This is a genomic window from Chromohalobacter canadensis, assembly GCF_029544075.1.
Lineage (GTDB): Bacteria > Pseudomonadota > Gammaproteobacteria > Pseudomonadales > Halomonadaceae > Chromohalobacter > Chromohalobacter canadensis_A.
This window is the reverse complement of the sequence record NZ_JAJQJH010000004.1, coordinates 57,672-173,014: the sequence shown is the minus strand read 5'-3', so window position 1 is coordinate 173,014 and position 115,343 is coordinate 57,672. Positions and strand designations below refer to the sequence as shown.

Genomic DNA, 115,343 nt, shown 5'->3' with positions numbered 1-115,343 from the left:
TGTCCACGCGGATCAGCCGGCCATCGAGCCGAAAGCCACCATCGAAGGTCAGGTCGTAGTCAGTCTCACCGAGTTCGGTGCCCAGCGCCAGCACCACATCGGCGTGGCGGGCGAGTTCGCGGCCGGCGGGGAGGCTCGCGCAGGCGCCGAGGTCGAGCGGGTGATCGCATCCCAGCACGCCCTTGGCGTTGATGGTGGTCATGGCGGGAGCGTCGAGGCGTTCGACCAGGGTGCGTACCGCGTCGCCGGCAGCGACGCAGCCGCCCCCCAGCAGCACCAGAGGACGTTCGGCGTCGGCGAGCCAGTCGGCGGCCCAGGCCAGTGCGGCATCGGGAGCCGTCGGCGGAAAGACCTCGGCGATGCGCGGCCGGGTCTCGGGCGCGGGCAAGGCCATCACGTCGAGCGGGATTTCGATGTGCACGGGGCCGGGGCGGGCGCTCTTGAAAACGGCAAAGGCGCGTCCCAGCACCTCGGGCAGGGCCTCGGGCGTCTGCAGGGTATGGCTGAACACGCTGACCCCCGACAGGGTGTGTTGCTGATCGGGCAGTTCGTGCAGGCGGCCCTGGCCACGACCTAGGGTGTCGCGCCGATTGACGCTGGAAATCACCAGCATGGGGACCGAATCGGCGAGCGCCTGGCCCATGGCGGTGGCGATGTTGGTCATGCCCGGGCCGCTGATGATGAAGCAGGCGGCCGGCTTGCCGGTAGCGCGAGCGTAACCGTCGGCCATGAAACCGGCCCCTTGCTCGTGGCGCGGCGTCACGTGCTTGAGGCCGCTGTCGGGCAGGCCGCGATAAAGCTCGACGGTATGCACGCCGGGGATGCCGAAGACGGTCTCGATACCATGAGCGACGAGCAGGTCGAGCAAGCGTTGGGCGCAATTGCTCATACCGAGCCCTCGACACTGGGAGTTTCGCCAAACGGCGGACGTGACATGACACGCTCGACCATGGGCATGAAATCCTCGAGGGGGCGGGTGGGGTAGTTGGGGTCGAAGGCACACTGGTCCCACTCATCGCAGAAGCGCACGGTGCGCGCGTAGGCGGGATGATCGCGATAGGCCTCGCGAGCGTGAGGATCCAAGCCATAGAAGGCGCGGTAGTGGTAGCCCTGAAACAGCTCGTGATGACGAATCATCCACACATTGAGCGGGTCGATGAACGGTTCGAGAATCGCCGCGGCAATTTCCGCATGATTGGCGGGGGCCAGGTCATCGCCGATGTCATGGAGCAGGGCGCAGACCACGGTTTCCTCGTCGGCACCGGCCTCCAGCGCGCGGGTGGCGGTTTGCAGGCAATGCTCGTAGCGGTCGACGGGGTAGCCGTGGGTATCCCCCTTGAGGCGCAACAGGTGTTCGAGCACGCGTCGGCTGGCATCGTTCTGGTAGCGCTGAAAATGCGCGTCGATCAATGCCCAGTCGTCTTGCGTGCTTTCATCGAAACGAGTGAAGGTCGCCTGATTCATGGGGTGACTCCTTGAGCGGTATGCGATGCGCCGTGCTGCGCGTTCTCGGCGAGCTGGGCGCCGAGAACGCGTCGCCGACTGGCGGTGCTGTCGCGGTCGACATAGCCCTGACGCAGGTGACGCACGCCCCCCTCGAGCTGGTACGCGGTGCGGCCGTGCAGCAGCCGATAGTTGTCCATGATCAGCATGTCGCCTGGACCGAGCTTGAGATGCACGGTCAGCGCCTCGTCGGTGATCAAGCGATAGAAGCGTTGACGCGCGGCGTAGTAACGCTCAAGCAGCGCCGCGTCGTGGGCCGCGATGCGTTCGGTGCGGTTGGAGTAGCGCACGCGCGCCAGTCGCCCTTGGCTATCGAGTTCGATCAGCGGACCTTCGCTTTCCAGGTCGGTGGTGGCGTCGGTATAGCGAAACTGCGTCGAGAGACGCGCCAGGCAGTCGAAATCTTCGGGCGCTTCGGCCTTGAGACGCTGCGCCGCCATGAAGCCGTCGGTGAGCGTGCTGTCGCCCCCGGCGGCGGCGTTGCTCAGACAATGCAGCCAGATGTAGCCGGGAATCGGATCACGATAGGGATTGTCGGTGTGCGGCTCGAGCCCGCGTTGCGTCATGGTCAGATCGTATGCGTTGGCCACCGATTTGACGTCGGCGATGCCACCCCAGTTGGTGCGGCGCAGCGGGCCGATGCGGTCGATCAACGGCTGCATGCCGTCCTCCTCGCAGGGCACGCCGCTGACCTTGACGAAGCCGTAGCGGTGCAAGTCTTCGAGCATCGCCAGCAGGGCGCCGTCGTCCTCGAGCGCCGCGTCGAAGGTGGCTTGAGGCAACGTTTCGAGCTCGGCGTCCCATAAGCTGAGCCCGGACGCGATGTCGGCATTGTCGGGCGCTGCGTCGTCGAGCAATTCATCTAGCGCGTAGGCGGTAACGTGACCATCGCTGAAGCACACGTGCAGGGTCTGCGCGTCGAAACTCGCCGATTCGACGTGCAATGTCAGTGGCAGTTGGGAGGCCTCGATCAAGCGCTGCCCGGTGCGGGTATCGAGCGTGGTCGCGTCCGGCGCTCGCTCACGTAGCCAGAGGGCGGCGAATTCATGCCGCTGGCCGGCGGCGTGCAGAATGAGACGGCGCCCTGCGTCCTGGAGTTCGACGTCGGCGGAAATGGACATGAACGATGCTCTCCACTGCTGGCATGGGGTCGACTGCCCGGCGTATGTGCCAAGGCGTTTCCCTACCCTAGGCGGATTGATCGAACGAGATTTGCACTAATTCGCCATTTAATAGACGCTTTTAGCCATGAGCGAGCATACCCGAACCGATTGGCCCTATCCCCGTCCCGAGCAACCCCCGGTTCCCAAGCCCGGCGACGCGGCGCATACCGTGAACGTCTGGCTGGTACCCAACTTCTCGATGCTGACGCTTTTTTGCCTGCTCGAGCCGTTACGCGTGGCCAACCGCTTTGGTCGCGAGCTGTTCGCTTGGCGGTTGCTCTCGGCGGATGGCGAAGCGGTCGTGGCCAGCAACGGTGTGCGCATCGAGGTCGAGGGTGCTCTGGCAGAGCACGCCCTCGGCGATTTGCTGATGGTGATCTCCTCGTACGAGGCAGAAGTCAGCGTGACCGGCGCCGAGCGCGCGGTGCTGCGGCACGTTGCGGCGCATGGTGGGCGTGTCGGCGGGCTCGATACCGGGCCTTTCATTCTCGCCCGGGCGGGCTTGCTCGACCAGCATCGCGTGGCGCTGCATTGGGAGAGCGTACCGGCCTTCCGTGCGGAGTTTCCGCATATTAGCGTCAGCGAAGCGCGCTTCGAATTCGCCGGGCAGCGCTTGACCGGCTCTGGCGGCTCGGCGGGCATCGACATGATGCTGCAATGGATCGAACACGATTACGGACCGGCGCTGGCCAATGCCGTAGGACGTCAACTGGTGCACCAGCGCGTTTCCGAGGAGGAGGCCTGGAAGGCCGGCGCGGCGCGTACCTTGGAGGATTTGCCGCGCAGCGTGGTCCGCGCGCTGGCGGTGATGGAAACCCACCTCGACCAGGTCTTGTCGATCCCCGAGATATGTCGCCTGATCGGCCAGTCCCAGCGTCAGTTGACGCGCCTGTTCATGGCACATTTCGGAGAAACCCCCAAGCAGTGCTACCTGGGCATGCGCCTCGACTATGCACGCCGTCTGCTTGCCGATAGTCGTTGCCGGGTGACCGAGGCCGCTCTGACCAGCGGTTTCGTGCATTTGGCACACTTCTCACGCGTCTACCAGGCACGTTTCGGTGAGCGGCCCAGCGCGACGGCTGAGAGAGGTACCGTGTAGAGAGGCACCGTGTGAAGCGCCGGCGGTCGCGTTAGACTCGAATCTTCGCGCCACGGCGCTTTTTTGATTGCCAAGGAGTCTGCATGCCCACCCCGGCCCAACCGTTCGTGACCCGTCTGGCCGATGGCGGTGTCTTTCCCCATATGCTGGGCAAGATCGTCTGCGTGGGGCGCAACTACGCCGAGCACGCTCGCGAACTCGATAACCCGGTGCCCAGCGCACCGCTGTTGTTCATCAAGCCTGCCACCAGCGCGGTGCCCATGGCACACGACATCGCCGAGCAATTCACGCGTGGCGAGGTGCATTTCGAAACCGAGCTGGCGCTACTGATCGGCAAGCGTCTGAGTGCGGCGAGTGCTGAATCCGCGCAGCAAGCGGTCGCAGGCCTCGGGCTGGCGCTTGATTTGACGCTGCGCGACGTGCAGTCGCAATTGAAGGAAAAGGGGCATCCGTGGGAAGTTGCCAAGGCATTCGACGGCGCTTGCCCGCTGTCGACGTTCGTGGCGTTGGATGAGGTGCCCGATTGGGCGACGTTGCGCTTCACGCTGGATATCGACGGCGAGCGCCGTCAAACCGGCGAGACGCGCGACATGCTGTTCGCCATTCCTGAGCTATTGGCCGAGATGTCGCAACATTTCACGCTACAGCCCGGCGATGTGGTGCTCACCGGCACGCCGGCCGGCGTGGGGCCGTTACCCCGCAATGCCCAGCTGTCGCTGAGTAGCTCGTTTGGGCTGGAGGCATCCACGCAGACGCGCTGAAAGGCGAACGGTGTCACATCCGCTCACTCCAGATAGGTGTAACCTTCCAGGCCAGCGGCGAGATCGCGCATGAAGTCGTCGCGCTGGGCATCGCTCAGTGCGCTGTCCTGGAGCTGGCGCGATAGGCGCTGGCTGAGTTCGTCGGCGTCGAAGTTCACGTAACGCAGCACGTCGGCGACGGTATCGCCCTGCTGGTGATTGCTGAGTCGCCATTGGCCGTTAGCGTCCAGCGTGGCGTCCACGGCGTCGGTGTCGCCGAACAGGTTGTGCAGATCGCCGAGGATTTCCTGATAGGCGCCGACCAGAAATAGCCCCAGCAGCTTGTCCTCGCCGTCCTGCCATTCGGGTAGCGGGAGCGTCGCTTCCAGCCCCTGACCGTCGACATAGCAGTCGATGCGCCCGTCGCTATCGCAGGTGATGTCCTGGATCACGCCACGCCGCGTGGGCGGGCGGTCGAGCCCGGTGAGCGGCAGCACCGGGAATACCTGGTCGATGCCCCACACATCGGGCACCGACTGGAACAGCGAGAAGTTGACGAACAACTTGTCGGCGAGCTTCTCGGCGAGTTCATCGGCGATTTCGCGATGGGCGCGGTTGCGTGGGTCGAGCTGTGCGCTCAGGCGCCGGCAGGCAGCGAAGTAGACCGTCTCGCCCTCGGCACGCGCATCGAGGCTCGCCAGGCCCAGCACGAAGCGGTCCTGCAGTTCGCCGATGGCCTGCACCAGGTCATGATAGGCTTCGGCGAGACCGCGCGGTTCCTGCGTGGTGTCCAGCTTGGCGTGCACGCGCCACAATTCGTCGAGCTCGGCATCGCCGCCGAGGCGTTGCGTGGGCGCTTCCTCGCTCAAGCGTTCCTCGCCGATGACGTTGGTAATCAGCACCGCGTGATGTGCGGTCAGGGCGCGCCCCGATTCGGAAATCAGATGCGGATGCGGTAAGCCTTCAGCGTCGCAGACCTGACGGAAGGCCCACACCACGTTGCTGGCATATTCATGCATCGAATAGTTGATCGAGCAGAAACTCCGCGAACGGGTGCCTTCGTAGTCGATGCCCAGGCCACCGCCGACATCGACGGTATCCACCGGGGCGCCCAGGGCGCGCAGGCTTTGATAGACGCGGGCGCATTCACGCAGGCCGCGCTGGATGTCGCGGATGTTGGCGATCTGCGAGCCGAGATGGAAATGCACCAGCTGCAGGCTGGCCAGCGCATCGGCATTGCGCAGGCGTTCGACCACGTCGAGGATCTGGCTGGCGGTGAGCCCGAATTTGGACTTCTCGCCGCCCGAGTTCTGCCACTTGCCCTTGCCCACCGAGGCTAGCCGTGCGCGTAGGCCGATGCGCGGCGTGACCTGCAGGCGCGCGGCTTCCTCGAGAATCAGGGTGAGTTCGGAATGCTTCTCGACCACCAGGTAGACGCGATGGCCGAGCTTCTCGCCCATCAGCGCCAGGCGCACGTATTCGCGGTCCTTGTAGCCGTTGCAGACGATCAGCGAGGGGCCGTCGCCGGAGAGCGCTAGCACCGCGAGCAGTTCCGGCTTGCTGCCGGCCTCGAGGCCGACCCGCCCATGGCCGCGTGCCTGGGTGGCGAGCATTTCTTCCACTACGCGGCGTTGCTGATTGACCTTGATGGGATACACGGCGGTGTAGCCGCCGGTATAGGTTTCATCCTGCATGGCGTTATCGAAAGCGGCGCACAGCTGCTCGACGCGGTCATGCAGGATGTCGGTGAAACGCACCAGCACCGGCAGACGCAATCCCGCGCGGCGCAACTCGTCGACCAGGGCGTTGAGTGGCAGGGCGGGGCCGTCGGTGTTGCCGCCCAGCGGGCACACGACGGCATGACCGGCGTCGTCGACGTCGAAGTAGCCGCTGCCCCACTGATCGATGTTGTAGGTGCGGCGGGCCTGTTCGGCGGGCGAGGTCATGGCGCACTCCTGGACGGGCCGGCGCGGCCCAGTGAACGAACGGGCTGGCATTATGCCGCTCGCATGCAGGGCTGCAAAGAGTCGCCGGCGCGTTCATCGCAGAATAAACAGCACACCGAGAGTGGCGGCACTGGCCATGCCGAGATGCGTGAGTGCCTCACCGAATGCGGCATCCCGGCGCTCGGAAGCGCCTGTGCGCTGCATGGCGTCACCCAGTAGCGCGCTGCAAAGGCCGAAGGTGAGTATCAGGGCGGGCATCGTGCCTTGGGATTGCCAAGCCAGAGCCGTGAGTGCCAGGGCCAGCGACGCGCAGCCGAAGCGCAGGTAGCGATGCTGGGTGGCAGAGATGATGCGAAGGGGGCGTACGGTCGTGACGACGTGCGTGAAGGTGGGCATAGGAAGCTCCCGTCCAGGGCGAAGCGTCGTGCTCCGCCGTCGATGACGTTTCCAGCCTATGCCGCGTTTCTTAAAGAAGTCTTACAGCGTGTGTGACGGAGCCGGATTGGCGGATGGCAAGGGCGGGGCGCCGTGCTCGAGGCGCTTTAAGAGCATATGGCGGTACTGGCTGGGGTCCTTGGGCGTGAGGTCGTGCGCGGGCGGGTCGACGTAGACGACCAGCAGTCGCGAGAGCCAGTAGCGTAATGCCGTCATGCGCAGCATCACCGGCCACAGCGTCTGCTCGGTTTCGGTCAGCGGACGGCGCGCCTGGTAGGCGCCGAGGAGCGCCGTGTAGCGGGCTTCGTCGAAACGGCCGTCGGCAGCGCTGGCCCAGTCGTTGACGACGATGGCCAGGTCGAAGAGCAAATCGCCGGTGCAGCCATTGTAGAAGTCGATGATGCCACCCAGCCGGTCGCCGTCGAAGAGGGTGTTGTCGCGAAACAGGTCGCCGTGGATCGCACCCTGGGGAAGCGATGGGGCATCGCCGAAAATGCCTTGATAAGCGTCGATCTCCTCGCCCATCAAGCGCTGATCGGCCTCGGACAGGTAGCTCATGACCTTGTGCTGCGCGCTGGATAGCCAGTGCAGGTCACGGGGGTTGGGGCGCTGGCCTTCGAAGCGCTGCGAGACCTTGTGCATGCGCCCCAGGGCATCGCCGAGTTCGCGGCACTGGGCGAGCGTCGGTGATTCGGGATGACGCCCCGGAAGGCGCGGGAACAGCAGCGCCGGACGCTCGGCGAGCTCTTGTAGAGCGATGCCATCACGATCGTGAACGGGGCCTGCTACGGGTAACCGGTGTTCGTCGAAATAGTCGAGCAACGCCACGAAGAAAGGCAGCTCGTCGCTTTCGCCCTGCTCGAACAGGGTGAGCACGAAGCGCCCTTGGTCGGTTGTGACGAAGAAGGTGGAGTTCTCCGTACCACTGGGCACGCCTTCCAGTGTGGTCAACGTGCCGATAGCGAAACGCTTGAGAAAGCGTTCGACCTGGGTCTCGGTCAAAGGAGTGAATACGGCCATGTGTCTCTCGCCCGGGGTGCCAATCGCGCATTGTAGCGGCTTGTCGCGGGCAGTCCTACCGCCATGCGTGAGGTCGTTGATATGCGGCAGGCAACATCATTCGCCGCCGGTGACCCAGTCGGGCACCTCGACGCGAGTGGTATCGCGGCGCTCGAAGTTGCCGTCGCCGTCGTCGTCGATCAGGAAGTAGCTGGCACCTTGCCGGGGTACGATCTCGATGGCATAGAGCTCGCCGTTGACGCGGTATTCCTTGAGTGTGCGGTTGTCGTCCTGGCGCACGGTGATGTCCGGGGACGGCTGCGCGACGGCAAGCGAGGCGCTGGCGCCGATAATGAGTCCGAGCCCCAGACCAAGAACAATAGGTAGACGCTGCATGACGATCTCCTCGGCTGGCGGGGCAAACACGGGGGTATTGCGCCTTGAGCCCATGAGGTAATGAAAGGCCATTATCCCACATCATGCGGGTTCGGCGCATGTTAAGAGGGTTTCGCCTGACGCTGCGCAATGCCTTGCGTATCATGGCAGCATCGCGAATTTCCAATGGATGCTGATGCCATGGCCAACACGCCCCCCATCGTTCTCGTCGACGGCTCGTCGTACTTGTATCGGGCTTTTCACGCCTTGCCGCCGCTGACCACGTCCAAAGGCAATCCCACCGGCGCGGTGAAGGGCGTGCTCAACATGCTCAAGAGCCTGCTCAAGCAGTATCCCGACAGCCCCATGGCGGTGGTCTTCGACGCCAAGGGCAAGACCTTCCGCGACGAGATCTATGCCGAGTACAAGGCGCACCGACCGCCGATGCCCGACGATCTGAGGCCTCAGGTCGAACCGTTGCACGAGTGCATTCGTGCGCTGGGCCTGCCCCTTTTGTGCATCGAGGGCGTCGAAGCCGATGACGTGATCGGCACCTTGGCGCGGCATGCCACCGAGGCGGGGCGTGATGCGGTGATTTCCACCGGCGACAAGGATATGGCGCAGCTCGTCAACGCGCACATCACGCTGGTCAACACCATGAAGGGCGAGACGCTCGACGTGGCCGGTGTCGAGTCCAAGTTCGGAATTCCGCCGTCGCTGATCATCGACTACCTGGCGTTGATGGGCGACAAGGTCGATAACATTCCTGGCGTACCGGGTGTCGGCGAGAAGACCGCACTCGGCCTGCTGCAAGGCATGCAAGGGGGGCTGGACACCCTCTACGCCGATCTCGAACGTATCAAGACGCTGGACTTTCGCGGCGCCAAGACGCTGGGCAAGAAGCTCGACGCCAATCGCGATCAGGCCTTCCTGTCCTATCAACTGGCGACGATCAAGACCGATTGCGAGCTACCGGTGGGTCTCGACGATCTGGATATCGCGCACCCTGACCGCGAGGCGCTCAAGGCGCTTTATACCGAGCTGGAATTCAAGAACTGGCTGAACGAGCTGCTCGAAGGGCGTGATGAGGGCGTCGACGATGTGCGCTCGGGCGATGCGGTGGACGCAACGCAGGGCCCTGTGGCGTGCACTGCCGAGGCGACTGCGCGCACGGATCACGTCATCGTCACCCGCGAGGACTTCGATGCCTGGCTCGCGCGCCTGAGCGAGGCGGATATCTTCTGCTTCGATCTGGAAACCACCAGCCTCAATTACATGGAAGCCCAGATCGTCGGCATCGGCCTGGCGCTGGAAGCCGGCGAGGCCGCTTATATCCCGGTGGCGCACAGCTATCTCGATGCGCCCGACCAACTCGATCGCGACACGGTGCTGGCCGCGCTCAAGCCGTTGTGGGAAGACGCCGCCAAGGCCAAGATCGGCCAGAACCTCAAGTACGATATTTCCGTGCTGGCACGTTACGACATCGAGGTCGCAGGGCGGCTCGAGGACACCATGCTGGCGTCCTATGTGCTCAACGCCACGGCGACGCGTCACGACATGGACTCGCTGGCACTCAAGTACCTCGGCGAGAAGACCATCACTTTCGAGGAGATCGCCGGCAAGGGGGCCAAGCAACTGACCTTCGATCAGGTCGCACTCGAAGAAGCCGCGCCTTATGCTTGCGAAGATGTCGACATTACCCTGCGCCTGCACCGTGAGTTGCGCCCACGCGTGGACGGCGAAGGCCGCCTGGCGGCGGTGCTGGATGAGATCGAGCTGCCGTTGATACCGGTGCTCTCGCACATGGAACGCAACGGCGTGGCGTTGGACGCCGAGCGTCTGCACACCCAGAGTCGCGCGCTAGACAAGCGTCTGCGGGAATTGGAAGCGCGTGCGTATGAGCTGGCCGGGCGTGAGTTCAATCTCGGCTCGCCCAAGCAACTCGGCGAAATTCTCTTCGATGAATTGAAGATCCCGGTGATCAAGAAGACGCCCAAGGGCGCGCCGAGCACTGCTGAGGCGGTGTTGGAAGAGCTGGCGCTGGATTATCCGTTGCCCAAGGTGATCATCGAACATCGCGGCTTCGCCAAGTTGAAATCGACCTACACCGACAAGCTGCCGCAGTTGGTCAATGCCACTACACGGCGGCTGCATACCAGCTACCACCAGGCCGTGACGGCCACCGGGCGTCTGTCGTCGTCTGACCCCAACCTTCAGAACATTCCCATCCGTACCGAAGAAGGCCGCAAGATCCGCCAGGCCTTCGTCGCGCGCCCCGGCTACCGCATCGTCGCTGCCGACTATTCGCAGATCGAGCTGCGCATCATGGCGCACCTTTCCGGCGACAAGGGGCTGCTCGAGGCTTTCGCCGAGGGGCGCGACATCCACACCGCCACTGCGGCGGAAGTGTTCGGCGTGTCGCTCGATGCCGTCAGCGGTGAGCAACGGCGCAGCGCCAAGGCCATCAACTTCGGTCTGATCTACGGCATGAGCGCTTGGGGCCTGGGGCGTCAGCTGCATATCGAACGCAATCAGGCACAGACCTACATCGATCGCTACTTCGATCGTTACCCCGGCGTGGCGCGCTTCATGGAACGCATTCGTGCCCAGGCCGCCGATGACGGTTACGTCGAGACGGTTTTCGGCCGTCGTCTCTATCTGCCCGAGATCAATGCCCAGAACCGCACCCGGCGCCAAGCCGCCGAGCGCACCGCCATCAACGCGCCGATGCAGGGCACCGCCGCCGATATCATCAAACTGGCGATGATCGACGTCGACCGCTGGCTACGCGAGGGCGACTTCGACGCCTGGATGGTAATGCAGGTCCACGACGAACTCGTCTTCGAGGTCAAGGAGGCCCAGGTCGACGCCTTCACCGACGCCGTTCGTCAACGGATGGAAGACGCCGCCAAGCTCGACGTGCCGCTGACCGTCGAAGCCAACGCCGGCGACAACTGGGACGAAGCGCATTGAGGACGGGCCCACGGCGATGCCGGGGCCCGGTGACGGCAGGTCGCGGCGCGGGTCTCAACGCCAGCCGACGCGATCGAAGATGCGGATGGCCTCGGGGTTGTGTTCGCCCAGGGCGTTGATATTGAGTGCGTCTCGCTTGAAGTCGCCCCATGTCGCGAGCGTGCCGTCGACCCCGATGCCGTCGACGACGGGGAACTCGTGATTGCCGGCGGCGAACAGGCGCTGGGCCTCGTCGGAAGCGAGGAACTCCAGGAAGCGGATGGCGTTGTCCCGATTGGGCGCGTCCGCCACCACGCCGGCGCCGCCGACGTTGACATGGGCGCCGCGTCCGTCCTGGTTGGGTAGCAGGATTTCGACGCTCTCGGCGGCCTCACGGTCACTGGCGTCATCGGATTCGAGCAAGCGCACGTAATAGTAGTGATTGGCGACGGCGATATCGCATTCGCCGCTGGCCACGCCGCGAATCTGATCGGTATCGCCGCCCTCGGGATCGCGCGCCATGTTGTCGACGACGCCCTGGGCCCAGGCCTCGGCGTCGTCCATGCCGTGGTGGGCGATCATCGAGGCGAGCAGGGACTGGTTGTAGATGTTGTTCGACGAGCGAATGCAGATATCGCCCTCGAAACGCGGGTCGGCGAGATCTTCGTAGCGCTTCAGGTTCGCCGGATCGACATCGTCGGGATCGTAGAAGATCGCTCGCACGCGCTGGCTGAAGCCGAACCACTTGCCTTCCGGATGACGCATGGCGTCGGGTAGGCGCTCGTCTAGCACGTTGGAGTCGATGCTCTGGAAAACGTCTGCTTGTTCGGCGCGCCAGAGCCGTCCCGCGTCGACGGTCAGCATGATGTCCGCGGGGCTGGCGGCGCCCTCGCGGCGGATCCGTTCGATGAGCTGGTCCGAATCCCCTTCGAGTATGTTGACGTCGATGCCGGTTTTCTCGGTAAAGGCGTCGTAGAGCGTCTGGTCGGAATCGTAATGGCGTGCGGAGTAGATGTTGACCTCTTCGGCCAAGGCGTCCCCGGCGAAGATGGCGCCGGCGATCAGGGCAGTGGCCGGTAAGGCGAGTGGACGTTGCGGCATGCGATATCCCCTTGTGGTATGATTAGTAATGATAATAAGTCGTATTAACGAGTGTATTGAAGCCCAGTCGGCTGGTGGCGTCAATTCACTGTGTTTAATCACCGTTTAACGGCATGCGGTGGCCGGTGGCGTCAGCCCCATGGGTTGCCGATCGCCTCATCGCTTGCCGTCCCTGGGCCCTTGACCATGAATCAACCGTTCAATGCCTCCCGCACATGCACGGCCGCGTCGGTTTCTCCTCGTCTGGACGTGCGCCGGTTGCGCCATCGTTATGCCGAGCATGTCGCCGTGGAAGAGGTCAGTCTCGAGGTGATGCCGGGCGAAGTGGTGTGCCTGCTGGGGCCGTCGGGCTGCGGCAAGACAACGGTGTTGCGCCTCGTGGCCGGTCTCGAACGTTTGCAGCATGGCGAACTCTACCTGGGAGGCGAGGCGCTCAGTACGTCCGGTGGCCGTCATGTGCCTCCCGAGAAGCGCAGCGTCGGCCTGGCGTTTCAGGAAGCGGCGCTGTTTCCTCACCTCAGTGTGCTGGACAACGTCGCCTTCGGCCTGGATGGCCTGCCGGCGTCACAGCGGCGCGCCCGCGCCCGCCACTGGCTTGATCAGCTGGGCATGGCGGCCCGCGCCGAAAGCTATCCGCACCAGTTGTCGGGCGGACAGCAGCAGCGCGTGGCCCTGGCCCGCGCCCTGGCGCCCTCGCCGCAGCTGATGCTGCTGGACGAGCCGTTCTCCAGTCTCGATGCGCGCCTGCGCGAACAGATTCGCGACGATACCCTGCATGCGCTCAAGCAGGGAGAAGCCGGGACGCTGCTGGTGACGCACGACCCCGAGGAGGCGATGTTCATGGCGGATCGCATCGCCCTGATGCGCGAGGGGCGCGTGGTGCAGTGGGGGACGCCCTATCAGTTGTACTGCCAGCCGCAGGACCCTTTCGTGGTGACGTTTTTCGGTGCCGTCAACGAGTGGTCAGGCGACGTCCGCAACGCTGCCGTGGCGACACCGGCGGGTACGGTGGCGGCGCCGACGCTTGCCGAGGGCGCGCGGGCGCGCGTGATGATTCGCCCGGAGGCGATTCGTGTGACGCCGCTCGCTCACGCCGCCAGCGCGGTGGAGACGTCTGCGCCCCGGCAGGCCCGTGTGGTCATGGCCAAGCTCCTGGGGCGCAGCAGCCTGCTGCACCTGGCCGCAGCCGATGGCGGGGGTGGCGAGGTGCATCTGCACGCTCAGGTGCCCGGCGTTTTCCTGCCGGATGTCGGCACGTCGCTGGCCTTGGAACTGGATGCTTCACAGTGCTTCGTGTTTCCCGCCTGAGGCCCCGGGGCGCGCGTGGCGAATCGCTCGACTGAGCAGGATGACGGGAATGACGCCGACCAGGACGATGGCCAACGATGACGAGGCGGCCTCCGCCAGGCGCTCGTCGGCGGCCAGGTTGTGCGCGCGCACCGCCAGGGTGTCGAAATCGAAGGGGCGCAGGATCACCGTCGCGGGCAATTCCTTCATGACATCGACGAAGACCAGCAGCAGGGCCGCCCACAGGCTGCCTCTCATGAGTGGGGTATGAACGCGTCGGAGGGTGCCGCCGGCGGTCTGGCCCAGCGTGCGGGATGCCGCGTCCATGCCGGGGGTGACCTTGGCCAGGCTCGCTTCCACGGTATTGAACGATACCGCCAGAAAGCGCACGACATAGGCATATATCAAGACGAAGGCCGTCCCGCTCAGTATCAGGCCGATCTCAATGCCGAGCTGACCGTTCAACCAGGCATAGAGGTGGCGGTCGACCCAGGTGAGAGGGATCAGAATCCCCACGGCGACGACCGAGCCGGGTACGGCATAGCCCATGGCGGCGATGCGTGTGGCCGTCCGGGTGGTGCGGCCGGGATGCAGGCGCACGCCATAGCTGAGCACGAGCGCGAGACCCACGGCGACCAGTGCCGCGAGTGCCGCGAGCATGAGGCTGTTGCCGGCGTAGTCTAGGAAGCGGGCGCCTAGAACGTCATCGCCCGTATCCAGGGCGAGGTCGGCGAGAATGGCGCCGGGCAGCACGAAGCCGATGCCGATGGGCAAGGCACAGGCGAGGCAGGCGCCCCCGGCATGCCAGCCGCGGAGGGTGAACTCCGGCAATTGGCGATAGCGGCCGGTGGTGTGGAAGTATCGACGGCGGCCGCGCGAGAGGCGTTCCAGGGCGACCACGATGATCACGAAGGCCAGCAGGCAGGCGGCCAGTTGCGCGGCGGCGACGGGTTCGCCCATGCCGAACCAGGTGCGATAGATCCCCGTGGTGAAGGTGTCCACGCCGAAGTACTGCACCGCGCCGAACTCGTTGAGCGTTTCCATCAATACCAGAGAGACGCCGCCGATGATCGCCGGTCGCGCCAGTGGTACGGCGACCGTCGTGAACAGTCGCCAGGGACCACGCCCCAGCGTGCGCCCCACATCCAGCACGCAGGCCGACTGTTCGAGGAATGCCGCGCGGGTGAGCAGGTAGACGTAGGGGTAGAGCACCAGGGTGATCAGCAGCGTGGCGCCGCCCAGCGAGCGGATATTGGGAAAGACGTAGTCCCCGTGGTCCCAGCCGAAGAGCGCGCGCAGTTCGCTTTGCAGGGGGCCGGCGTACTGCAGGAAGTCGGTATAGGCGTAGGCGATGACGTAAGTGGGCACGGCCAGGGGCAACAGCAGCGCCCACTCGAAGACGCGGCGGCCCGGAAAGCGGCACATGGCGATCAGCCAGGCGGTGCCGGTTCCGATGACGGTCGTGCCGATGCCGACGCCCAGCGCCAGCCAGAGGGTGTTGGTGAGGTACCCGGTGAGCACGGTGTCCGCGAGATGCGCCCAGATCGCCCGCGAAGGGATCAGCACGTGCACGAGGACCGTGATGACCGGCAGGGCCACGCTCAGTGCAACGCCAAGCGTCACCAGGCTCCAGGGGTCGACATGCCGACGGTGTCGGGAACGGAAGAAGAAGGCCGGTCGGCTACCGAAGAGTGGCATGTCACGTTCCTTTGGCGGGCGGCGATGAGATGCGGGTGAGACGCGCTGGCAACTGCGAATGCTATCATCTTCGCCGTATAGCGACATCGCCCATCGGGCGCGGAGGCGTCGTTTCGTCGGTGTGTCCTCAAGCGTCGTGGGGGCAAATTAGTGTATCCTACTCGCCCCTGTAGACCGTCCGGTGAACGCGAGTTATGAAAATCAAGAAGCGACTTTATACGGCGCTGGCATTGGTCGTGTTGGTGCTGGCGGCCCTCGCTTGGGGGATACATTGGTGGCAGACCGGCCGCTTCTTCGAAGAGACCGATAACGCTTACGTGCATGCCGACAGTGTGGCGGTGCGCGCCGAGGTCAGCGGGCGTGTCGACGAGGTCGCAGTGTCCGACAACCAGCGCGTCGAGGCCGGCGATATTCTGGTGAAGCTCGACCCCAGCGATGCCAAGTCTCAACTTGCCCAAGCCCAGGCGGCGTTGGCCGTGGCCCAAGCCAACGCTGTCAGTGCCGATCGCCAAGTCGAGCAGCAACGTGCGTCGATCGACGAAGCCAAGGCCCAGGTGACGTCGGCGCAGGCGGATCTCGAGCAGGCACGCTTGCATCTCGAACGCTCGAAGCGCCTGGCCGAGAAGAACTATGCTTCTCAGCAAGAGTATCAGGACGACCAAGCGGCGGTTCAGGTTGCGGAAGCGACGCTCGCGGCGCGGCGTGCCACGTTGTCGTCGTCACGCAAGCAGCTCGACGTGCTCGAGGCCGAAAGCGACAGTGCCAAGGCCAACATCGAGTCCGCCCGGGCCGATGTCGATAACGCTCGCCACCAACTCGACAAGACGCGTCTGACGGCGCCGGTGGATGGCGTGATCGGCAACAAGACGGTCGAGGTCGGCACGCTGGCCCAGCCGTCGTTGACCTTGATGCAATTGGTGCCGATTCGCTCGGCCTACGTCATTGCCAATTACAAGGAAACCCAGACCGCACGCATGCGGCCGGGGCAGTCGGTGTCGTTGCACGTCGATGCCTATCCCGATACCGAGTTCGAGGGCGTCGTCGATAGCTTGGCGCCTGCCACGGGCTCGCGCTTCAGTCTGTTGCCACAAGATAACGCCACCGGCAACTTCAACAAGATCGTCCAGCGAGTGCCGGTGCGTATTCGCGTGACGGGGCCGGATGATGCCCTGGAGCGCTTGCGCGATGGCCTCTCGGTGGTGCCGTCGGTGGATACGCGCGACCTCGACCCCGAGGGCGACGACTAAATGGCCGAGGCGACCGCAACCGACTCGTCGGGCCCGCAGGAAGCCCCGTCACGACGCACCCAACTGGCCTTCGTGGCGGCGGTGTTCGGTATGTTCATGGCGATTCTGGATATCCAGATCGTCGCCAGTTCCCTCAACGAGATCCAGGCCGGCGTTTCGGCCAGCGCCGATGAAATCTCTTGGGTTCAGACCTCTTATCTGATCGCCGAGATCATCATGATTCCGCTGTCGGGCATGCTGACGCGGATTCTGTCCACCCGAGTCGCGCTCGTGACCTCGTGCCTGGGCTTCACGCTGGCGAGCCTCGGCTGCGCCATGGCGAATTCCATCGAATCGCTGATCGTGCTGCGCGCCATTCAAGGCTTCATGGGCGGGGCGATGATCCCTATCGCCTATGCCATTAGCTTCAGTGTCTTTCCGCGGCGCATGATGGGAACGGTGCAGGGTGTGATGGGCCTGGTGGCGACTCTGGCCCCGTCGATCGGGCCCACCGTGGGCGGTTACATCACCGAGTTCGCGAGCTGGCATTGGCTGTTTCTCGCCAATCTCGTGCCTGGCGTGCTGGTCTCGCTGGCGGTGTGGCGGTTGCTGGATATCGACCGTCCCGACCATCGGGCGCTGCGCCATCTCGATCTCATCGGCCTGGCGCTTTTGGCCCTGTTTCTAGGCACGCTGGAGTTTTCGCTGGAAGAAGGCCCTGGCGATGACTGGTTCGCCAGCCGTACGATCCTCATCGCCGCCATCGTCTGCGCGCTCACCTCGGTGGGGTTCTTCTGGCGCGCTCTACGCCACCGTCATCCCATCGTCGACTTGCGTGCCTTCGTCAATCTCAACTTCGCCGTGGGGGCGTGGCTAGGGTTCGTGGTGGGGATCGGCTTGTATGGCCTTGTGTATCTGCTGCCGCTGTTTCTGGGTAACGTGCGTGGCTATTCGGCCTTACAGATCGGCGAGGTCATGATCGTGACCGGGGTGGCGATGTTTTTGACCGCGCCGCTAGTGGGGCGTGCCTCGGACAAGGTCGACCTGCGTGCCTTGCTGTTGCTGGGTATGCTGTTGACCGGTATCGGTACGGTAATGAATGCCAACCTGACCGCCGAATCGGGCTTCGACACGTTCTTCTGGCCGCAGGTGGTGCGCGGCGTGGGATTGGTGATGTGCTTGATCCCGACCTCGCGCATTGCTTTCGGCACCTTGCCGCCGAGCGAGGTCGGCAATGCCAGCGGTCTGTTCAACGTGATGCGCAATCTTGGTGGGGCGGTGGGCCTGGCGCTGCTGGATACGATTCGCGACTGGCGGGAGGACTACCACTGGAATCAGTTGATCCCCGCCATCGATCAAGGCCGCGAGGTGGTCAACGCGACCCAGGCGCAGTATCAGCAGCTGCTGGCGTCGACCGGCGACCCACAGACGGCCTCGGTCGAGATGATGGCGCGGACCCTGCTCGAGCAGAGCATGGTCATGGCCTACAACGATATTTTCCTGTGGCTGGGCGCGCTATACCTGTTGGTGGCGCCGTTGATTCTGCTACTGAAAAAGCCCCAGCACGCTTGATTCATGGACCAACGGCCGGGGCAGTAGTCGTTCAGCAAAGCAGTCGTTCAGTAATGTGGAGGAATCTCGTCGCTAGGCGTCGGGGCGTCATCGTCGCTCATATGATCGACGCTTTGACGCAGGTTCCTCAGGCGTTCGCGTAGCATGTCATTGGTGCGTTCTAGCTGGACCACGCGGCGGTCCTGTGCGGCCAGGGCACGGTCGAGCGTGTCCAGCCAGTCTTCCTGATAGGCGAGCCGGGACTCCAGTGCGTCGAGGCGGTCGCGCGTGGTGTCCTCGGTCATGCTAGAATCCTTCGACGGCGTGTCACCGTTCATTTCTGGCACCTTATGCAATGCGTTCAAAAGCATTGTGTTCAAAAGTTGTGTTCATCACGTTGCGTAGTTACTGCGCAACTCATGTCGGCTCTTTACGCGCTCAGGCGCCAAGGAGCATTTCCATCGGACAACAAGAGATATCGAGGTCCATGAATCGTAAGATATTCCTACGTTGTAGTCTCATCAGTGTCCTGTTGGCCATTCCTTCTCCACTGTTGATCGCACTGTTCGTGACGCTGACCGGCAGCGTACTGGAGTTTTCCTTGCTGCTGGAGGCCGATGGCATCGCCATCGCCTATAGTGCCACGGCCTTGGCCGTGTTCGTGCTGCTGTTGCTGGGAACGCTGAGCACGCAAGCCCTGGCCCCGCAGTCGCGGCAGCTGGCGCATCTCGCCGAGTTGGAGAACGACGACCGCGAGATTGGCGAAGTGAAGTGGTTCAATGTCAACAAAGGGTACGGTTTCATCACCCGCGATAGCGGCGAGGACGTGTTCGTGCATTTTCGTGCCATCCGTGGCAAGGGACATCGCACGCTCGCGGAAGGTCAGAAGGTCCGCTACCACGTCATCGAGAACGAACGTGGCCTGCAGGCCGATGATGTGACCGTGATTTCCTGACCGCAGATCCTGCCACGCAGGCATGATAACGCCCCGTCCGGTTGCATCGGACGGGGCGTTTCACGTGGGGGACTACGTGCTGTCATTAGGCGGCGGGGCATCCACATCGGCCCGCGCCTCTGCCTCGACGAACACGCGTTTGACCATGCTTTCTTCGGCTTTGATCGCGCGGTCCAGATCGGCAATGGCACGCTCGATGCGTTCGGCGGGCAATCCCCGCTGAAAGCGGATGCTCAAGGTAACGAGGATGAAATCCGGCCCCATGTGCATGGTCAGTACTTCGTTGACCGCTTCCACGCCATCGGCTTGGCCGGCCAACTGGCGAATGGCCTCGACCACGTGACGGTTGGCGCTTTCGCCGATCAAAAGCCCCTTGGTCTCGGCGGCCAGCCAGATCGCCGTGCCGCCCAGGACAAAGCCGATGACTACCGAGGCGATACCGTCGAAAATCGGATTGCCGGTCGCTTGGCTCAACCATATGCCCACCAGGGCGACGATCAAGCCAAGTAGCGCGGCGGAATCCTCGAACACCACCACGAACATCGAAGGGTCCTTGCCACGCCGCACGGCCTGCACATAGCTCCACTTGCCCTTGGTCTTGCGGAATGCATTCAGTGCGAAGGCCCATGAGGCGCCTTCGAAAAGAATGCCCAGTCCCAGCACGATATAATTGACCAGGGGCGACGTCATCGGCTCGGGATGCAGAATGTGCTGGATCCCTTCGTAGATCGATACGCCCGCACCCACGGCGAAGATCAGGATGGCGACCACGAAGCTCCAGAAGTAGACCTCCTTGCCATGGCCGAAGGGGAACTGTTCGCTGGGCGGGCGGCTGGCACGTTTCATGCCGAGCAGCAAAAGCACCTGATTGCCGGTGTCGACCACCGAGTGAATGCCCTCGGAGAGCATTGCCGAACTACCGGTGAATGCGGCCGCCACGAACTTGGTGATCGCGATCAGCAGGTTACCGCCCATGGCGGCATAGATGACCGGTTTGGATTCCGCCATGAAAGAGCGTCCTTGTCGGGTATGTGCTGGGGCACGAAGCGGGCAACGTGCAGCGTCGTCTATTGTCCCGAGTCTGGCCAGTCGATAGCGCCTTCCTCGCCGTCCGCGCGGACGCGCCAGAAGCGGTCCGGCTCGTCGCCGGGCTGCCAACCACCCAACGAGCAACGTACCTCGCAGCCAAGTGCCCGCGCGGCATCACGTGCGCAGTCCACATCGCGCGGCCAGGGGGTATGCGGACTGTCGAACCACAGACTGGCGAAACCATCGGCGGCCTGGGTCACCAACAGGATTGGCACCTCGCTGTCGGCATGGCGTGCTCGTGCCTGCCATTGGGCCTTGCCGCGCTTGACCAGCGTGGGCGGTTCGTCGAAGTGCCCGGCGAGCCAGCGTTGCACGGTCTCGATGTCGGCGTCGGCCAGGTAGATCTCGATGTCGGGGTAGCGCTCCACGGCGGACCTCAGGTAAGCAAGCGTTGCATGATGGTCGTATAGAGACGGCTTAGCGTCTCCAGGTCGGCGGCGCGTATGCGTTCGTCGACCTTGTGTATCGTGGCGTTGGTCGGGCCCAGCTCGATGACTTGCGCGCCCAGCGTGGCGACGAATCGGCCATCCGAGGTGCCACCGCCGGTCGACAGCTGCGGCCGATAGCCGAGCATGTCTTCCACGCTGGCCACGGTGGCATCGACCAGGGCGCCCCCGGTGGTGAGGAAGGGGTCACCGTTGAGCGTCCAGTCGAGCGTGTAGTCGAGCGCAAAATCATCCAGGATCTCGGCGGTGCGCGTCTTCAACGCCTCGGCGGTGACCTCCGTGGAGAAGCGGAAATTGAAGACCACTTCCAGTTGACCGGGAATCACGTTGGTCGCCCCTGTACCGGCCTGGAGGTTGGATATCTGGAAGCTGGTCGCGGGGAAGAAGTCGTTGCCGGTATCCCAATGCTCGGCGGCCAGCGCGGCTAATGCCGGGATCGCCTCGTGCACGGGATTGCGTGCCAGATGCGGGTAGGCGACATGGCCCTGGACGCCCTTGACGCGCAGCACGCCACCCAGCGAACCGCGGCGCCCATTCTTTAAGGTATCGCCCACGCGTTCGCTGGACGAGGGTTCGCCGACGATGCAGTAATCCGGGGCGATGCCGCGTTCACGCAAGTGCTCGACCACCGCTCGGGTCCCGTGAACGGCGGGGCCTTCCTCGTCGGCGGTGATCAGAAAGCCGATGCGACCGGGGTGCGCCGGGTGCGCGGCAAGGAAGGCTTCCACGGCGGTGATCATCGCCGCCAGGCTGCCTTTCATGTCCGCCGCGCCACGTCCGCAAAGCATGCCTGTGGCGTCGATGCACGGCTCGAAGGGCGGATATTCCCAGTCGCTTTCGGGGCCGGTGGGTACTACATCGGTATGCCCGGCGAACATCAGCATGGGGCCGCTATCGCCGCGGGTGGCCCAGAAGTTGTCGACCTCGCCGATACGCAAGCGTTCGACATGAAATCCCAGCTGCTCCAGACGCGCGATCATCAGCGCCTGGCAACCGGCGTCGTCCGGGGTCACCGAACGACGACGCAGCAACTCGAAGGCCAGCGCCAGGGTCGGCGAAGCTGGCGTGGTGCGATCAGTTGTGGGCATGCAGTGCCTCGTTGAGCGCCACGGCACTCTTGTTGGTCAGGCACTCGATGCGGCCGTTTTGCGAGTTGCGACGCAGCAGCAGATCGCTCTGGTTGGCCAGATCTCGACCGCTGACGGTCTGCACCAGCTCGCCCTGATCGTCGAGCACGGCGATCTTGGCACCGGCAGTGACGTAAAGACCGGCCTCCACCGTGCAGCGGTCGCCCAGCGGGATGCCGATGCCGGCGTTGGCGCCGATCAGGCAACCCTCACCGATGGAGATGATGATGTTGCCGCCGCCCGAGAGGGTGCCCATGGTCGAGCAGCCACCGCCGAGATCCGAATCCTTGCCGATCACCACACCGGCGGAAATACGTCCCTCGACCATGCCCGGGCCTTCGGTGCCGGCATTGAAGTTGCAGAAGCCTTCATGCATGACCGTAGTGCCCTCGCCGAGGTAAGCGCCCAGGCGCACGCGAGCGGTGTCACCGATGCGCACGCCTTTGGGCACTACGTAATCGGCCATCTTGGGGAACTTGTCGACGCAGTCGACCGTGAGCGGGCGGCCTTCGAGGCGCGCCTTGAGGCGCCGTGCGCCAATTTCGTCGACATCGATGGGACCCTCGTTGGTCCAGGCGATGTTCTTGAGCAGGCCGAACATGCCGTCGAGCTTGATGCCGTGAGGCTTGACCAGCCGATGCGAGAGTAGGTGCAGCTTGAGGTAGACCTCGGGCACGCTGGCCGGCGCATTATCTTCGTCGAGGAAGACGGCGACGAGCGGCCGCTGGCCAGCGGCGAAGGCGTCGGCCAATTCGGCTTGTTCGGTACCGCCGGCCTGATGCAGTGCCTCGGCGAGCGCCTGGCAGTGCTCGGGCAAGAAGCTGACCACGGCGTTGCCTGCCGGCGCGTTCAGCGCCTTGCGCGCCGCTGCGACCATGGCGTCATCGGGGTTGAGCAGCGGCGTCGGGTAGTAGACGTCCAACCACTCACCTTGGGTGTTCTGGTGGCCGATTCCGAGAGCGAAGCTCAGCATGGGAAGTCCTCGAAGGTTTGATGAAAAAGGTCAGTGATACGTGTAATGCCGGTAGGCGTTAGGCCGCCTGAAGAGCGCGATAGGCGTCGGCCTTGAAGCCCACCAGGAAATGATCCGGCGTTTCCAGCACGGGGCGCTTGAGCAGCGTCGGATGCGCCAGCAACAACGCGCGGGCCCGATCGGCGTCAAGATCGCGCTTGTCAGCGTCGTCCAATCCGCGCCAGGTGGTGCTGCGCGTGTTGAGGAGCGTGCTCCAGTCGCTGCGGGCCAGGAAAGCATCGAGGCGCGCGGCGTCGAGGCCGTCCTCGCGCAGGTCATGATAACGATACGCGATGCCCAGGTCGTCGAGTGTGCGGCGTGCCTTGCGGCAGGTGTCGCAGGTCTTGATGCCGTAGAGCGTAACCATGACGGCCTCCTCATGAGTGGTTGTAGTGTGGCGCGATGGATCAGGCGCGGCGCTCGATGAAGCGTCGGATGCGCTGTGCCGCTTCGATGGTGGCGTCGAGCTCGGCGACCAGCGCCAGGCGCACGCGCCCCGCACCGGGGTTGCTGTGGGCACCGTCACGCGACATGTAGCGCCCAGGCAGCACGGTGACGTGTTCCTCGGCAAACAGGTCGCGGGCGAAGGCTTCATCGTTGCCGCCGGGCACCGCCGGCCACAGATAGAAGCTAGCGCGCGGCGTGGGGAAATCCATCACCGGTGCCAGAATCTTTCCCACCGCGCTGAATTTTTCGCGATAGGCATCGCGGTTGGCCTGCACGTGCGCTTCGTCCTCCCAGGCGACGATCGAGGCATGCTGGGTGGTCAGCGGCATCGCGCAGCCGTGATAGGTGCGATAGCGCTTGAAGGGGTCGATCAACTCGGCATCGCCAGCCACGAAGCCCGAACGCAACCCAGGCAGGTTGGAGCGCTTGGACAGCGAATGAAACACCAGACAGCGGCGGTAGTCGTCGCGTCCCAGCGAGCGGCAGGCCTCGAGCAGCCCCGGCGGCGGTGCACTTTCGTCGAGATAGAGCTCGGAATAGCATTCGTCGGAGGCGATGAGGAAGTCGTGTTCGTCGGCCAGGGCGATCAGTTTTTGATACTCGGCCAGCGGCGTGACGGCACCGGTGGGGTTGCCCGGTGAACAGACGAAGACCAATTGCACGTCGCGCCAGGTAGCGGCGGGTACGACGTCGAGATCGGGCAGGCAGCCGTTTTCTGGGGCGCAATCGAGATACAGCGGCGCGCCGCCGGCCAATAAGGTCGCGCCTTCGTAGATCTGATAAAACGGGTTGGGCATCGCCACCTTGGCGGGGCGCGTGCGATCCAGTGTGGCTTGGACGAAGGCGAAGATCGCCTCGCGGGTGCCGGTGACCGGCAGCACGTGGCGCTCGGGGTCGAGCGAGCCGGGTGTCAGCGCGTAACGTTGCGTCGCCCACCGGGCGATGGCGTCGCGCAATTCGGGCAGCCCCGCCGTGGCCGGATAGCGCGCGACCTCGCCCTCAAAGCGACGCAGTGCCTCGAGCACGGCCGCCGGCGGCGCATGACGCGGCTCGCCGATGGACAGCGCGATGGGCGATAGCGCGGGCGGCGTTACCTCGGCCTTGAGGGCGGCAAGCTTCTCGAAGGGATACGGCTTGAGGGCGTCGAGATCGGGATTCATCGGTAATCCAGCAGCGAGTCCGGCGTCGCGGACATGGCGTTATTATGAAGGCGCGCGGCGCCATCGGGAGGGCCCGATTATAGGCAAGCCGGCCAAGGGCCTCAAATGAGGCTGGTTCAGACGTCGAGCGTCTCGCACAGACTTTCGCGTAGCTGCGACTGGCGCTCGGGGTCGGTGAGTGGCTCGCCAGTTTTATCGGTGATGAAGAATACGTCCTCGACGCGTTCGCCCAGGGTGGCGATCTTGGCTGCCGAGAGGGCGATGTTCTGCTCCATGAAGATACGTCCCACGCGGGCCAGCAGGCCAGGGCGGTCGGGGGCAATGAGCTCGACGATGGTACGGGCGTTGGCTTCGTCTTGTTCGATCGTTACCCGGGTGGGTACCTTGAAGTGCTTGAGCTGGCGCGAGGTGTGGCGTGTGACGATACGCGGATAGTCGGCCGGGTCGTCGAGCTCTTCCACCAGATGGTGGCGGATTTCCTCGAGGCGCTGCGGGTCGCGAATCGGTTCGCCTTCGTCGTCGAGCACGATGAAGGTGTTGAGCGTCCAGTCATTGCTTGACGTGGCGATGCGCGCGTCATGGATCGACAGTCCTAGCTGCTCCATGGCGGCGGCGGTGGCAGCGAACAGGTCGTTGACCGAGCGGGTATGGATGAACACCTTGGTGCCGCCCTCGGCCATGTCCTCGGTGGGCGCGTTGGCGAGGATCAGCGGCAGCTCCGAGGGCTGGTGCTCGAGGATTCCTTGAGTCTGCCAGATGATCTCGCTGGGCGCGTACTGCAGGAAATAATCGTCGCCGAAAGACGCCCACAAGGCGTCTGCGCTGGCGGTATCGATGCCCACCGTGCCGAGCAGGCCACGGGCTTCTTCGCGTGACTCACGGGCCCATTCGTCGCGGTCGATGGCATGGTCGAGGCCACGCCGTAGGGCGCGCTTGGTTTCGGTATGCAACTGACGCAGCAAGGCGGCGCGCCAGCCGTTCCACAACGAAGGATTGGTGGCGGTGATGTCGGCCACGGTGAGCACGTATAGGTAATCGAGGTGGACCTCGTCACGCATCGCCAACGCGAATTCATGAATGACGTCGGGGTCGGAAATATCGCGTTTCTGGGCGGTCTTGGACATCAGCAGGTGATGTTCGACCAGCCAAGCTACGAGGCGCGTATCGCGCGCCGAGAGGCCATGACGCTCACAGAAGGCGGTGGCATCGATGGCCCCGAGTTGGGAATGATCGCCACCGCGCCCCTTGCCGATATCGTGATAGAGCCCGGCGATCCATAGCAGTTCGAGCTTGGGTAATTGATGCACCAGGGTCGCGGCGACGGGGAAGTCCTCGTGACCTTCGGGTTCGCGGAAGCGTTGCACGAACTTCAGCAGGCGCAATGTGTGGGCGTCGACGGTATAGAGGTGGAACAGGTCGTGCTGCATCAGTCCCACGGCCTGACCGAACTCGGGCAGGTACTTGCCGAGGATGCCGTAACGGTTCATGCGCCGCAGTTGGCGCGGAATGTTGCCTCCGCTACGCAGCAGTTCCATGAATAGGCTCTGGTGGCGCAGGTCGTCGCGAAAGCTCTCGTCAATCAAGTGGCGATGATCGCGGATCAGACGAATGGTCTCGGCACGTACACCCTCGATCTCGGGATGCTGAGCCATCAACAAGAAGAGCTCGAGCAAGGCGCCGGGGCGGTGGCGAAATACGTTGGCGTGTCGCACCTGGATATAGCCGCCGCGAATCTCGAAGCGCGCGTTGAGGGGGGTGATATCCGGCGTCTCGTGGGCGCGCAGGATGACCTCGTCGAAATGCTGAAGCAGCATGTCATTGAGTCCCGCCAGTGCGGTGACATGGCGGTAGTAGCGCTTCATGAATTGTTCGACGGCGAGACGCTCTGGCGTGTTTCGATAGCCGAACAGCTCGGCGATGGCGCGCTGATGGTCGAACAACAGGCGGTCTTCGGCCCGGCCGTTGAGCATGTGCAGCGCATAGCGCACCTGCCACAAGAAGGACTGGCCCTGGCTGAGAATGCGCAACTCGGCGTCGTTCATGAAGCCCTGGGCGACGACGTCCTCGTAGCGCAACTCACCGAAGTGGCGCTTGGCCACCCAGCCGATCATCTGGATGTCGCGTAGCCCACCTGGCGAGCTCTTGATGTTGGGCTCGAGGTGGTACTCGGAGTTGTTGTAGCGGTAGTGTCGGGCGATCTGCTCCTGCCACTTGGCCTCGAAGAAAGCATCGCTTGGCCACATCGCTTCGTTGGAGAGGCGCCCGCGCATCGTTTCGCGTAGGTGCTCGGGGCCGGCGAGCGTGCGTGATTCCAGTAGGTTGGTGATGACCGTGAGGTCCGCACGCGCCTCGCGCTCGCAATCGGCCAGTGAGCGCACGCTATGGCCGATTTCCAGGCCGATGTCCCACAAGAAGGTGATGAAACCGGTCAACCCCTCGCGGTAGGGGGTATCGTCATCGTGTTCGAGCAGCAGCAACAAGTCGATGTCGGAATGCGGGTGCAGCTCGCCGCGACCATAACCGCCGACGGCAAGCAGGGCGATGCCATCGTCGGGCCAGTCATAGCGCTCCCAGGCGATGCCCAGCAGCTGGTCCAGGCACCAGGCACGGCCATGGACCAGGTCGCGAATGTCGCTGCCGGCATGAAAGCGTGCGTCCAGGCGCGCTTGCAACTCGCGTAGCGCGTCCTTGAACACGACGATCGGCGTGCGACTGGCGGCTAGCGCTTCGCGGAAGGCGGACGCATCGAACAGCGTCTCGTCGGGCACGAAGCGATAGTGATGAAGCAGCATTCGCGTGGCACTCCTGTTCGCGCGTTACGTCGGGTGACCGGTTGAACGGTGGCACTTACGCCTCGAGGAAGCTGAGGTCCTCGTCACTGCGCGCGGTGAGTACCTCGACGCCGGTCGCGGTGACCAGCAGCGTGTGTTCCCACTGGGCCGATAGGCTTTTGTCCTTGGTCACTGCCGTCCAGCCGTCGCGCAGTACCTTGGTGCGATAGTCGCCGACGTTGATCATGGGCTCGATGGTAAAGCACATGCCTTCGGCCAGCGCGATATCGGCATTGGGTTCGTAACCGTCGTAATGCAAGAACTGCGGGTCTTCGTGGAAGCCGGCGCCGATGCCGTGGCCGCAGAAATCGCGCACCACCGAATAGCCGTTGCTTTCGGCATGCTGCTGGATCGTGCGCGCCAGTTCGGAGAGATGTACGCCAGGGCGCACCTGGGCGATGCTCTTGTACAGGCATTCTTGGGTAATGCGGGCCAGGCGGCCGCCCTGGATGCTGTCGCCGACCACGAACATCATGCTGGAATCGCCGTGATAGCCATCGGCGGTCTTGACCGTGATGTCCAGATTCATGATATCGCCCTTTTTGAGCTTCTTGGCGAAATCCGGCATGCCATGGCAGACGACATGATTGATCGAGGTGCAGGTGGCGTAAGGAAAGCCATGATAGTTGAGCGGCGCGGGCGTGGAGCCCAGCTCGTCCACGATGTATTCGTGGCACAGCCGGTCGATCTCGCCGGTGGTCACGCCGGCCACCACGTGGGGCGTGATCATTTCCAGTACCGAAGCGGCCTGGCGGCCGGCTTCGCGCATTTTTTCGATTTCGTCGGCGGTTTTGATAGGAATGTTCATGCGATCTCGAATTCGGAGGGTTCGGGTCTGGCGTCGGGGTGGCTCCTGGCCTATAGTCTCGGCGCCCAGGCTGGCGCGAGACGCAGCACATGCGCGCAGTCACCAAGCGCGGCAACCGGGAGCGACTTCATCTTGGAATCGATCTATGGTATAAAGCCGCGCGCCTTACTGCAATCGCCGCCTAGCGCGTTCGGCTCGGCCGAGACATTGGTGCGGTGAGGCTAGTAGGTGAAATGATAACGCCTTGAAAACACACATGCACCGTCACATGGTCCCGGGTGCCGGGGCGACATTTGTGTCGTCGTGGTCGGATCCATGGGGTGTATGGAGGCCTAACCCGATTCAGGAGTCATCCATGGCACAAGTCAATATGCGTGACCTGCTCAAGGCAGGCGCTCACTTCGGTCACCAGACCCGTTACTGGAATCCGAAGATGAGCAAATACATCTTCGGTGCACGCAACAAGATCCACATCATCAACCTCGAGCACACGCTGCCGGCGCTGAACGACGCGCTCGCCGTCGTCGAGAAGATGGTGGCTTCCAACAACAAGGTCTTGTTCGTCGGCACCAAGCGTGCGGCCAGCAAGATCGTCAAGGAAGAGGCCCGTCGTGCTGGTCAGCCGTTCGTCAACCATCGCTGGTTGGGCGGCATGCTGACGAACTTCAAGACCATTCGCGTGTCGATCAAGCGTCTGCGCGAGCTTGAAGCCATGCACGAAGATGGCACGTTCGAGAAGCTGACCAAGAAAGAAGTCCTGATGGCGACCCGCGAGCAAGACAAGCTCGAGCGTAGCGTCGGTGGTATCAAGGACATGGGCGGTCTTCCGGACGCGCTGTTCGTGATCGACGTCGATCACGAGCGCATCGCGATCAACGAAGCCAACAAGTTGGGCATCCCGGTCATCGGTGTGGTCGATACCAACTCCAATCCGGACGGTGTCGACTACGTGATCCCGGGGAACGACGACTCCATTCGCGCCCTTCAGATCTACACTCAGGCCGTCGCCGACGCCTGTGTGCAGGCCAAGGGCAACAGCGCTAGCGAGTTCGTCGAAGTGACGGATGAGGCAAGCGAAGCGAACGAAGCCGCCGCCGAGTAATGGTGGTGGGTCCGTGCTGACGCTCGCACGCGAGCGATGAGACACTAGGCAGCCCGTGAAGGCGGCGCGGCACGGACTAAAAGGGGGCTATAAGCCCCCTTTTCACCGTCCGGATGCAAGGGCGGTGAACCCTGAAGGAATTCTTCATTCAAAGGAGATGCTGGTCGCGCGTCGCGCGTGCGCGTGCATGTCACGCCAAGTCACGCTCAAACCGTGCCGACGACGAGGCAGCGTTTCCACCAGACGTCGAACCACATTCAGAGGTATTTACCATGGCAGCTATCAGCGCATCTCTGGTCAAGGAACTGCGCGAGCGCACCGGTCTCGGCATGATGGAGTGCAAGAAAGCTCTGACCGAAGCCGACGGTGACATCGAAACCGCCATCGAAAATCTGCGCAAGAACTCCGGCCTTAAAGCGGCCAAGAAAGCCGATCGTACGGCAGCCGAAGGGGCCGTGGTGACGCGTGTCGCCGACGACGGTTCTTACGGTGTGATGCTCGAGGTCAACTCCGAGACCGATTTTGTGGCGCGCGATGATAACTTCACCGCTTTCGCCGACCAAGTCATCGCCAAGGTGTTCGAAACCAAGAGCGAAGACGTGGCGAGCCTGATGGAAGGTGGGCTGGAAGACGCGCGTCAACAGCTGGTGCAGAAGATCGGCGAAAACATCAGCGTGCGTCGCGCGGTTGTCGTCGACGCCCCGGAAGGTGGTGTCGTAGGTGCCTATGTGCACGGTAGCCGTATCGGCGTGCTGACCGTTCTCAGCGCCGGCAACGCCGACGTGGCCAAGGATATTGCCATGCACGTGGCGGCGATCAACCCGAGTGCTGCGCATCCGGAAGACATGCCTCAGGCAGAGCTGGACAGCGAAAAGGCGATCATCCTGGCGCAGCCGGATATGGCCGGCAAGCCGGCGGAAATCGCCGAGAAGATGGTTCAGGGGCGCCTGAAGAAGTACTTGGCCGAAAATAGCCTGACTCAGCAGCCTTTCGTCAAGGATCCCAATCAGACCGTGGCCGAATATGTGAAGGCTGCGGGTGGCGAAGTGGTCAGCTTCACCCGCTTCGAAGTGGGCGAAGGCATCGAGAAGGAAGAAGTCGACTTCGCTCAGGAAGTCATGGATCAGGCGCGTCGCAGCTAAGCTGCCATGTGCCTGTGCTGTCGTTGGCGTGCGCGGTTGCGCACGCCTTCGCGTATCCGGCCGTTGCCTGGCCGAGCCGTTCCTACCCACGCCGATACAGTCCGCTGAGACGAGGAGAGTCCGAATGTCTGTTCCCACCGATCGTAACGCCGCTTCCCAAGAGCGTAACGAGAAGTCGAAGTACAAGCGCATTCTGTTGAAACTGTCCGGCGAAGCCCTGACGGGCGAGCACGAGTTCGGAATCGATCCCAAGGTGCTCGATCGCATGGCGCTGGAAATCGGCCAGTTGGTCGGGATCGGGGTCCAGGTGGGGATCGTGGTCGGCGGCGGCAATTTGTTCCGTGGGGCGGCGCTACACGCGGCGGGCATGGAGCGTGTCACCGGCGATCACATGGGGATGCTGGCGACTGTCATGAACGCCTTGGCGATGCGTGACGCCCTGGAGCGTTCCAATATTCGCTCGCGGGTAATGTCGGCGATTCCCATGAGCGGCGTCGTCGAGCATTACGACCGGCGTACCGCCATCCGTTACCTGACTTCGGGGGACGTGGTGATTTTCTCTGCGGGGACCGGTAACCCGTTCTTTACTACCGACTCGGCGGCTTGCCTGCGCGGCATCGAGATCGATGCCAATGTAGTGCTTAAGGCCACCAAGGTGGATGGTGTTTACAATAAGGATCCGGTCAAGCACAGCGATGCCGCCAAGTACGAACGTCTCTCTTACGACGACGTGCTCGATCAGAAGCTTGGTGTGATGGATTTGACCGCTATCTGCTTGGTGCGGGACCATGACATGCCGGTGCGCGTGTTCGATATGACCAAGCCGGGGGCCTTGCTCAACCTCGTGGTTGGGGGCAAGGAAGGAACGCTGGTAGATAGAGGCTGAAAAAGTGATCAACGATATCAAGAAAGACGCCGACGCGCGCATGAAGAAAAGCGTCGAGGCGCTGAACGCCAATTTCCACAAAATCCGTACTGGGCGCGCGCATCCCAGCCTGCTGGATGCGGTGCACGTGAATTACTACGGCGCTGACATGCCGCTTAATCAGGTGGCGAGCGTCAATGTGGAAGACGCGCGAACTCTGGCGGTCGTGCCGTGGGAAAAGAGCATGGTGCCTAAGGTCGAGAAAGCCATCATGACTTCCGATCTGGGCCTCAACCCCGCCGCTGCGGGTAACGTGATTCGCGTGCCTTTGCCACCACTGACCGAGGAAACGCGCCGCAATTATATCAAGCAGGCGCGTGGCGAGGCGGAAAACGCGCGCGTCGCGATCCGCAACGTGCGGCGTGATGCCAACGGTGACCTCAAGGCACTCCTCAAGGAGAAAGAGATCACCGAAGACGATGAACATCACGCCATCGATGAGATCCAGAAGATGACCGACAAGTATGTCGCCGAAATCGACAAGCTTCTGGAAACCAAGGAACACGACCTCCTGCAGGTCTGAGAGGTGACCGTCGGGACGTCGCTCCCGTCGATCTCCATGATACGGGATCCCATGACCTCACAGCCGTTTTCTCCCTCCCGTGCGGGCGAACTGCCGCGCCACGTGGCGGTCATCATGGACGGTAACAATCGCTGGGCGCGTGCGCGTGGACTGTCTGGCATCCGTGGACACCGTGCGGGTGTCGAGTCGGTGCGCGCGGTGATTCGTCGCGCTGCCGAGCGAGGCATCGACACGCTGACCTTGTTCGCCTTCTCCAGTGAGAACTGGAAACGCCCTGCCTCCGAGGTTGATGCATTGATGGAGCTCTTCCTTATTGCGCTCAAGCGCGAGGTGAAGAAGCTCCATGGTCACGGCATTCGCCTATCGGTGATCGGCCAGCGCGAAGAGTTTTCCACGTCCATCCAGCAATACATCGAACGTGCCGAGGCCATGACTCGCGACAATCAGGGCCTTCATCTGGTGGTCGCTGCCAATTATGGTGGCCGCTGGGATATTACCAGTGCCACGCGACGGTTAGCGCAGCGGGTCTCGGACGGGGAGTTGTCGCCCGACGCCATCGACGAGGAAACGCTAGGGGCCGAGATCAGCCTGGCCGACGAAGCCCCGGTCGACTTGTGCATCCGCACCAGCGGTGAGCAGCGGATTTCCAACTTCTTGTTGTGGCAACTGGCCTACGCGGAATTCTATTTTACCCCTGAGCTGTGGCCGGACTTCGGTGCCGAGGCGTTTGATGCTGCGCTGGACGCCTATAAAGAACGCCAACGCCGTTTTGGCATGTCCCAAGAACAAGTCGAGGCGCATGGTGCTTAGGCAACGTATCCTCACGGCGCTGGTCCTGGCGCCATTGGCACTGCTCGGCTTGTTTGGGCTCACCGGTCTTCCTTTTGCCTTGTTCACGGGCGTGATCGTGCTGATTGGTGCCTGGGAGTGGGCCAACCTGGCTGGTTACGAGCGCCAGATGCCGCGTTTTGTCTTCGCAGCCTCATGCGCCGTGGCGATGCTTCTTCTATGGCTGAGCGGTGCTGTGCATCAGCCCTGGCCGTTGTGGCTGGGAATGCTGGGTTGGCTGGCCAACCTCTATTGGGTCGTTAGTTATCCCCAGCAACACGCGCAATGGCAAGGTCGCGCGGTGCGCCTGGGCATGGGCTTGTGGGTGCTGCTACCGTGCTGGATCGGTTTCGTGCAATTGCGCGGCGATGGCGCGGAGTGGCTGCTGTTCGTGCTTTTACTGGTCTGGGTGGCGGATATCGGTGCTTACTTCGCGGGTCGTGCGTTCGGGCGCCGCAAGCTGGCTATACACGTTAGCCCCGGGAAGTCCTGGGAAGGTGTTTATGGCGGTATGGTGGCGGTGGCAGTCCTGGCCCTGATCTTCGCGCAGTGGCAGGAAGAGGCTGGCAGTAACGCATTGTGGCTGATGATTCTGGCGCTGCCAGTGGTGTTGATATCGGTGCTGGGCGATTTGTTCGAAAGCATGCTCAAGCGCCAACGCGGCTTGAAAGATTCAAGCCACCTGCTGCCTGGACATGGCGGTGTGCTCGATCGCATCGACAGCTTGACCGCCGCGATTCCGCTTTTCGTATTGTTGCGCCCATGGTTGGGCTGAGGTGACACATGGAATATGCCGATTGTGCTCGGATACAACGTGTGACCGTGCTTGGAGCCACCGGCTCCATCGGCAAGAGCACCCTCGATGTCATTGCCCGCCACCCCCAGCGTTATCGGCTGCATGCCTTGACCGCCTACCGTTCGCGCGAAACGCTGCGCGATCAATGCTTGGTTCATCGCCCTGAGGTCGCGGTGCTCGGCGAGGAGCGCGACGCCGCCTGGTTACGCGATGCTCTCACTGAGGCCGGTATCAACACCCAAGTGCGCGCTGGCGAGGCGGCGCTATCGGAGGTTGCCGGGAGCGCCGACAGCGATGTGGTAATGGCCGCCATCATGGGGGCGGCCGGCTTGATGCCAACGTTGGCTGCGGTGCGTGCCGGCAAGCGCGTGCTGCTTGCCAACAAGGAAGCCCTGGTAATGTCCGGCGCGCTGTTCATGGAGGCCGTCGAACGTCATGGCGCGGTATTGTTGCCCATCGATTCTGAACATAATGCCATTTATCAGTGTCTACCCACCGAGCACCGTGGTGGGTTGGCACGCCAAGGCGTGACCCAGTTGTTGTTGACCGCTTCCGGGGGGCCCTTTCGTGACTGGTCCCAGGCGCAACTGAAGGCAGTAACGCCGGAGCAGGCGTGTGCGCATCCCAACTGGTCGATGGGCCGTAAGATCTCGGTGGATAGCGCCACTCTGATGAACAAAGGGCTCGAGCTGATCGAGGCATGCTGGTTGTTCGATGCGCAGCCCGAACAGGTTCAGGTCGTGGTGCATCCGCAAAGCGTCGTTCACTCCATGGCCGCCTATAGTGACGGCTCGGTGATAGCGCAGCTGGGCAATCCCGATATGCGTACGCCGATCGCCTATGGGCTGGCCTGGCCCGAGCGCATCGATGCTGGCGTGGCGCCGCTGGATTTGTTTCAGGTGGCGCGGCTCGATTTCGAAGCGCCCGATGAAGCACGCTTCCCTTGTCTGCGTCTCGCTCGTGAGGCGATGGCGGCGGGCGGTACTGCCCCGGCGACGCTTAATGCCGCCAATGAAGTGGCGGTGGAGGCGTTTCTCGACACGCGGCTAGGGTTCGAGGATATTCCACGTCTCGTGGCGGCGGTCTGCGAGGCTTGTGAGGTACATTCGGCGCATGAGTTAAGTGCGGTGCTGGCCGCAGACGAAGCGGCGCGGCACGAGGCCGAACGGCAATTGACGCGGTTCACGTCATGATGCGCGGGCTTGGCAAGCCGCAGGAAGGAGGGCGACCCCCATGGGCGTGATTGAGAATCTGCTGGCGGTTATCGTGGTGCTGGGGCTGTTGATCACCTTCCACGAGTACGGACATTTTTGGGTTGCGCGGCGTTGTGGCGTCAAGGTGCTGCGTTTCTCGGTAGGGTTCGGCAAGCCGTTATGGTCGCGCGTCGACCGCCATGGCACGGAGTTCGCCGTGGCTGCGATACCGCTGGGTGGCTACGTCAAGATGCTCGACGAGCGTGAGGGCCCGGTGGCGCCGGAAGAGCAAGCGCAGGCATTCAATCGCAAAAGTGTCTGGGCGCGCATTGCCATCGTCTCCGCCGGCCCTGCAGCCAACTTCCTGCTCGCTTTCGTCGCCTATTGGGCGCTGTTCGTCTATGGCACCACCACGGTAGCGCCGGTGATCGGCGATATTGCCGCAGACTCGCCGGCCGCCCGTGGCGGCTTGCAGTCCGGGCAGGAAATCGTGGCCGTCGAGGGTGAGCGCACGCCTTCCTGGGGGGAGGTCAATCTCAAGTTGGTGGCGGCTATCGGCGTCAATGGCGAGCTTGAGATCACGACGCGTGAATCCGAGACGGCCTCGCCGGAACGCCATCAAGTGCCCGTCAGCGATTGGTTGGTACGCCAGGATCCGCCACGCCCCTTGGCCACGTTGGGGGTGACGCCGTGGCGTCCCGAGCTGCCCGCCGTGTTGGGAGAGGTGTTGAACGACGGGCGTGCCCAGCAAGCCGGGCTGCAGAGGGGCGATCGCATCGTCAGTGTCGATGGTGTCGCCGTCGAGGATTGGATGGCATTCGTAGAACGTGTGCGTGATAACCCCGGTAAGACGCTTGCCCTGCGAGTCGAGCGTGACGGTGAGCGCCGCGACGTGATGTTGACGCCGGCCACGCGTGAGCAGGAAGACGGCACAGCGATGGGTTACATCGGCGTCGGGGTGCAAGCCACCGAGTGGCCCGAGCGTTATCGTCGCGAGATACGCTATGGGCCGCTGGATGCCGTCGGTGAAGCGGTGAGCAAGACCGGCGAGATGAGCTTGCTCACACTGGATTCGATCCGCAAGATGCTGGTAGGGCTGATCTCACCCTCCAATCTGTCGGGTCCGGTGACGATTGCACGCATCGCGGGTGATTCCGCGCGTAATGGCGTGGAAAGCTTCATCAGCTTCCTGGCCTATTTATCGATTAGCCTGGGGGTTCTCAATCTCTTGCCGATTCCCGTGCTCGACGGCGGTCACTTGGTTTATTACCTGATCGAAGCGGTGCGGGGGCGTCCGGTGCCCGAGGCGGTACAAGCCTTTGGGTTGCGCATCGGTGTCGCCTTGGTGGGCTCATTGATGTTGATGGCGTTGTATTTCGATTTGATGCGTCTGTAGAGGCGTCGTGGTGGAGCGGCTCGCCAGCGAGCTTTAATGTGGGCCGTTAATGGCATGTCGTAAGCGGTCGTCGGCCGTAAGGATGAGCGACCCGGGTGTCACTGCGAGGCGGGGTACGACCTTGCCAGTCACCCAGGGAAATGTATAAGGTGCCTGTTCCATGAGCGGGCGGACTCGAGAAAAGCGAATCGACTGCATGAAGATCAAGACCATCGGATTGGCGGCGCTGCTGCTGACCGCGACTCCCGCGGCACTGGCGGCCCCCTTCGAGATTTCAGATATTCGCGTGGAAGGGCTGCAGCGCGTATCGCCGGCATCGGTGTTCAATGCCTTTCCAGTCAGTGCGCGCGACCAGGTCGATGACCGCGAATTGGCCGAGGCGTCGCAGGAACTGTTCGATACGGGCCTATTCGACGACATTGAGCTTTCTCGTGATGGCGATGTATTAATCGTCAATGTGGTCGAGCGTCCCACCATCGCCAGCATCGAGCTCAACGGCAACTCTCAGGTGGCCGATGAGGATCTTCGCAAGGGGATGACCGAGGCCGGGCTCGATGAAGGCCAGGTATTGCAGCGTTCGACACTCGATGAGGTCCAGCGCGAGCTCGAGCGGCTTTATCAATCTCAAGGCCGTTATAGCGCCAATATCGAGACCAGCGTCGAGGAACTCGACAACAACCGCGTCGAAGTCCATATCGACATCAACGAGGGTGCGGTCGCCAAGATTCACCAGATCAACTTCGTCGGCAATCAAGACTTCGACGATGACACCCTGCGTGACTTGTTCGCGCTAGAAGACAAGCCGGGATGGTTCTTTGGCTGGTTTTCCGACGATGAATATTCTCGCGACAAGCTCTCGGGCGATCTTGAGACGCTACGCTCCTTCTACCTAGATCGCGGCTACGTCAACTTCGACATCAGCTCTTCCCAAGTGTCGATCAGCCCCGACAAGTCCGACATCTTCATCACTATCAATGTTGATGAAGGCAAGCGCTACAAGCTTGATGAAATTCGCTTTGCGGGCGACCTCAAGATAGGCGAAAGCGAAGCGCGTGAGCTGGTGACCGCTGAGTCCGGCGAGTATTACTCGGAAAGCGCGATGACCGAGTCCGCTGAGGCCTTGCGCAAGCGTCTCGGCGCCGAAGGGTTCGCGTTCGCGGAGATCAACAGCGTGCCCGAGGTCGATGCCGACGGCGATACCGTGGATGTGACTTTCCAGGTCAACCCGGGGCGGCGAGCCTATGTGCGGCGCATCAATTTCGAGGGCAATACCACGACTCAGGACGAAGTGCTGCGTCGCGAGATGACCCAGATGGAGGGGGCACCGGCTTCCACCGATCAGATCAGCCAGTCCCGCGAACGCTTGCAGCGTCTGGGCTTCTTCCGCTCGGTCGATGTCGAAACGCGCCCCGTCGCTGATGAGCCCGACCAGCTCGACGTGACCTACAACGTCGAGGAGCAGCCGTCCGGGTCGGTCTCGGCGAGCTTGGGTTACTCGCAAAGCGCCGGGGTCATCTATGGTGCGTCGCTGTCTCAGAGCAACTTCTTGGGCACCGGCAATCGCGTCAACGTCAATGCACAGAAAGGCGATTATTTCACCAATCTCAACTTCGGCTATACCGATCCCTACTGGACGTTGGACGGTATCTCGCGTGGCTATAATGTCTATTATCGCGAGACCAATTACGAAGACTTCGATGATATTTCGACCTATTCCTCGGATGCCATCGGGGGGAGCGTCAATTTCGGGTATCCGATCAATGACCTGTCGCGCCTCAACTTCGGTGTCGGCGTCGAGGACCTATCGCTCGAGACCTATCGCGATACCCCCTTGGAAATCGTTCAGTACACGGAGGACGAGGGTGAGGACTTCATGAACTACAAGCTCACCGCCAGCTGGACGCGCAACAATCTCAATCGCGGCATCATGCCCACCGACGGCAGCTATCAGAAACTGTCGCTGGAGGCAGCGGTGCCGGGAAGCGATACGCAGTACTACAAGACGCGCTACGAAGGCCAGAAGCTGTTCGAATTCCGTCCTGAGTGGTCACTGAAATTCAGCACCAATGTTGGCTATGCGGACACCGTCGGTGATGATGCTTACCCGTTCTACGAGAACTTCTATGCGGGTGGCCTGGGATCGGTACGCGGCTTCTCCAGCAATACGTTGGGGCCGAATACTACGCCGCGTAATGACGGGGACGATGACACCCTAGGGGGTAACGTGCTCGTCGAAGGTTCGGCCGAGTTGATCTACCCATTCCCCTGGGTCGAGGACCGTCGCTCGCTGCAGACCAGCGTGTTCTTCGATGCGGGCAACACGTATCTAACCGATTGCTACGATGTGCCTGAGGGTACAACTTCTAGCTGTAGCAGTGGCGTGGATATGGGGGACTTGCGCTATAGCGTCGGGCTGGGGCTTTCCTGGTTGACTCCGGTGGGGCCGTTGACCTTTAGTGTTGCCAAGCCGCTCAGCGACGAAGAAGACGACGATACCCAGGTCTTTCAATTCTCGCTGGGTCAGACCTTCTAAAGCAGGCTGATGCAGCGTAATGCGCCAGGTGCGGCGGTGTGGCCGCCGCACCGAGTGACCATAATGAATCAAGGAGAGGGTGTGATGCGCAAATTGACGGGTGCCCTATGTCTTGGGGTGATGAGCGTGCTGTCCATGCCGGCCATGGCGAACGAGGTTGGCGTTATCGATTGGCGTCAGGCGTTGCTGGATTCGGATGCCGCCCAGCGCTCGATGAACGAGCTCAAGAATCAGATCGGCGACAAGAAGCAGCGCGCCGAATCACTCAGCCAAGAATTGCAGCAGTTGCAACAGAAGCTTCAGCAAGATGGCGCGGTGATGTCCGATGCTGAGCGCAAAAGCGCTCAGCAGGAACTGCGTACCAAAGGGTCTGAGTTCCAGCAGTTGCGTCAGCAGATTCAGAGCATGCAGCAGAAAAAGGAACAGTCCTTCATGCAGTCGGCCAAGCCCAAGCTCGATCGCGCCATCGAACAGGTCGTCGAGCGGCATGACCTGGACCTCGTGGTGGATCGTGATGCGGTGGTATATTCAGAGGATGGCCTCGACGTCACCGAGGAAGTCACTCGCATCTTTAACTCGCTCAACTGAGCCCATGGGGCGCTCCCGGCGCCCGTGGTTAGCGGTTCCAAGCGCACATGAAGACCCTTACTCCTTGCGCCTTCACGCTCGGTGAACTGGCCGAACGTCTCAAGGCCCGCTTGGTCGGCGATAGCGATCATCGTGTCACCGGCCTGGCTACTTTGCTTGATGCGGGCCCGGACGATATTACGTTCCTGGCCAACAAGACCTATCTCAAATACTTGCCTGAAACGAGCGCGGCTGCCGTGCTGGTACATCCCGCGTATGGCGCTGAGGTGCCTTGCGCGCGACTCGAACTCGACAACCCTTATCTCGGTTACGCCGAGCTATCCAGGCTGTTCGACCCGCTGGCGGGGCAGGCGCCGGAAGGTGTTCATCCCAGTGCGGTGGTCGCCGAGAGCGTGCATCTTGGGGACCGAGTCTCGGTCGGCCCACAGTGTGTGATCGAAGCCGGCGCGGTCATCGGTGATGGCTGCGTGATCGGCGCTGGTAGTATCATCGGCGCTCACAGCGAAATCGGCGCCGACTCTCGCCTGCATGCTAATGTCACTGTTTATCACGGCGTGAGTGTCGGGCGGCGCGCCATCCTGCACAGCGGTTGTGTGGTGGGTGCCGATGGCTTCGGTTTCGCGCATGATGGCCAGGGCTGGCACAAGATCGCGCAGTTGGGGGGCGTCATCGTGGGTGACGACGTCGAAATCGGTAGCTGCTCAAGCATTGACCGCGGCGCCCTGGGAGACACGTTGATCGGCAATGACGTCAAGATCGACAGCCAGGTGCAGATCGCGCATAACGTGCAGGTCGGCGATCATAGCGCCCTGGCGGGGTGCGTGGGTATCGCGGGTTCGACCCGCGTTGGACGCCACTGCATGCTGGGTGGCGGCGTGGGTCTCTCGGGACACCTGACGATTTGCGATGGCGTTCAGGTCACCGGTATGAGTCTTGTCACCAACTCCATCCACGAGCCCGGGGTGTATTCCTCAGGGACAGGCGCCATGCCCAATGGCTTGTGGCGCAAGAACGCGGTGCGCTTCAAGCAGCTCGACGATCTCGCCAAGCGTCTGGCGCGTCTGGAACGGGATGCCTCGGGCGCCGCCCAAGGCTGATAGCTGCTAGCGAGTCGGACCTGTATAATCCCTGCCCATCCAGATAGGCGGAGTACTCCGTCCTCGTGTGCCTGCCCCTCATGGCAGGCACTTCGTTATTTCAGAGGTTGTATCGATGGTAATGGACATCAACGAGATCCGTGAGTATCTACCGCATCGTTATCCGTTCTTGCTGGTGGATCGCGTCATGGAGATCACGGTCGGCGAGTCGATCGTCGCCAACAAGAATGTCAGCATCAACGAGCCATTTTTCAATGGGCATTTCCCGCATCATCCCATCATGCCCGGCGTGTTGATCATCGAGGCCATGGCTCAGGCATGCGGCATCCTAGGTTTCAAGACCGTCAACAAGATGCCCGCCGACGGTTATGTCTATTATCTTGTAGGAAGCGATAACGTGCGCTTCAAGCGTCCGGTAATGCCGGGCGATCAACTGCGCTTGGAAGCCAACGTCATCAAGGGCAAGCGCGGGATCTGGAAGTTCGCCTGTCGTGCTACGGTCGACGGCGAGCTAGCCTGCGAAGCTGAGATCATCTGTGCCGAGAGGAAAGTCGCTTGATTCATCCCACCGCCATCGTCGACCCCAGTGCGCGTGTATCTGACGACGTCGACATCGGCCCGTTCTGCGTGGTTGGCCCCGAAGTGGAAATCGGGGACGGCACGGTGATCGGTCCGCACGTGGTGCTCAAGGGGCCCACGCGCCTGGGGAAGCGCAATCGGATCTTCCAGTTCGCTTCCGTCGGCGAGGACTGTCAGGACAAGAAGTATGCCGGAGAACCCACTCGCCTGGAGATGGGCGACGACAACGTCGTGCGCGAAGGCGTTACCCTGCATCGCGGTACAGTGCAGGACAAAGAAGCAACCGTCATCGGCTCGCGCAATCTTTTCATGGCCTACGCGCATGTCGGGCACGACTGCGTGATCGGCGATGATTGCATCCTTGCCAACCAGGCGACCTTGGCCGGACATGTCACCATCGGCGATCACGCTATCCTCGGTGGTCTCTCGGCGATCCATCAGTTTTGCCATATCGGTACTCATGCCATGTGTGGTGGCGGGTCGATCATCACCAAGGATGTCCCGGCCTATGTCATCGTCAATGGCAACCCGGCGCAGACGCATGGGCTCAACCTGGTGGGACTCAAGCGTCGTGGCTTCTCGCGCGAGGCCCTGCGAGCGCTGGGAGAGGCTTACCGCACCGTCTATCGCCAGGGGCTGACCATGGAACAAGCGCTGGAGCGTCTCGAAAACGATTTCGAAGGCCCCGAAATCGCGACGTTCCTGGCGTCGCTGAAGGATTCCCAGCGCGGCATCACGCGCTGAACGAGGCACGTCATGCGTATTTACCTGGTCGCAGGAGAGCTGTCGGGCGATATCCTCGGCGCCGGCTTGATGCAGGCGCTTAAGCGTCGCCATCCCGACGCCGAGTTTCGCGGTATCGGCGGCCCACGCATGCTCGCCGAAGGTCTGCACTCGCTGTATCCGCTGGAGACGCTGTCGATCATGGGGCTGGTCGAGGTGCTCAAGCATCTGCCGGGACTGATCAAGGTCCGCCGTCACCTGCGGCGTGACGCCCTGGCCTGGGAGCCGGACGCGATGATCGGCATCGATGCGCCCGACTTCAACCTAGGACTCGAACGCCAATTGCGCGTCGCCGGCATCCCCACCGCGCATTACGTCAGTCCCTCGGTCTGGGCGTGGCGTCAGGGACGGGTGAAGAGCATTGCCCAGTCGGTCGATGCCATGCTCACTTTCCTGCCCTTCGAAGCGGCTTTTTACGCGCGCCATGACGTGCCGGTGGCTTTCGTCGGGCATCCGTTGGCCGATGAACTGCCGCTGGTCAACGATCGCCAGGCGGCACGTTCGGCACTGGGATTATCGCCCACAGCACCCTTGCTGGCGTTATTGCCGGGTTCACGCAGCAACGAAATTCGCTTTTTAGGGCCTACGTTTCTGGATAGCGTCGCCTGGCTGCGCGAACGCATCCCCGACCTGCAAGTGATCGTGCCGGCGGCGTCCCCGGCACGTCGCGAAGAACTCGAGGCGCTGCTGGCCAATCATCCGGCCCGCGATATCGTCGTCCTGTGCGATGGCGAGTCGCGTCAGGCGATGACCGCCGCCGATGCGGTGCTGCTCGCGTCCGGGACTGCGGCGCTCGAGGCCATGCTCTGTCATCGTCCCATGGTGGTGGCCTACAAGATGGCGCCGGCCACGCACTGGCTGGCCAAGCGCATGGTCAAGACCGACTGGATCTCGCTACCCAACCTGATCGCCCAGGAGGCGCTGGTGCCTGAGCTGGTACAGGACGCCGCCAGTCATGAGGCGATCGGTGCGGCGCTGCTCGAATGGCTCGACGACGACGCTAAGCGCCAGGCGATGGAGACGCGTTTTGCCGACTTGCACGCCACGCTCCAACGTGGCGCCAGTGAGCGCGCCGCCGAGGCCATCGACGGTCTGATTACGCATGGTCGCTTGCCGTTACAGGAGAAGAATGCATGACGGGGCTACCACCGTTGGTGATCGATTATCAGGGCACGTGTCTGGCGGGTGTCGATGAAGTGGGGCGCGGCCCCTTGGTGGGTAGCGTGGTGGCGGCCGCGGTGATTCTTGACCCGGCGCGTCCCATCGAGGGGCTGGCCGACTCCAAGACTCTTAGCGAAAAGCGCCGCCTCGTATTGGCCGAGGCCATTCGCCAACACGCGACGGCCTTCGCAATAGGCGAAGCGTCGCCCGCCGAGATCGACACTCACAACATCTACCACGCGACGCATCTTGCCATGCGGCGAGCCATCGATGCCCTGCCGGTGGCCGCGGAATATCTGCTGGTGGACGGCAATCGGATGCCGGGGCATCATGTGCCGGGACAATGCGCGGTCAAGGGTGACCAGCGCCATGTGGCCATCGGCGCAGCCTCGATTCTGGCCAAGGTGACGCGCGACGCTCAGATGTTCGCGCTGCACGAGTGCTATCCCGAGTATGGGTTTGCGCGCCACAAGGGCTATCCTACCCGTGAGCACTGCGAAGCGCTCGAGCGCTTGGGGCCGCTCGATGAGCATCGCCGCTCGTTTGCGCCGGTCAAGAAGTTGCTGCCGGTGTAGCGCCACATCACGCTGTTACCCAATTCATTCAGGAAGGTGTCGCCCGGGCGGCATCGTCCGTTTCGTCTCAAGAGCTCGTCATGACTACGCCTTTCGTTCATCTGCGCGTGCACAGTGAATACTCCCTGGTCGATGGCCTGGTGCGCTTGAAGCCGCTGATCGAGGCGACGGCCGAGGGCGGCATGCCCGCCGTGGCCGTGACCGACGATTCCAATCTGTTCGGTCTGGTCAAGGCCTATAAAGGCGCCCAAGGCGCGGGACTCAAGCCGATCATCGGCGCCGATCTGTGGATGGAGAACCCTCACGACGAGGCACACCCCTATCGCTTGACGCTCCTGGCGATGGACAACGACGGCTACCGTCACCTGACCGAACTGATCTCGCAAGGCTGGAGCGAGGGGCAGCAGCGCGGCCAGGGCATCCTCAAGAAGGAATGGATCTTCGCCCGAAGCGCGGGGCTGATCGCCTTGTCCGGTGCCCGCGAGGGGGAGATCGGGCGTCATCTTCTGACCGAACACGGCCAGGCGGCACGGGAAATGTGCGATGCCTGGAATGCCGCCTTCCCCGGACGGTTTTATCTGGAGCTCCAGCGCACCGGACGCGAACACGATGAGGAGTGTCTGCATCTGTCGGTGGCGCTGGCGGCCGACACCCAGACGCCGGTGGTGGCGACCAATGACGTTCGTTTCCTGACCCGCGAGGGGTTCTGGGCCCACGAAACGCGGGTGGCGATCGGCGAGGGCAAGGCGCTCGACGATCCACGGCGCGAACGCCGTTACAGCGAAGAGCAGTACCTGAAGAGCCCGCAGGAAATGGCCGAGCTATTCTCGGACCTGCCCGAGGCGCTGGAAAACAGCGTGATGATCGCTGCGCGCTGCAACGTCGACGTGCCGCTGGGGGAAATCTTCCTGCCCGAGTACCCGGTGCCTGACGGCATGAGCATGGAGAGCTTCTTCCGCAAGATTTCCCATGACGGCCTCACCGAGCGACTCGATAAGCTGTTCTCCGGCGAGAACCCGATCTACCCCGGGCGCGATCTCAGCGAGCACGAACAGTCCTACCGCGAGCGGCTCGACTTCGAGCTCAATATCATCCTCGAGATGGGCTTCCCAGGGTATTTCCTGATCGTCATGGACTTCATCCAGTGGGCCAAGGACAACGATATCCCGGTGGGGCCGGGGCGTGGTTCCGGGGCCGGTTCGCTGGTCGCCTATGCGCTCAAGATCACCGACCTGGATCCGCTCGAGTACGATCTGCTGTTCGAACGTTTCCTCAATCCGGAACGCGTGTCGATGCCTGACTTCGACGTCGACTTCTGCATGGAAAAGCGCGACCGAGTCATCGAATACGTGGCGAGCCGTTACGGGCGTGATGCCGTCTCGCAGATCGTGACTTTCGGCACCATGGCCGCCAAGGCCGTGGTCCGCGACGTGGCCCGTGCCCAGGGCAAGCCGTATTCGATGGGTGACAAGCTGTCCAAGCTGATCCCCTTCGAGGTCGGCATGACCCTGGCCAAGGCCATCGAGCAGGAGCCGGCGCTCAAGGAGTATCTGGACAACGACGAGGAATCCCAGGAAATCTGGGACATGGCGCTCCAGCTCGAGGGCATCACGCGCGGCACCGGCAAGCACGCCGGTGGGGTGGTGATTGCGCCTACCAAACTGACCGATTTCTCGCCGCTGCTGTGCGATGAGGACGGCAGCGGCCTGGTGGTGCAGTACGACAAGAACGACATCGAGGAAGCCGGGCTGGTCAAGTTCGACTTCCTGGGGCTGCGCACGCTGACCATCATCGACTGGGCGTTGGAGATGGTCGATACGGTGCGCGCCCGCGAAGGCCAAGGGCCGCTGGACATCGCCTCGATCCCGCTCGATGACGTGCCTACCTTCGATATGCTCAAGAAGGCAGAGACCACGGCGGTCTTCCAGCTCGAATCGCGCGGCATGAAGGAACTGATCAAGCGCCTGCAGCCCGACTCGCTGGAAGACATGATCGCTCTGGTGGCGCTGTTCCGTCCGGGGCCCCTGCAATCCGGCATGGTCGATGACTTCATCAACCGCAAACATGGCCGAGCCGAGGTCGCCTATCCGCACCCGGACTACCAGCACGAGCTGCTCAAACCAGTGCTGGGTCCCACCTATGGCATCATCCTCTATCAGGAGCAGGTGATGCAGATCGCCCAGGTGATAGCGGGTTATAGCCTGGGTCAGGCGGATATGCTGCGGCGTGCCATGGGCAAGAAGAAGCCCGAGGAGATGGCCAAGCAGCGCGCTGGTTTCATGGAGGGCTGCGCCGCCAACGGCATCGACAAGGACCTGGCCGGTAACCTCTTCGATCTGGTGGAGAAATTCGCAGGTTACGGGTTCAACAAGTCGCACTCGGCAGCCTACGGCCTGGTCTCGTACCAGACGGCGTGGCTCAAGGCGCATTATCCCGCGCCTTTCATGGCGGCGGTGCTGTCCACCGAGATGGACAACCTCGACAAGGTCGTGCCGCTGATCGAGGAATGCCGCAAGCAGGGGCTGACGGTCACGCCGCCGGACGTCAACATCGGCAGCTACAAGTTCACCGTCGATGAGCAAAACCGTGTCGTCTATGGCTTGGGCGCGATTCGCGGCGTCGGTGAAGGGCCCATCGGTGCGATCGTCGAGGCGCGCGAGGCCGACGGCGCCTTCAGCGATCTGTTTGACTTCTGCCGCCGTGTCGACGCCAAGCGTCTCAACAAGCGTACGCTGGAGGCTTTGATCCGCTCCGGCGCGCTGGACAACCTGGGGCCGACCCGGGCGGTGTTGATGGCGTCGCTGGACGCCGCACTCAAGGCGGCGTCTCAGAGCAACGCCAATGCCAGCGCAGGGATGATCGACATGTTCGGCGATGCTTTCGTCGAACCGGAAAGCGGCGATGTCTACGCCGATTATCACCATGCCCGCGAGTGGGCCGACAAGGAGCGCCTAGCCGGCGAGAAGGACACCTTGGGCCTCTATCTGACCGGCCACCCCATCGACGAGTACGAAAACGAACTCAAGCGCTTCGTGTCGACGCGCATCGTCGATCTGAAACCTCAGCGTGGCGAATCTCAGCGTGTCGCGGGGCTGGTAGTGGCCATGCGGACCATGAAATCCAAGCGCGGCGACACCATGGCTTTTATCACCCTGGACGACCGTACTGGGCGTATCGAGGCTTCGTTGTTCGGCGAGATGTACGAGCAGATGCGTGGCAAGCTTGGCGCCGATGACGTCTTGATCATCGAAGGCGAAGTGAGCACCGACGATTATTCGGGTGGCCTGCGCCTGCGTGGCAAGGAAGTGACGCCGATGGTCGATGCGCGCACGCGCTATGGCGAGGCCGTGGAGCTCGCGGTGGACGGCGCGCGTCTCAATGGACGTTTCGCGCGCAACTTGCAAGATAGCCTGACGCGGTGGCGCGATCCCCAGGGTTTGCCGGTGCGCGTGCGTTACCGTAATCCCCAGGCCAGCGGCGTGCTGGAACTGGGTGAACCCTGGCGGGTGTCGCCCAGTGACGACCTACTCATCGCCCTGCGCGAGGTGGAGGGTCAGGAAGCGGTTACGTTGCGTTATCGTGGGTGATGCCGTCATCGCTGGCGATGGTGCTGGCGCGCGGTGTCTTGCGTGATGCGTTCAGGGTGCGATAATGCCGGTTTACGGCCGGTTGGCGCCATGCCCTGTCCGTCACAGCGTCGCCTCGTGCGACATCGGACGTGCGGCCCCGGGCTGCCCAAGACCACAAAGTAGACGTTCTATGAATCCCAACTACCTGGACTTTGAACAGCCGATCGCCGAGCTGGAAGCCAAGATCGACGAGCTACGCCTGGTCGGTAATGACAGCCGTATCAGCTTGAGCGACGAAATCGGCAAGCTTGAAGACAAGAATCGCAAGCTCACCGAATCGATTTTTCGCGATCTTAGCGCCTGGCAGGTATCGCAGCTCTCGCGTCATCCTCAGCGTCCTTACACGCTGGATTACCTCGACAGTCTCTTTGAGGACTTCGACGAGCTGCATGGCGATCGTCACTTCGCCGATGACGCTGCCATCGTGGGCGGCGTGGCGCGCCTCGACGACAAACCGGTGATGGTCATCGGTCATCAGAAAGGGCGTGACGTCAAGGAGAAGGTGCGGCGCAACTTCGGTATGCCGCGCCCGGAAGGCTATCGCAAAGCGTGCCGGCTGATGGAAATGGCCGAGCGCTTCAAGATGCCGGTATTGACCTTCATCGATACCCCTGGCGCTTATCCGGGGATCGACGCCGAGGAGCGCGGCCAGAGCGAGGCCATCGCCTACAATCTGGCGGTCATGTCGCGCCTCAAGACGCCGATCATCTCCACCGTCGTGGGCGAGGGCGGCTCCGGCGGGGCGCTAGCGATCGGTGTCTGCGATGAGCTACAGATGCTGCAGTATTCGACCTATGCGGTGATCTCCCCGGAAGGCTGCGCCTCGATTCTGTGGAAGAGTGCCGAAAAGGCCTCCGAGGCGGCACAAGCGATGGGTATCACTGCCGAGCGCCTCAAGGAGCTGGGCTTCGTCGATACCTTGATCAAGGAGCCGCTGGGGGGCGCGCACCGCAACCCCCAGAAGATGGCCGATAGCATCAAGGACGCCCTCGGCGCCAGCCTCGAGCGGCTGGAAGCCATGGAGACGGATGACCTGCTGTCGCGTCGCTATGATCGTCTGATGAGCTATGGCGCGCCCCAATAACGCAGGGCCGACCCCCGAAGCCCTTGTCGATGACGCCCTGGCGATGACCTCGCCGGGGCGTCGTGTTTGGGTGGCTCTCTCCGGTGGGCTGGATTCTTCGCTGCTGCTGACACTCGCGGTGGCCGCCTGCCGTCGTCACCCACGGCCGCTTTACGCGTTACACGTCAATCATGGCCTGCAGGATGCCGCTGCCGCGTTCGAAGACCATGCGCGATGGTTGTGCGGGCGTCTCGGGGTGCCATTGTTCATAGAGCGCGCCACGGTTGAGCGCGGCGCACGGGGCCTCGAGGCCCACGCCCGCGACGCCCGCCTGGCGGCGTTCGCCCGACGTGTCACAGCGGGGGACACCCTGCTGCTGGCCCAGCATGCCGACGATCAGGCCGAAGGCCTGTTGCTGGCGGGCTTGCGCGGTAGTGGTTTGCGCGGCATGGCCGGCATGCCCGAGAGCCGAGAGTGGCAGGGGCGTTTCATGGTCCGGCCATGGCTTTCCGTGACGCGGGCGGTGCTGGAGCGCGAGGCCGAGACACGTGGCTTGCGTTGGATCGATGACCCGAGCAACGCCGACGAACGTTTCGATCGCAACTATCTGCGGCATACCGTCATGCCAGCGCTGGCGTCACGCTGGCCGGGTGCGGCGACATCGCTGGCACGCACTGCCGAGCAACTGGGCGAGAGCGATGCGCTATTGGAGGAACTGGCTGGGGAAACCTTACAGTCGCTGGGTGGCGACGCCGCCTGCTTGCCATTGGCGGATGTCCTGGCGCTCTCCCGCCCCCGTCAGCGGCTTCTCGTGCGCCATGCTTGTCGGCAACTCTCTCTGCCTACGCCGCCGCGCGCGCGCCTCGAAAGCTTGCTCGATCAATTACAGGCCCGCGGCGACGCACAGGTCCATGTCGCCTGGCCGGGTGGAGAGGCCAGGCGCTGGCGAGGATATCTTTATCTGTTGGCGCCGCTCGAGCCTATCGACGTCGACTGGAAGGCCGAGTGGGATGGCTGCGCCCCCCTGGAAACGCCGCTGGGCCCGGTGGCGTGGCAACTGATTCCCGGCCCTCCGCGTCGTGTCCGCCTTACGCTGGGCAGGCGTCGGGGCGGCGAGACGCTGCGCGTGGCGGGACGCGGTCGGCGCGACGTCAAACGACTCCTGCAGGAAGCCGGAATACCGCCCTGGCAGCGTGAACGCGTATGGCTGGCCTGGGAGGGCGAGACCTTGGTCGGGGTGCTGGGCATCGCCGCCGCCGAAGGCTGGCGGCTGCGGGCGATGCCCGATGACGCTGATTCGTCTAGGCGTCGATAACCAGCGAAAAGCCGGCATTGCGTTGATAACGGGCTTCCTGATCAAGATCGGCCATCAACAGAGGTTGGTCGCTGGCCTGATCGAGATACACGTATAGGGTCTCGCCATCGGCATCGAGGTGGACGTCGAGGACGGGCGCCTCAGGGCGCGAATGATTGAGGGCTACCGCCAGGCGCAGCAGTCGCGCCAGCCGTGCATAGGTGGATCGCGTGGCGGCGGGGAGGGTATCGAGTTCCTTGGTGGGAAACTTGCGTCGATGGGCGCGTACCAGGAAGGCCAGGGACTGTTGCTCGGGACGCGAAAAGCCGGCCAGGTCGGAGTTTTCCAGCAGATAGGCGCCGTGGCGGTGAAACTGGCTGTGTGAAATTGCCAGGCCGATTTCGTGCAGCTCGGCGGCCCAGGACAGAAACTGGCGCTGCTCCTGGCTCAGGGGCCAGACGTCGGCGACATGCGCGCATAGGTGCTCGGCGGTGGTGCGTACGTTGCTGGCCTGACGCATGTCGACGTCGAAGCGTCGGCGCAGCGTGAGCAGCGCTGACGCGCGGGAATCCTCGGCGGTATTGCGGCCGAGGAGATCGTAGAGCACGCCATCGCGCAGGGCGCCTTCCGAGTAGCGCATACGCTCGAGCTCGAAGGCCTCGAAGATGGCGCACAGAATCGCTACGCCGGCCGGAAACACTCGGGCTCGGTCGCTTTTCAGCCCCGTCATGCTCACCTTGTCGAGCCGTTTGCACTTGACCAATCGACGCCGCAGAGCCATGAGCCCCTGTCGGGTCACGATGCTCTCCGGGCCGTCGCCATAGGCGGCTTGTACGGCGGCGATGGCTTTGATGGTGCCGCTCGAGCCGACGGGATCCTGCCAGCCGAGCGCCTGATAGGGGCGTCGAATGTTGGCGAGTTCCGAGAGTGCGGCGAGTTCGGCATCGCGAAAGCGGCGCTCGGTGATCGTGCCGTCGTGGAAGAAACGCTGCGTATAGGCCACGCAGCCCATGTGCAGGCTTTCCAGGGCCAGCGGTTCGAAGCGTTCGCCGATGATGAATTCGGTGGAGCCGCCGCCGATGTCGACGATGAGCCGGCGGCCGTGGACCTCGGCCAGGGCATGCGCGGCGCCAAGGTAGATCAGGCGCGCCTCCTCGCGGCCGGCGATGATCTCGATAGGGTGGCCGATCAGGGCTTCGGCTCGGTCGATCAGCGTCTGGCGGTTGTGTGCCGCGCGCAGCGCATTGGTGCCGACGATGCGCACGTCACCGGCGTCGAGGTCGCTCAGATAGGGAGCGAAACGCTCCAGGCAGGCGAGGGCACGCTCCATGGCAGCTTCGTCGAGGATATCCTCGTCGTCGAGACCGGCGGCCAGTTGTACTTTCTCCCCCTGCTTGGCGACCACCTGCAGGTCGCCGCCGACTTGATTGGCGACCAGCAGGTGGAAGCTGTTCGAGCCTAGATCGATGGCGGCAAGACGTCGTGGCGCCGGGTGGCGGCTGCTCATGCGAGAATCCTTTTCACAGAAGTATGGCAAGGTTGCGGGGGCGCCCGAAGCTTGTCAATTGTCGCCATGCGGCGTCCAATGGGGAATGATGAATTGGCCGGAAATTCAGGAGGCGGTGTATGTCCGAGCGGCTTTTCGAGGTGACGGACGACACGTTCGAGGCTCGCGTGCTGGAAGCAGCCACGCCCACCCTGGTGGCCTTCGTGGCGTCCTGGTGCGGTCCCTGCGTCGAATTGCGTCCGCGGCTATCCGCCTTGGCCAGCGCGCGCGAGACAACGTTGCAGGTCGCGCTGTGTGATGTCGATCTCAATACTGCCATGGCGCATAAATACGGTGTGCGCGGCATGCCGACCCTGGCGTTGTTTACCGACGCGGGGCTGGATACTACGCGCGTGGGGGCATTGTCCGCTGCGCAACTCGAGACATGGCTCGATCACCAGCTCGTGAATTGAGGCCATGCCATGGAGATGGCCTATCCCGTTAAGATACGGCGTTGCGGCCCGGCATCACGCATGAGACACGCATGAGAAAAGTGGGCTTGCGTTTGGCTGGCGCCTTGACTACCATCGAGACGTTCGCCTGTTCCGAATGCTTCCTGACCGTTCACGCGGCATTGCCGTCGCGGTCCTCCAAGTCGTCAGATCGCCCCAAGTATTCTTGTCTTCGCCAAGCCTTCCGATCAGGAGCTGGGCATGGCGCCAGGCGACGCGAACCGAATCTCTTAATACCGTTTTTCGCCAATCCCTCGCGCGGCGATGCCTTGAGGCATGAATGCGATGAGTGGAACGGATTTCCTGGGGCCCTCTGAACGCACCGCGCGGCGCACAACCGCCTCCTGTCTTTTGTCCGGCAATCCCATTGCCTCGCCGACACGAGCAATCTCTGACGAAACCGATGAATCTTACCGAACTCAAGCAAAAAACCGTTCCCGAACTGCTGGATATTGCCCGGGAAATGGGCATCGACAATCTGGCACGTTCGCGTAAACAAGACATCATCTTCGCCATTCTCAAGAAGCATGCGAAAAGTGGTGAAGACATTTATGGCGATGGTGTGCTGGAAATCCTGCAGGATGGCTTCGGCTTTCTTCGCAGTGCCGACAGCTCCTATCTGGCCGGCCCCGATGACATCTATGTCTCGCCGTCGCAGATCCGTCGCTTCAACCTGCGCAAGGGCGATAGCATCGCCGGCAAGATCCGACCGCCGAAGGAAGGGGAGCGTTATTTCGCGCTGCTCAAGGTCAGTCAGATCAACTTCGACCGGCCCGAAAACGCCAAGCACAAGATCCTGTTCGAGAACCTGACGCCGCTGTTCCCGCAGGAACGCATGGTGATGGAGGTCGGTAATGGCTCGACGGAGGATCTAACCTCGCGGGTAATCGATCTTACGTCGCCCATCGGCAAGGGCCAGCGTGGTCTGATCGTATCGCCGCCCAAGGCGGGCAAGACGCTGATGCTGCAGAACATTGCGACGTCGATCACGCGTAACAATCCCGAATGCCATCTGATCGTGCTACTGATCGATGAACGTCCCGAAGAGGTCACCGAGATGTCGCGCACCGTGCGTGGCGAGGTGGTGGCCTCGACCTTCGACGAGCCGCCCGCGCGCCACGTCCAGGTTGCCGAGATGGTCATCGAGAAGGCCAAGCGTCTGGTCGAGCACAAGAAGGACGTGGTCATCCTGCTCGATTCCATCACCCGCTTGGCGCGTGCTTACAACACCGTGGTGCCGTCTTCGGGCAAGGTCTTGACCGGTGGGGTAGACGCCCACGCACTGGAGAAGCCCAAGCGTTTCTTTGGCGCGGCGCGCAACATCGAGGAAGGTGGCAGCCTGACGATCATCGCCACGGCGCTGGTGGATACCGGTTCCAAGATGGATGAAGTTATCTTCGAGGAGTTCAAGGGCACCGGCAACATGGAGGCGCACCTCGACCGCAAGCTGGCCGAGAAGCGGGTCTACCCGGCGCTCAATATCCGTCGCAGTGGCACGCGCCGCGAGGACCTTATCGCCTCCGAGGAAGAGATGCAGCGCATGTGGATTCTGCGCAAGCTACTCAACCCCATGGATGATATCGCGGCGACGGAATTTCTGCTCGATCGCTTGAAGGATACCAAGACTAACTTGGAATTCTTCGAGGCCATGAAAAGGCGTTGATTCTGGCCTGCTGCGCTCGGCAACACGGCGTTGAACTCCGGTTCGCCATGCTCATGTACTAAAGTACACTCCGCTAGCTCGCCGGAGTTCGCCTTGTTTTGCCTTCGTTCGCTGCGGCCAACTCTCAACGCTTGATAATATGCTGAGGCGAGTGGCGCCCAGGGATGGAGTCATAGCGCCTTCGGAAGGCCTGTCTCGGCTGACGCGTGCAAGATAGCGCCGGGCTGAAGGCCGATGGGCGGTCAATGAAAGGGCGGCATGTTATGCTGCCCTTTTCGCGTTTTGGCACGGAAAACCACATGAAGTATCGGGACTTGCGCGATTTTATCGCGGCGCTGGAGGAACGTGGTGAGCTCCAGCGAATCACGGCGGAGGTCGATCCCTATCTGGAGATCACCGAGATCTGTGATCGCACGCTGCGCGCGGGCGGGCCGGCGCTCTTGTTCGAGAACGTCAAAGGTCACGCCATGCCTTTGCTGGGCAATCTTTTCGGGACGCCGGAGCGTGTCGCGCTGGGCATGGGCCAGGATTCAATCGCTGCACTGCGTGAGGTCGGCGAACTGCTGGCGTTTCTCAAGGAGCCGGAACCGCCCAAGGGCTTCCGCGATGCCTGGGAAAAGCTGCCGATCTTCAAGCAGGTGATGAGCATGGGGCCCAAGACGCTGCGCAAGGCGCCATGCCAGGAAGTGATCCGCGAAGGCGACGATGTCGATCTCGACCAGCTGCCGATCCAGCATTGCTGGCCGGGCGATGTGGCGCCGCTGGTGACCTGGTCTTTGGTGGTGACCAAAGGGCCCCACAAGGAGCGCCAGAATCTGGGCATCTATCGCCAGCAGAAACTGGGCAAGAATCGTCTGATCATGCGTTGGCTGTCGCATCGCGGTGGAGCGCTTGATTTCCAGGAATGGCAGCAAGCGCACCCTGGCGAACCGTTCCCGGTGGCGGTGGCGTTGGGCGCCGACCCGGCGACCATTCTCGGCGCCGTAACGCCGGTGCCGGACAGTCTTTCCGAATACGCCTTCGCCGGTTTGCTGCGCGGTTCACGCACCGAACTGGTCAAGTGCGGCCATGCCGATCTCGAGGTGCCGGCCTCCAGCGAAATCGTGCTCGAGGGCTACCTCTACCCCGACGATACGGCACCGGAAGGCCCTTATGGCGATCACACCGGCTACTACAATGAGGTCGAAACCTTCCCGGTCTTCACCGTGGAACGCATCACCCACCGCCGCGATCCGATCTATCATTCCACCTATACGGGACGGCCACCGGATGAGCCCGCCATTCTGGGCCTGGCGCTCAACGAAGTGTTCGTGCCAATCCTGCGCAAGCAGTTTCCCGAGATCATCGATTTTTACCTGCCGCCGGAAGGCTGTTCCTACCGCATGGCGGTAGTGACCATGAAAAAGCAGTATCCGGGCCACGCCAAGCGCGTGATGATGGGCGTCTGGAGTTTCTTGCGCCAGTTCATGTACACCAAGTTCGTGATCGTGCTTGATGATGATGTCGACGCGCGCAACTGGGAAGACGTGATCTGGGCAATCACCACGCGCATGGATCCGGCGCGCGATACGGTCATGGTCGAGAATACGCCCATCGACTATCTCGATTTCGCCTCGCCGGTGGCGGGCCTGGGATCGAAGATGGGATTCGATGCCACCACCAAATGGTCGGGCGAAACCGACCGCGAGTGGGGCACGCCCATCGTCATGGACGATGCCGTCAAAAGGCGTGTCGACGCGCGCTGGGAGGAATACGGTATCACTACGCCACCACCGGCCCCCCGCCATTCGCCCCAGAGCGACGAACGAGGACACGAATGACGCCTAAGACGCTGACCTGCCATGTCGAATCGGTCGAGGACCTGACGGCCGACGTATTTCGCGTCCATTTGGCGGGACGCCGCGAGGCCATCGCGCATGCCCCCGGCCAGTATCTGGAACTCAAGCTCGACGAGGAGATCTGGGTGCCGTTTTCCATCGCCAACGCCCATGTCGACGATGGCATCATCGAGTTGCATGTCCAGCACTGGCCGGAACGCAGCAACTCGGCACGTCTGCGCGAGATGCTCGTGCAGTCCGCCCAGTTGACGGTGCGCCTGCCCAATGGTGGCTGCGTGTTGGATACCCACAGTCGGCGGCCGCTGACGCTGATCGCGGCGGGCACGGGGTTCGCCCAGATGAAGGCCATCGTCGAGGCGGCCCTGGCCAACGAGCACCCGGGCCCGATTAGGCTGTGGTGGGCGGTCAAGCATCCACGGGATCTGTATCTGGAAAGCCTGGCGCTGCAATGGGTCGCCGAGCATACGCATGTCGAGGTGCACACCGTCAGCGAAGAGAGCGATCCCAGCCTGAGCACGCCACCGGGCGTGACGCGCCACGTCGGGCGTATCGACACGGTCCTCGCCGAGGCGCTGGGTGATGTTTCCGGTGAGGATGTCTATCTCTCCGGTTCGCCGGGCATGGTCTACGCTTGCATCGATACACTGGTGCCGCTGGGGCTCGATCCTGAGCGGGTCTTCTCGGATGTCTTTGCCTATGCGCCGCGCGTGCCGTTGATTCCACTGTCTGGCGATCGCCGCTTGGAGGATGACGCATGAGCCAATCGCCAATTCTCGTCACCGGTGGCGCCCAGCGCTTGGGACGGCATTGCGTCGAGCGCCTGCTCGACGACGGCCAGCCGGTGATCATGACCTATCGTCGCGAGCGCGAGGCGTTGGACGTCTTGCGTCGGCGTGGCGCCGTGACCCTGCAGGCGGACTTCGCGAGCGAGGCGGGCATCCTCGACTTCATCACCCGCCTAAAGGCACAGACGTCGTCGCTTCGCGCCATCGTCCACAATGCCAGCGACTGGGCGCCGGACAGCCTTGACGACGATGCCGGCGCCAATTTCGAACGCCTGTTTCGCGTGCACATGCAGGCTCCGTACTTGATTAACCTGCATGCCCGCGAACTACTCGATGCCTGCCAAGAACCGCAGCGCGACATCATCCACATGACCGATTACGTCAGTCAGAAGGGATCGCGCAAGCATGCCGCCTATGCGGCGACCAAGGCAGGGTTGGACAATCTGACCCTGTCGTTTGCCGCCATGTACGCGCCGAGTATCCAGGTCAACGCCATCGCGCCGGCCCTGGTCATGCTCAATGACGATGACGACGAAGCTTATGTCGAGAAGGCCAAGGCCAAGTCTTTGATGGCCAAGGTGCCGGGGCCGGGCGTCATCTATCAGACACTGCGTTACCTGCTCGACAACGATTTCGTGACCGGAGCGATCCTGCCCGTCGACGGCGGGCGTCACTTGCGTTGAGGGGCATCGATCGGCGTGCACTTGCCAAATGGCAACAGCCGTGTAGGATGAGAGCATGTTTTGGAGTCAACCCATGTCGATAGCATCAGTCACCGCAAGCATGCATTCCCTGCCGATTCGGTCAGCGGGAGACGCCGTGCGCGCGTTCTTTGGCTTTAGCTATTGGTATTGGTTTAGCCCCGGCGTGCCCGGCGGTAGGGTCACATGACCTGATACGCCGCGAGGCACGCCCCACCCCGGGTTGCCTCCAGCGTCTTAGAACCCCCGGTCGGCAACCCGACCGGGGGTTTTTGCGTTTAATCCACCCCTTTTTTGACGAATGACACGGGAGCGAAACATGTTCGAGATCGGCGGCGCATGGCAGAACACGCAGGCACTATATTATTGGCGATTTAGCGACGTCCGGTCGGCCTTAGCTGCCACCTCCGACCGTGAACCGCTGGGTGGCGTCCGCCGAACACGAAGTTCCGCTGTCCACTCATGATGGACAGCCTAGACAAGAGACTCGACATGAACGCACCTTTGACGATGCCCCAACGCCCCGATGTTGCCACGGCACCCTCTCATCAGCCCTTGCCCACGCCGGGTGAACTCAAGCAGCGCCTGCCGCTGGAAGGCGCCCTCAAGGAGCAGATCGAACGCCAGCGTGGCGAAATTCAGGCCATTCTCGACGGGCGCGACGACCGCCTGCTGGTGGTGGTGGGCCCCTGCTCGATCCACGATCCGCGCGCGGCGCTGGAATACGCCGAAAAGCTCAGCGAACTCGCCACGCGCCTCGACGACCGTCTGCTGATGGTCATGCGTGTATATGTCGAAAAGCCGCGTACCACCGTAGGTTGGAAGGGCCTCGCCTATGATCCGCACCTGGATGGGAGTGACGATATGGCGCAAGGCCTCGAGGTCTCGCGGCGCTTGATGCGTGACATCGCCGCCCTGGGCATGCCCGTGGCCACCGAATTGTTGCAGCCGATGGCCGCGCCGTACCTGGAAGACCTGCTCAGTTGGGTGGCCATCGGCGCGCGCACCACCGAGTCGCAAATCCACCGTGAGTTGGCCAGTGGCCTGCGTGCTGCGGTGGGCTTCAAGAACGGTACCGACGGCAGCGTCGATGTCGCCGTTGCTGCGATGCAGTCCGCTGCGCACCCGCACCGTCATTTCGCTCTTGACGATGCCGGCCGTCCGGCGATGCGCGAGACCGACGGCAATTCGCATACCCACGTGGTGCTGCGTGGCGGGCATGGCAAGCCCAACTACGATGCGGATTCGGTTCGTGCCTGTCGCCGTGAGCTGCAGAACGCGGGCATCACGCCGCGTCTGATGGTCGACTGCAGCCATGCCAATTCGCGCAAAGACCACCGCCGCCAGACCGAAGTCATGCTCGATGTTCTCGAGCAGCGCCTGGCCGGCGATCGCGATTTGGTCGGCGTGATGCTGGAAAGCCACCTGCACGAAGGTAAGCAGCCACTGCAGCCGGGTGCCCTGCGTTATGGCGTCTCCGTCACCGATGCCTGCCTGGGTTGGGAAGGCACCGAGCACCTGCTGACATTGGCTGCCGAGCGGTTGCGTGACGCATGTGCCTGAGCGGTGTTTCATGGCACTGTCATATCGGCGGTTCAGGATATGACCTCACAGCATGTTCCGACACGACGGAGTGTCGGTCGAACGCCGTGAGGAGAGACCATGAGCAAGCAAATCGAGACCCAACAAAACTTCAACTGCAGCGATAACGAACCGTTCTCGTCGGTACTGGCGCGCCATGTTTCTCGGCGTGACATCATGCGGGGTGGCCTGAGCCTGGCCGCCTTGGGCATGTTGGGCGGCATCGGAGGACTCAATCTCGCCAATGCTCAGGAAAGCGGTACCGGCAAGACGCCGCTGGCGCTGGCGTTCGAGTCGCTGCGTGGCTCGCGTACCGATGCCGTGGTGGTGCCCGAGGGCTACACCGCTCAGGTGCTGATTCCCTGGGGCACGCCGCTGGAGGATCAGGCGTCGGCTTGGCATCGCGAGCAAGAGATGACCGCCGAGGCACAGGCGCGCAGCGTGGGTATGCATCACGATGGCATGCATGCTTTCCCTTTGAGCGAGCAACATGCCTCGCGCGACTTCCTGCTCGCCCTCAACAACGAGTACATCGACCAGGACGCGCTCTGGGCGCCGCGTGGCGGGCCGACGAATCCCGACAGTGGTCAGCGTCCGGCCGACGAGGTGCGTACCGAGATCAATGCTCATGGCGTCACCATCGTGCGGGTGCGCAAGCAGGCGGAAGGCGGCTGGTCGCATGTGGCCGGTGACGCCCACAATCGCCGATTCACCAGCGCGACGCCGATGGACTTGGCAGGCCCCGTGGCCGGTAGCGAGTACGTCAGAACCCGTTACTCCCCGTATGGCACGCGCACGCGAGGCACCAACAACAACTGTGCCAATGGCTTCACGCCCTGGGGCACCTACCTGACCTGCGAAGAGAACTGGCCCGAGGTCTTCGTCAATCGCGGCGAGTTGAATATCGATGATGCGCGCCTGGGGCTGCCCACCGAACGCGGCCGCTATGGTTGGGAGACCGCCGCCGGCGTCGACGGTGAGCGCGATGACGAGTTCGCGCGTTTCGATGTCACACCGCATGGTGAGGGGCCACGGGATGATTATCGCAACGAGACGCGGACCTTCGGCTATATCGTGGAGATCGATCCATACAATGGCCAATCCCGTGCGGTGAAGCGCACCGCGCTGGGACGCTTTCGACACGAGGGCTGCTGGCCGGGCAAGTTGGTCGCCGGTGAGCCGGTGGTCTTCTATTCCGGGCATGATGCCCGCAACGAGTACATCTACAAGTTCGTGTCCGACGCCAAGTGGGACCCGGCAGATGCCAACCGTCCCGGCGAGGCGTATGACCGCCTGGCATTGGGTGCCAAGTACATGGATCGAGGGACCCTCTACGTTGCCCGTTTTGATGCCGATGGTGGCGGGGAATGGCTGGCACTCGAGCCGGACACGCGCGTGGCGGACGGTCGCACACTGGCTGCGGCCTTGTCGCTGGCGGAAAGCGATCGCGCAGGCGTCATTGTACATACCTGCGATGCGGCCGACCTGCTCGGCGCGACACCGATGGACCGCCCCGAATGGGGAACCGTCGACCCGAGCTCCGGCGAGGTCTACATGACGTTGACCAACAATTCCCAGCGCACCGCCGCTGAGACGGAGCCGACCTTCACCAATGAAGGCGACAGCGTCGATGCGGCGGGCGTGGGTTATGCCACGGCCCCCACCAATGCCGCCAATCCGCGCGCCGCCAACGAGGCGGGGCAGGTGATCCGCTGGCGGGAGCGTGGCGATGACGCCACACGTTTCGACTGGGAGGTGTTCGTGTTCGGCGCCGCCGCGGACGATGCCGACAACCTGTCGGGGCTGACCGAGCGCAACCAGTTCGCCAGCCCCGATGGCCTGTGGTACGACGATCGTGGCGACGGCCAGGGCATTCTGTGGATCGAGACCGACAACGGTTATGACGGTGTTGCCGAGCAGACCAACGACCAGGTACTGGCGGTCGTGCCGGGTGCCTTATCACATGCTAGCGGTCAGGCCTCGGTGGTGGGCGCCGGCAACCAGCAGCAACTCAAGCGGTTCGCGGTTGGCCCCAATGGCTGCGAGGTGACAGGAATCTTTGCTACGCCCGACAAGACCGCGCTGTTCATCAACATTCAGCACCCCGGCAATTGGCCGGCGGACGCCGATGCCGCGACACAGGATGCCACGCACGTCACTTCCGGCAGCGTGCGTCCGCGGGCGGCCACGGTGGTGATCCAGAAAGCCGATGGTGGCCAGATCGGGGTATAACTGAAAGCTGGAAGAGCGGCGCTACGCGGCTGGAAGCTGGAAGAAAAGACGCCTCCGTAGCTTGAACTTGCTACGGAGGCGTTTTGGTTTAGGCTGCCTTCGAGCTTCGAGCTTCGAGCTTCGAGCTTCGAGCTTCGAGCTTCGAGCTTAGGGTTTGACGGCGTAGGCGTAGAGCAAGGTTTCCTGGGCGCTGATCGGTTCTGCCTCGCCTGCATCGAGGAGGCGATAGCGGCCGTCGGTCTGCAGCTCCCAGCTCTGGCAGTTATCGACCATGTAGGTGGCCAGGTCCTTGCGCACGCGCTGGGCGAGTTTCTTGTCGAGCAGCGGGAAGCAGGTCTCCACGCGGCGGAACATGTTGCGTTCCATGAAGTCCGCGCTGGAGCACCAGGTTTCAGGTTTACCGCCATTGTGGAAATGGAACACGCGGGTATGTTCCAGGAAGCGACCGATGATCGAGCGTACCCGGATATTGTCGGAAATCCCTTCGACCCCGGGGCGCAGGCAGCACATGCCGCGAATGATCAGGTCACATTGCACGCCGGCACGCGAGGCACGATAAAGGGCACGAATCAGCTGCGGCTCGGTCAACGAATTGCACTTGATGATCAGCTGCGCCTTGTGGCCTTTTTCGGCGTGCCGTGCCTCGCGGTCGATCATCGACACTAGGCGGTCGTGCAGTACGAACGGCGCGTGCAGAAGCGTATCGATCTGACGTGGCTTGCCCATCCCCGAAAGTTGCTGGAAGACTTTGTGAACGTCTTCGCAAAGCGTCTCATTGGCGGTAAGAAGACTGTAGTCGGTGTACAGTTTGGCAGTCTTGGAATGATAGTTGCCGGTACCCAAATGCGCGTAGTAGCGCAATGCACCACGTTCACGGCGGACCATGTGGAGCATCTTGGCATGAGTCTTATAGGCCATGACGCCGTAGATGACGATGGCACCGGCTTCCTGGAGACGCGAGGCCAGCGCGAGGTTGTCGGCCTCGTCGAAGCGTGCCCGCAGCTCGATGACCACGGTGACTTCCTTGCCGTTGCGTGCGGCATCGACCAGGGCGCTGACGATGGGTGAATCGGCGCCGGTTCGGTACAGGGTCTGCTTGATCGCTAGTACGTCCGGGTCGCTGGCGGCCTCCTGGAGCCAGTCCTCGATCAGTGCAAACGACTGGAAGGGATGGTGCAGCAGAATATCGTTCTGGGCGATCTGCGAGAACAGGCTGACATCGCTCTTGACCTGACGTGGCAATCCCGGCGTGAAGGTGCGATATAAAAGGTCAGGGCGGTCGACGTCGCTGAGTACCGACATCAGCCGGGTCAGGTTGACCGGGCCGGATACGCGGTAGAGATCCGCCGCCTCGAGTTCGAACTGGGTAAGCAGGAAGCGCGACAGCCGGTCGGGGCAATTATCGGCCACCTCGAGGCGCACCCCGCTGCCGTAGCGCCGTGCCAGTAGCTCACCGCGCAAGGCCGAGGCCAAGTCCGAGACGTCCTCGGGGTCGACGGCCAGATCGGCGTTGCGCGTCAGGCGGAACTGGTAGCAACCGCGTACCTGCATGCCGGGAAACACTTCCTGAGCGTGGGCGTGGATCATCGACGACAGGAAGACGTATTCAGTATAACCGGCTTCGCATAGTGCTTCGGGTAGGCGCATCAAGCGTGGCAGCGAGCGCGGTGCGGGCAGGATGGCCATACCGCCTTCGCGGCCGAAGGCATCGGTACCTTCGAGCTCGACGATGAAGTTCAAGCTCTTGTTGACCAGGCGTGGAAAAGGATGCGAAGGGTCCAGGCCGATGGGGCTGATCACCGGCATGATCTCCTCGGCGAAATACTCGCGCACCCAGTCGGCCTGGGCCTCGGTCCACTGCGTACGGCGGCGAAAACGTAAGCCTTGCTCCTCGAGGGCGGGGATCAAGGTCTCGTTGAGAATGCGATACTGCCGCTCGACCTGTTCGTGGGCGATGCGCGATATCTCTGTCAGCACCTGGCGGGGTGGCATCCCGTCGGCGCCGCTTTCCTCACGGGCAAGGGCGATCTGATGCTTGAGGCCAGCCACACGAATCTCGAAGAACTCATCCAGGTTGGAAGAGAAGATCAGCAGGAACATCAGTCGGTTGAGCAGTGGATGCGAGGGATCCAGGGATTGCTCGAGTACGCGGATATTGAACTGCAGATGCGAGAGTTCGCGGTTGAAATACAGCGCTGGATCGTCAAGTTCGGCCTCGGGAAACGGCGCGGGCTTGGCGTGAATCCCCGTGCGCGTGCGGTTGACGCGAAGTGGGGGTGTTTCACCGGCCTCCTGAGAGGTTGCATTGTCGCTACCGAGGGGAACATCGGAAGAGCGCGCATCGTCCATCATGAGCTCCCTGTCGTCGCTGGTGACCAACCGCTGCCCGGGAAGCATGACACCCGTCTGTGACAGGAGTGTGACAGTAACGCCCGGGCGTCTTCAGTATACGCATGAAATAGGGCGCGATGCGTGCCAACCAACGGTGTGGACGGACCAAGCGTGGCCGGTTTGTCGGATATCAGCTTTCGTGGGGCGTCTCGTCATCGACGTCATGCCGGCGACGCGGGACTAGGCGACCGAAGAGGATGCCGACCTCGAACAGCAGCCACATGGGGATGGCGAGCAGGCTTTGGGAGACTACGTCCGGGGGCGTCATCATCATGCCGACCACGAAGCAGCCGACGACCACGTAAGGACGTTTCTTGCCGAGACTCTCGACGCTGGTCGCGCCGGTCCAGATCAGCAAGAAAGTGGCGATGGGAATCTCGAAAGCCGCACCGAAAGCGAAGAACAGCTTAAGCACGAAATTGAGGTACTGATTGATGTCGGTCATTACCGTGACGTTCTCCGGCCCGGTGTGGACGAAGAAGTCGAACAGCAGGGGGAAGACCGCAAAATAGGCGAAAGCCACGCCGCCGTAGAACAGCAGGATACTCGAGGCGAGCAGGGGAAATGCCAACGTCTTCTCGTGCCGGTAGAGGCCCGGTGCGATGAATGCCCAGGCCTGGTAGAGCACGAAGGGAACGGCGATGAACAAGGCCGTGAACAGCGTCAGCTTGAAAGGCGCCAGGAACGGCGAGGCCACTTCGGTGGCGATCATCTGCGAGCCTTCGGGCAAGAGCGCCATCAGCGGCTCGGCGACGAAGCTATAGATGTCGTTGGAAAAGGCGTAAAGCGCGGCGAAGATGATCACGATCACCGCCACCGCCTTGACCAGCCGCGAACGCAGCTCGATCAGGTGTTCTATCAAGGGCGTCTGGGCGTGCTCCTCCGGTTCGCGGGGCGGTGTATCGCTCATGGGGCGTTGGAGTCCTTGGCGGATGAGGCGTCGGGTGTCTCGCGGGAGGCGGCGGGACGCGCCGCCGGGGCGTCATCATCCGCTCTAGACGCCGCCGGACCCCGGCGTGATCCAGCGTGATGCGTATCGGTGTCGTCGGCGTGGCGTTCGACACCATCGCGGACCTTATGCAGGCCGGCATCGAGCTTACGTTGTTGCTCGTTGAGCTTCTGGCGCAGCTCTTCGGCTTCCAACTGTGCGTTGATTTCGCGCTGCATGCCCGACACCGTGCGCTTGATCTTGCCGATCCACAGGCCTACGGTGCGCGCCGCCTTGGGCAGGCGCTCCGGCCCCAGCACCAACAGGGCCACGACACCGATGAGCATCAGTTCGAGAAAGCCCATATCGAACATGTTGGTTACTTCCGCTCAGAGGTGTCGTCGGCCTTGGACGATTGCGAGGCTTTCGATTGCGTGTCGAGTGTCTCGTCGTTCGCCTCATGCTCGACACGCTGCTGCGCCGTGTCCTCGTCGTTGTGCGCTTTTTTCTGTTCCTCTTCGCCGACTGCGCTCTTGAATCCCTTGACGGCGCCCCCGAGATCGCTGCCCAGGTTGCGCAGCTTCTTGGTGCCGAAGATCAGGATGACGATGCCGAGAACGATCAGCAGTTGCCAGATACTGATTCCACCTAACATGGAAGCTCTCCTTCATGCTCGGGTACGGCCGAGCCGATTAGCGTGATTGTCGTGCCGCCTTCTCGTCCAGGCCGGAGACGCCGAAGCGACGGGCCAGCTCATCCAGCACGGCTTGGTGATCGATGTCCAGATGCGACAGCATCACCAGGCTATGAAACCACAGGTCGGCCGTTTCGGCGACTACTGCTTGACGTGTCGCGTCGTCGCCGTGCTCGGCATCCTTGGCGGCCAGCAGAGTCTCGGTGGCTTCCTCGCCGACTTTCTCCAAAATCTTGTTGAGTCCCTTGGCGTGCAGCTTGGCGACATAGGAACTTTCGGGATCGGCGTGACGGCGTGCGGCCAAGACGTCCGCGAGCTGGGCAAGCGTATCACTCATGATGTGACGGTCTCGTTATCGTATGGCGATGGGTGGATAGTAAGCAAGATGGCGCGTGACACGGTGGTACGTCAACGCCAGGCGATGAGTGCCAGTCCCAATGCGGCGGCGACCAACACCGGCCAGGGCTGGCTGTGCGCCCATTCCCAGAGGGGTTGCCAGGCCAGTGCCACGGTGATCAGCAAGGCACCGAAACGCAGTCGCCGCGCACGCGTACCGGCACCGCGCAAGCGCTGCTGCAAGACATTGAGCACCTCGGTTTGTTGGCGCTGCTGGCGGTGGCTGTCTTCGCTGCGGGCGAGGGCCTGATGCGCCAGCACCGGCAGCTCGGGCAATTGCCGCGAGAGTTCCGGGGCGTGCTTGGTCAGGGCGTCCCAGAAGCCGCGTGGCCCGGCGCGCTCCTTCATCCACTGCTCTAGGTAAGGCTTGGCGGTGCTCCACAAATCCAGGTCCGGGTAGAGCTGACGGCCGAGTCCTTCGATGTTGAGCAGTGTTTTCTGCAATAGCACCAGTTGCGGCTGGACTTCCATGTTGAAGCGTCGCGCGGTCTGGAACAGCCCCAGCAGCACCTGGCCGAAGGAAATGTCCTTGAGCGGTTTCTCGAGGATCGGCTCGCAGACCGCGCGAATGGCGGCGGCGAATTCATTGGCGCGGGTATCCTCTCCGACCCAGCCTGATTCGATATGCAGCACGGCGACTTCGTAGTAGTCCTGGCGGAAGAAGGCGAGGAGGTTACGGGCCAGGTAATCCTGATCCTCGCGGGTCAAGCTGCCGACGATTCCGCAGTCGATGGCGATATACTGCGGATCGTGCGGGTTGTCAGCGGACACGAAGATATTGCCGGGGTGCATGTCGGCATGGAAGAAATTATCGCGAAACACCTGGGTGAAGAAGATTTCCACGCCGCGCTCGGCGAGTCGGCGCAAGTCGATGCCGGCTGCTTGCAAGGCATCCATGTCGGCCACTGGCATGCCATGGATACGTTCCTGGACCATCACCTGCTTGCGTGTCAGCGACCAGTGAATCGCTGGCACGTAAAGGAGCGGCGAATCGCGGAAGTTACGCTTGAGCTGCGAGGTGTTGGCCGCTTCCTTGTGCAGGTCCAGCTCATCGAAAAGCGTGGATTCGTAGTCGGCCACGACCTCGACGGGGCGTAGTCGCTTGGCTTCGGGGACACGTTTGAGCAGGTGCGCGAAGGTATACAGCAGGCCAATGTCCTTGCGCATCACGCCATCGATGTTGGGACGGATGATCTTGACCACCACATCTTCGCCGCTGTGCAAGCGTGCGCCGTGGACCTGGGCGATGGAGGCCGAGGCGAGTGGCTCGCGTGTAAATTCGGCGAAAGCGGCATCGATGTCCATGCCGAGCTCTTCCTCGACCAGCGCGCGGGCCTGCTCGCCGGGAAACGGCGGTACCTGATCCTGTAGACGCTTTAGTTCGTCGGCGATATCCGGCGGTAGAAGGTCTCGGCGGGTAGAGAGCATCTGCCCGAACTTGACGAAGATCGGTCCTAGAGCTTCGAGCGCCAGGCGTAGGCGCTTGCCTCGGGTGTGTGGGCCGGTGGGTAGCAAGCGCAGAGGCGAGAGCTTCATCGCTACGCGCAGTATGCCGGGGAGGCGCTCTGCGGGGATCAGGGTGTCGAGGCGGAAACGCGCAATCACCCAGGCGATACGAAACAGCCGCAAACTCACGACGCGTGCTCCTCCTGTCGGCGACGTTCGATTTTGCGAACCAGCCGGTCCAGGCGTGCCTCGAGTCGGTCGGTGGCCAGGCCCAGTTGCGTCAGGTGCTCGCGAGCGATGTCCCATTGCGTGCGACTGGGGAGCAGTCGTGCTTCCTCGGTCAGATATTCATGCACGTCGCGTTGTAATTCGCCACGCGTGCGCAGGCCAAAGCGGTTCAGACGTCGCAAGCCTTGCGACAGGCTATGCGCGGGCATGTCGCCTAGCCAATGCGCCAGTTCGGCTTCCCAGTCGATCTCCAGATCGCTGAGCAACTGACTGGCGCGTTCCAGTACATGGGTGCGGCCGCGCACCGAGAGCCGTCCGGCGAACATCAGCGCCTCGACACGCTCGCCACCAAGCAGCGCGCCCAGGGTCTCGGCGTCCAGTTCGGCGACCACATCGCTATCGGCCTCGTCGGGGTCGTGCTGGGCGAGCAGGGTGATGCCGTGGATGTCGAAATGCACCAACGCCGCCAGTGCCGGGCGTTCCAGACGTAGCGATATGCGCTGTCCGGCGAGCTGCGACAATCGCGAGGGCGAGGCGGGGTCGTGTGCAAGGAGCCCGTTGACCAGCGTTTCAGCGCTGGCCAGCAGGGTAGTGAACATCACCGGCATGACGGCCTCATAGTTTGATGCCACGGTGCAGGGCGACGACGCCCCCGGTCATGTTGGTGTACTCGACACGTTCGAGCCCGGCGTCTTCCATCATCGCCTTGAGGGTTTCCTGGTCGGGATGCATGCGGATCGATTCGGCCAGGTAGCGATAACTCTCGCCGTCCTGGGCGACCCATTCGCCCATGCGTGGCAAGACGCGGAAGGAATATTCGTCGTAGAAGCGCGACAGCGCGGCACTCGCCGGCTTGGAAAACTCCAGTACCAGCAGACGGCCGCCGGGCTTGAGTACGCGCGCCATGGAGCGCAGCGCGGCCTCCTTGTCGGTGACGTTGCGCAGGCCGAAGGCGATGGTGATGCAGTCGAAGCTGTTGTCGGCGAAGGGCAGCGCTTCGGCATTGGCCTGCACGTATTCGACATTGTCGCCGACACCGTTGTCGAGCAGCTTGTCGCGGCCCACACGCAGCATCGAGGCGTTGATGTCGGCGAGGACCACGCGACCGCGGGGACCGACCAGGCGCGAGAACTTGAGGGCCAAGTCGCCGGTGCCGCCAGCGATGTCGAGCACGTGATGACCGGGGCGCACACCGGCACGCTCTAGCGTCAGGCGTTTCCAGAGGCGATGCACGCCAAACGACATAAGATCGTTCATGACGTCATAGCGGGCGGCGACCGAATGGAAGACTTGCGCCACCCGGTCGGCTTTCTCCTCGACCGGAACTTCCTGATAACCGAAGTGGGTCGTGCGCTTGTCCATGACCTTTCCTTGGGCAGGCGTGGGGTGCCCGCGCGGTGCGTGGAAGTGGGGCTGCATTGTAACGTCGCCCCCGGCATTTGTCGCCACGCCGGGGCGTCTTATAACTCCTTGATGGTGATGGTGGAAGGCTCGCGAGAGGCACCGGCCTCCTCGAGGCGGCGCAGGTAATCGGCCCACCATTGCTCTTGATGGAGGGCCATTTCATGGAGGTAGTCCCAGCTGTACAGGCCGCTGTCGTGGCCGTCATCGAAGTGCAGCTTGAGGGCATAACGTCCGGCCTGGGTGATGTTCTTGAGGCCGACATCCTTCTTGCCAACCTGCAGGACAGCGGTGTCCGGGCCGTGGCCGCGAACCTCGGCGGAGGGCGAAAATACGCGCAACAGCTCCGTCGGCAAACGGTAGGACGTACCATCGGCATAGCCGAGTTCGAGCTCGCGGGCTTGCTGATGGTAATGGATACGCGTGGGAACGGGAGCGGACATGGGCACCTCCGGTGAGCTTCAAGCTGGCATGGTGCAGCTTTGCGACTGATGCATGAAGAAAACGCTTAACTCAAGCGTGGAGAGCAGCATGCTGATTGTCGAGCTTCGAGCTTCGAGCTTCGAGCTTCGAGCTTCGAGCGGCTTGTGGCCCGAAGCCCGAAGCACACGTCTTAGAGAATGTAGCGGGACAGATCTTCGTCGGTGGCCAGTTCGCCGAGTTGCTCGTCGACATAGGCGGCATCGATGGTCAGCGGGCTTGCCATGTCGCCTCCCTGGAAGGACGGCTCCTCGAGCAGGCGCTCCATCACCGTGTGCAGGCGCCGGGCGCCGATGTTTTCGGTGCCTTCGTTGACCTGCCAGGCGATCTCGGCGATGCGTGTGATGCCTTCATCGGTGAAGTTCACTTCCAGACCATCGGTGGCCAGCAGCGCCTGGTATTGCCGGGTCAGTGCTGCGGACGGCTCGGTGAGGATGCGCTTGAAGTCATCCGGCGTCAGCGCTTGCAGCTCGACGCGGATCGGCAGACGCCCCTGCAATTCAGGGATCAGGTCCGATGGCTTGGAGAGGTGGAACGCCCCCGAAGCGATGAACAGGATATGGTCAGTGTTGACCATGCCGTGCTTGGTGGACACCGTCGACCCCTCGATCAGCGGCAGCAAGTCGCGCTGCACGCCTTCGCGGGAGACATCGCCGCCGCTGCCCGAGTCACCGCGCTTGGCGACCTTGTCGATCTCGTCGAGGAAGACGATGCCGTTCTGCTCTACTGCTTCGATAGCGCGGTTCTTGATCTGCTCTTCGTTGACGAGCTTGGCGGCTTCTTCGTCGTGCAGCAGGCGCCGGGCTTCTTCGACGGTCACGCGGCGCGACTCAGACTTCTGCTTGCCCATGTTGGAGAACATGCTTTGCAGCTGGCTAGTCATTTCTTCCATGCCCGGCGGCGCGGAGATATCGAAGTTGCCACCCTGAGGCGTGACCTCGATGTCGATCTCCTTGTCGTCGAGCTGGCCTTCGCGCAGCTTCTTGCGGAAGGTCTGGCGCGTCGAGGAGTCGTCGCGGGCATGGTCGTACTCGCTGCCGCGCGGCCGGGGTAGAAGCGCGTCGAGAATGCGTTCCTCGGTGGCGTCCTCGGCCTTGTGAGCGACTTCTTCCTTGGCCTGCTCGCGGACCATCTTCATGGCCATTTCGACCAGATCGCGGACGATCGACTCTACATCGCGGCCGACATAGCCCACCTCGGTAAACTTGGTCGCCTCGATCTTGATGAACGGCGCCCCGGCCAGCTTGGCCAGGCGACGGGCGATTTCGGTCTTGCCGACCCCGGTAGGGCCAATCATCAGGATGTTCTTGGGCACCACCTCGCCGCGCAGGCTATCGTCGAGCTGCATGCGACGCCAGCGGTTGCGCAGGGCGATGGCCACCGAGCGCTTGGCTTCCTGCTGGCCGATGATGTACTGATCCAGTGCGTGGACGATCTCGCGGGGAGTCATCTGTGTCATGACGGAGCCCTATGCTGCCCGGGAGCGGTGAGCGTGGCTCACAGCTCCTCGAGGGTGATGTTTTGATTGGTGAAAACGCAGATATCGCCAGCGATTTCGAGCGACTTCTCGGTGATGGCACGCGCGTCGAGCTCGGTGTTCTCGAGTAGTGCGCGTGCGGAGGCTTGGGCGTAGTGGCCGCCGGAGCCGATGGCGATGATGCCGCGTTCGGGCTCGACGACATCGCCGTTACCGGTGAGGATCAGCGAGGCGTTCTTGTCGGCCACGGCCAGCATCGCTTCCAGGCGCCGCAGGGCGCGGTCGGTGCGCCATTCCTTGGAAAGCTCGACGGCGGCTTTGACCAGATGCCCTTGGTACTTGTCCAACTGGGCCTCGAAGCGCTCGAACAGGGTGAAGGCGTCGGCCGTGCCGCCGGCGAAACCGGCCAGCACCTTGCCATGGTGAATGCGGCGTACCTTGCTGGCGTTGCCCTTCATCACCGTGTTGCCGAGCGAAACCTGACCGTCGCCGGCGAGGGCGACATGTTCGCCGCGACGTACGGATACGATCGTGGTCATGGATGGGAACTCCTTGTGGGGTGTCGGGCACCCGATGACTTGATTGCCGAGGCACCCGTGGCCCCAGGCGATAAAACAAAAACGGTGGCGACGAATGCCATGATGCTCACGGTAATGCGGGCGGCCGGCGGGGAAATCAAGCCGCCCGGACGCCCTTCAGTTCTGGAGTTTGATCAGCAGTGGCTCGATGCCTTGCGTCACCATCAGGTCCTGGGCGCGCGATAGCTCGCGAGTGTCCTCGTAGGGGCCGACCTGCACGCGGTGCCAGGTTTCGTCGTTGGAGGTCTGCACTTCGGTGATGTTGGCGAGCAGGCCGAAGTCCTGCAGCCGGCTTGCGAGACGCTCGGCATCGGCAACCTTGCGAAACGAGGCCGCCTGCAGCATGTACTTGAGTCCATCGGCGGAAGGATCGGCCACCACCTCGTCGGCACGGTCGTCGCTCGTGTCCGCCGAACTCTCACCGCTGCTACTGGGCACCGCCGAGGTGTTATCCACCTTGGGCGCGATGACCTCCGATTCCGGTAACAAGGTATAGAACTCGAAGGTCGGCATGCGCGACTCGGAGGTATCCTCGTTGGAGGTGCCGCTCGGTGAGGCGCCATCGCCTGTGCTGCCCGTCGAATCGCTGCCGGACGAGGCACTGTTGGAGGGCTTGGGCATTACCGTAGCAACCGGCGACGGGGCCGACTGCTGGAGGTATTGGGCGAGCACGAAGCCAGCGATCAAGCCGGCCACGCCCCATAGCCACCCCGGAAGGCCTGCGCGCGAAGACTTGGTCTGGCGCTTGCGGCTGGTGGCGCCGCGTGACGCGGCGCGGGAGTTGCCTTTTCCTTGCTGGGCAGGGCGACGAGCCATGCTTACATCTCCTCGGGTGCGCTGACGCCCATCAGGTCGAGGCCGTTGCGCAGCACCTGGCGCGTGGCCAAGCCCAGTGCCAGCCGGGCATTGCGCAATTCATCGTCGTCGACCATGACTTTGACCGCGTTGTAGCAGGTGTGGAAATCGGAGGCCAGGTCCATCAGGTACTGGGCGACCTGCTGTGGCTCGCGGGTCTGGGCAGCCCGTTCGACGACCTCCGGGTAGCGTGCCAGGCGATTCATCAGATCCTTTTCCTGCTCGGTGTCGAGCCGACTCAGGTGCTGCATACCCAGCGCATGATCGAACGCCTTGGCGTCGGATTCGGCGCGGCGCATCATGCTGCACACGCGTGCATGGGCATACTGGATGTAGTAGACCGGGTTGTCGTTGGACTGCGAGCGGGCGAGGTCGATATCGAACGTCAACTGCGAATCGGCACGCCGTGCGGCGAGGAAGAAACGGGTGGCGTCGCGGCCCACTTCATCGATGAGATCGCGCAGGGTCACGTAGCTGCCGGCACGCTTGGAGAGCTTGACCTCGACCCCGGAACGGGTGACCAGCACCATCTGATGCAGCACGTAGTCCGGCCAGCCTTGCGGGATGCCGGTTTCCAGCGCCTGTAGGCCGGCCCGCACCCGGGTGACCGTGGAGTGGTGATCGGCGCCTTGCTCGTTGATCACGGTGGTGAAGCCGCGCTGCCACTTGTCGAGGTGGTAGGCGACGTCCGGCAGGAAATAGGTATAGCCGCCATCTTTCTTGCGCATCACCCGGTCCTTGTCGTCACCGAAATCGGTGGTGCGTAGCCAGGTGGCGCCGTCCTCTTCATAAGTATGACCGCCGTCGACGAGTGCTTTCACCGTGGCGTCGACCTTGCCGTCGTTGTACAGCGAGGACTCCAGGAAGTAGACATCGAATGCGACACCGAACGCCTTGAGGTCGAGATCCTGCTCGCGACGCAGGTAGGCGACGGCGAAGTCCTGGATGGCATCGAGATCCTTGGCATCGCTTTTGCCGGTGACTTCTCGATCATCGGCGGTAATCGTCTCACCGGCCAGATACGCCTTGGCGACATCGGCAATGTAGGCGCCGCGATAGCCGTTTTCGGGCCACTCGGCGGCCTCCGGCGTGAGGCCCTGAACGCGAGCCTGGACCGACAGCGCGAGGTTCTGGATCTGGGCACCGGCGTCGTTGTAGTAGAACTCGCGGGTGACATCGAAGCCAGTGGCTTCCAGCAGCCGGCACAGGCAGTCGCCGATGGCGGCGCCACGCCCATGGCCGACGTGTAGCGGCCCGGTGGGGTTGGCGGAGACGAACTCTACCTGCACCTGCTGGCCCTGGCCGCTCAGGCTGCGCCCGTAGGTATCGCCGGCATCCAGAATGCTGGGCACGACCTGGGCGACGGCGTCGGTGGCGGCGAAGAAGTTGATGAAGCCGGGGCCGGCGATGTCGACCTGGCGTATGGCGCCGTTTTCCGGCAGCGCCGCGACCAGTGCCTCGGCCAGCTCGCGTGGCTTGCGTCCGGCCGGCTTGGCCAGGGTCAGCGCGAGGTTGCTCGCGTAGTCGCCATGGGCCTTGTCCTTGGTCGGTTCGACCTTGATGGCAAGCGGAGTGTCTTGGGGAAGAATGCCTTGCTGCTTGAGCTGCGTACCGGCCGCGTCGAGCAGTTCGATGATGGTGTCTTTCATGGAATTCCGATGTCCTGTGTCTGGCGCGCGACAGGCCGGCGAGCGCCAGGCTGCGCTAAGAGCGTTAGGTCGCCTATTATCGGCGATTGGCCGACGCCTTTAAACCCAGCGACGCGATGTGTCTTTCGTTGCCGTTCGTGGTGGCTGATATGAGCGGTGGCTCCCTGTCAACTCAGCGTTTGTGGGTCGACATCCAGCGAGGCGCGTACGCGCCGACTATCGGGGTGATTGTCCAGCCACTGCACGAGCCAGGCGCACGCACGGTGCAGGGCGCTGCGGCGCGTGTCGGAGAGCATCAGCTGCATGTGATAGCGATTCTGGCGCCGCTCCATGGGCGCCGGCACCGGCCCCAGGCAGGTGACCGAGGTGTCCTGCGTATTGAGCCATTCGCGCAACGCCTCGGCGGCGGCGGTGGCGAATTCGGTGACGTGTCCCTCGCGTGCGGCTTCGAAACGGGCCAGCGCCAGATGACGATAGGGTGGTAGGCCGGCCAGGCGCCGTTCTTCCAGCAGTTGGCTGGCGAGCGCTTCATAGCCGCTGTCGGCGAGCAGGCGCAGATTGGGGTCGTCGGGGTGTAGGGTTTGGACCAGCACGCGTCCGGGATGCTCGGCACGGCCGGCGCGACCGGCGACTTGCACCAGCAGTTGGGCACTGTGCTCGAGGGCGCGGAAGTCGCTGGCGTAGAGACCGGCGTCGGCGTTGACGACGACCACCAGCGTGACATGTGGCAAGTGATGGCCCTTGGCGAGCATCTGGGTGCCGACCAGCAAGCTGGGTTCGCCGCGTCGAATCTCGCGCAGGATATCCTCGAAAGCTTGCTTGCGCCGGGTGCTGTCGCGGTCGATACGATGCACGGGCGTCTCGGGGAATAGTGCGGCCAGCGTTTCCTCGGTGCGTTCGGTGCCGCTGCCCAGTGGGCGCAGGTCGCCACTGTCGCATTCCGGACAGGCATCGGGCAGCGGACGGTGAAAGTCGCAATGATGGCAGACCAGTTCCTGAGGTTGGCGATGCAACGTCATGCGGGCATCGCAATGCGGGCACTCGACCAGCCAGCCGCACGCATGGCACGCCAGGGTGGGAGCGAAACCGCGCCGGTTGATGAAGACCAGTACCTGATTGCCCGCGTTCAGGGTCTGCCGAATTGCTTCGATGGCGGGGGCGATCAAACCGCCCTGGCGGTGGCGTCCGCGTAGGTCGATCAGCTCCAGGCGTGCCGGGGCGTGCCGGTTGGCGCGTTGCGTTAGACGCAGATGGCGGTAGCGGCCGCTGCGTGCCTGAGCGAGCGTCTCCAGCGCCGGTGTGGCGCTGCCCAGTACGATGGGGATGTTCTCGCGATGCGCGCGCGCGATGGCCAGGTCACGGGCGTGGTAGCGGAGGCCTTCCTGTTGCTTGAAGGAGCCGTCGTGTTCCTCGTCGATGACGATTACCCCGGCAGCGGACAGGGGGGTAAAGACCGCCGAACGCGTACCGATGACGATCGGGGCTCGGCCGGTACGCGCGGCATCCCAGGCATCCAGGCGTTCGAGATCGGTGAGTCCCGAATGCAGGGCGACCACCGGGACCCGGAAGCGTTGGCGGAAGCGGGTCAGCGTTTGCGGTGTCAAGCCGATCTCCGGTACCAGCACCAACGCCTGACGGCCTCGCGCAAGCACCGCCTCGATGAGTTGTAGATAGACTTCGGTCTTGCCGCTGCCGGTAACGCCATGCAGCAGGCACGGGTGGTAGCGCTCGAGGCCTTCGTGAATCTCGGCGAGGACGCCTGCCTGTTCGCGGGTTAGCGGCAGTGAGGGTTCGGCGAGCCGCGAGCCGGATTCTTCCTCGGTGGCCGTCAGGCGTTCTTCGTGGCACTCGACGAGATGCTTGGCCTGCAGGCCTTCGAGCTGCGCGCGGGTGAAGCCTTGCGCGGTAATCGCGCGCGTCATCAAACCACGTGGGTGCTGGTGCAGCATCGCCAGCAGTTCGGCTTGGCGAGGTGCGCGCTCGAGCGGGCCGGTATCGCCGTCGCGCGCGATCCAGCGCTCCTGATGGCGCGCCTGCAATGGCCGCCCCTGGCGCAAGGCGACAGGCAGTGCCTGGGCGATGGTGTCGCCCAGCGGGTGTTGATAGTAGCGCGCGGTGAAGCGACACAACCACCACCAGTCGTCGGGCAAGGGGGCATCGTCGAGACACGCCAGTACGGACTTGAGTTGTGCGTCCGGTACGTCGCTGCGTTCGGGGCACTCGACCACCACGCCGATGAGCTGGCGACGTCCGAACGGCACCTTGACGCGAAGCCCAGGGCGCCAGCCACAAGCGGGAACCTCTCGGCAGGGGCGATAGTCGAAGAGGCGTCGCAAGGGCGTGGGCAGGGCGACCCTGAGTAGGCGCGGCGTATGGTCGGTGCTCGACAAGAGTCCTCCGAAAGGGCGGTGGCACATGGCGTTGCAGGCGCCACGCGTCTTTTCAGCGATATCACGGCACTGCTATAATGCGCGGCCCTTCGGTTGTGGGCCAAGGCGAGTATCGTCGGGGTCGCATGCCGAATCAATCGGTTGCATCTTTATCAACCCGTGTGCGGTGCCTGGCATCGACCAGGTGGCGGCGCACCATAGCGTGAGGCAGCAAAATGAAACAAGCGATCCATCCCGAATACAAGAAGGTCTCCGCCACGTGTTCCTGTGGCGCGACTTTCGAGCTGGGCTCCACATCCAAAGACGATTTCTACCTGGATGTCTGCTCGCAGTGCCACCCGTTCTATACCGGTAAGCAGAAGCAGGCGACTACTGGTGGACGCGTCGAGCGCTTCAACAAGCGTTTCGGTGCGGCGCTCAAGCGCGACTGAGCCAAGCAAGAACCGCTACGTCGGCGATGTGCCGGCGTTCGAGAAAACCCGCCGGATATGGCGGGTTTTTTTATTTGTGAAAGTCGAAAACGGCGCTCCGATAAGGTTTGTTTTATGCCTGATTTGTCAGGCATAAGTTTCAACAAATGGCTGGTAATTGCTTCAAACGGTCGCTTAAAAGTCTTTAATGTCGCGAACTTGGCGTAAGTTGTTTGGCGGAATTTTTTTCTATATTCTGGCGATCATGCCTCCATGCAGACGATTGGAAAAAAGCTCATGAGTGACGAAAAAAGACAAGCAGCGCTGGATTATCACGCCAAGCCGATTCCCGGCAAGTTATCCGTCGAGCTGACCAAGCCCACCGAGACATCGAAACATCTGGCCTTGGCGTATAGCCCCGGGGTGGCCGAGCCGTGTCGCGAGATCGCCAAGGACGTGGAAAATGCCTATCTGTATACCGGCAAGGGCAACCTGGTGGCCGTGGTCTCCGACGGCAGTGCGATCCTAGGTCTGGGCAATCTGGGCCCCTTGGCCAGCAAGCCGGTCATGGAAGGCAAAGGCGTGCTGTTCAAGCGCTTTGCCGGCATCAATTCTGTGGACATCGAAGTCGATGCCGAGAGTCCGCAGGCCTTCATCGATACTGTGGCACGCATCGCTGACACCTGGGGCGGCATCAATCTCGAGGATATAAAAGCGCCGGAGTGCTTCGAGATCGAGCAAGCGTTGATCGAGCAGTGCAATATTCCGGTCTTCCACGATGATCAGCACGGCACGGCCATCGTCACGGCCGCGGGGCTGCTCAATGCCCTGGATATCGCCGGCAAGCGCCTCGAAGATGCCAAGATCGTCTGTCTGGGCGCGGGCGCGGCGGCCATCGCCTGCATGAAGCTGCTGGTCTCGTGTGGTGCACGCGCCGAGAATATCTTCATGCTCGATCGCAAGGGGGTGGTACATAGCGAGCGTGACGATCTCAACCAGTACAAGGCGATGTTCGCCACCGAGACGTCGCGGCGTACGCTGGATGATGCCATCGAGGGAGCCGACGTCTTCGTGGGGCTGTCCGGGCCTAATCTACTCAAGCCCGAGCAGCTCGAGCGCATGGCGGCGAGTCCAGTGGTTTTTGCATGCTCCAATCCCGACCCCGAGATTCATCCGGACGTGGCCAACGAGACCCGCGACGATGTGATCATGGCCACCGGGCGTTCCGATTACCCCAACCAGGTCAATAACGTACTGGGCTTTCCCTTCATCTTTCGAGGGGCACTGGATGTTCGCGCCACGCGTATCAATGAAGAAATGAAAGTGGCGGCCGTGCATGCTTTGAAGGACCTGGCGCGGGAGCCGGTGACTCGCGAGGTACTGGATGGCTACGGCATTGAGTCACTGGAGTTCGGGCGCGGTTACATCATTCCCACACCGCTGGATTCGCGGCTTCTGGACCGCGTCGCTTCGGCGGTGGCGCAAGCTGCGGTAGATAGCGGCGTGGCGCGTAAGCCCTATCCGGCACATTATCCGTTGACCAGCATCAAGGATGTTTACGGGCCGCTATAGTTGCACGCCGAACAGACATGATACCTAAGGGCCGCTCCCGGAGCGGCCCTTTTTGGTTGTGGGGAAGGAGTGCATTACCAGCTGTAGAGCAGTGACATCGAGGTAGTGCGGTCAGTGTTGGCTTCGGCGCCGTCGGGCGGATTCGTGTTGTTCTTGACCTCAAAGGACATCTTGAGCGCCAGATGCGAATTGAGCTGGGATGTCAACGACGAAATCGAGCGCGTCGTGGTGTTGGGCGCGGCCGCTTCGACGGAAATTGCCTGCTCGAAGTAGGCGCCCTCCGAGATGTTCCAGCGATAGTCCAGAGCGGCGTAGGCCAGGCCGAGGTCATCTTCCTTGCCGTCCTCGTAGGCATCATGCCGGTAGCCTGGGCCGAATTCCGTGGACAGTGTGTGCGTCGGCCCGTCGAGCCACTGGCGGCCATAGCCGCCGATGGTGGTGAACTGGTACTCGTAACCGCTGAAACGGTCCTTTTCCCAGCGCCCGAAACCGAATAGATAGTGGGGGCCTTCCAGCTCATAACGCTCGCGGCCGCCCAATAGGTACTGTTCGGTACTGGTTTCATCGTTTTCCTGAACGCTGCGTGTCTCGCCGCGCAGCGTGTGTGTATGGCGTCCCGTCAGCCAGGTGAGGCGGCCCTTGGCGAGCAGCGTCCGACTGTTGCTGTTCCCGGAGAGGTGTGTATAGCCCAGCTCGGCCTCACCGCTCATCTTGGGGGCGTCGTCCTGCGGTGCAGGCGGTGCGTAGAACAAGTCGGCATGCACCGGGAGTGCGCCACCGAGCAGCATAACGAGCAATAACCATCGCGAGTCTCGCGACACGAGCATGGTGGACTCCCTTTCAAAAACGGTTCTCGGTCAGTGGTGTGGGAGCTGGCGCGCTCATGGGGTGGCCGTCGGGGCCACCCATGGGTAGTCGACTAGAAAATGGCATCGTAAGTGCCGGTTCCTTGGGAGCCGCTTCTATCTTCAAGTTCGGGTTGGATCGAACGCGGCTTGTAGTCGGGCAGATTGTCCTTGCGGAAGATTTCCTGCATGCCGCCCGGTTGATCGTTGTGCAGGCGCAGCCCGGTCTCGGGATCGATGCGGACTTTGACGATATCGTCGGGGCGCGAGGGCATGCTTTCGGGCTGGCCTCGAAGCGCCTCACCCATGAACGACTTCCAGATCGGCAAGGCGGCTTGTGAGCCGTATTCACCGGTCGTGGAATTATCGTCCTTGCCGACCCAGACGGTGGCCACCAGCTCATCGTTGAAGCCTGAGAACCAGGCGTCACGTTGATCGTTGGTGGTGCCGGTCTTGCCGACGATATCGGGACGATTGAGGTCGAGTGCGCCGCGCCCCGTGCCCTTCTCGATGACGTCACGCATCATGTCGCGGATGATGTACATCTCTTCGGGCGTGGCCACGCGCTCGGCGATACGACGGGTTTCGCCGTCGAGTGCGACGGTCTTCTGATCGGGGGCGCACTCCCGGCATGCCACCACGGGGTTGGCTTCTTCGACCAGTTCGTTCTGGCTGCCATGGGTGACCGACTGGATATACCATGGCGCGACCTTGAAGCCGCCATTGGCCAAGACGGAGTAGGCATTGGCCATTTCCAGCGGCGTCAGCGATGCGCTGCCCAAGGCGAGCGATAGGCCATGTGGCAGCCGACCCTTGGCGAAGCCGAAGTTCGTCAGGAATTCCAGCGTGTTATCCAGGCCTAGCGACTGCAGCACGCGAATCGTGACCAGGTTGCGTGACTGGTAGAGACCAACGCGCAACCGCGTGGGGCCGCGGAATTCGCCCTCGGCATTTTCGGGGCGCCAGTCGCCGCCGACATCGGACATGACCACGGGGGCATCGTTGATGATCGTGGCGGCGTTCATTCCGTTGTGCAGCGCGGCGAGATAGATGAAGGGCTTGAAGATCGAGCCCGCTTGGCGCTGCGCCTGGATGGCACGGTTGAACTTGCTCGACGAGAAGCTGAAGCCGCCCTGAAGGCCACGAATGGCGCCGGTTTTAGGATCCATGATGACGATCGCGGCCTGGGCGCCCGGCACCTGGGAGAGGCGCCAGTCGCCATCCTCGGTGCGCATGACGCGAATCAGGTCGCCACGCTGGGCGATGGCCTCGGCGTTGGCCGGTGTTTCGCCGCGCCATTCGGCGCTGTGGTACGTACGCGCCCAGTCAAGCCCATCCCAGTCGAGCGTTACTACGCCATCGTCACGCGTCAAGACACGCATCTGGCGGCCATCGGTGTCCACCACGATGCCGGGCTCGAGGGGGCCGTGCCGGGGAGTGCGATCGAGCATTTTGACCCAGTTGCTGACATCCCCGTCAATTCCCTCGACCGACTCCTCGCTGCTCTTGGCGGCCTGGCGTGCGGTCTCCATTACCTCGGGTGATTCGGACAGCTCTTCCTCGAGCCCTTGGGAATCCGTGCGCTCCTGGGCTTCCACCAGGCTCGAGGGAATATCGGTTTCCTCCGGGCCGCGCCAGCCATGACGGGTGTCGTACTCGATCAGTCCGTTCACGAGGGCGCTTCGCGCGAAGGTCTGCAGGCGACTGTCGATGGTCGTCTTGATCTGGTAATTGTCGGTATAAGCGTCGTCGCCGAAGCGTTCCATGGCATATTGGCGTGCCATTTCGGCGATATACGGCGCGTTGACTTCGTATTGTGAACGCGGCCGATGTGCGGTGATCGGCGCCTTGACGGCGGCCTGGTACTGAATCGGATCAATGAAGCCGAGTTCGCGCATGCGCAGCAATACCCAGTTGCGGCGAATCAATGAGCGCTCAGGGTTGTTCAGGGGGTTGAGCGCCGACGGGGCCTTGGGCAGGCCGGCGAGCATGGCCAGTTGCGGTAAGTCGAGCTCCGCAAGCGGCTTGTCGTAATAACTCTTGGCGGCGGCGCCGAGACCGTAGGCGCCATTTCCCAGGTAGATCTTGTTGACGTAGAGCTCGAGGATGTCCTGCTTGCTGAGCACCTGTTCCATTTGCAGGGACAGCAAGATTTCGCGGATCTTACGCGTAAAGGTTTGATCCAGCGTGAGCAGGTAGTTGCGGGCCACCTGCATGGTGATGGTACTACCCCCCGACTGGATGTTGCCGCTGGTGGCAAGCTCCATCGCCGCGCGTGCGAGCCCCTTGGGGTCGATGCCGGGATGTTCGAAGAAGCTGGCATCCTCGGCGGCCAGCAGGGCGTCGATGTAGGATTGGGGGATATCGTCGTAGCTCACCGGCATGCGGCGTTGCTCACCGAACTCGCCGATTAGCTTGTCGTCACGCGTGTAAACGCGTAGCGGTGTCTGCAGTTCGAAGCCCTGCAGTTGACGAACGTCGGGCAAGCCCGGCGCGAAATAGATACCGGCGCCGATGATGGCCAGTACGCAGCCCAGCCCTAAAGACACAATTAGCCATAGGATGGACGTTAACAAGCGTTTGAAAAGCTTCATGAAAAGGCGTTTTCCGTCGTCTCGGGTGGCGGTCTGGCCGCAATGAATGGTGCAATCCGTTGCCATCGGCATTATAAGAACGCAGCCGCATAGGGGCTAGCGTTGATGCAAATCGACTGTCACGGCAGTATGCATAATGTAACCTTACGCAATGTGGCGTGCCTCATACGATAGTGTGGCATGCTGATAATAAAGCGGCTTGCCCCGGCACAGGGGCAGCGGGTTGGCTCGACGAACGATAATACCGAGCGCCACGCCACGCCGAAGAATATCGCAGGGGTATGACAGTGTGGCGGTTTAAAAAGTCCCAGCAAGGCCTGGTAGGGGTGGATATTACCTCGGCCACCGTCAAATTGATCGAGCTTGATCGCGCGGGGGCGGGCCAACGTATCGCCAGCTACGCCGTGCGCCCATTGCGTGAAGGTGCGGTAGTTGAACGGCGTATCCGCGATCTCGACGAGGTGGCCGCAACGTTGACACGAGCGGTCGAGCATGCGCGTCCGCATTCACGGCGCGCGGTGGCGGCAGTTCCCGCCAGCGCCACGATCACCAAGACGCTGACCTATCCGGTGACGCTCAGCGACGATGAAATCGAGGCTCGCATTCAGCTCGAGTCCGAGCGTCACATCCCGTTTCCGCTCAATGAGGTGGCCTTCGATTTCCAGCGCCTGGGGCTCAACGCACGCTATCCCGACCAGCAAGATGTCTTGTTGGTGGCGTGTCGTTTGCAGGACGTCGATCATCTCGCCGACGTCCTTCGCCGTGCCGGCCTCGAACCCGCCGCAGTCGATGTCGAGTCCTTCGCCATGGAACGTGCGGCCAGTGAGCTGTTGCGTGACGAAACGCCGTCCGACCAGACGGGAGAGTGTGCCGCGCTGGTCGATATCGGCGCCAATATGAACGCCTTCCATGTGCTCATCGATGGGCGCATCGCCTATACCCGTGACAACGTGCTGGGCGGTCGCCACTTGACCGAGGAGATCCGCAAGCGCTATGGCCTGAGCCTCGAAGAGGCGGGGTTGGCCAAGAAGCGCGGCGGTTTGCCCGAGGATTACGAGCATGAGGTGGTGATGCCATTCATCGACATGCTGATCCAGCAAATCGGCCGCTCGCTTCAGCTTTATCATACCTCGGGAAAGCCCCGTGATATCCAACGCCTGATCCTGGCGGGTGGCTCGAGTGTCATCCCGGGGCTGCGTGAACGACTCGCCGCGCAAAGCGGGTTGGATGTGGTGATGGCCAATCCGTTCGAGCGCATGCGGGTGGCGTCGCGTGTTGACGTTCAGGCGCTCGCCAGCGATGCGCCGGCGATGCTCACCGCGTGTGGTCTGGCGATGAGGGGGCGGCGATGAGTATCGAAATCAACCTGTTGCCGTGGCGTGAAGCGCATCGGCAGCGGCGCACGCGGCGCTTTTATATGGCTCTGGTGGGCGTGGTCGTGTTGGCGTTGCTGTGTGCCTTGGGGGTGTCGCGTTGGTATCAAGCGGGGATCGATGCCGAACGTGGTCGTCTGGCCCTGATCGAGCGTCGTATGGAGGTGCTCGAAAAGGACATCGACACGGTCAAGGACTATCGCGAATTGCGGGGGCGAATGCTCGAACAGATCGGCCTGATTCGTGAGCTGCAATTCAGCCGTCCACAGACGGTGCGTATCTTCGATCAGTTGGCGGCCACGCTGGTCGATGGCGTGCATTACGATCGCTTGGTGCGGGAAGGTGATCGACTCGAGCTCAGTGGCCTGGCGCGCTCCAATCGGCATGTGTCCGAGCTGTTGCGGCAGCTCGATGCCTCGCCTGTGTTCGGCACGCCGGTTCTTTCCGACGTACAGTCGGACGGCGGTGATGCGACGCTGAAGCGTTTCAATCTCAGTGTCGAGGCGCGTGCGCCTCGCCGTGATGCCGAGGAGGCGCCATGAGTCTGCGCTCACAGTGGCGACAGTTGCGCGAGGTCGAGTGGCGCGACCTGGATCTCAAGGAAGCCGGTACCTGGCCGGCTTTGCTGCAGGCGCTGTGTTTGGTGGCGCTGTTTCTGACCGTCTTCTGGGTGGCCCAGTGGTACGTCGCCGCACCGCGTCATGAAACCCTGGACAGCTTGCAGGGGCGCGAGGGCGAACTGCTCCAGGAGTACGAAACGCGCGCTTACCAGGCGGCTAATCTCGAGCAGATGCGCATGCAGATGGCGGAGCTCGACACACGCATGCAGGCATTGCTGAAAATGCTGCCCGCCGACACAGAGGTTCCGGCGCTGCTGGATGACATCAGTGATGCGGCGCAGGACCATCGACTCGCCATCGAATCGATCCGGCTGCGCTCGCCAGTGCCGCAAGACTTCTACATCGAGCAGCCCTTCGATATCCAGGTACGAGGCGATTATCACGACATTGCCGCCTTTCTGGCCAGCGTGGCGGCGCTGCCGCGTATCGTGACCCTGCATGACTTCTCGCTGTCGCCGGTGGGCGATGGCGATACATTGCGTTTGTCGATACTGGCACGTACCTACAGCTATCGCGAAGGCGCCGACCCCAAGGCCGAGGGGCGTGACGATGACTGAATGGCTGACGATTTCTCGGCGGTGGTGTGTCCTGCTTGCGGGGCTGGCCGGGATGGTGCTGCTGGGCGGTTGTCGCGATGCCGAGATGACCGCCCTGGATGCGCACCTGAATGCCCTGCGCCAGCAGCCGGAGGGCAACATCGAGTCGCTTCCCCCTGCGCCGGTGTATCGCACGGCGCATTATTCACAGGCCCAGCAGCGTAGCCCGTTCCGTGCCGAACGCCGAGCGCAGGAAGGCGCCGCGACATTGTCGCAGGATGACGGCCCCGACCGTCAGCGTCCGCGTGAGCCCCTGGAGCGCTTTCCGCTGGAACAGCTCGAACTGGTGGGAACCTTGACGGTGGGCGGGCAGCCGTCGGCCTTGATCCGCGCGCCTGATGGCAACGTCTACCGTCTTTTCGAAGGCCATTATCTGGGGCCCGATTTCGGACGTGTCACGGCGATTCAGGACGCGGGCGTCGAGCTGGTCGAGCGGGTGCGTGATGGCGGCGCCTGGCGTCAGCGGCGGCGTACTCTGGAATTCAATGATTCATCGCAAGCCGCCGAATGATGGCGGTACGTACAGGCAGGAGAACCACATGATGCGAACGCTGCGCGAATGGCTGATGAGTGGGCTCTGCCTCGTGGGGCTGGTCGTCTGTGCCCAGGGACAGGCGGCGACGTTGACATCGCTCGAGTTCGCCCAGCGCGGGGATGGTGGAATCGATGCGCTGCTGGCATTCGATGGCCCCGCTCCTGAGCCGCATAGCTACCGAAGCGATTCGCCGGCGCAGATCGTCGTCGACCTGCCGGAAACGACAAATCAGATCGAGCAGCGCCGTTTCGGTATCGATCGTGATGGGTTGCGCGAGGTCAGCGTGGCCGAGACGGGGGAGCGGACGCGTCTGGTATTCGGTCTCGACGAGCCTTTGCCCTATTCGACTCAGCGTCAGGGGCAGCGCCTTCGCGTGCACTTGGGAGGGGATGCCGCTGAGCGCTCCACCGCGTTGACGCGCATTCGCGATCTTGACTTCCGGCGTGGCGATAACGGCGGAGGGCGCTTGGTGGTCACGCTCGACCGCGGTGGCGTGACGCCTGACACGGACACCGAGGGTAATACCTTGACGGTAACGTTGCCCGGTGTCCGGCTGCCCGAAGAGTTGAACAGTATTCTCGATGTAAGCGATTTCGATACGCCAGTGTCGCGTATCGTGCCACAGGGTGGCGATGAAGACGTGACATTGAGCTTTGACAATCGCGAGGCTTTTCAGCACCTGGTTACGCAGCGCGGCGATCAGCTGATCGTGGAGGTCCAGCCGCGCGATGATGATGCGCGCGCGTCAGAAGGTGACACGCAGGAGTATGACGGTGAGCCGGTCAGCCTCAACTTCCAGAACATACAAGTGCGCGAAGTGCTGTCGGTGCTTTCCGACTTCAGTGGGGTCAATATCGTCGCCAGCGATAGCGTCCAGGGCAGCGTGACGCTCAATCTCACGCAGGTGCCTTGGGATCAGGCGCTCGATTTGATCCTCAAGAGCCACGGCCTCGCCAGCCGTCGCGAGGGAGATGTGATCGTGGTCGCGCCCGCCGATGAGCTAGCGCAGATGGAGCGCCAGACGCTGGAGAATCGCGCCCAGTCCCAACAGTTGGCCCCGCTGAAGACCGAATACGTGCAGGTGCGTTACGCCAAGGCCACCGATCTCGCCACGATGCTGCGTGGCAGCGAAGGGTTCGGTTTGCTCTCCGAGCGTGGCCGCGTGACGGTCGATGAGCGGACCAATACCTTGCTGGTGCGTGATACGCCCGAGCAACTGGCGGGTATCCGTGACATGCTCGACAAACTCGATGTGCCGGTGCGCCAGGTGCAGATCGAAGCACGTATCGTCATCGCCCGTGACACCGCCTCCCAGGAGTTGGGCGTCAACTGGGGCGTCTCGCAAAGCCAGGGTGTTACCTTCGATGAAGATGGTGTGGGAAGCGTGGTCGATCGCAACCCCAGCGGTGCTAATCGTGGCTCCGCGGGTCTATCCGTCGACCTAGGCGATGGCGATGGCAGCGGCTCGGCATTCAGCTTCGGCTATCTTTCCGGCGATGTGCTGCTCGATCTGGAGCTGCGCGCCCTGGAAAGCGAAGGCAAGAGTCAGACCATTTCCCAGCCCAAGATCATCACCGCCAACCAGAAGAAGGCGGTGATCAAGCAGGGTCAGGAAATTCCCTACCAAGAGTCGACATCGTCCGGGGCGACCAACGTGGAGTTCAAGGAAGCCGTGCTGTCGCTCGAAGCCACGCCGCAGATCACTCCCGATGGGAGTATCGTCATGGACTTGCTGATCAATAACGACACCGTCTCCGATACCAGCTACGGTGATGGCGCCCCGGCGATCGATACCAATTCCATCGAGACCCAGGTGCTGGTCAACGATGGCGAAACGGTGGTGCTGGGCGGCATACTGACGTCTGAGCAATTGCGCAATCTCTACAAGACGCCGCTGCTCGGTGATTTGCCGTTCATCGGTTCGTTGTTCCGCTATACCCAGGAATCCAACGAAAAGGTAGAATTGTTGATCTTCATTACCCCCAAGATCATCGGAGACGAACAGGCGAATCGCTGATGCAGGGTCTGCCCACGATCATTCTCGTCGGCCCTATGGGCGCGGGGAAAAGCACCATCGGACGCCTGTTGGCAGCCGAGTTGAAGCGCGAGTTCTTCGATAGCGATCACGAAATCGAAGCGCGCTGCGGTGCCAATATTGCCTGGATTTTCGATGTCGAGGGCGAGCGTGGCTTTCGTGATCGTGAAACCCTCATGCTACGGGAATTGGCCGGCCGCGAGGCTATCGTCCTCGCCACTGGCGGCGGCGCGGTGATGCGCGAGGATAACCGCCAGGCGCTGCGCGAGCGTGGCACGGTGGTGTATTTGGCGACCTCGGTCGAACAACAGATTCGGCGCACGGCCCGCGATCGTAATCGCCCATTGTTACGTCAAGGCAATCCCGAGCAGGTGCTGCGCGATCTATTCGCCAAGCGTGACCCGCTTTACCGCGCCACCGCCGACCTGACGGTACGCACCGACCGGCGCGGTCCCAAGGCGGTGGTCAACGAGATCATTCGCCGCACCAAGCGTTTGTCCGATCCACTCGATCTAAAGGCTTGATCATGACCGCTTCGTCTGCATTGCCGTATCAACGTCTGCATGTCGAACTCGACGCCCGACGCTATCCCATCCATGTCGGACCGGGGTTGCTCGACGCTCCGGACATGCTGGTGCCGTACCTGGCCGGGCGTCAGGTGATGATCGTCACCAACGAGACGGTGGCGCCGCTGTATCTCGAGCGCCTCAAGCGCACGCTGAGCGGTGACGATCGTGACGTTCGCGAGGTGATCCTGCCCGATGGCGAACATACCAAGACGCTGGCCAGTGTCGAGCGCATCTGGGATGCACTGCTGGCGGCGGGCTTCAATCGTCGTTGCACGCTAGTGGCGCTCGGCGGGGGCGTGATCGGTGACATGGCTGGCTACGCAGCGGCGTGCTATCAGCGCGGTGTGGCCTTCATACAGGTGCCGACTACCTTGCTGTCGCAGGTGGATTCCTCGGTGGGTGGCAAGACCGGTGTCAATCATCCGCGTGGCAAGAACATGATCGGCGCTTTCTGGCAGCCGCGTGCGGTATTGATCGACACCGATACGTTGGCCACTCTGCCGGGTCGAGAGCTCTCTGCGGGGCTCGCTGAGGTCATCAAATATGGCCTGATACAGGATGCCGACTTCCTCGCCTGGCTGGAAGCGCGCATGACAGCGCTACGGGCGCTTGATGCCGAAGCGCTCACTGAGGCGATTCTACGAAGCTGCGCGATCAAGGCCGAGATCGTCGCTGCCGACGAAACCGAGCAAGGGCAGCGGGCGCTGCTCAACCTGGGGCATACTTTCGGACACGCCATCGAAGCGCACCAGGGCTATGGCAACTGGCTGCATGGCGAAGCCGTGGGCACGGGAATGGCAATGGCCGTCGAGCTCTCGCAGCGTCTCGGCTGGCTCGAGGCCGTCGAGGTGGCGCGTGTCGAAGCTCTCATCGCCCACGCCGGCCTGCCGGTGGCAGCTCCCGTCGCAATGAGTGTCGAGGACTTTCTTGCCACCATGAGACTGGACAAGAAAAACATCGACGCACGATTGCGCCTGGTGCTGCTGACGCGGCTGGGTGAGGCTTGTATTCACGACGCGACGCCGCCTGACATGCTCGATGCGCTGCTCGCGGATTTCCCCCGCCGCTGATTGCGCTCGGTCTCGCCTGGCCCCGACATGACGCCTGCCGCTCCGGCAGGCGTTTTTGGTTGCGTCGCAGTCCCCGTCTGCGGGTTTGTGCGCTGGCGGATTTCGCGCGACAATATTTCCGTATCGGCATGCCTCATGCAGAATCGGCATGAGGCGAGGCTGGTATTTAGACTCAAGTCCCATGTTTCGAGCTTTATGCGTTCAAGCGTTTCTAGCGCGTTGACATGTAAGGGGTTTTAGCGAGATTTTGCGGCTACCCCGCGATTTTGCGTGGCTTTGAGGCGGTGCGGCAGGTAGTAGAATTGCTTGAGAGGGGGGCAGAGGCTATGCTGGTCGACCTTTTTCACGCCCGATGCGTCATCGCATGACGTGCTTTTCGACCTTCAAAAAATAAAAGATAACCGGAAAGCATAACACGATTATTTCTGGACACAAGTTTCAAAATTTTGTGAGGCACGCCCATGATGAGAGGCCTTCACCAGCCTGGCGAGTTCCGTGATAACTGCGGTTTCGGTTTGATCGCCCACATGGAAGGGCAGGCGAGTCATGACCTGCTCAAGACCGCGATCGAATCCCTGACCTGCATGACCCACCGTGGCGGTATCGCCGCCGACGGTAAGACCGGCGATGGCTGCGGTCTGCTGTTCAAGATGCCCTCCGAGTTCATGCGAGCCGTGGCCCGCGAGGAGTTGGCGGTCGAGCTTGGCGAGCGCTTCGCCGTGGGGAGTGTATTTCTGCCCGATGACGATGCCCGCGAAGCGCAGGCCCGTGAGGTGCTCGACGAACAACTGCATGCGCGAGGGTTGCGTGTGAGTGGTTGGCGCGACGTGCCCACTGATTCTTCGGTCTGTGGTCCCATGGCGCTGGAGTGCCTGCCCCGGATCCGCCAGGTTTTCGTCGAAGCGGATGACGAGCGCGACACCCAGGCGTTCAATGTCGACTTGTTCATGGCGCGGCGCTATGCCGAGCAAGCGCTCAAGCACGAAGACGACTTCTATATCTGTTCGCTATCCAGCGAGGTAGTGTCCTACAAGGGGCTGATGATGCCCGCGGACCTGCCGACCTTTTATCGCGACCTGGGCGATGAGCGTCTGCACACGGCGATCTGCGTGTTTCACCAGCGCTTTTCCACCAATACCGCACCGCGCTGGCCCTTGGCGCAGCCCTTTCGGTTCATGGCCCACAACGGCGAGATCAATACCATCGAGGCCAACCGTGGCTGGGCCAACGCGCGTAAGGAAAACTTCCTGTCGCCGTTGTTGCCGGAAATCACCGAGCTCGATGAGATCGTCAACACCTCGGGCTCCGACTCCTCCAGCATGGATAACATGCTCGAGGTGTTGCTGACCGGGGGCATGGATCTTTACAACGCCGTGCGCATGATGGTGCCGCCGGCGTGGCAGAACGTCGAAACCATGGATGGCGACCTGCGCGCCTTCTACGAATACAACTCCATGCACATGGAGCCGTGGGACGGCCCCGCTGGTCTGGTGATGACCGATGGCCGCCATGCGGTGTGCATGCTCGACCGTAACGGACTGCGCCCGGCGCGCTGGGTGATCACCGAGAACGGCTATATCACCTTGTCCTCCGAGATCGGTGTTTACGACTACAAACCCGAGGACGTCGTTGCCAAGGGTCGCGTAGGCCCGGGCCAGATCCTCGCTGTAGACACCCAAACGGGCGAAGTCCTGCACACGCCGGATGTCGACGAGCGTCTGCGCTCGGCGTACCCCTATCGTCGCTGGCTGAAGCAGCATGCGCATTACCTGGAGTCCGCGTTGACCGAACTGGCGCGATTCCAGCCCATGGCCGGCAACGAACTCAACGTCTACCAGAAGATGTTCCAGGTGACGTTCGAAGAGCGCGATCAGCTGTTGCGTCCGCTGGCCGAAGGCGGTCAGGAGGCGGTGGGCTCGATGGGCGACGACACGCCGATGGCGGTGCTGTCGCGTCATGGACGCTTGCTGACCGATTACTTCCGGCAGAAGTTTGCACAGGTCACCAACCCGGCCATCGACCCGCTGCGCGAAGCGATCGTGATGTCGCTGGAAACCTGCTGCGGCGCCGAGTTGAATGTCTTCGAGGCGACACCCGAGCACGCGCATCGCTTGATCCTGACCACGCCGGTGCTCTCGCCGCGCAAGTTCACCGCCTTGGTGACTCAGGAGGATCCGGCATTCGCCAGCCATAAGCTGAGCCTGAGTTACGACCCTGAGCGCGATACGCTCAAGCAGGCGTTGCTCGCCCTGTGTCAACGGGCCGAGGACGCGATTCGCGAGGGCAAGGTGATTCTGGTGCTCTCGGATGCCGACCTGGAACGCGGCAAGTTGCCGATTCATGCCGTGCTGGCGGTGGGGGCGATCCACCATCATCTGGGCCGCAAGGCGTTGCGGCCACGCGTCAACCTGGCGGTCGAGACCGGCTATGCCCGCGACGCTCATCAGATGGCGGTGCTCTTCGGCGTGGGGGCCACGGCGGTGTATCCGTATCTGGCCTACCAGGTCATGGCGGACATGCATAACACCGGCGAGTTGACCGGCAATCCGGCGGATGCCCGCGAAAATTACCGCAAGGGCCTGCAGAAAGGGCTCTACAAGATTCTCTCCAAGATGGGGATCTCGACGCTGGCATCCTACCGTGGTTCGCAGCTGTTCGAAGCGGTGGGGCTGTCCTCCGAAGTCATGGACATGTGCTTCACTGGTATGGCGTCGCGCATCGAAGGAGCCGGCTTCGCCGAGCTGCAACTGCAGCAGGAGCTGCGGGCCCGCGAGGCGTGGATCCCGCGCAAGGGCATCCACCAGGGCGGTCTGGTGAAGTACGTGCATGATCATGAATACCACGCCTACAACCCCGACGTGGTCATGCAGTTGCAGAGCGCGGTGCAAAGCGGTGACTACGCCAAGTGGAAGCAGTTCGCACAGACTGTCAACGAGCGTTCGGTTGCCACCATCCGCGACCTGCTCACCCTCAAGCCGGCCCCCGAGCCGTTGCCGCTCGACGAGGTCGAGCCGGTCGAGAACCTGCTGCCGCGCTTCGATAGCGCCGGCATGTCGCTGGGCGCGCTGTCACCTGAAGCCCATGAGGCGATGGCGCAGGCCATGAACGAGACCGGCGGGCGCTCCAACTCCGGCGAAGGCGGCGAGGATCCGGCGCGCTACGGGACCATTCGCTCCTCGAAGATCAAGCAGATCGCCTCCGGGCGCTTCGGTGTGACGCCGGCCTATCTGGTCAATGCCGAGGTGCTGCAGATCAAGGTCGCCCAGGGCGCCAAGCCCGGCGAGGGTGGGCAGTTGCCCGGCGGCAAGGTCAACGAACTGATCGCTCGGCTGCGCTACGCGGTGCCTGGGGTGACGCTGATCTCGCCGCCGCCGCATCACGATATCTACTCCATCGAGGATCTGGCGCAGTTGATCTTCGATTTGAAGCAGGTCAATCCGGACGCCCAGGTGTCGGTGAAACTGGTTTCCGAGCCCGGCATCGGTACCATCGCCACCGGCGTGGCCAAGGCCTACGCCGACTTGATCACCGTCTCCGGCTACGACGGCGGCACCGCGGCGAGCCCGCTGACCTCGATCAAGCATGCCGGCAGCCCGTGGGAACTGGGCCTGCCCGAAGTGCATCAGGCCCTGCGCATCAACAGTCTGCGCGACAAGATTCGCCTGCAGACCGATGGCGGCCTCAAGACCGGGCTCGACGTGGTCAAGGCGGCGATTCTCGGCGCCGAGAGTTTCGGCTTCGGCACTGCGCCGATGGTGGCGCTGGGTTGCAAGTATCTGCGCATCTGCCACCTCAACAACTGCGCCACCGGCGTCGCGACCCAGCACCAGCACCTGCGTGACGAGCATTTCCGCGGCACCGTGGACATGGTCAAGCACTACTTCCGCTTCATTGCCGAGGAAGTGCGTGAGCTGATGGCGTTGCTCGGCGTGCGCCAGCTGACCGATTTGATCGGTCGCACCGACTTGCTCGAGATCCTCGAGGGCGAGACGGCGTCGCAGCGCAAGCTCGACTTGATGCCGTTGTTGCAGAACGATCACGTGCCCGAGGGGGCGCCGCAGTTCTGCCAGGTCGGTCGCAACGAGCCGCACGACCCCGGCGCCAAGAACCAAGAGGTGCTGGAGGCCTTGTTGCCCGCCATCGACGCTAAATCGGGCGGTGAGTTCAGTTTCCGGATCACCAACTGTGACCGTAGCGTGGGCGCTCGGACATCCGGTGAAATCGCCAAGCGCTACGGCGAAGCGGGGCTCGAAGAGGCGCCGATCACCGTGCGTTTCACCGGCGTGGCCGGGCAGAGTTTCGGCGTGTGGAACGCGCGCGGGTTGCAGCTCTACCTCGAAGGTGACGCCAACGATTATGTCGGCAAGGGCATGAACGGTGGCAAGGTGGTCATCGTGCCGCCACGCGAGAGCCGCTTCGAAAGCCACAAGACGGCGATCATCGGCAATACCTGCCTTTACGGCGCGACCGGCGGCAAGCTGTTCGCGGCGGGCACAGCAGGCGAGCGCTTCGCGGTACGCAACTCCGGGGTGCACGCGGTCATCGAGGGGGCTGGCGATCACTGCTGCGAATACATGACCGGTGGCCTGGTCGCCGTGCTAGGCGAAACCGGCATCAACTTCGGGGCGGGCATGACCGGCGGGTTCGCTTACGTGATTGACGAGGACCGCACCTTCGTCGACAAGTACAACCACGAGTTGGTCGAGATTCATCGTATCAATACCGAGGTCATGGAAGCCTACCGGCGCCACCTGAGGGAAATACTCGAGGAATACGTTGCTGAAACCGGCTCCGTGCGGGGCCAGGCGATCCTCGAGGATTTCTCCGACTTCATCCGGCATTTCTGGCTGGTGAAGCCCAAGGCAGCAAGCCTTAACGGCCTGCTGGCCCAGTCCCGGCGTCAGCCGGAATAAGAGCCGTCGGCGGCCCGAGTAGCGTCTGCTACTCGCTGCATAATAGGAGAAGACGATCATGGCAAACCGTCTGAATAACGATTTCCAGTTCATCGATGTCGGCCGGCAGGATCCCGAGAAAAAGGATGCGCGCGCCCGAGCGCGCGAGTTCGCCGAGATCTACGAGCCTTACAAGCCCAGCGAGGCGGCCAGCCAGGCGCATCGTTGTCTGCATTGCGGCAATCCGTATTGCGAGTGGAAGTGCCCGGTTCACAATTACATTCCCAACTGGTTGAAGCTGGTCAGCGAGGGCAACATCCTCGAGGCGGCGGAGATGTCGCATCGCACCAACTCGCTACCCGAGGTGTGTGGTCGCGTGTGCCCGCAGGATCGTCTCTGCGAGGGTGACTGCACGCTGAACGACGGATTCGGTGCGGTGACCATCGGCTCGGTGGAGAAGTACATCACCGATACGGCCTTCGCCATGGGCTGGCGGCCGGATATGTCCAAGGTCGAGTGGACCGACAAGCGGGTCGCGGTGATTGGTGCCGGCCCGGCGGGGTTGGGCTGTGCCGATATCCTGGTGCGTAACGGCGTGAAGCCGGTAGTGTTCGACAAACATCCCGAAATCGGTGGGCTGCTGACCTTCGGCATTCCCGAGTTCAAACTCGAGAAAAATGTCATGAAGCGTCGCCGCGCGGTGTTCGAGGAAATGGGCGTCGAATTCCGCCTGGGGGTGGAAATTGGCGGCGATGTGTCTCATGAGGCACTGCTCGACGAATTCGATGCCGTGTTCATGGGCATGGGCACCTACAAGTACATGGAAGGCGGTTTCCCCGGCGAGGACTTATCCGGGGTCCACAAGGCGCTGGATTTCCTGGTCGCCAATGTCAATCACTGCCTGGGCTTCGAGAAGGACCCTGACGATTACGTATCGCTCGAGGGCCAGCGCGTGGTGGTGTTGGGGGGCGGCGATACGGCAATGGACTGTAACCGGACCTCGATTCGTCAGGGGGCGGCCAGCGTGACCTGCGCCTACCGCCGTGACGAGGACAACATGCCGGGGTCGCGCAAGGAAGTCGCCAACGCCCGCGAGGAAGGCGTGGAGTTTTTGTTCAACCGCCAGCCGGTGGCCATCGTCGGCGAGGACAAGGTCGAGGGCGTCAAGCTGGTGCGCACGCGTCTCGGTGAACCGGATGCCAATGGGCGTCAGCGTCCCGAGGTGGTTCCGGGGTCGGAAGAAGTGTTCGCCGCCGATGCGGTGATCATCGCCTTCGGTTTCCAGCCCAACCCTGCCGATTGGTTCGACACGGTGGGCATCGACCTCGACGAGCGCGGGCGCGTCAAGGCGCCGGCACAGGGCGGCTTTGCCTTTCAGACGAGTCATGAAAAGGTCTTCGCCGGTGGCGATATGGTGCGTGGCTCCGACCTGGTGGTCACCGCCGTCTATGAAGGCCGTCAGGCGGGTGAGGGCATCCTCGACTACCTCGGCGTCTGAGTCTCGGCGGCGGGCCATGGAGGCCTGATCCGGTATCGGGTGGGAGCGAATTTATTCGCGATGGAGTTGGCTCCGTCGGGAACAAGTTCCCTTCCACTAGGCTGCGGGCTACGAGAAGGGCGGAGTCATCGTCCTGCCCGCAGCTCGAAGCTCAAATTGAGCGTTCTGGGCGAATCTGCTATTCTGGCGTCCCATCCAGGCCCGGTTCTCTCCACGGCCTTCAGACCACGTTTCGACAGGTTTTCCATGACGCGATATATCTTCGTGACCGGCGGTGTTGTGTCCTCACTCGGGAAGGGCATCGCCTCCGCCTCCCTCGCGGCGATCCTCGAGGCGCGCGGCCTCAAGGTCACCATCCTCAAGCTGGACCCGTACATCAATGTCGATCCCGGCACGATGAGCCCGTTCCAGCACGGCGAGGTGTTCGTCACCGAAGATGGCGCCGAAACCGACCTCGACCTGGGGCATTACGAGCGCTTCATCCGTACCAAGATGACCCAGAGCAACAACTTCACCACCGGGCGTGTCTACGAGCACGTGCTGCGCAAGGAGCGCCGCGGCGATTATCTGGGCGGGACCGTGCAGGTGATTCCGCATATCACCGACGAGATCAAGCGCCGGGTCTATGAAGGCGGTGATGGGTTCGATGTCGCGCTGGTGGAAATCGGCGGCACGGTGGGCGATATCGAATCGCTGCCGTTTCTCGAGGCGACGCGTCAGATCCGTAGCGAGAAGGGCGCCAGCCAGGCACTCTTCATGCATCTCACGCTGGTGCCCTACATCAAGACCGCTGGCGAGACCAAGACCAAGCCGACCCAGCACAGCGTCAAGGAACTGCGCTCCATCGGCATCCAGCCGGATATCCTCATCTGTCGCAGCGAAGTCGAGCTCGAGGAAAGTGAGCGGCGCAAGATCGCGTTGTTCACCAACGTCGAGGAGCGCGCGGTGGTGCCGCTGCAGGATGCCGATACCATCTATCGCATCCCGCTGATGCTGCATGAGCATGGCCTGGACGACATCATCTGCGACAAGCTGCGCCTCGAGGCCGACGAAGTCGATCTCGGCGAATGGGTGCACGTTCTGGATGCCAAGCTGAACCCGCTCAAGTCAGTCAATATCGCCATGGTCGGCAAGTACATGGAGTTGCTCGACGCCTACAAATCGCTCAACGAGGCGTTGATCCATGCCGGCATTCAAGGGCGGGTCAAGGTCAATATCGACTATATCGACTCCGAAGATATCGAGCGTCACGGTACCGAACGCCTCGCCGGCAAGGATGCAATTCTGGTGCCCGGTGGCTTCGGCGAGCGTGGCGTAGAAGGCAAGATCGCCACCGCCCGTTATGCCCGCGAAAACAAAGTGCCGTACCTGGGCATCTGCTTGGGCATGCAGGTAGCGGTCATCGAGTATGCGCGCCATGTCGCGGGTTGGGCGGATGCCAACTCCACCGAATTTACCCATGACACGCAGCATCCGGTGGTGGGGCTGATTACCGAGTGGGTCAATCCCGAGGGCAAGATCGAGCTGCGCGATGCGGCTTCCGACCTGGGCGGCACCATGCGGCTCGGCGGCCAGGTGTGCCACCTCAAGTCGGGCACGCGGGCACACGCGGCCTATGGCCTGGAGGACATCACCGAGCGCCACCGTCATCGCTTCGAGGTCAACAACCAGTTCGTCGAGGCCCTGGAAGACGCCGGCCTGGTGATTTCTGGCAAGAGCGCCGACCACTCCCTGGTCGAGATGATCGAGCTGTCTGATCACCCTTGGTACGTGGCGTGCCAGTTCCACCCGGAGTTCACCTCCACCCCGCGCGATGGACATCCGCTGTTCTCCGGCTTCATCAATGCCGCGCTGGAGTACAAGGCTGCGGTCGCGCGGGCGCGTGCACAACAGCAGAACTGAGGAAGCACTATGGCCGAGACATCCAAACAGATTGAGTTTGCCGGCCTCAAGGCCGGCAATTCATTGCCGCTGACGCTGTTCGGCGGCATGAACGTGCTCGAGTCCCGCGAGATGGCCCTGGAAGTCGCCGAGGCCTATGTCGAGGTGACGCAGCGCCTGGGCATGCCCTATGTCTTCAAGTCGAGCTTCGACAAGGCCAACCGCAGCTCGATCCACTCGTATCGTGGCCCGGGCCTGGAAAAAGGCCTCGAGTGGCTGGCCGAGATCAAGTCGCGCTTTGGTGTGCCTGTGATCACCGACGTACACGAGCCTTGGCAGGCCAAGCCGGTGGCCGAAGTGGCGGATGTCATCCAGTTGCCGGCCTTCCTGGCCCGCCAGACCGATCTGGTGGTGGCGTTGGCCGAGACCGGCGCGGCGATCAACATCAAGAAGCCGCAGTTCATCGCCCCGCATGAGATGCGTCATATCATTCGCAAGTGCGAGGAAGCCGGCAATTCGCGGCTGATACTCTGCGAGCGCGGCTCCAGCTTTGGCTACAACAACCTGGTGGTCGATATGCTGGGCTTCGGGGAAATGAAGCAGACCGGATACCCGGTGTTCTTCGACGTCACCCATGCGCTGCAGCAACCCGGGGGCCGCGCCGACAGCGCCGACGGGCGTCGTGCGCAGGTCGCCGAGCTGGCGCGTGCGGGTGTCGCAGTGGGGCTGGCGGGGCTGTTTCTCGAAGCGCATCCCGACCCTGACAACGCCAAGTGCGATGGCCCTTGTGCCTTGCCCTTGAACCGCCTCGAAGGCTTCTTGAGCCAACTCAAGTCGATCGACGACATGGTCAAGGGTTTCGCGCCCCTGGAAATCGACTGAGACAACGACGCATGCGATAGTCGAGTACACGACGAGCGGAGCCGCCCGTAGCGGTCAACGCGACCGCTACCCTCTCGATATGCTGAAACGACCCATCGTTAACACGAGGATGACTCGCAATGGCTGAGATCAAAGATATCCACGCTCTCGAGGTGTTGGACTCCCGCGGCAATCCAACCGTTCAGGCCGATGTAGTGCTGGCGAGTGGCGTGCGTGGCACGGCTTGCGCGCCGAGCGGCGCCTCCACCGGCTCGCGCGAGGCGCTGGAGCTGCGCGACGGAGACAAGTCGCGCTACCTGGGCAAGGGCGTGCTCAAGGCGGTCGAGGCCGTCAACGGCAAGATTCGCGATGCCCTGGTGGGTAAGGACGCGCTCGATCAGCGCGGTCTGGATAATGCCATGCTCGAACTGGATGGCACCGACAACAAGGGCAGCCTCGGCGCCAACGCCATCCTCGCCGTGTCGCTCGCCGCGGCCAAGGCTGCCGCCATCGAGAAGGGCGTGCCGCTCTACGCACACATCGCCGAGCTGTACGGCCAGCCGGGTCAGTTCCGTATGCCTGTGCCGATGATGAATATCCTCAATGGTGGCGAGCATGCCGACAACAACGTCGACATTCAGGAATTCATGATTCAGCCGGTTGGTGCGCCCGACTTCCGTGAAGCGCTGCGGATGGGCGCCGAGATCTTCCATACCCTGAAGAAGGTGCTCGCCGCGCGCGGTCTGTCGACCTCGGTGGGCGACGAGGGCGGTTTCGCCCCCAACCTGGCATCCAACGCCGAGGCGTTGGCGGTGATCCAGGAGGCCGTGGAAAAGGCCGGCTACACCATGGGTAAGGACGTAACCTTGGCGTTGGACTGCGCCTCCTCGGAGTTCTATCAGGACGGGCAGTACAACCTCTCGGGCGAGGGCAAGTCCTACGACGCGACAGGCTTCGTCGACTATCTCGCAGCACTGTGCGATCAGTACCCGATCGTCTCCATCGAGGATGGCATGGACGAGTCCGATTGGGCAGGCTGGAAAGCCCTGACCGACAAGCTGGGCGATAAGATCCAACTGGTGGGCGACGATTTGTTCGTCACCAACACGCGGATCCTCAAGCGTGGCATCGACGAACACATCGGTAACTCCATCCTGATCAAGTTCAACCAGATCGGCTCGCTTTCCGAGACGCTGGATGCCATCAAGATGGCACAGGATGCCGGTTTCACGGCGGTCATTTCGCACCGCAGTGGTGAGACCGAGGACACCACTATCGCTGATCTGGCCGTGGGTACGTCCGCCGGTCAGATCAAGACCGGTTCGCTGTGCCGCAGCGATCGCGTGGCCAAGTACAACCGCTTGCTGGTCATCGAGCAGGCTTTGGCGGGACAAGCTGCCTACCCGGGCCTGGCTGCGATCAAGGGCCAGGATTGACGCCGGACGCAAAGCGTAGTCTATGACATCCCGGATGTAGCATTCACGGCGGCCTTCAGGGCCGCCGTGGGTGTTTTGGGAGTAAGTATTATCTCCATTTCTTGTAAGAGATTTCCTACAAAAAATGCCCTCAATGTGTGATAAACCGCAATGCTTGGTGCGATAGATACGCTTTCTTTTGTCTTATTTCTTTGTTTTTAAAGATATTTTTTGTTGGGCGGTGTCTGGCTGCAGGAAAGCAGCGGTCAAATGACCCGCTTGTTGCGACGGGAAGGTTGGGTAACAATGCTGTGGCACAGGATGAGCAAAGGCATTGCTTACCTGGAGGCAGATTGGGATGCAGCAAGGTGCGCCTGTCGTGGAGGGAGCCCATGGCAGGCATGGAGCGCACCTCGGGAGTCGAGCGGAGGGAGCCGCTCAGGGATGAATGGGATGCAGCGGCCTTCGGGCCGCTTTTTTTTGTCTTGCCTTTGCCTTTCGACCAAAAAAAGCCGACCTCATCGAAAGGTCGGCGTTGCGTGGCGCGCTGAGGATATTGGCGATCAGCGTCAGCGTTCGAGGTATTGCAGCTTGTCGGCGCTGCCGTCCCACTGCTCCGCCTCGGGCAGAGGATCCTTCTTCTCGCTGATGTTGGGCCAAATCTCGGAAAGCTCGGCATTGAGCTCGGTGAATTCCTTCTGATCATCCGGAAGCTCATCCTCCGAATATATCGCTTCGGCCGGACATTCGGGCTCGCATAGCGCGCAGTCGATACACTCATCGGGGTGAATCACCAGGAAATTGGGCCCTTCGTAGAAGCAGTCCACGGGACAGACTTCGACGCAGTCGGTGTATTTGCAGCGAATGCAGTTTTCGGTGACGACGAATGTCATGAGGATCTCCTGAATCTCGGTCGCGGCAGCGCCCAAGGGTGACAGTACGGTTATAAACGGGCGGCGATTTATAATGGCATATTCTAATGGCGCCACATTTTAGTCGCGCCCCTGGCGCGTGGGCAAGCGGGCACCATAAACGTTTTGGAATGGCCTCATAGCCAAACGCACCTTCAGCATTGTTCACGCCACTCATAGAGCAAGGCCATGGCTTGGCGTGGAGAAAGGTCATCAAGGTCGAGCTTTTCCAAGGCCTCGACGACCGGATGCGGCGCACTGGCGAAAAGATCTGCTTGTTGCGGTTTGGGCGTGCCCCCCTCGTGTATTCCGCCACGAGTGCCGGCTTGATGGACTTCCTGTTGCTCCAGGGTGGCGAGCTTCTCGCGTGCCCGTGCTACTACGCGTGGCGGCACGCCAGCTAGCTGTGCGACCTGCAGGCCGTAGCTCTGGCTTGCGGGCCCTTCCTCGACACGGTGCATGAAGACGATGCCGTCCTGATGTTCGGCGGCCGTCAGGTGCACGTTAGCCACGCCGTCGTAGGGTTCCGTCAACGCGGTCATTTCGAAGTAGTGCGTGGCAAAGAGCGTGAAGGCGCGCCGTTCGACCAGGTGCTCGGCACTGGCCCAGGCCAATGAGAGGCCGTCGAAGGTGCTGGTGCCGCGTCCGATCTCGTCCATCAGCACCAGGCTGTGTTCGGTGGCGTTATGCAGGATGGTCGCGGTTTCGGTCATCTCCACCATGAAGGTCGACCGGCCACCGGCCAGATCGTCGCTGGAGCCGATACGCGTGAAGATACGATCCACGGGCCCGATTTCGGCATCGTCGGCGGGCACGCAGCTGCCAGTATGCGCGAGCAGAGCGATCAAGGCCGCCTGGCGCATATAGGTAGACTTCCCGCCCATGTTGGGCCCGGTGATGACCAGTAAGCGCCGCGTTTCGTCGAGCATCAGATCGTTGGGCACGAACGGGTGGTCGCTGACGTGCTCGACCACGGGATGGCGCCCGCCACGAATGCGTAGGCCGGGCTGATCGCTCAGACGGGGGCGTACGAAATCCAGCGCCAGGGCGCGTTCGGCGAAACATGCCAGCACGTCGAGGGTCGCCAGGGCGCGTGCCGTGCCCTGGAGTGTTTGAAGATCGACGTTGAGCGTTTCCAGCAAGCCGTCGTAGAGCAGCTTTTCGCGGGCCAGTGAGCGCGACTTGGCCGACAGTGCCTTGTCCTCGAACTCCTTGAGCTCGGGGATGATGAAGCGTTCGGCATTTTTCAGCGTCTGGCGACGAATGTATTCGGCCGGCGCTTCTCGGGCCTGGGCACGCGGAATTTCGATGAAGTAACCGTGGACGCGGTTGTAGCCGACCTTGAGGCTGGCGAGGCCGGTGCGTTCGCGCTCGCGAGTCTCGAGCTCGACCAAGTAGTCGCCGGCATGTTCGGCCAGGCCACGGTATTCGTCGAGTTCCTCGTCGAAACCTGTGGCGATGACTCCGCCGTCGCGGATCACCACGGGCGGGTTGTCGACCAGCGCCTGAGTCAGCGTCTCGGCCAGTTCGGGGTACGGCTGGATATGGCGCTTGAGCTCGTCGATGGCCGTGCCGTCGTCGAGCTCCGCTAGATCGTTCTCCAGCGCAGGTAGGGCATTGAGTGCATCGCGCAGGCGTGCCAGGTCGCGCGGCCGGGCGCTGTATAGGGCCACACGAGCGAGGATACGCTCGATGTCACCGATCGCCTTGAGCGGCTCGCGCAGGGCCGTATAACGGTCGTCGTCGATGAGACTCTGTACTGCTGCCTGACGCGCCTGGACCTGGACGGTGTCGCGCAGCGGCCGGTTTAGCCAGCGCTTCAATTGACGCGAGCCCATGGCCGTGGCGGTGGTGTCCAACACGCTGGCCAGCGTGTTCTCGAAGCCGCCGCCGAGGTTGATGTCGATCTCGAGATTGCGACGGCTGGCGGCGTCGATCACTACCGCCTCGTCGCGGGTTTCCACTGCGATCCCGGTGACGTGGGGCAGTCGTGAACGTTGGGTGTCGCGGGCGTAGTCGATGAGCACGCCAGCGGCGGTCAGCGCGGTGGTGAGATGCGCGCAGCCGAAGCCACGCAAGTCGGCTACGCCGAATTGATCGCACAGCAAGCGCTGAGCGCTCTCCAGATCGAACAGCCAGTCGCCCTGGCGGCGAAAGCCGGGACGTTCGGCGAGAGCAGGTGGCAACGAGAGGCTCTCCGCGGCGAGCAACTCGGCGGGGTCGAGGCGCTGGATCTCGGACAGCAGGTCGCTTTCGCCGTCCACCTCGAGCACGCTGAAATGGCCACTTGAAAGCTCTAGCCAAGCCATGCCCCAGCGTTCGCCCTGAGGATGCACGGCAAGCACGAGGTTGTCGCGGCGCGCGTCGAGCAAGGCTTCGTCGTGCAGGGTGCCGGGCGTGACGATACGCACGACCTGACGATCCACGGGACCCTTGGCCGTGCTGGGGTCGCTCATCTGCTCGCAGATGGCCACCGATTCCCCAGATTTGACCAGCCGCGCCAGATAACCCTCGGCGCTATGATACGGCACGCCGGCCATGGGAATCGGCTTGCCCGCCGATTGGCCGCGCTGGGTCAGGGTGATGTCGAGCAGTTGCGCGGCGCGCTTGGCGTCTTCATAGAACAGTTCGTAGAAATCGCCCATGCGATAGAAGAGCAGCACCTCGGGATGCTCGCGCTTGATCTTCAGGTACTGGACCATCATCGGGGTATGCTGGGCAGAGGCCTGGCTCATGCGAATCCTTGTCGTGCCGGTGGCTAATGTTGCCAAATGTGGGATAAGGCGCCGCAGTGCTGGAAGAGTCTGCAAACGTTCGCCAAAGCCTCTATTCTACGCATTCAGGTGGGCGGCGTCAGTGGCATGCCGCTTAAGATGGCAATCGGGAGACACTACATGGCGGTGACGCTGACAGCATGGCAAGCCTTTTCGCTCGAGGCATTAGCCGAGCGCCTGGGGCGTGCCTGTCTCGCGGCGAATGCCAGCGTGACGGTGGCGGAGTCCTGCACCGGCGGCGGCGTGGCCAGTGCCATTACCGAAATCGCTGGCAGTTCCGACTATTTCGAGACCGGCTACGTGACCTACGCTAATAATGCCAAGCAGCGCCTACTTGGGGTGCGTGACGTGACCCTTGCCCAGCATGGAGCGGTCAGTGCCGAGACTGTGCGCGAGATGGTGGCGGGTGCATGTCGCGACAGTGGTGCCACGCTGGGGGTGGCGATCAGCGGGGTCGCGGGCCCCGGCGGCGGCAGTGCGGACAAGCCTGTGGGCACGGTCTGGTTCGCCTGGGGCGATGCGCGAGCGCAAGAGAGCGAGTGCCATCATTTGCCGGGTACGCGTGACGTCGTACGTGGCCAGGCGGTACGCGTGGCGCTGATCGGCCTGATCGACAGGCTTGAGAAAATGGTATCGCCAGCGTGATATCGGATAGGAAACAGAGGTAGGCGGCGAGGAATTTTTTCGTCATACTACTGTCTAGTCATACAGTATTTTGCGGTCGGCGATGACATGGGTCAGCGCCGCCGTGCGAGCTTCGACGTCCTTCGATAGGAGACCTTCATGGCACAGGACGACAACCGTTCCAAGGCGCTTAACGCAGCGCTTTCCCAGATCGAGCGCCAGTTCGGCAAGGGCGCCGTGATGCGTCTTGGCGATACGCCGCGCGTAGCGACGCCGGCCATATCCACCGGGTCGCTGGGGTTGGATATCGCGCTTGGTGTGGGCGGTTTACCGCTGGGTCGCGTGGTCGAGATCTTCGGCCCCGAGTCCTCGGGCAAGACCACCATGACGCTCTCGGTGATCGCCCAGGCACAGAAACAAGGTAAGACCTGTGCGTTCATTGATGCCGAGCATGCCTTGGATCCGACGTACGCTGAAAAACTGGGCATTAATCTTGACGATTTGCTGGTCTCGCAGCCAGATACTGGTGAGCAGGCGCTGGAAATCTGCGACATGTTGGTACGTTCCGGCGGCGTCGACGTCATCGTCGTCGATTCGGTTGCAGCCTTGACGCCGCGTGCCGAGATCGAGGGCGAGATGGGGGATTCCCACGTTGGCCTGCAAGCCAGGTTGATGTCGCAGGCACTGCGCAAGGTGACCGGCAACATCAAGAACGCCAATTGCATGGTGATGTTCGTCAACCAGATCCGCATGAAGATCGGTGTAATGTTCGGTAGCCCCGAAACCACTACCGGCGGCAACGCATTGAAGTTCTACTCCAGTGTGCGTCTCGACATCCGGCGGACCGGCTCGGTCAAGCAGGGCGACGAGGTGACCGGCAACGAAACCCGCGTCAAGGTTGTCAAGAACAAGGTGGCGCCGCCGTTCCGCCAGGCCGAGTTTCAGATCCTCTATGGCAAGGGTATCTACCATGCTGGCGAAGTCATCGATCTCGGGGTACAGCAAGGCTTGGTAGATAAAGCGGGTGCCTGGTATAGCTACCAGGGAAGCAAGATTGGCCAGGGTAAGGCCAACGCTGCACAGTTCCTGGAAGATAACCCGGCGATCATGGAAGAGATCGAAAACGAGATTCGCGCGCGGTTGCTCTCCACGCCCAAGGCGGAAGACGACAAGGCGGAGGAAGGTGCGAGCGAAGGCAAGGAAGATAAGGCCGCTGCGACCCAGGACGATGGCAACCTGTTGTAACCATGGATAAGCAAGAGACGACACCTCGCGACGATGCCATCCGCCTGCTGGCGCGTCGCGACTACTCGCGGGCTGAGCTGGTGTCGCGGCTGACGACGCGAGGGCATGAGCGCGCCGACATCGCGTTAACGTTGGATGGTCTGGCGGAGGAGGGCTTGCAGTCCGATGCCCGCTTCGCCGAGCAGTTCGTGCGTTCGCGTTTGTCTCGTGGCCAAGGGGAAATGAAGATTCGCGCCGAGTTGAGCTCACGTGGCGTCACCGATGAGATGGCGCAGGAGGCGCTCGAAAGCGAGGCTCCCGATTGGCACCACCTGGCGTGTGAGGCATTGGCCAAACGCTTCGATTCACCCGGCCGCGAGCCGCGAGAACGCGCCAAGCGCGAGCGCTTCCTGGCCTCGCGCGGGTTCGCTTTCGATCAGGTGCGCCATGCCATGGCGCATGCCTGGGAGAGTCCTCGATAGAAACGCACGCCATGTGCGCCCCTTCCTGCTGGCGTTTCGGCACCTCTTTAGTCCCCCGCCGAACGCGTTATACTAGTGCGCCTTGCGATGGTTCGAAGCGACTCCTTTTCCGTCATTCGTCGACTTTCGCGTTTCTCGCCCACCGCTTGTCCGGTCGGGCCGCGCGTGCCCGCAGCGCCTAACGCACACCGCCACGGAATTTCTATGAAAAGCGCAGACATCAGACAAGCCTTTCTGACGTTCTTCGAGGAGCACGGCCATACCATCGTGCCGTCGAGCTCGCTCGTGCCCGGCAACGATCCGACGTTGCTGTTCACCAATGCCGGCATGGTGCCGTTTAAGGACGTGTTCCTGGGACGCGATCCGCGCCCCTATGTACGCGCCACCTCCGCGCAGCGTTGTGTGCGTGCCGGGGGTAAGCACAACGATCTGGATAACGTCGGCTATACCGCGCGCCACCATACGTTCTTCGAAATGTTGGGCAATTTCAGCTTCGGCGATTATTTCAAGCGCGATGCGATCGGCTTCGCGTGGTCGTTTTTGACCGAACGGCTGGGTTTGCCCGCCGACAAGCTGTGGGTCACCGTCCACGTCAGTGACGATGAGGCCGAGCGTATCTGGAAGGATGAGATCGGTATCGATCCGGCGCGCTTCTCCAAGCTCGACGAGGACAACTTCTGGCAGATGGGCGACACCGGCCCCTGCGGCCCGTCCTCGGAGATTTTCTTCGATCATGGGCCCGAGGTCGCAGGTGGCCCACCGGGTAGCCCCGATGAGGACGGTGATCGATACATCGAGATCTGGAACCTAGTGTTCATGCAGTTCGATCGCGACAGCGGCGGAACGCTGAACCCACTGCCCAAGCCGTCTATCGATACCGGCATGGGGCTGGAGCGTGTCGCCGCGGTGCTGCAAGGCGTGCATTCCAACTATGAGATCGACCTGTTTCAGAATCTGCTCGATGCCTCGGCAGAGGCTACGGGGTACGCGGATACTAGCGCGCCGTCGCTGCGCGTGATCGCCGATCATATCCGTTCCTGCGCCTTCTTGATTACTGACGACGTATTGCCGTCCAACGAAGGGCGCGGTTATGTGCTGCGGCGTATCATTCGCCGCGCCATCCGTCACGGCCATAAGCTCGGTACGCGCGAGCCTTTTTTCCACAAGCTGGTTGCGGCGTTGGATGCCGAGATGGGCGATGCCTATCCGGAGCTGCGCAAGACACGCGTTCAGATCGAGAAGGTGCTGCTCAAGGAAGAAGAGCAGTTCGCACGCACGCTGGATCACGGTATGGGGCTGCTGACGGAGGCGCTGGACACGCTCGAGGGCGACGTGCTGCCGGGCGAGACCGTCTTCAAGCTTTACGATACCTATGGTTTTCCGTTCGATTTGACGGCGGATGTCTGCCGCGAGCGTGGCGTGACGCCGGACGAGGTCGGCTTTCATCGTGAGCTCGAAGCACAGCGCGAGCGCGCCCGTGCGGCCAGTCAATTCGGTGCCGATTACACGGCGGCTCTGGAGCTCGAGGGCGAAACGGCCTTCACCGGCTATGACCGCCTGGAAGACGAGGCCCGTGTCACCGCCCTGGTGGATCACGAGGGCAATGCACTGACGGCGTTAGAAGCCGGTCAGCAGGGCGTCGTGGTACTGGATCGTACGCCGTTCTATGGTGAATCGGGCGGGCAGGCCGGCGATACCGGTTACCTGAATGCCAGCGGCATGCGTTTCCAGGTGACTGACACTCAGAAGCAGGGCGGGCATCATCTGCATCATGGCGTGCTCGTCGAGGGCCGGCTCGACGTTGGTGAGAACGTCACACCACAGGTCGATGCCAGCCTGCGCGCGGCGACCATGCGCAATCATTCGGCGACGCACCTGTTGCACGAAGCGCTCAAGCAAGTGCTGGGCGAGCACGTACAGCAGAAGGGCTCGTTGGTGACGGCGGAGCGCCTGCGCTTCGACTTCAGCCACTTCGAGGCAATGACGCCGGCTCAACTCGATGAGGTCGAGCGCATCGTCAATGCGCAGGTTCTGGCCAACGCCGACACGCGTACCGAGCAAATGACGCTCGACGAGGCTAAAGCTAAAGGCGCCGCAGCGCTCTTTGAGGCCAAGTACGCCGATAATGTACGTGTGCTGACCATTGGTGCCGATGACTTCTCCATCGAGCTGTGTGGCGGCACACACGTGGCGCGTAGCGGCGATATCGGTTGCTTCCACATTCTCAGCGAGATGGGGGTCGCCGCGGGCGTGCGACGCGTCGAAGCCGTCACCGGTGAAGGTGCTCTGGCGTATTTCCGCGACCAGGAAGCCAAGGTCACGCGTGTCGCTGAGCAGCTCAAGGCCAAACCCGAACAGATGGAGTCACGTCTCGAGGCGACGCTCGAGCGCAATCGCAGCCTGGAGAAGGAGCTCGAGCGGCTCAAGGCCAAGTTGGCGAGTGCCGCGAGTGGCGACATGCTGGCCGAGGTACACGAGGTGGCGGGCGTTAAATTGCTCGCCAAGCAGGTCGAGGGCGTCGGTGGCAAGGAGCTGCGCGGCCTGCTCGATCAACTCAAAAACAAGCTGGGCTCAGGGATCATCGTGCTGGGCGTGGCCGGTGACGAAAAAGTCAGCCTGATCGCCGGTGTGACCGATGACCTGACCGCGCGCCTCAAGGCTGGCGACCTGGTCAAGCATGTTGCCGAGCAGGTCGGCGGCAAAGGTGGTGGTCGCGCTGATATGGCGCAGGCGGGAGGATCGCGGCCGCAGGCGTTGCCTGATGCCTTGGCGAGTGTGCCGAGTTGGGTCGAGGCTCGGCTCGGCGAGTGAGATCGTGAAGAGGGTCGTGCGCATGGCGCCGGCCCTTTTCTTCATTCATGCTTGGGAAAACCACCACGGATAGGCAGCTATGGCGCTATACGTACAGAAGTTCGGGGGGACCTCGGTGGGCTCGGTGGAGCGCATCAAGGCCGTCGCCGAAAAAGTGAAGCGATTCCGCGACGAAGGCCATCAGGTGGTCGTCGTGGTGTCGGCAATGAGCGGGGAAACCAATCGGCTGATCGATCTGGCCAGTCAGATCAATGATGAGCCCACGCCGCGCGAGATGGATATGCTGGTGTCCACCGGCGAGCAGGTCACCAGCTCGCTGCTGGCCATGGCCTTGCATAAGCTGGATGTGGCGGCGACGTCCTATACCGGCGGCCAGGTCGGCATCCAGACCGACAGTGCCCACACCAAGGCGCGTATCCAGCGTATCGAGACCGATGATATCCAGGCCGACCTCGACGACGGCCAAGTCGTGGTCGTGGCCGGTTTTCAGGGTGTCGACGACGAAGGCAACATCACCACGCTAGGGCGCGGCGGTTCCGATACCACCGGCGTGGCTCTGGCCGCGGCGCTCAAGGCCGATGAATGCCAGATCTACACCGATGTGGATGGCGTTTATACCACCGATCCGCGAGTCTGCTCCAAGGCACAACGCCTGTCCTCCATCACCGTCGAGGAAATGCTCGAGCTGGCTAGCCTTGGCTCCAAGGTATTGCAGATTCGCGCCGTCGAGTTTGCAGGTAAATACAACGTACCGCTGCGTGTGCTGTCCAGCTTCGAGGACGGCCCCGGTACCCTGATCGTCGCTGAAGAAGAAGAGGCCACCATGGAAGAACCGCTGATCTCCGGTATTGCCTTCACCTCCAGTGAAGCCAAGCTGACGTTGCTCAACACCCCCGATGTGCCGGGCGTGGCGTCCAAGATCCTGGGGCCCATTGCCGATGCCAACATCGAAATCGACATGATCGTGCAGAACGTGGCCCCGGCCGGTGACTACACCGACTTCACGTTCACCGTGGCCAAAAGCGATTTCAAACAGACGCACAGCATCCTGCAGGATCAGGTGATCCCGGCGTTGGGCGGTGGCGAACTGCGTGGCGACGAGAATATCGCCAAGGTCTCGCTGGTCGGTGTGGGCATGCGCTCGCATGCCGGTGTGGCGTCCAAGATGTTCCGTGTGCTGGCCGAGGAGAACATCAACATTCGTATGGTCTCCACCTCGGAAATCAAGATTTCAGTGGTTATCGATGAGAAGCAGATGGAGCTGGCCGTGCGCGCGCTGCACACTGCTTTCGGTCTCGATAAAGACAGTATACAAGGCGAATAAGCAAAGAAACTTGGCCTTCCTGGCCCATCGGCTTCTACGCTGAGGGTAGCGTCAGGACGACGCTGGAAGGCCAGATGCGGCCTTTCATTCAGCGCATCCGTGGATGCAAAGCACGCGCCATTGGCTCTCGGGGCCTGTATGACGCATAATTCGCCCTCGTACTGTCGCTTGGCGGTGCATGCATCCCGTTGGAAGAAAGCCTGAGAAGGAGATCAGACATGCTCATCCTGACCCGTCGCGTCGGTGAAACACTAATGATCGGCGACGACATCACTGTTACGGTCCTAGGAGTGAAAGGCAATCAGGTCCGTATCGGTGTCAATGCGCCCAAGGACGTAGCCGTACATCGCGAAGAGATCTACCAGCGTATTCAGCGCGAGAAGACCGATAGCGAAGACGGCGGTTCAAACGTTTGAAGTGACGCATGCGTGGGACCGTCTGGGCTGGTGAAGTCGTCCCCTTTATCGGCTCGGGCTTTTGGATCAGGCATGCTTCTGGATTGAGCAGTTTGGACATGCACGCAGTACGGCAAGCGAGTTTCCCGCCAGGCAAGCAGTGACGGTGTGGGTTGATATTAAAAGATTTTCAATCCGCTCTAGACAAGACCCCAGTATAATCGGTAACATGCGCGCCGTGTTGATGAGGGAGAGATGGCCGAGTGGCTGAAGGCGCTCCCCTGCTAAGGGAGTATGGGGTTTGTAGCCCCATCGAGGGTTCGAATCCCTCTCTCTCCGCCACATCAACCGGATGCATCGCATCGAAGTATTGCGCCCGTAGCTCAGCTGGATAGAGTACCTGACTACGAATCAGGTGGTCGGAGGTTCGAATCCTCCCGGGCGCACCACTTTAAACAGCGCGAGTAAGTCGCGTGATGATGCATATGCGAGAGCCATTGCTCTCGATATAACGCGAAACACGGCAGAGCAGGTCGTGCGTTGTGTGAAGCGCCCGTAGCTCAGCTGGATAGAGTACCTGACTACGAATCAGGTGGTCGGAGGTTCGAATCCTCCCGGGCGCACCAAATATCAAGCCCGTCCCTCCGGGGGCGGGCTTTTTCGTCTTTGTCAACGCCCCCTTCCTTGACGGCGAGACCTGTGATGCAGGTAAGCAGTCGTTTCTGGCACGCCTTGCGTGCCATTTTTTTATCTTCTATTCCTTGGTCAGTCGCCTGACTTGACGCGGTAGTCGCCTTCAAGCACCTGAGAGGCGTGTGTGGCGTCTCGCGCCGGGGATTCCTGGCCAGCATTGCCGCCAGCCGGGCGCGCATGGTCGGCGCGAAACGCTTCGGCGCGTTTCTTCATGCGGTGGCGCAAGAAGGGCAGCATCGCCCAGCCGATGATCAAGAAGAACAGGCCAAGCAGGGTGCCGACGATCATCATGGCACCGAACAATAACCAAGTGGCGAACAGCTTGAGCCCGCCGGCGCCCTGTGAGGGAGAGGGACGCGCCTGACGCGTCCGTTCTCGCCATTGCTGTGCCGCCTGCCAAGCGGCATTTTGCTGTCGATTAGTCATGTTCCACTCCGGTGACCGTTAGGTCATTGCGCTCAAGGCGAATGTCGATCTCACTATTCTGGGCGTCGTAGCCTTCTATATCCACATGCCCTCTTTCATCGACATCCAATTCGGCAAAGCGTTTCATACCGGCGCCCTGAGCATTGCTCAGGGCCTGATGCAGTTCGTCACTGGTCAGGCTCCAGTTGGGGATGGTGTCCTTATGACGTTTCTCGTGCACTAGGCTGCCATCCTCGACCAGCATATCGATATCGAGTTGCCAGCCATCGTCACGCCAGCCTTCCACCTCAAGACGGCTACCGTCATCGATAGCGACTTCATCGTAATGGGTGAAGCCATAGGCATTGGCATCGTTGAGCAGTGACTCGAGCTTGCTTGGTGACAGGCCGCCTTCATCGGCGAGTGCGGCGGTGGATAACCCGCCCGTGAGGACCATCGGCATCATCAGCATATGCATCGTCTTCATGGTTCACTCCTGGCTTTCGCCTCAAGGTTGGTATGACATACCGCGACTGCGGATAGGGATACGCTAACGCCGTCTACCTTGCAGTCACCTGAAAACGATGTTCATCTTTCGTTCATGTGTCCGGGTGTTGGCATGCATGGCGGAGATCATGCCCCTGGCGTGGTAGGGCTGGTACGGAGTACTAGCCCGCAAGTATTCATGCTGCATTCATGTCGGCTGAGGCAGACTCGTATCCATGAAACGCTTCAATCGCTGTATCAAAGCGCTGATGCTGGTGGCGGTGGGCATCATGGCCTGCCAGTCACTGGTCGCGGCTGACGATGACGAATGGCGCTCACTGCACCGCGAGGTGGAAGAGGGGCGTGTGGTGGCACTGCCCAAGGTGCTCGACTGGCTCGAGCACCATTATATCGGTCAAGTGCTAGAGGTAGAGCTCGAGCGCGACGATGGCATGCCGCGCTACGAAATCGACATGATTGGTCCGCAGGGGCAGGTAGTGGAATTCGAATTCGATGCCACGAGCGGGGAAATGATTGGTATCGAAGGGGTCAATATCGATGGGATGGCACGTCAATGAAGGTGTTGCTGGTCGAGGATGATACCGCGCTGGCACAGGCGCTCGGCGAGGCGCTCGGAGAAGCGGGGCTGTTGTGGGAACATGCCGAGACTGGCCACGCGGCCGATTATCTCGTGCGCGTCGAATCCTATGACGCCGTGATACTCGATCTGGGGCTCCCCGATGGTGACGGTACGCGCTGGCTAGCGGCCTGGCGCGAGGATGGAATCGACTTGCCGGTATTAGTGCTCACGGCCCGCGAACGCTGGTCGGATAAGGCGGCAGGCTTTTCCGCCGGGGCCGACGATTACGTCACCAAGCCCTTCGAGACGGCAGAAGTCCTGTTCCGTCTGCGCGCCCTGGTACGACGCAGCCACGGGCATGCACATCCGATCCTCAAGCTCGGCGAGCTGGCACTGGATACGCATACCGGCAGTGTCACCCTGGCAGGCCGTCCGATCACGCTGACGGCCCAGGAATCGCGCCTGCTGGCGTATCTGCTGCATGCCGCCCCGCGAATCGTGACCCGCACCGAGCTTTCAGAGCATGTCTATGACCGGGACCACGAGCCCGACTCCAACGTCATCGATGTCCAGATCAGCCGCCTGCGTCGCAAGCTGGGCAACCAGCGCATCGAGACCCTGCGCGGCCAGGGCTATCGCCTGGTGGCCCTCGAGGAGACGCCATGAGGCGACGCGCCTGGCAACAGCGCATCGCGCGTACCTCGATCCGGGCTCGGTTGCTGATCGCCTCGCTGTTGCTGGTCATGGTCGCGTTGCCACTGGCCGGCACCGGCCTGGCCTATAACTTCCGCGATGCCGTCACCACTGCCTTCGACGACCGCCTCGAGTCATTGCTCAACGTACTGCTGGCCGGGGCGCAGCTCGATCCCCAGAGCAATGAACTGCGCATGACGCGTTCTCTGGGCGATCCACGCTTCGAGCGCGTCTACTCGGGCTGGTACTGGCAGGTGGCAGGCGAAGGGCAGGCACTGACGTCGCGCTCGCTATGGGACCAGCGCCTGCCGACCGACGACATCCAGGGCCTGGCGGTCTCCGAAGTCGATGGGCCGCGCGGCAATCGCTTGCGGGTCATGGAACGCGACATCCGCTTGCCGGGGCATGCCGGGACGCTGCATGTCAGCGTCGCTGCTTCCCGCGAGGAGCTGGATCGCGAGGTGGCGCGTTTCGAGTGGTTGTTGGGCCTGTCGCTGCTGGCCCTGGGGGCCCTGTTGCTGGTTGGCCTGGCGGTGCAGATCCGCTGGGGACTGGCGCCGCTGCGGCGCATGCACGCCAACTTGCGGGCCGTGGAGTCCGGAGACGCCGAGAGTCTGGAGACGCGTTTTCTGCCCGACGAACTGGCACGTCTGGCAGGTGCCATGAACGGTGTGCTGGAACGCGATCGACGGCTGATCGAACGTGGCCGACATGCCGCCGGCAATCTGGCGCATGCCCTCAAGACCCCGGTCAGCGTGCTGACGACGCTGGCGGAGCGTTTTCCCGACGAGACGCGTGACCGCGTGCAGGGCGAGCTCGGACGCATCGACGATGCCGTGCGCCACCATCTGGCGCGTGCCTCGGCGACGGGGGGCGGCGTGCTGGTCGGCAAGATCGATGTCGGGAAAACCCTCGCCCCGGTGCTCGATGGCCTGACCCGGATGGGGGAGCGGCGCGGGGTTCGGCTGGACGCCGAGCTGGCGGCCGACCTCAGTGTGCGCATGGATGCCCAGGACCTTCAGGAACTGGTCGGCAACCTGCTCGAGAATGCCCTGCGCTGGGCGTCGTCGCAGGTCTCGCTGCGTTTCTATCCACAGGGCGCGGGCGTCGTGCTGGTGATCGAAGACGACGGGCCGGGGATGAGCGAGGCCCAGCGTGAGGCTGCCCTGGCACGCGGCGCGCGTCTCGACGAACGGCGCTCCGGCTCCGGCCTGGGGCTGGCGATCGTCGAGGATTTGATGACCCTCTACGGCGGCCGTCTGCAGCTCGCCGAGTCTACGCTGGGCGGACTGGCGGCGCGTGCCTGGTTACCGTCCTCGCCGGTGGCGCCGAGTGTCGCCGAGTCGTGATCGCGGTGCCACCGTCCATCGTCTCAGTTGTACGGTGCGTGCGCGGTTGCGATGATGCCCGGCATTGGCGTTCGACAGACGTGATGTTCAAGTACGTGGTCGTCCGGTAACGGGCCTCCCAGCAGGAGTAGCGGCGATGGATAAATACGAACTCAAGCGCGAGCAGGCGGCGCGCGCGGCCTGGCTCTCCTACGTCGGTGGGCGCACGCAGGACGATATCGCCCGCCTGCTGGGCGTCTCGCGGCCCGGGGTCCAGCGCTTGCTGGCCCTGGCGCGTCAGGAAGGGCTGGTCAAGGTGCATGTCGATCATCCCATCTCCCAGTGCATGGCCATGGGCGAGGCGATTCTCACGCACTTCGGATTGGATTTCTGCGATGTGGTGCCCAGCGACCCCGAGCTGCCGGAAAGCAGTCCGCGCTTTCTCGCCCAGGCCGGCGCCGAACGGCTGGCGAGCCTTCTCGATCGTCAAGCGCCCCTGACGCTGTCGCTGGGCACCGGGCGTTCGGTGCGTGCCACCGTGGAAGCCCTGAGTCGCCTGGATCGCTCGCAGCATCGTATCGTCTCGCTGGTGGGCAATGTCGCCCGCGACGGTTCCGCCAACCGCTACGACGGGGTGATGGTCCTGGCCGACAAGACCGGGGCGGAGCGCTTCCTGCTGCCCGCACCGGTAGTGGCCGCCTCGGTGGAAGAGAAGGAAGCGTTGCTTGCCCAGCAGCTGGTGCAGGCGGTGTTTCATATCGCCCGCGAGGCCGAAACCGGGGTCATCGGCATCGGCCGCATCGATCCGCGCGCGACCCTGTTCCAGGATCATTTCATCAGCGAGGCCGAACTCAACGAGCTGCTCGAGGCCGGTGCGGTGGGGGAACTGCTCGGCTGGCCGCTGGATATCCAGGGACGGCTCATCGACTGTCCGATCACGCGCCGCATCACCAGCCTGCCGCTCTCGGCACTGGGCGGGCAGCCGCTGATGGGCCTGGCGGGCGGGCACGACAAGGGGCCGGCCATCCTGAGCGCCCTGCGAGGCGGCTGGCTCAAGGGACTTGTGACGGACGAAGCGGCGGCTCGCTATATCGTGTCCGCATTGGGGGCTTAGGCCAAAGTCTAAGCGTGAGGGGTTTGCTTTTTTTGGCGCTGCAAATGATCATTTGAATACTCGATGAGTAGATTGATCAAAACAAATTCAATGATCTTCTCCCAGGAGCTCGCCATGCGCCTTACCTACGCTCTACCCCTGGCCGGAGCCGCGACACTGGCTTCGTTCGCCGCTCACGCCGAGACCATCACCGTGGCCACGGTGAACAACAACGACATGATCATCATGCAGGGCCTGACCGACGAATTCGAAAAGGCCCACCCGGACATCGACCTGGAATGGGTGGTGCTCGAGGAAAACGTGTTGCGTCAGCGTCTGACCACCGACATCGCCACCGACGGCGGCCAGTTCGATGTCATGACCATCGGGACGTACGAGGTGCCGATCTGGGCCAAGCAGGATTGGCTGGTCGAGCTCGACGACCTGCCCGAGAGCTACAACGAGCAGGATCTGCTCAAGCCGATCCGCGACGGCCTGAGCCAGGACGGTTCGCTCTACGCGCTGCCGTTCTACGGTGAAAGCTCGATGATGTACTACCGCACCGACCTGTTCGAGCAGGCCGGCATCGAGATGCCCGAACAGCCGACCTGGGAGCAGGTCGAGGACTGGGCGAGCCAGATCAACGATCCCGACAACGGCGTGTATGGCATCTGCCTGCGCGGCAAGCCGGGCTGGGGCGAGAACATGGCGTTCGTCAGCACCCTGGTCAATACCTTCGGCGGTCGCTGGTTCGACGAGGAATGGCATCCGGAAATCAACTCGCCGGAGTGGAAGGAAGCGGTCGGTTTCTATGTCGACCTGATGAACAACTATGGCCCGCCGGGGGCGACCTCCAACGGCTTCAACGAGAATCAGGCGCTGTTCTCCAGCGGCAAGTGCGGCATGTGGGTCGATGCCACGTCCGCTGCCGGACGTCTCTACAATCCCGACGAGTCGCAGGTCGCCGACAAGCTCGGCTTCGCCCCGGCGCCGATCGCCGAGACCCCGAAGGGCGCCAACTGGCTGTGGTCGTGGACGCTGGCGATTCCCGCCTCGTCGGATGCCAAGGACGCCGCCAGGACCTTCATTACCTGGGCGACCTCGCAGGACTACATCGAGCTGGTAGGGGAAACCGAAGGCTGGACCAGTGTGCCGCCGGGCACCCGTGAGTCCACCTACGAGAATCCCAAGTACCAGGAAGCTGCGCCGTTCGCCGACTTCGTGCTCAACGCCATCCAGACCGCCGATCCCACCGATTCGACGCTCAAGCCGAGTCCCTACATCGGCGTGCAGACCGTCAACATCCCCGAGTTCCAGGCGGTAGGCACCCAGGTGGGACAGATGATCGGGGCTGCACTTGCCGGTCAACAGTCCGTCGATGCCGCGCTCGACCAGGCCCAGCGTTCGGTCGATCGCACCATGCGCCAGGCGGGATACTACGACTAAGCGATAGCCTCCCGCCGCGGCCGGATCGTCATGATCCGGCCGCCTTTTCCGACCTGTTTCCTTCAATGGGGCATTCCCATGCGCGAGAGAACGTCCGGACGAACCGTCGGCGGCTTCCGCAACGTGTTCCTGCAGGGACCGGCGGTGACGTTGCTGCTGCTGTGGATGCTGGTGCCACTGGGCATGACCCTGTGGTTCTCCTTCCAGCGCTATAACCTGATCAATCCCATGATTTCCGGTTTCGCCGGCTGGGATAACTATACCTATCTGCTCACCGATCCGGCCTTGTGGACTGCGATGGGCAACACCCTGCTGCTGGTCGGCTGGGTGCTGGCGATCAGCGTGATCGGCGGCACGCTGCTGGCGGTGCTCTTCCAGCAGGAGTTCTTCGGTCGCGGCATCGCCCGCCTGCTGGTGATCGCGCCGTTCTTCGTCATGCC

At 62.5% G+C, this 115,343-nt stretch carries 97 protein-coding genes, 3 tRNA genes and 1 pseudogene (2 of these 101 cut by a window edge); 61 read left to right on the top strand and 40 right to left on the bottom strand.

All coding sequences use genetic code 11. The annotated features are described in order from the left end of the window. The 3 genes in view from LUN51_RS08300 to tmpA are tightly spaced (each overlapping or abutting the next) and all read right to left on the bottom strand, a layout consistent with a single transcriptional unit that may run on beyond the window. Positions 1-889 carry the 5' portion of a 5-guanidino-2-oxopentanoate decarboxylase gene (locus tag LUN51_RS08300; RefSeq protein ID WP_277810887.1) on the bottom strand. 704 nt of this gene lie to the left of the window's left edge, so only the first 889 of its 1,593 coding nucleotides appear in the window; the start codon lies at positions 887-889; the stop codon falls past the left edge of the window. Further along, positions 886-1,464: an HD domain-containing protein gene (locus LUN51_RS08295; protein WP_277810886.1), complete on the bottom strand. Its 579-nt coding sequence runs from the start codon at positions 1,462-1,464 to the stop codon at positions 886-888. The genes LUN51_RS08300 and LUN51_RS08295 overlap by 4 nt, the downstream gene beginning before the upstream one ends. Further along, a complete protein-coding gene (gene tmpA, locus LUN51_RS08290; protein WP_277810885.1) occupies positions 1,461-2,624 on the bottom strand; it encodes a 2-trimethylaminoethylphosphonate dioxygenase in 1,164 nt (387 codons plus the stop codon). The genes LUN51_RS08295 and tmpA overlap by 4 nt, the downstream gene beginning before the upstream one ends. A 127-nt stretch (positions 2,625-2,751) precedes the next feature. Here tmpA and LUN51_RS08285 point away from each other — a divergent pair, with 127 nt between their 5' ends. Further along, positions 2,752-3,765: a GlxA family transcriptional regulator gene (locus LUN51_RS08285; RefSeq protein WP_277810884.1), complete on the top strand. Its 1,014-nt coding sequence runs from the start codon at positions 2,752-2,754 to the stop codon at positions 3,763-3,765. A gap of 83 nt (positions 3,766-3,848) precedes the next feature. After that, on the top strand, positions 3,849-4,526 hold the full coding sequence (locus tag LUN51_RS08280) for a fumarylacetoacetate hydrolase family protein (protein ID WP_277810883.1): 678 nt from the start codon (positions 3,849-3,851) through the stop codon (positions 4,524-4,526). A 23-nt stretch (positions 4,527-4,549) separates the two neighbouring features. Here LUN51_RS08280 and speA read toward each other — a convergent pair whose 3' ends face one another. The 4 genes from speA to LUN51_RS08260 all read right to left on the bottom strand — a co-directional run bounded on the left by speA (position 4,550) and on the right by LUN51_RS08260 (position 8,281). After that, positions 4,550-6,451, bottom strand: a complete 1,902-nt coding sequence (gene speA / locus LUN51_RS08275) for a biosynthetic arginine decarboxylase (RefSeq protein ID WP_277810882.1) — start codon at positions 6,449-6,451, stop codon at positions 4,550-4,552. Between the two features lie 93 nt (positions 6,452-6,544). After that, entirely contained in the window at positions 6,545-6,847 is a 303-nt protein-coding gene (locus LUN51_RS08270; protein ID WP_277810881.1) for a hypothetical protein, read from the bottom strand. 81 nt (positions 6,848-6,928) lie between these two features. Further along, a complete protein-coding gene (locus LUN51_RS08265) occupies positions 6,929-7,906 on the bottom strand; it encodes a homoserine kinase (protein WP_277810880.1) in 978 nt (325 codons plus the stop codon). 96 nt (positions 7,907-8,002) lie between these two features. Further along, positions 8,003-8,281, bottom strand: coding sequence for a DUF2782 domain-containing protein (locus tag LUN51_RS08260; protein ID WP_075367973.1), 279 nt, complete (start codon positions 8,279-8,281; stop codon positions 8,003-8,005). 180 nt (positions 8,282-8,461) lie between these two features. On the opposite strand from LUN51_RS08260, the gene polA reads away from it, so the two are divergent. Beyond that, complete coding sequence (polA, locus tag LUN51_RS08255; protein ID WP_277810879.1) at positions 8,462-11,233, top strand: DNA polymerase I; 2,772 nt, start codon at positions 8,462-8,464, stop codon at positions 11,231-11,233. A 54-nt stretch (positions 11,234-11,287) separates the two neighbouring features. On the opposite strand, the gene LUN51_RS08250 is transcribed toward polA, so the two are convergent. Beyond that, a complete protein-coding gene (locus LUN51_RS08250; protein WP_277810878.1) occupies positions 11,288-12,313 on the bottom strand; it encodes a Fe(3+) ABC transporter substrate-binding protein in 1,026 nt (341 codons plus the stop codon). A 186-nt stretch (positions 12,314-12,499) separates the two neighbouring features. Here LUN51_RS08250 and LUN51_RS08245 point away from each other — a divergent pair, with 186 nt between their 5' ends. Further along, complete coding sequence (locus tag LUN51_RS08245) at positions 12,500-13,621, top strand: ABC transporter ATP-binding protein (RefSeq protein ID WP_277810877.1); 1,122 nt, start codon at positions 12,500-12,502, stop codon at positions 13,619-13,621. Here LUN51_RS08245 and LUN51_RS08240 read toward each other — a convergent pair. Continuing rightward, positions 13,595-15,298, bottom strand: coding sequence for an ABC transporter permease (locus LUN51_RS08240; RefSeq protein WP_277810876.1), 1,704 nt, complete (start codon positions 15,296-15,298; stop codon positions 13,595-13,597). The genes LUN51_RS08245 and LUN51_RS08240 overlap by 27 nt on opposite strands. Before the next feature lie 194 nt (positions 15,299-15,492). Here LUN51_RS08240 and LUN51_RS08235 point away from each other — a divergent pair, with 194 nt between their 5' ends. Together LUN51_RS08235 and LUN51_RS08230 are read left to right on the top strand one after the other, a co-directional pair. Next, complete coding sequence (locus LUN51_RS08235) at positions 15,493-16,545, top strand: HlyD family secretion protein (RefSeq protein ID WP_246893986.1); 1,053 nt, start codon at positions 15,493-15,495, stop codon at positions 16,543-16,545. Further along, positions 16,546-18,096 (top strand): DHA2 family efflux MFS transporter permease subunit, encoded by a 1,551-nt coding sequence (locus LUN51_RS08230; RefSeq protein WP_075367969.1) that lies wholly within the window; start codon positions 16,546-16,548, stop codon positions 18,094-18,096. It begins immediately after the preceding gene. A 47-nt stretch (positions 18,097-18,143) separates the two neighbouring features. Here LUN51_RS08230 and LUN51_RS08225 read toward each other — a convergent pair whose 3' ends face one another. Further along, on the bottom strand, positions 18,144-18,380 hold the full coding sequence (locus LUN51_RS08225; RefSeq protein ID WP_277810875.1) for a SlyX family protein: 237 nt from the start codon (positions 18,378-18,380) through the stop codon (positions 18,144-18,146). Positions 18,381-18,562: 182 nt separating this feature from the next. Here LUN51_RS08225 and LUN51_RS08220 point away from each other — a divergent pair, with 182 nt between their 5' ends. Continuing rightward, positions 18,563-19,030 (top strand): cold-shock protein, encoded by a 468-nt coding sequence (locus LUN51_RS08220; RefSeq protein ID WP_040239538.1) that lies wholly within the window; start codon positions 18,563-18,565, stop codon positions 19,028-19,030. Between the two features lie 72 nt (positions 19,031-19,102). Here LUN51_RS08220 and LUN51_RS08215 read toward each other — a convergent pair whose 3' ends face one another. The 8 genes from LUN51_RS08215 to map all read right to left on the bottom strand — a co-directional run bounded on the left by LUN51_RS08215 (position 19,103) and on the right by map (position 27,950). After that, entirely contained in the window at positions 19,103-20,038 is a 936-nt protein-coding gene (locus LUN51_RS08215; protein ID WP_075367966.1) for a cation diffusion facilitator family transporter, read from the bottom strand. A 59-nt stretch (positions 20,039-20,097) separates the two neighbouring features. Then, positions 20,098-20,487 (bottom strand): hypothetical protein, encoded by a 390-nt coding sequence (locus tag LUN51_RS08210; protein WP_075367965.1) that lies wholly within the window; start codon positions 20,485-20,487, stop codon positions 20,098-20,100. 8 nt (positions 20,488-20,495) lie between these two features. Further along, the gene (gene dapE / locus LUN51_RS08205; RefSeq protein ID WP_277810874.1) at positions 20,496-21,653 is read right to left on the bottom strand and encodes a succinyl-diaminopimelate desuccinylase; all 1,158 of its coding nucleotides are present in this window, start codon (positions 21,651-21,653) and stop codon (positions 20,496-20,498) included. Continuing rightward, positions 21,640-22,665 carry a 2,3,4,5-tetrahydropyridine-2,6-dicarboxylate N-succinyltransferase gene (dapD, locus tag LUN51_RS08200; RefSeq protein ID WP_277810873.1) on the bottom strand — a complete coding sequence of 342 codons (1,026 nt, stop codon included), beginning with the start codon at positions 22,663-22,665 and terminating at the stop codon, positions 21,640-21,642. Before dapD ends, dapE begins: the two co-directional genes overlap by 14 nt. Before the next feature lie 58 nt (positions 22,666-22,723). Next, positions 22,724-23,071: an ArsC family reductase gene (locus LUN51_RS08195; protein ID WP_277810872.1), complete on the bottom strand. Its 348-nt coding sequence runs from the start codon at positions 23,069-23,071 to the stop codon at positions 22,724-22,726. Between the two features lie 40 nt (positions 23,072-23,111). After that, complete coding sequence (dapC, locus tag LUN51_RS08190) at positions 23,112-24,311, bottom strand: succinyldiaminopimelate transaminase (protein ID WP_277810871.1); 1,200 nt, start codon at positions 24,309-24,311, stop codon at positions 23,112-23,114. Positions 24,312-24,427: 116 nt separating this feature from the next. Next, a complete protein-coding gene (locus LUN51_RS08185) occupies positions 24,428-27,103 on the bottom strand; it encodes a [protein-PII] uridylyltransferase (RefSeq protein WP_246941120.1) in 2,676 nt (891 codons plus the stop codon). A 55-nt stretch (positions 27,104-27,158) separates the two neighbouring features. Then, complete coding sequence (gene map, locus LUN51_RS08180; protein WP_246941123.1) at positions 27,159-27,950, bottom strand: type I methionyl aminopeptidase; 792 nt, start codon at positions 27,948-27,950, stop codon at positions 27,159-27,161. A 355-nt stretch (positions 27,951-28,305) separates the two neighbouring features. Here map and rpsB point away from each other — a divergent pair, with 355 nt between their 5' ends. The 18 genes from rpsB to tilS all read left to right on the top strand — a co-directional run bounded on the left by rpsB (position 28,306) and on the right by tilS (position 49,178). After that, on the top strand, positions 28,306-29,052 hold the full coding sequence (rpsB, locus tag LUN51_RS08175; protein WP_040239550.1) for a 30S ribosomal protein S2: 747 nt from the start codon (positions 28,306-28,308) through the stop codon (positions 29,050-29,052). Positions 29,053-29,324: 272 nt separating this feature from the next. After that, complete coding sequence (tsf, locus tag LUN51_RS08170; RefSeq protein WP_277810870.1) at positions 29,325-30,194, top strand: translation elongation factor Ts; 870 nt, start codon at positions 29,325-29,327, stop codon at positions 30,192-30,194. A 124-nt stretch (positions 30,195-30,318) separates the two neighbouring features. Then, the gene (gene pyrH, locus LUN51_RS08165; protein WP_261505851.1) at positions 30,319-31,080 is read left to right on the top strand and encodes a UMP kinase; all 762 of its coding nucleotides are present in this window, start codon (positions 30,319-30,321) and stop codon (positions 31,078-31,080) included. A 4-nt stretch (positions 31,081-31,084) separates the two neighbouring features. Then, a complete protein-coding gene (frr, locus tag LUN51_RS08160) occupies positions 31,085-31,642 on the top strand; it encodes a ribosome recycling factor (RefSeq protein ID WP_075367958.1) in 558 nt (185 codons plus the stop codon). 51 nt (positions 31,643-31,693) lie between these two features. Next, entirely contained in the window at positions 31,694-32,452 is a 759-nt protein-coding gene (uppS, locus tag LUN51_RS08155) for a polyprenyl diphosphate synthase (RefSeq protein ID WP_277810869.1), read from the top strand. Continuing rightward, positions 32,445-33,245, top strand: coding sequence for a phosphatidate cytidylyltransferase (locus LUN51_RS08150; protein WP_277810923.1), 801 nt, complete (start codon positions 32,445-32,447; stop codon positions 33,243-33,245). Before uppS ends, LUN51_RS08150 begins: the two co-directional genes overlap by 8 nt. 8 nt (positions 33,246-33,253) lie before the next feature. Next, on the top strand, positions 33,254-34,459 hold the full coding sequence (gene ispC / locus LUN51_RS08145; RefSeq protein ID WP_277810868.1) for a 1-deoxy-D-xylulose-5-phosphate reductoisomerase: 1,206 nt from the start codon (positions 33,254-33,256) through the stop codon (positions 34,457-34,459). A 40-nt stretch (positions 34,460-34,499) separates the two neighbouring features. After that, complete coding sequence (rseP, locus tag LUN51_RS08140) at positions 34,500-35,855, top strand: sigma E protease regulator RseP (protein WP_277810867.1); 1,356 nt, start codon at positions 34,500-34,502, stop codon at positions 35,853-35,855. A gap of 196 nt (positions 35,856-36,051) precedes the next feature. Next, complete coding sequence (gene bamA, locus LUN51_RS08135) at positions 36,052-38,388, top strand: outer membrane protein assembly factor BamA (RefSeq protein WP_277810866.1); 2,337 nt, start codon at positions 36,052-36,054, stop codon at positions 38,386-38,388. A gap of 84 nt (positions 38,389-38,472) precedes the next feature. Beyond that, positions 38,473-38,976, top strand: a complete 504-nt coding sequence (locus LUN51_RS08130; protein ID WP_075367954.1) for an OmpH family outer membrane protein — start codon at positions 38,473-38,475, stop codon at positions 38,974-38,976. A gap of 47 nt (positions 38,977-39,023) precedes the next feature. Next, a complete protein-coding gene (gene lpxD, locus LUN51_RS08125) occupies positions 39,024-40,073 on the top strand; it encodes a UDP-3-O-(3-hydroxymyristoyl)glucosamine N-acyltransferase (RefSeq protein WP_277810865.1) in 1,050 nt (349 codons plus the stop codon). Between the two features lie 115 nt (positions 40,074-40,188). Next, positions 40,189-40,632, top strand: coding sequence for a 3-hydroxyacyl-ACP dehydratase FabZ (gene fabZ, locus LUN51_RS08120; RefSeq protein ID WP_075367952.1), 444 nt, complete (start codon positions 40,189-40,191; stop codon positions 40,630-40,632). Continuing rightward, positions 40,629-41,396: an acyl-ACP--UDP-N-acetylglucosamine O-acyltransferase gene (gene lpxA / locus LUN51_RS08115; RefSeq protein ID WP_277810864.1), complete on the top strand. Its 768-nt coding sequence runs from the start codon at positions 40,629-40,631 to the stop codon at positions 41,394-41,396. The genes fabZ and lpxA overlap by 4 nt, the downstream gene beginning before the upstream one ends. A 12-nt stretch (positions 41,397-41,408) precedes the next feature. Further along, entirely contained in the window at positions 41,409-42,572 is a 1,164-nt protein-coding gene (gene lpxB, locus LUN51_RS08110; protein WP_277810863.1) for a lipid-A-disaccharide synthase, read from the top strand. Continuing rightward, positions 42,569-43,171 (top strand): ribonuclease HII, encoded by a 603-nt coding sequence (rnhB, locus tag LUN51_RS08105; RefSeq protein ID WP_277810862.1) that lies wholly within the window; start codon positions 42,569-42,571, stop codon positions 43,169-43,171. Before lpxB ends, rnhB begins: the two co-directional genes overlap by 4 nt. 80 nt (positions 43,172-43,251) lie before the next feature. Beyond that, positions 43,252-46,758, top strand: coding sequence for a DNA polymerase III subunit alpha (gene dnaE, locus LUN51_RS08100; RefSeq protein ID WP_277810861.1), 3,507 nt, complete (start codon positions 43,252-43,254; stop codon positions 46,756-46,758). Between the two features lie 172 nt (positions 46,759-46,930). Further along, positions 46,931-47,884 (top strand): acetyl-CoA carboxylase carboxyl transferase subunit alpha, encoded by a 954-nt coding sequence (gene accA / locus LUN51_RS08095; protein ID WP_040239570.1) that lies wholly within the window; start codon positions 46,931-46,933, stop codon positions 47,882-47,884. Next, the gene (tilS, locus tag LUN51_RS08090; RefSeq protein ID WP_277810860.1) at positions 47,868-49,178 is read left to right on the top strand and encodes a tRNA lysidine(34) synthetase TilS; all 1,311 of its coding nucleotides are present in this window, start codon (positions 47,868-47,870) and stop codon (positions 49,176-49,178) included. The genes accA and tilS overlap by 17 nt, the downstream gene beginning before the upstream one ends. Here the strand turns inward: tilS and ppx are convergent. Next, the gene (gene ppx / locus LUN51_RS08085; RefSeq protein ID WP_277810859.1) at positions 49,165-50,664 is read right to left on the bottom strand and encodes an exopolyphosphatase; all 1,500 of its coding nucleotides are present in this window, start codon (positions 50,662-50,664) and stop codon (positions 49,165-49,167) included. The genes tilS and ppx overlap by 14 nt on opposite strands. A gap of 119 nt (positions 50,665-50,783) precedes the next feature. Here ppx and LUN51_RS08080 point away from each other — a divergent pair, with 119 nt between their 5' ends. From LUN51_RS08080 to LUN51_RS08050, 7 genes are all read left to right on the top strand, one after another. Next, complete coding sequence (locus LUN51_RS08080; protein ID WP_277810858.1) at positions 50,784-51,116, top strand: thioredoxin family protein; 333 nt, start codon at positions 50,784-50,786, stop codon at positions 51,114-51,116. Between the two features lie 442 nt (positions 51,117-51,558). Further along, positions 51,559-52,818 (top strand): transcription termination factor Rho, encoded by a 1,260-nt coding sequence (gene rho / locus LUN51_RS08075; protein WP_277810857.1) that lies wholly within the window; start codon positions 51,559-51,561, stop codon positions 52,816-52,818. A 299-nt stretch (positions 52,819-53,117) separates the two neighbouring features. Further along, the gene (gene ubiD, locus LUN51_RS08070; protein ID WP_277810856.1) at positions 53,118-54,638 is read left to right on the top strand and encodes a 4-hydroxy-3-polyprenylbenzoate decarboxylase; all 1,521 of its coding nucleotides are present in this window, start codon (positions 53,118-53,120) and stop codon (positions 54,636-54,638) included. Then, positions 54,635-55,414: an NAD(P)H-flavin reductase gene (locus tag LUN51_RS08065; RefSeq protein WP_277810855.1), complete on the top strand. Its 780-nt coding sequence runs from the start codon at positions 54,635-54,637 to the stop codon at positions 55,412-55,414. Before ubiD ends, LUN51_RS08065 begins: the two co-directional genes overlap by 4 nt. After that, positions 55,411-56,124: a dihydromonapterin reductase gene (folM, locus tag LUN51_RS08060; protein ID WP_277810854.1), complete on the top strand. Its 714-nt coding sequence runs from the start codon at positions 55,411-55,413 to the stop codon at positions 56,122-56,124. The genes LUN51_RS08065 and folM overlap by 4 nt, the downstream gene beginning before the upstream one ends. Positions 56,125-56,634: 510 nt before the next feature. After that, positions 56,635-57,705, top strand: a complete 1,071-nt coding sequence (locus LUN51_RS08055) for a 3-deoxy-7-phosphoheptulonate synthase (protein WP_277810853.1) — start codon at positions 56,635-56,637, stop codon at positions 57,703-57,705. 99 nt (positions 57,706-57,804) lie between these two features. Next, complete coding sequence (locus LUN51_RS08050; RefSeq protein WP_277810852.1) at positions 57,805-59,955, top strand: PhoX family protein; 2,151 nt, start codon at positions 57,805-57,807, stop codon at positions 59,953-59,955. Between the two features lie 147 nt (positions 59,956-60,102). On the opposite strand, the gene ppk1 is transcribed toward LUN51_RS08050, so the two are convergent. The 14 genes from ppk1 to LUN51_RS07980 all read right to left on the bottom strand — a co-directional run bounded on the left by ppk1 (position 60,103) and on the right by LUN51_RS07980 (position 74,895). Further along, the gene (ppk1, locus tag LUN51_RS08045) at positions 60,103-62,304 is read right to left on the bottom strand and encodes a polyphosphate kinase 1 (RefSeq protein WP_277810851.1); all 2,202 of its coding nucleotides are present in this window, start codon (positions 62,302-62,304) and stop codon (positions 60,103-60,105) included. Positions 62,305-62,476: 172 nt separating this feature from the next. Next, the gene (tatC, locus tag LUN51_RS08040; protein WP_277810850.1) at positions 62,477-63,256 is read right to left on the bottom strand and encodes a twin-arginine translocase subunit TatC; all 780 of its coding nucleotides are present in this window, start codon (positions 63,254-63,256) and stop codon (positions 62,477-62,479) included. Continuing rightward, the gene (gene tatB / locus LUN51_RS08035; protein WP_277810849.1) at positions 63,253-63,648 is read right to left on the bottom strand and encodes a Sec-independent protein translocase protein TatB; all 396 of its coding nucleotides are present in this window, start codon (positions 63,646-63,648) and stop codon (positions 63,253-63,255) included. The genes tatC and tatB overlap by 4 nt, the downstream gene beginning before the upstream one ends. Positions 63,649-63,653: 5 nt before the next feature. Beyond that, positions 63,654-63,929: a Sec-independent protein translocase subunit TatA gene (tatA, locus tag LUN51_RS08030; RefSeq protein ID WP_277810848.1), complete on the bottom strand. Its 276-nt coding sequence runs from the start codon at positions 63,927-63,929 to the stop codon at positions 63,654-63,656. 37 nt (positions 63,930-63,966) lie between these two features. Continuing rightward, positions 63,967-64,305 (bottom strand): phosphoribosyl-ATP diphosphatase, encoded by a 339-nt coding sequence (locus tag LUN51_RS08025; protein ID WP_011505902.1) that lies wholly within the window; start codon positions 64,303-64,305, stop codon positions 63,967-63,969. A 71-nt stretch (positions 64,306-64,376) separates the two neighbouring features. After that, positions 64,377-65,999 (bottom strand): ubiquinone biosynthesis regulatory protein kinase UbiB, encoded by a 1,623-nt coding sequence (gene ubiB / locus LUN51_RS08020; protein ID WP_277810847.1) that lies wholly within the window; start codon positions 65,997-65,999, stop codon positions 64,377-64,379. After that, a complete protein-coding gene (locus tag LUN51_RS08015; protein WP_277810846.1) occupies positions 65,996-66,646 on the bottom strand; it encodes a ubiquinone biosynthesis accessory factor UbiJ in 651 nt (216 codons plus the stop codon). The genes ubiB and LUN51_RS08015 overlap by 4 nt, the downstream gene beginning before the upstream one ends. A 7-nt stretch (positions 66,647-66,653) precedes the next feature. Next, positions 66,654-67,400, bottom strand: coding sequence for a bifunctional demethylmenaquinone methyltransferase/2-methoxy-6-polyprenyl-1,4-benzoquinol methylase UbiE (gene ubiE, locus LUN51_RS08010; RefSeq protein WP_277810845.1), 747 nt, complete (start codon positions 67,398-67,400; stop codon positions 66,654-66,656). A 98-nt stretch (positions 67,401-67,498) separates the two neighbouring features. Next, the gene (locus LUN51_RS08005; RefSeq protein WP_277810844.1) at positions 67,499-67,882 is read right to left on the bottom strand and encodes a DUF971 domain-containing protein; all 384 of its coding nucleotides are present in this window, start codon (positions 67,880-67,882) and stop codon (positions 67,499-67,501) included. 170 nt (positions 67,883-68,052) lie between these two features. Beyond that, positions 68,053-69,378 (bottom strand): ATP-dependent protease ATPase subunit HslU, encoded by a 1,326-nt coding sequence (hslU, locus tag LUN51_RS08000; protein ID WP_277810843.1) that lies wholly within the window; start codon positions 69,376-69,378, stop codon positions 68,053-68,055. 38 nt (positions 69,379-69,416) lie between these two features. Beyond that, positions 69,417-69,935 (bottom strand): ATP-dependent protease subunit HslV, encoded by a 519-nt coding sequence (gene hslV / locus LUN51_RS07995; protein ID WP_040239597.1) that lies wholly within the window; start codon positions 69,933-69,935, stop codon positions 69,417-69,419. A gap of 156 nt (positions 69,936-70,091) precedes the next feature. Next, positions 70,092-70,790: an SPOR domain-containing protein gene (locus tag LUN51_RS07990; RefSeq protein ID WP_277810842.1), complete on the bottom strand. Its 699-nt coding sequence runs from the start codon at positions 70,788-70,790 to the stop codon at positions 70,092-70,094. A 2-nt stretch (positions 70,791-70,792) separates the two neighbouring features. Continuing rightward, positions 70,793-72,478 carry an arginine--tRNA ligase gene (gene argS, locus LUN51_RS07985; RefSeq protein WP_277810841.1) on the bottom strand — a complete coding sequence of 562 codons (1,686 nt, stop codon included), beginning with the start codon at positions 72,476-72,478 and terminating at the stop codon, positions 70,793-70,795. Positions 72,479-72,645: 167 nt separating this feature from the next. Continuing rightward, positions 72,646-74,895, bottom strand: a complete 2,250-nt coding sequence (locus tag LUN51_RS07980) for a primosomal protein N' (protein ID WP_277810840.1) — start codon at positions 74,893-74,895, stop codon at positions 72,646-72,648. A 188-nt stretch (positions 74,896-75,083) separates the two neighbouring features. Between LUN51_RS07980 and rpmE the strand changes: the two genes are divergently transcribed. Beyond that, positions 75,084-75,299 (top strand): 50S ribosomal protein L31, encoded by a 216-nt coding sequence (rpmE, locus tag LUN51_RS07975; protein WP_040239602.1) that lies wholly within the window; start codon positions 75,084-75,086, stop codon positions 75,297-75,299. A gap of 276 nt (positions 75,300-75,575) precedes the next feature. Then, the gene (locus LUN51_RS07970) at positions 75,576-76,850 is read left to right on the top strand and encodes a malic enzyme-like NAD(P)-binding protein (RefSeq protein ID WP_277810839.1); all 1,275 of its coding nucleotides are present in this window, start codon (positions 75,576-75,578) and stop codon (positions 76,848-76,850) included. A 74-nt stretch (positions 76,851-76,924) separates the two neighbouring features. Here LUN51_RS07970 and LUN51_RS07965 read toward each other — a convergent pair whose 3' ends face one another. Both LUN51_RS07965 and LUN51_RS07960 read right to left on the bottom strand, forming a co-directional pair. Further along, the gene (locus LUN51_RS07965; RefSeq protein ID WP_277810838.1) at positions 76,925-77,677 is read right to left on the bottom strand and encodes a DUF481 domain-containing protein; all 753 of its coding nucleotides are present in this window, start codon (positions 77,675-77,677) and stop codon (positions 76,925-76,927) included. 92 nt (positions 77,678-77,769) lie between these two features. Further along, positions 77,770-80,289, bottom strand: a complete 2,520-nt coding sequence (locus LUN51_RS07960; RefSeq protein WP_277810837.1) for a penicillin-binding protein 1A — start codon at positions 80,287-80,289, stop codon at positions 77,770-77,772. Positions 80,290-80,570: 281 nt separating this feature from the next. Here LUN51_RS07960 and pilM point away from each other — a divergent pair, with 281 nt between their 5' ends. The 8 genes from pilM (at position 80,571) to gltB (ending at position 92,000) form a co-directional block, all read left to right on the top strand. After that, positions 80,571-81,641 carry a type IV pilus assembly protein PilM gene (gene pilM / locus LUN51_RS07955; protein WP_277810836.1) on the top strand — a complete coding sequence of 357 codons (1,071 nt, stop codon included), beginning with the start codon at positions 80,571-80,573 and terminating at the stop codon, positions 81,639-81,641. Continuing rightward, the gene (locus tag LUN51_RS07950; protein WP_075367928.1) at positions 81,638-82,204 is read left to right on the top strand and encodes a PilN domain-containing protein; all 567 of its coding nucleotides are present in this window, start codon (positions 81,638-81,640) and stop codon (positions 82,202-82,204) included. Before pilM ends, LUN51_RS07950 begins: the two co-directional genes overlap by 4 nt. After that, positions 82,201-82,839, top strand: coding sequence for a type 4a pilus biogenesis protein PilO (locus LUN51_RS07945; RefSeq protein ID WP_277810835.1), 639 nt, complete (start codon positions 82,201-82,203; stop codon positions 82,837-82,839). The genes LUN51_RS07950 and LUN51_RS07945 overlap by 4 nt, the downstream gene beginning before the upstream one ends. Then, a complete protein-coding gene (locus LUN51_RS07940) occupies positions 82,832-83,389 on the top strand; it encodes a pilus assembly protein PilP (RefSeq protein ID WP_277810834.1) in 558 nt (185 codons plus the stop codon). The genes LUN51_RS07945 and LUN51_RS07940 overlap by 8 nt, the downstream gene beginning before the upstream one ends. Positions 83,390-83,417: 28 nt before the next feature. Further along, the gene (pilQ, locus tag LUN51_RS07935) at positions 83,418-85,430 is read left to right on the top strand and encodes a type IV pilus secretin PilQ (RefSeq protein WP_277810833.1); all 2,013 of its coding nucleotides are present in this window, start codon (positions 83,418-83,420) and stop codon (positions 85,428-85,430) included. Further along, entirely contained in the window at positions 85,430-85,972 is a 543-nt protein-coding gene (gene aroK / locus LUN51_RS07930) for a shikimate kinase AroK (protein WP_040239614.1), read from the top strand. Before pilQ ends, aroK begins: the two co-directional genes overlap by 1 nt. A gap of 2 nt (positions 85,973-85,974) precedes the next feature. Beyond that, on the top strand, positions 85,975-87,087 hold the full coding sequence (aroB, locus tag LUN51_RS07925; RefSeq protein WP_277810832.1) for a 3-dehydroquinate synthase: 1,113 nt from the start codon (positions 85,975-85,977) through the stop codon (positions 87,085-87,087). A gap of 461 nt (positions 87,088-87,548) precedes the next feature. Continuing rightward, entirely contained in the window at positions 87,549-92,000 is a 4,452-nt protein-coding gene (gltB, locus tag LUN51_RS07920; RefSeq protein ID WP_277810831.1) for a glutamate synthase large subunit, read from the top strand. On the opposite strand, the pseudogene LUN51_RS17445 reads toward gltB, so the two are convergent. Next, positions 91,938-92,093 (bottom strand): annotated as a pseudogene (locus tag LUN51_RS17445) (hypothetical protein); the annotation flags it as partial. The gene gltB and the pseudogene LUN51_RS17445 overlap by 63 nt on opposite strands. Between LUN51_RS17445 and LUN51_RS07915 the strand changes: the two are divergent. From LUN51_RS07915 to eno, 4 genes are all read left to right on the top strand, one after another. Then, on the top strand, positions 92,059-93,477 hold the full coding sequence (locus tag LUN51_RS07915) for an FAD-dependent oxidoreductase (RefSeq protein ID WP_277810830.1): 1,419 nt from the start codon (positions 92,059-92,061) through the stop codon (positions 93,475-93,477). The pseudogene LUN51_RS17445 and the gene LUN51_RS07915 sit on opposite strands and share 35 nt — an antisense overlap. A 246-nt stretch (positions 93,478-93,723) precedes the next feature. After that, entirely contained in the window at positions 93,724-95,379 is a 1,656-nt protein-coding gene (locus tag LUN51_RS07910) for a CTP synthase (protein ID WP_277810829.1), read from the top strand. Positions 95,380-95,388: 9 nt separating this feature from the next. Further along, on the top strand, positions 95,389-96,240 hold the full coding sequence (kdsA, locus tag LUN51_RS07905) for a 3-deoxy-8-phosphooctulonate synthase (protein WP_277810828.1): 852 nt from the start codon (positions 95,389-95,391) through the stop codon (positions 96,238-96,240). A gap of 119 nt (positions 96,241-96,359) precedes the next feature. Continuing rightward, a complete protein-coding gene (gene eno / locus LUN51_RS07900; protein WP_261505883.1) occupies positions 96,360-97,655 on the top strand; it encodes a phosphopyruvate hydratase in 1,296 nt (431 codons plus the stop codon). A 548-nt stretch (positions 97,656-98,203) separates the two neighbouring features. Here eno and fdxA read toward each other — a convergent pair. Both fdxA and mutS read right to left on the bottom strand, forming a co-directional pair. Next, a complete protein-coding gene (gene fdxA / locus LUN51_RS07895) occupies positions 98,204-98,527 on the bottom strand; it encodes a ferredoxin FdxA (RefSeq protein ID WP_277810827.1) in 324 nt (107 codons plus the stop codon). A 173-nt stretch (positions 98,528-98,700) separates the two neighbouring features. After that, on the bottom strand, positions 98,701-101,280 hold the full coding sequence (gene mutS / locus LUN51_RS07890) for a DNA mismatch repair protein MutS (RefSeq protein ID WP_277810826.1): 2,580 nt from the start codon (positions 101,278-101,280) through the stop codon (positions 98,701-98,703). Positions 101,281-101,439: 159 nt separating this feature from the next. Here mutS and LUN51_RS07885 point away from each other — a divergent pair, with 159 nt between their 5' ends. The 9 genes from LUN51_RS07885 to LUN51_RS07845 all read left to right on the top strand — a co-directional run bounded on the left by LUN51_RS07885 (position 101,440) and on the right by LUN51_RS07845 (position 108,805). Then, a complete protein-coding gene (locus tag LUN51_RS07885) occupies positions 101,440-101,964 on the top strand; it encodes a CinA family protein (RefSeq protein WP_277810825.1) in 525 nt (174 codons plus the stop codon). Positions 101,965-102,102: 138 nt separating this feature from the next. After that, positions 102,103-103,188 carry a recombinase RecA gene (recA, locus tag LUN51_RS07880; RefSeq protein WP_277810824.1) on the top strand — a complete coding sequence of 362 codons (1,086 nt, stop codon included), beginning with the start codon at positions 102,103-102,105 and terminating at the stop codon, positions 103,186-103,188. A 2-nt stretch (positions 103,189-103,190) separates the two neighbouring features. Next, positions 103,191-103,649 (top strand): regulatory protein RecX, encoded by a 459-nt coding sequence (locus LUN51_RS07875; protein WP_261505888.1) that lies wholly within the window; start codon positions 103,191-103,193, stop codon positions 103,647-103,649. Positions 103,650-103,853: 204 nt separating this feature from the next. Continuing rightward, positions 103,854-106,460, top strand: coding sequence for an alanine--tRNA ligase (gene alaS, locus LUN51_RS07870; RefSeq protein WP_277810823.1), 2,607 nt, complete (start codon positions 103,854-103,856; stop codon positions 106,458-106,460). A gap of 79 nt (positions 106,461-106,539) precedes the next feature. Beyond that, on the top strand, positions 106,540-107,784 hold the full coding sequence (locus tag LUN51_RS07865; protein ID WP_277810822.1) for an aspartate kinase: 1,245 nt from the start codon (positions 106,540-106,542) through the stop codon (positions 107,782-107,784). A gap of 218 nt (positions 107,785-108,002) precedes the next feature. After that, positions 108,003-108,200, top strand: a complete 198-nt coding sequence (csrA, locus tag LUN51_RS07860; RefSeq protein WP_040239634.1) for a carbon storage regulator CsrA — start codon at positions 108,003-108,005, stop codon at positions 108,198-108,200. A gap of 228 nt (positions 108,201-108,428) precedes the next feature. Continuing rightward, positions 108,429-108,521: transfer RNA gene (locus tag LUN51_RS07855), tRNA-Ser, on the top strand. Between the two features lie 30 nt (positions 108,522-108,551). Then, positions 108,552-108,628 (top strand) — tRNA-Arg (locus LUN51_RS07850). 100 nt (positions 108,629-108,728) lie between these two features. Then, positions 108,729-108,805 (top strand) — tRNA-Arg (locus LUN51_RS07845). 139 nt (positions 108,806-108,944) lie between these two features. Here the strand turns inward: LUN51_RS07845 and LUN51_RS07840 are convergent. Then, complete coding sequence (locus LUN51_RS07840) at positions 108,945-109,298, bottom strand: hypothetical protein (protein WP_277810821.1); 354 nt, start codon at positions 109,296-109,298, stop codon at positions 108,945-108,947. Then, positions 109,291-109,764, bottom strand: coding sequence for a PepSY domain-containing protein (locus LUN51_RS07835; protein ID WP_277810820.1), 474 nt, complete (start codon positions 109,762-109,764; stop codon positions 109,291-109,293). Before LUN51_RS07835 ends, LUN51_RS07840 begins: the two co-directional genes overlap by 8 nt. 235 nt (positions 109,765-109,999) lie before the next feature. On the opposite strand from LUN51_RS07835, the gene LUN51_RS07830 reads away from it, so the two are divergent. From LUN51_RS07830 to LUN51_RS07805, 6 genes are all read left to right on the top strand, one after another. Next, on the top strand, positions 110,000-110,341 hold the full coding sequence (locus LUN51_RS07830; protein ID WP_075369446.1) for a PepSY domain-containing protein: 342 nt from the start codon (positions 110,000-110,002) through the stop codon (positions 110,339-110,341). After that, on the top strand, positions 110,338-111,009 hold the full coding sequence (locus LUN51_RS07825) for a winged helix-turn-helix domain-containing protein (protein ID WP_277810819.1): 672 nt from the start codon (positions 110,338-110,340) through the stop codon (positions 111,007-111,009). Before LUN51_RS07830 ends, LUN51_RS07825 begins: the two co-directional genes overlap by 4 nt. Further along, a complete protein-coding gene (locus LUN51_RS07820) occupies positions 111,006-112,385 on the top strand; it encodes a sensor histidine kinase (protein WP_277810818.1) in 1,380 nt (459 codons plus the stop codon). The genes LUN51_RS07825 and LUN51_RS07820 overlap by 4 nt, the downstream gene beginning before the upstream one ends. Positions 112,386-112,521: 136 nt before the next feature. Continuing rightward, a complete protein-coding gene (locus LUN51_RS07815; protein ID WP_011505940.1) occupies positions 112,522-113,478 on the top strand; it encodes a sugar-binding transcriptional regulator in 957 nt (318 codons plus the stop codon). A gap of 114 nt (positions 113,479-113,592) precedes the next feature. After that, positions 113,593-114,903, top strand: coding sequence for an ABC transporter substrate-binding protein (locus LUN51_RS07810; RefSeq protein WP_011505941.1), 1,311 nt, complete (start codon positions 113,593-113,595; stop codon positions 114,901-114,903). A 78-nt stretch (positions 114,904-114,981) separates the two neighbouring features. Next, a protein-coding gene (locus LUN51_RS07805; RefSeq protein ID WP_011505942.1) for a carbohydrate ABC transporter permease crosses the window boundary here: on the top strand, positions 114,982-115,343 show its 5' portion. The gene runs 526 nt beyond the window's last position; 362 of the gene's 888 nt are visible here — the first part of the coding sequence; the start codon lies at positions 114,982-114,984; the stop codon falls past the right edge of the window.

What these genes read in the sequence shown, in the direction of transcription:
- LUN51_RS08295 (WP_277810886.1), bottom strand. Translation starts at nt 1,464, where the DNA reads ATGAATCAGGCGACCTTCACTCGTTTCGATGAAAGCACGCAAGACGAC.
- tmpA (WP_277810885.1), bottom strand. Translation starts at nt 2,624, where the DNA reads ATGTCCATTTCCGCCGACGTCGAACTCCAGGACGCAGGGCGCCGTCTC.
- LUN51_RS08285 (WP_277810884.1), top strand. Translation starts at nt 2,752, where the DNA reads ATGAGCGAGCATACCCGAACCGATTGGCCCTATCCCCGTCCCGAGCAA.
- LUN51_RS08280 (WP_277810883.1), top strand. Translation starts at nt 3,849, where the DNA reads ATGCCCACCCCGGCCCAACCGTTCGTGACCCGTCTGGCCGATGGCGGT.
- speA (WP_277810882.1), bottom strand. Translation starts at nt 6,451, where the DNA reads ATGACCTCGCCCGCCGAACAGGCCCGCCGCACCTACAACATCGATCAG.
- LUN51_RS08270 (WP_277810881.1), bottom strand. Translation starts at nt 6,847, where the DNA reads ATGCCCACCTTCACGCACGTCGTCACGACCGTACGCCCCCTTCGCATC.
- LUN51_RS08265 (WP_277810880.1), bottom strand. Translation starts at nt 7,906, where the DNA reads ATGGCCGTATTCACTCCTTTGACCGAGACCCAGGTCGAACGCTTTCTC.
- LUN51_RS08260 (WP_075367973.1), bottom strand. Translation starts at nt 8,281, where the DNA reads ATGCAGCGTCTACCTATTGTTCTTGGTCTGGGGCTCGGACTCATTATC.
- polA (WP_277810879.1), top strand. Translation starts at nt 8,462, where the DNA reads ATGGCCAACACGCCCCCCATCGTTCTCGTCGACGGCTCGTCGTACTTG.
- LUN51_RS08250 (WP_277810878.1), bottom strand. Translation starts at nt 12,313, where the DNA reads ATGCCGCAACGTCCACTCGCCTTACCGGCCACTGCCCTGATCGCCGGC.
- LUN51_RS08245 (WP_277810877.1), top strand. Translation starts at nt 12,500, where the DNA reads ATGAATCAACCGTTCAATGCCTCCCGCACATGCACGGCCGCGTCGGTT.
- LUN51_RS08240 (WP_277810876.1), bottom strand. Translation starts at nt 15,298, where the DNA reads ATGCCACTCTTCGGTAGCCGACCGGCCTTCTTCTTCCGTTCCCGACAC.
- LUN51_RS08235 (WP_246893986.1), top strand. Translation starts at nt 15,493, where the DNA reads ATGAAAATCAAGAAGCGACTTTATACGGCGCTGGCATTGGTCGTGTTG.
- LUN51_RS08230 (WP_075367969.1), top strand. Translation starts at nt 16,546, where the DNA reads ATGGCCGAGGCGACCGCAACCGACTCGTCGGGCCCGCAGGAAGCCCCG.
- LUN51_RS08225 (WP_277810875.1), bottom strand. Translation starts at nt 18,380, where the DNA reads ATGACCGAGGACACCACGCGCGACCGCCTCGACGCACTGGAGTCCCGG.
- LUN51_RS08220 (WP_040239538.1), top strand. Translation starts at nt 18,563, where the DNA reads ATGAATCGTAAGATATTCCTACGTTGTAGTCTCATCAGTGTCCTGTTG.
- LUN51_RS08215 (WP_075367966.1), bottom strand. Translation starts at nt 20,038, where the DNA reads ATGGCGGAATCCAAACCGGTCATCTATGCCGCCATGGGCGGTAACCTG.
- dapE (WP_277810874.1), bottom strand. Translation starts at nt 21,653, where the DNA reads ATGCCCACAACTGATCGCACCACGCCAGCTTCGCCGACCCTGGCGCTG.
- dapD (WP_277810873.1), bottom strand. Translation starts at nt 22,665, where the DNA reads ATGCTGAGCTTCGCTCTCGGAATCGGCCACCAGAACACCCAAGGTGAG.
- LUN51_RS08195 (WP_277810872.1), bottom strand. Translation starts at nt 23,071, where the DNA reads ATGGTTACGCTCTACGGCATCAAGACCTGCGACACCTGCCGCAAGGCA.
- dapC (WP_277810871.1), bottom strand. Translation starts at nt 24,311, where the DNA reads ATGAATCCCGATCTCGACGCCCTCAAGCCGTATCCCTTCGAGAAGCTT.
- LUN51_RS08185 (WP_246941120.1), bottom strand. Translation starts at nt 27,103, where the DNA reads ATGCTGCTTCATCACTATCGCTTCGTGCCCGACGAGACGCTGTTCGAT.
- map (WP_246941123.1), bottom strand. Translation starts at nt 27,950, where the DNA reads ATGAACATTCCTATCAAAACCGCCGACGAAATCGAAAAAATGCGCGAA.
- rpsB (WP_040239550.1), top strand. Translation starts at nt 28,306, where the DNA reads ATGGCACAAGTCAATATGCGTGACCTGCTCAAGGCAGGCGCTCACTTC.
- tsf (WP_277810870.1), top strand. Translation starts at nt 29,325, where the DNA reads ATGGCAGCTATCAGCGCATCTCTGGTCAAGGAACTGCGCGAGCGCACC.
- pyrH (WP_261505851.1), top strand. Translation starts at nt 30,319, where the DNA reads ATGTCTGTTCCCACCGATCGTAACGCCGCTTCCCAAGAGCGTAACGAG.
- uppS (WP_277810869.1), top strand. Translation starts at nt 31,694, where the DNA reads ATGACCTCACAGCCGTTTTCTCCCTCCCGTGCGGGCGAACTGCCGCGC.
- ispC (WP_277810868.1), top strand. Translation starts at nt 33,254, where the DNA reads ATGGAATATGCCGATTGTGCTCGGATACAACGTGTGACCGTGCTTGGA.
- rseP (WP_277810867.1), top strand. Translation starts at nt 34,500, where the DNA reads ATGGGCGTGATTGAGAATCTGCTGGCGGTTATCGTGGTGCTGGGGCTG.
- bamA (WP_277810866.1), top strand. Translation starts at nt 36,052, where the DNA reads ATGAAGATCAAGACCATCGGATTGGCGGCGCTGCTGCTGACCGCGACT.
- LUN51_RS08130 (WP_075367954.1), top strand. Translation starts at nt 38,473, where the DNA reads ATGCGCAAATTGACGGGTGCCCTATGTCTTGGGGTGATGAGCGTGCTG.
- lpxD (WP_277810865.1), top strand. Translation starts at nt 39,024, where the DNA reads ATGAAGACCCTTACTCCTTGCGCCTTCACGCTCGGTGAACTGGCCGAA.
- fabZ (WP_075367952.1), top strand. Translation starts at nt 40,189, where the DNA reads ATGGTAATGGACATCAACGAGATCCGTGAGTATCTACCGCATCGTTAT.
- lpxB (WP_277810863.1), top strand. Translation starts at nt 41,409, where the DNA reads ATGCGTATTTACCTGGTCGCAGGAGAGCTGTCGGGCGATATCCTCGGC.
- rnhB (WP_277810862.1), top strand. Translation starts at nt 42,569, where the DNA reads ATGACGGGGCTACCACCGTTGGTGATCGATTATCAGGGCACGTGTCTG.
- dnaE (WP_277810861.1), top strand. Translation starts at nt 43,252, where the DNA reads ATGACTACGCCTTTCGTTCATCTGCGCGTGCACAGTGAATACTCCCTG.
- accA (WP_040239570.1), top strand. Translation starts at nt 46,931, where the DNA reads ATGAATCCCAACTACCTGGACTTTGAACAGCCGATCGCCGAGCTGGAA.
- tilS (WP_277810860.1), top strand. Translation starts at nt 47,868, where the DNA reads ATGGCGCGCCCCAATAACGCAGGGCCGACCCCCGAAGCCCTTGTCGAT.
- ppx (WP_277810859.1), bottom strand. Translation starts at nt 50,664, where the DNA reads ATGAGCAGCCGCCACCCGGCGCCACGACGTCTTGCCGCCATCGATCTA.
- LUN51_RS08080 (WP_277810858.1), top strand. Translation starts at nt 50,784, where the DNA reads ATGTCCGAGCGGCTTTTCGAGGTGACGGACGACACGTTCGAGGCTCGC.
- rho (WP_277810857.1), top strand. Translation starts at nt 51,559, where the DNA reads ATGAATCTTACCGAACTCAAGCAAAAAACCGTTCCCGAACTGCTGGAT.
- ubiD (WP_277810856.1), top strand. Translation starts at nt 53,118, where the DNA reads ATGAAGTATCGGGACTTGCGCGATTTTATCGCGGCGCTGGAGGAACGT.
- LUN51_RS08065 (WP_277810855.1), top strand. Translation starts at nt 54,635, where the DNA reads ATGACGCCTAAGACGCTGACCTGCCATGTCGAATCGGTCGAGGACCTG.
- folM (WP_277810854.1), top strand. Translation starts at nt 55,411, where the DNA reads ATGAGCCAATCGCCAATTCTCGTCACCGGTGGCGCCCAGCGCTTGGGA.
- LUN51_RS08055 (WP_277810853.1), top strand. Translation starts at nt 56,635, where the DNA reads ATGAACGCACCTTTGACGATGCCCCAACGCCCCGATGTTGCCACGGCA.
- LUN51_RS08050 (WP_277810852.1), top strand. Translation starts at nt 57,805, where the DNA reads ATGAGCAAGCAAATCGAGACCCAACAAAACTTCAACTGCAGCGATAAC.
- ppk1 (WP_277810851.1), bottom strand. Translation starts at nt 62,304, where the DNA reads ATGGACGATGCGCGCTCTTCCGATGTTCCCCTCGGTAGCGACAATGCA.
- tatC (WP_277810850.1), bottom strand. Translation starts at nt 63,256, where the DNA reads ATGAGCGATACACCGCCCCGCGAACCGGAGGAGCACGCCCAGACGCCC.
- tatB (WP_277810849.1), bottom strand. Translation starts at nt 63,648, where the DNA reads ATGTTCGATATGGGCTTTCTCGAACTGATGCTCATCGGTGTCGTGGCC.
- tatA (WP_277810848.1), bottom strand. Translation starts at nt 63,929, where the DNA reads ATGTTAGGTGGAATCAGTATCTGGCAACTGCTGATCGTTCTCGGCATC.
- LUN51_RS08025 (WP_011505902.1), bottom strand. Translation starts at nt 64,305, where the DNA reads ATGAGTGATACGCTTGCCCAGCTCGCGGACGTCTTGGCCGCACGCCGT.
- LUN51_RS08015 (WP_277810846.1), bottom strand. Translation starts at nt 66,646, where the DNA reads ATGCCGGTGATGTTCACTACCCTGCTGGCCAGCGCTGAAACGCTGGTC.
- ubiE (WP_277810845.1), bottom strand. Translation starts at nt 67,400, where the DNA reads ATGGACAAGCGCACGACCCACTTCGGTTATCAGGAAGTTCCGGTCGAG.
- LUN51_RS08005 (WP_277810844.1), bottom strand. Translation starts at nt 67,882, where the DNA reads ATGTCCGCTCCCGTTCCCACGCGTATCCATTACCATCAGCAAGCCCGC.
- hslU (WP_277810843.1), bottom strand. Translation starts at nt 69,378, where the DNA reads ATGACACAGATGACTCCCCGCGAGATCGTCCACGCACTGGATCAGTAC.
- hslV (WP_040239597.1), bottom strand. Translation starts at nt 69,935, where the DNA reads ATGACCACGATCGTATCCGTACGTCGCGGCGAACATGTCGCCCTCGCC.
- LUN51_RS07990 (WP_277810842.1), bottom strand. Translation starts at nt 70,790, where the DNA reads ATGGCTCGTCGCCCTGCCCAGCAAGGAAAAGGCAACTCCCGCGCCGCG.
- argS (WP_277810841.1), bottom strand. Translation starts at nt 72,478, where the DNA reads ATGAAAGACACCATCATCGAACTGCTCGACGCGGCCGGTACGCAGCTC.
- LUN51_RS07980 (WP_277810840.1), bottom strand. Translation starts at nt 74,895, where the DNA reads ATGTGCCACCGCCCTTTCGGAGGACTCTTGTCGAGCACCGACCATACG.
- rpmE (WP_040239602.1), top strand. Translation starts at nt 75,084, where the DNA reads ATGAAACAAGCGATCCATCCCGAATACAAGAAGGTCTCCGCCACGTGT.
- LUN51_RS07970 (WP_277810839.1), top strand. Translation starts at nt 75,576, where the DNA reads ATGAGTGACGAAAAAAGACAAGCAGCGCTGGATTATCACGCCAAGCCG.
- LUN51_RS07965 (WP_277810838.1), bottom strand. Translation starts at nt 77,677, where the DNA reads ATGCTCGTGTCGCGAGACTCGCGATGGTTATTGCTCGTTATGCTGCTC.
- LUN51_RS07960 (WP_277810837.1), bottom strand. Translation starts at nt 80,289, where the DNA reads ATGAAGCTTTTCAAACGCTTGTTAACGTCCATCCTATGGCTAATTGTG.
- pilM (WP_277810836.1), top strand. Translation starts at nt 80,571, where the DNA reads ATGACAGTGTGGCGGTTTAAAAAGTCCCAGCAAGGCCTGGTAGGGGTG.
- LUN51_RS07950 (WP_075367928.1), top strand. Translation starts at nt 81,638, where the DNA reads ATGAGTATCGAAATCAACCTGTTGCCGTGGCGTGAAGCGCATCGGCAG.
- LUN51_RS07945 (WP_277810835.1), top strand. Translation starts at nt 82,201, where the DNA reads ATGAGTCTGCGCTCACAGTGGCGACAGTTGCGCGAGGTCGAGTGGCGC.
- LUN51_RS07940 (WP_277810834.1), top strand. Translation starts at nt 82,832, where the DNA reads ATGACTGAATGGCTGACGATTTCTCGGCGGTGGTGTGTCCTGCTTGCG.
- pilQ (WP_277810833.1), top strand. Translation starts at nt 83,418, where the DNA reads ATGATGCGAACGCTGCGCGAATGGCTGATGAGTGGGCTCTGCCTCGTG.
- aroK (WP_040239614.1), top strand. Translation starts at nt 85,430, where the DNA reads ATGCAGGGTCTGCCCACGATCATTCTCGTCGGCCCTATGGGCGCGGGG.
- aroB (WP_277810832.1), top strand. Translation starts at nt 85,975, where the DNA reads ATGACCGCTTCGTCTGCATTGCCGTATCAACGTCTGCATGTCGAACTC.
- gltB (WP_277810831.1), top strand. Translation starts at nt 87,549, where the DNA reads ATGATGAGAGGCCTTCACCAGCCTGGCGAGTTCCGTGATAACTGCGGT.
- LUN51_RS07915 (WP_277810830.1), top strand. Translation starts at nt 92,059, where the DNA reads ATGGCAAACCGTCTGAATAACGATTTCCAGTTCATCGATGTCGGCCGG.
- LUN51_RS07910 (WP_277810829.1), top strand. Translation starts at nt 93,724, where the DNA reads ATGACGCGATATATCTTCGTGACCGGCGGTGTTGTGTCCTCACTCGGG.
- kdsA (WP_277810828.1), top strand. Translation starts at nt 95,389, where the DNA reads ATGGCCGAGACATCCAAACAGATTGAGTTTGCCGGCCTCAAGGCCGGC.
- eno (WP_261505883.1), top strand. Translation starts at nt 96,360, where the DNA reads ATGGCTGAGATCAAAGATATCCACGCTCTCGAGGTGTTGGACTCCCGC.
- fdxA (WP_277810827.1), bottom strand. Translation starts at nt 98,527, where the DNA reads ATGACATTCGTCGTCACCGAAAACTGCATTCGCTGCAAATACACCGAC.
- mutS (WP_277810826.1), bottom strand. Translation starts at nt 101,280, where the DNA reads ATGAGCCAGGCCTCTGCCCAGCATACCCCGATGATGGTCCAGTACCTG.
- LUN51_RS07885 (WP_277810825.1), top strand. Translation starts at nt 101,440, where the DNA reads ATGGCGGTGACGCTGACAGCATGGCAAGCCTTTTCGCTCGAGGCATTA.
- recA (WP_277810824.1), top strand. Translation starts at nt 102,103, where the DNA reads ATGGCACAGGACGACAACCGTTCCAAGGCGCTTAACGCAGCGCTTTCC.
- LUN51_RS07875 (WP_261505888.1), top strand. Translation starts at nt 103,191, where the DNA reads ATGGATAAGCAAGAGACGACACCTCGCGACGATGCCATCCGCCTGCTG.
- alaS (WP_277810823.1), top strand. Translation starts at nt 103,854, where the DNA reads ATGAAAAGCGCAGACATCAGACAAGCCTTTCTGACGTTCTTCGAGGAG.
- LUN51_RS07865 (WP_277810822.1), top strand. Translation starts at nt 106,540, where the DNA reads ATGGCGCTATACGTACAGAAGTTCGGGGGGACCTCGGTGGGCTCGGTG.
- csrA (WP_040239634.1), top strand. Translation starts at nt 108,003, where the DNA reads ATGCTCATCCTGACCCGTCGCGTCGGTGAAACACTAATGATCGGCGAC.
- LUN51_RS07840 (WP_277810821.1), bottom strand. Translation starts at nt 109,298, where the DNA reads ATGACTAATCGACAGCAAAATGCCGCTTGGCAGGCGGCACAGCAATGG.
- LUN51_RS07835 (WP_277810820.1), bottom strand. Translation starts at nt 109,764, where the DNA reads ATGAAGACGATGCATATGCTGATGATGCCGATGGTCCTCACGGGCGGG.
- LUN51_RS07830 (WP_075369446.1), top strand. Translation starts at nt 110,000, where the DNA reads ATGAAACGCTTCAATCGCTGTATCAAAGCGCTGATGCTGGTGGCGGTG.
- LUN51_RS07825 (WP_277810819.1), top strand. Translation starts at nt 110,338, where the DNA reads ATGAAGGTGTTGCTGGTCGAGGATGATACCGCGCTGGCACAGGCGCTC.
- LUN51_RS07820 (WP_277810818.1), top strand. Translation starts at nt 111,006, where the DNA reads ATGAGGCGACGCGCCTGGCAACAGCGCATCGCGCGTACCTCGATCCGG.
- LUN51_RS07815 (WP_011505940.1), top strand. Translation starts at nt 112,522, where the DNA reads ATGGATAAATACGAACTCAAGCGCGAGCAGGCGGCGCGCGCGGCCTGG.
- LUN51_RS07810 (WP_011505941.1), top strand. Translation starts at nt 113,593, where the DNA reads ATGCGCCTTACCTACGCTCTACCCCTGGCCGGAGCCGCGACACTGGCT.